118 protein-coding genes and 2 riboswitches (2 of these 120 running past the window's edge) are annotated in these 113131 nt (G+C 50.1%); of the genes, 51 read left to right on the top strand and 67 right to left on the bottom strand.

Annotation, left to right across the window (positions count from 1 at the left end):
- Positions 1-54, top strand: the 3' portion of a protein-coding gene (locus tag ACYVC2_RS26980) for an AlbA family DNA-binding domain-containing protein (protein WP_461108120.1). It extends 615 nt beyond the left edge of the window; 54 of the gene's 669 nt are visible here — the last part of the coding sequence; its start codon lies beyond the left edge, outside the window; the stop codon is at positions 52-54.
- Between the two features lie 80 nt (positions 55-134).
- Positions 135-2195, top strand: coding sequence for an OPT family oligopeptide transporter (locus ACYVC2_RS26975; protein ID WP_461107803.1), 2061 nt, complete (start codon positions 135-137; stop codon positions 2193-2195).
- Positions 2196-2263: 68 nt separating this feature from the next.
- On the opposite strand, the gene ACYVC2_RS26970 is transcribed toward ACYVC2_RS26975, so the two are convergent.
- From ACYVC2_RS26970 to ACYVC2_RS26940, 7 genes are all read right to left on the bottom strand, one after another.
- Positions 2264-3391, bottom strand: a complete 1128-nt coding sequence (locus ACYVC2_RS26970) for a DmpA family aminopeptidase (protein WP_461108118.1) — start codon at positions 3389-3391, stop codon at positions 2264-2266.
- A gap of 72 nt (positions 3392-3463) precedes the next feature.
- On the bottom strand, positions 3464-3928 hold the full coding sequence (locus ACYVC2_RS26965) for a hypothetical protein (protein ID WP_461107801.1): 465 nt from the start codon (positions 3926-3928) through the stop codon (positions 3464-3466).
- A 4-nt stretch (positions 3929-3932) separates the two neighbouring features.
- Positions 3933-4235 (bottom strand): DUF6510 family protein, encoded by a 303-nt coding sequence (locus ACYVC2_RS26960; RefSeq protein ID WP_461107799.1) that lies wholly within the window; start codon positions 4233-4235, stop codon positions 3933-3935.
- Between the two features lie 15 nt (positions 4236-4250).
- The gene (locus tag ACYVC2_RS26955) at positions 4251-4991 is read right to left on the bottom strand and encodes a ferredoxin reductase (RefSeq protein ID WP_461107797.1); all 741 of its coding nucleotides are present in this window, start codon (positions 4989-4991) and stop codon (positions 4251-4253) included.
- An 8-nt stretch (positions 4992-4999) separates the two neighbouring features.
- Positions 5000-5611, bottom strand: coding sequence for a sulfite oxidase-like oxidoreductase (locus tag ACYVC2_RS26950; protein WP_461107795.1), 612 nt, complete (start codon positions 5609-5611; stop codon positions 5000-5002).
- Positions 5612-5731: 120 nt separating this feature from the next.
- Positions 5732-6025, bottom strand: coding sequence for a chaperone modulator CbpM (locus ACYVC2_RS26945; protein ID WP_461107793.1), 294 nt, complete (start codon positions 6023-6025; stop codon positions 5732-5734).
- 12 nt (positions 6026-6037) lie between these two features.
- On the bottom strand, positions 6038-6940 hold the full coding sequence (locus tag ACYVC2_RS26940; protein WP_461107791.1) for a DnaJ C-terminal domain-containing protein: 903 nt from the start codon (positions 6938-6940) through the stop codon (positions 6038-6040).
- A gap of 168 nt (positions 6941-7108) precedes the next feature.
- Here ACYVC2_RS26940 and ACYVC2_RS26935 point away from each other — a divergent pair, with 168 nt between their 5' ends.
- A complete protein-coding gene (locus ACYVC2_RS26935) occupies positions 7109-7612 on the top strand; it encodes a DUF6265 family protein (protein WP_461107789.1) in 504 nt (167 codons plus the stop codon).
- A 12-nt stretch (positions 7613-7624) separates the two neighbouring features.
- On the opposite strand, the gene ACYVC2_RS26930 is transcribed toward ACYVC2_RS26935, so the two are convergent.
- From ACYVC2_RS26930 to ACYVC2_RS26920, 3 genes are all read right to left on the bottom strand, one after another.
- Entirely contained in the window at positions 7625-8272 is a 648-nt protein-coding gene (locus ACYVC2_RS26930; protein ID WP_461107787.1) for a hypothetical protein, read from the bottom strand.
- A 165-nt stretch (positions 8273-8437) separates the two neighbouring features.
- Complete coding sequence (locus ACYVC2_RS26925; protein WP_461107785.1) at positions 8438-9034, bottom strand: 3-keto-disaccharide hydrolase; 597 nt, start codon at positions 9032-9034, stop codon at positions 8438-8440.
- Between the two features lie 46 nt (positions 9035-9080).
- Positions 9081-10202 (bottom strand): lactonase family protein, encoded by a 1122-nt coding sequence (locus ACYVC2_RS26920; RefSeq protein WP_461107783.1) that lies wholly within the window; start codon positions 10200-10202, stop codon positions 9081-9083.
- Between the two features lie 256 nt (positions 10203-10458).
- Here ACYVC2_RS26920 and ACYVC2_RS26915 point away from each other — a divergent pair, with 256 nt between their 5' ends.
- Positions 10459-11343, top strand: a complete 885-nt coding sequence (locus tag ACYVC2_RS26915; RefSeq protein ID WP_461107781.1) for an OmpA/MotB family protein — start codon at positions 10459-10461, stop codon at positions 11341-11343.
- A 143-nt stretch (positions 11344-11486) separates the two neighbouring features.
- Here ACYVC2_RS26915 and ACYVC2_RS26910 read toward each other — a convergent pair whose 3' ends face one another.
- The 5 genes from ACYVC2_RS26910 to ACYVC2_RS26890 all read right to left on the bottom strand — a co-directional run bounded on the left by ACYVC2_RS26910 (position 11487) and on the right by ACYVC2_RS26890 (position 17658).
- Positions 11487-11921 (bottom strand): nucleoside deaminase, encoded by a 435-nt coding sequence (locus tag ACYVC2_RS26910; protein ID WP_461107779.1) that lies wholly within the window; start codon positions 11919-11921, stop codon positions 11487-11489.
- A gap of 11 nt (positions 11922-11932) precedes the next feature.
- Positions 11933-12613: an NUDIX hydrolase gene (locus ACYVC2_RS26905; RefSeq protein ID WP_461107777.1), complete on the bottom strand. Its 681-nt coding sequence runs from the start codon at positions 12611-12613 to the stop codon at positions 11933-11935.
- Positions 12614-12680: 67 nt separating this feature from the next.
- Positions 12681-14888 carry a S9 family peptidase gene (locus ACYVC2_RS26900; RefSeq protein ID WP_461107775.1) on the bottom strand — a complete coding sequence of 736 codons (2208 nt, stop codon included), beginning with the start codon at positions 14886-14888 and terminating at the stop codon, positions 12681-12683.
- 6 nt (positions 14889-14894) lie between these two features.
- Positions 14895-15416, bottom strand: a complete 522-nt coding sequence (locus tag ACYVC2_RS26895) for a DinB family protein (RefSeq protein ID WP_461107773.1) — start codon at positions 15414-15416, stop codon at positions 14895-14897.
- Between the two features lie 121 nt (positions 15417-15537).
- Positions 15538-17658 carry a S46 family peptidase gene (locus ACYVC2_RS26890; RefSeq protein WP_461107771.1) on the bottom strand — a complete coding sequence of 707 codons (2121 nt, stop codon included), beginning with the start codon at positions 17656-17658 and terminating at the stop codon, positions 15538-15540.
- A gap of 169 nt (positions 17659-17827) precedes the next feature.
- Here ACYVC2_RS26890 and ACYVC2_RS26885 point away from each other — a divergent pair, with 169 nt between their 5' ends.
- Positions 17828-18010 carry a hypothetical protein gene (locus ACYVC2_RS26885; protein ID WP_461107769.1) on the top strand — a complete coding sequence of 61 codons (183 nt, stop codon included), beginning with the start codon at positions 17828-17830 and terminating at the stop codon, positions 18008-18010.
- Between the two features lie 147 nt (positions 18011-18157).
- The gene (locus ACYVC2_RS26880; RefSeq protein WP_461107767.1) at positions 18158-18994 is read left to right on the top strand and encodes a hypothetical protein; all 837 of its coding nucleotides are present in this window, start codon (positions 18158-18160) and stop codon (positions 18992-18994) included.
- A 67-nt stretch (positions 18995-19061) separates the two neighbouring features.
- On the opposite strand, the gene ACYVC2_RS26875 is transcribed toward ACYVC2_RS26880, so the two are convergent.
- Positions 19062-20399 carry an NAD(P)/FAD-dependent oxidoreductase gene (locus tag ACYVC2_RS26875; protein ID WP_461107765.1) on the bottom strand — a complete coding sequence of 446 codons (1338 nt, stop codon included), beginning with the start codon at positions 20397-20399 and terminating at the stop codon, positions 19062-19064.
- 216 nt (positions 20400-20615) lie between these two features.
- Between ACYVC2_RS26875 and ACYVC2_RS26870 the strand changes: the two genes are divergently transcribed.
- The gene (locus tag ACYVC2_RS26870) at positions 20616-23030 is read left to right on the top strand and encodes a TonB-dependent receptor (protein ID WP_461107763.1); all 2415 of its coding nucleotides are present in this window, start codon (positions 20616-20618) and stop codon (positions 23028-23030) included.
- A gap of 29 nt (positions 23031-23059) precedes the next feature.
- Positions 23060-23962, top strand: coding sequence for a DUF4249 domain-containing protein (locus tag ACYVC2_RS26865; RefSeq protein WP_461107761.1), 903 nt, complete (start codon positions 23060-23062; stop codon positions 23960-23962).
- A gap of 144 nt (positions 23963-24106) precedes the next feature.
- Here the strand turns inward: ACYVC2_RS26865 and ACYVC2_RS26860 are convergent, their stop codons facing one another.
- From ACYVC2_RS26860 to ACYVC2_RS26850, 3 genes are all read right to left on the bottom strand, one after another.
- Positions 24107-25096: a glycosyltransferase family protein gene (locus ACYVC2_RS26860; protein ID WP_461107759.1), complete on the bottom strand. Its 990-nt coding sequence runs from the start codon at positions 25094-25096 to the stop codon at positions 24107-24109.
- A gap of 38 nt (positions 25097-25134) precedes the next feature.
- The gene (locus tag ACYVC2_RS26855) at positions 25135-26232 is read right to left on the bottom strand and encodes an NAD-dependent epimerase/dehydratase family protein (RefSeq protein ID WP_461107757.1); all 1098 of its coding nucleotides are present in this window, start codon (positions 26230-26232) and stop codon (positions 25135-25137) included.
- Positions 26233-26509: 277 nt separating this feature from the next.
- Complete coding sequence (locus ACYVC2_RS26850; protein WP_461107755.1) at positions 26510-27613, bottom strand: chorismate mutase; 1104 nt, start codon at positions 27611-27613, stop codon at positions 26510-26512.
- A gap of 276 nt (positions 27614-27889) precedes the next feature.
- On the opposite strand from ACYVC2_RS26850, the gene ACYVC2_RS26845 reads away from it, so the two are divergent.
- The 11 genes from ACYVC2_RS26845 to ACYVC2_RS26795 all read left to right on the top strand — a co-directional run bounded on the left by ACYVC2_RS26845 (position 27890) and on the right by ACYVC2_RS26795 (position 38492).
- Complete coding sequence (locus ACYVC2_RS26845) at positions 27890-29110, top strand: proline dehydrogenase family protein (RefSeq protein ID WP_461108116.1); 1221 nt, start codon at positions 27890-27892, stop codon at positions 29108-29110.
- A 106-nt stretch (positions 29111-29216) separates the two neighbouring features.
- Positions 29217-30005, top strand: a complete 789-nt coding sequence (locus ACYVC2_RS26840; RefSeq protein WP_461107753.1) for a lipoprotein signal peptidase — start codon at positions 29217-29219, stop codon at positions 30003-30005.
- Positions 30006-30222: 217 nt separating this feature from the next.
- A complete protein-coding gene (locus tag ACYVC2_RS26835; protein ID WP_461107751.1) occupies positions 30223-30927 on the top strand; it encodes a hypothetical protein in 705 nt (234 codons plus the stop codon).
- Between the two features lie 60 nt (positions 30928-30987).
- On the top strand, positions 30988-31959 hold the full coding sequence (locus ACYVC2_RS26830) for a polyprenyl synthetase family protein (protein WP_461107749.1): 972 nt from the start codon (positions 30988-30990) through the stop codon (positions 31957-31959).
- Positions 31960-32078: 119 nt separating this feature from the next.
- Complete coding sequence (locus ACYVC2_RS26825) at positions 32079-32702, top strand: rhomboid family intramembrane serine protease (protein ID WP_461107747.1); 624 nt, start codon at positions 32079-32081, stop codon at positions 32700-32702.
- A gap of 28 nt (positions 32703-32730) precedes the next feature.
- On the top strand, positions 32731-33627 hold the full coding sequence (locus tag ACYVC2_RS26820; RefSeq protein WP_461107745.1) for a LytR/AlgR family response regulator transcription factor: 897 nt from the start codon (positions 32731-32733) through the stop codon (positions 33625-33627).
- A 135-nt stretch (positions 33628-33762) separates the two neighbouring features.
- The gene (locus ACYVC2_RS26815; RefSeq protein ID WP_461107743.1) at positions 33763-34467 is read left to right on the top strand and encodes a DUF2306 domain-containing protein; all 705 of its coding nucleotides are present in this window, start codon (positions 33763-33765) and stop codon (positions 34465-34467) included.
- A gap of 78 nt (positions 34468-34545) precedes the next feature.
- Positions 34546-34762: riboswitch (cobalamin riboswitch) on the top strand.
- A 160-nt stretch (positions 34763-34922) separates the two neighbouring features.
- On the top strand, positions 34923-37244 hold the full coding sequence (metE, locus tag ACYVC2_RS26810) for a 5-methyltetrahydropteroyltriglutamate--homocysteine S-methyltransferase (protein WP_461107741.1): 2322 nt from the start codon (positions 34923-34925) through the stop codon (positions 37242-37244).
- Between the two features lie 72 nt (positions 37245-37316).
- A complete protein-coding gene (locus ACYVC2_RS26805; RefSeq protein ID WP_461107739.1) occupies positions 37317-37832 on the top strand; it encodes a PAS domain-containing protein in 516 nt (171 codons plus the stop codon).
- The gene (locus ACYVC2_RS26800; RefSeq protein ID WP_461107737.1) at positions 37829-38074 is read left to right on the top strand and encodes a cysteine-rich CWC family protein; all 246 of its coding nucleotides are present in this window, start codon (positions 37829-37831) and stop codon (positions 38072-38074) included. The genes ACYVC2_RS26805 and ACYVC2_RS26800 overlap by 4 nt, the downstream gene beginning before the upstream one ends.
- A 7-nt stretch (positions 38075-38081) precedes the next feature.
- The gene (locus tag ACYVC2_RS26795) at positions 38082-38492 is read left to right on the top strand and encodes an acyl-CoA thioesterase (protein WP_461107735.1); all 411 of its coding nucleotides are present in this window, start codon (positions 38082-38084) and stop codon (positions 38490-38492) included.
- A gap of 12 nt (positions 38493-38504) precedes the next feature.
- Here the strand turns inward: ACYVC2_RS26795 and ACYVC2_RS26790 are convergent, their stop codons facing one another.
- Together ACYVC2_RS26790 and prfB are read right to left on the bottom strand one after the other, a co-directional pair.
- On the bottom strand, positions 38505-39233 hold the full coding sequence (locus ACYVC2_RS26790; protein ID WP_461107733.1) for an SGNH/GDSL hydrolase family protein: 729 nt from the start codon (positions 39231-39233) through the stop codon (positions 38505-38507).
- Between the two features lie 120 nt (positions 39234-39353).
- Positions 39354-40431 (bottom strand): peptide chain release factor 2 gene (gene prfB / locus ACYVC2_RS26785; RefSeq protein ID WP_461107731.1). Its coding sequence is split into 2 segments (ribosomal slippage): positions 39354-40370 and positions 40372-40431, totalling 1077 coding nucleotides; the frame shifts between segments, so codons are not numbered across the junction.
- Positions 40432-40658: 227 nt separating this feature from the next.
- On the opposite strand from prfB, the gene lpdA reads away from it, so the two are divergent.
- Positions 40659-42059: a dihydrolipoyl dehydrogenase gene (gene lpdA, locus ACYVC2_RS26780; protein ID WP_461107729.1), complete on the top strand. Its 1401-nt coding sequence runs from the start codon at positions 40659-40661 to the stop codon at positions 42057-42059.
- 79 nt (positions 42060-42138) lie between these two features.
- Here the strand turns inward: lpdA and ACYVC2_RS26775 are convergent, their stop codons facing one another.
- Entirely contained in the window at positions 42139-42879 is a 741-nt protein-coding gene (locus ACYVC2_RS26775; RefSeq protein ID WP_461107727.1) for a glycosyltransferase family 2 protein, read from the bottom strand.
- A 144-nt stretch (positions 42880-43023) separates the two neighbouring features.
- On the opposite strand from ACYVC2_RS26775, the gene ACYVC2_RS26770 reads away from it, so the two are divergent.
- The 3 genes from ACYVC2_RS26770 (at position 43024) to ACYVC2_RS26760 (ending at position 49664) form a co-directional block, all read left to right on the top strand.
- Positions 43024-44082 carry a TerC/Alx family metal homeostasis membrane protein gene (locus ACYVC2_RS26770; RefSeq protein ID WP_461107725.1) on the top strand — a complete coding sequence of 353 codons (1059 nt, stop codon included), beginning with the start codon at positions 43024-43026 and terminating at the stop codon, positions 44080-44082.
- A 211-nt stretch (positions 44083-44293) separates the two neighbouring features.
- Entirely contained in the window at positions 44294-45541 is a 1248-nt protein-coding gene (locus tag ACYVC2_RS26765; protein WP_461107723.1) for a PepSY-associated TM helix domain-containing protein, read from the top strand.
- A gap of 112 nt (positions 45542-45653) precedes the next feature.
- Positions 45654-49664 (top strand): AAA domain-containing protein, encoded by a 4011-nt coding sequence (locus tag ACYVC2_RS26760; RefSeq protein ID WP_461107721.1) that lies wholly within the window; start codon positions 45654-45656, stop codon positions 49662-49664.
- Between the two features lie 36 nt (positions 49665-49700).
- On the opposite strand, the gene carA is transcribed toward ACYVC2_RS26760, so the two are convergent.
- The 30 genes from carA to rplC all read right to left on the bottom strand — a co-directional run bounded on the left by carA (position 49701) and on the right by rplC (position 66709).
- Positions 49701-50804 carry a glutamine-hydrolyzing carbamoyl-phosphate synthase small subunit gene (carA, locus tag ACYVC2_RS26755; protein WP_461107719.1) on the bottom strand — a complete coding sequence of 368 codons (1104 nt, stop codon included), beginning with the start codon at positions 50802-50804 and terminating at the stop codon, positions 49701-49703.
- Positions 50805-50886: 82 nt separating this feature from the next.
- A complete protein-coding gene (rplQ, locus tag ACYVC2_RS26750; protein WP_461107717.1) occupies positions 50887-51684 on the bottom strand; it encodes a 50S ribosomal protein L17 in 798 nt (265 codons plus the stop codon).
- 82 nt (positions 51685-51766) lie between these two features.
- A complete protein-coding gene (locus ACYVC2_RS26745; protein ID WP_461107715.1) occupies positions 51767-52756 on the bottom strand; it encodes a DNA-directed RNA polymerase subunit alpha in 990 nt (329 codons plus the stop codon).
- A gap of 184 nt (positions 52757-52940) precedes the next feature.
- The gene (gene rpsD, locus ACYVC2_RS26740) at positions 52941-53546 is read right to left on the bottom strand and encodes a 30S ribosomal protein S4 (protein WP_461107713.1); all 606 of its coding nucleotides are present in this window, start codon (positions 53544-53546) and stop codon (positions 52941-52943) included.
- A gap of 78 nt (positions 53547-53624) precedes the next feature.
- Positions 53625-54020, bottom strand: coding sequence for a 30S ribosomal protein S11 (gene rpsK, locus ACYVC2_RS26735; protein WP_111350591.1), 396 nt, complete (start codon positions 54018-54020; stop codon positions 53625-53627).
- A 99-nt stretch (positions 54021-54119) separates the two neighbouring features.
- Positions 54120-54497 carry a 30S ribosomal protein S13 gene (gene rpsM / locus ACYVC2_RS26730; RefSeq protein ID WP_020603978.1) on the bottom strand — a complete coding sequence of 126 codons (378 nt, stop codon included), beginning with the start codon at positions 54495-54497 and terminating at the stop codon, positions 54120-54122.
- A 2-nt stretch (positions 54498-54499) separates the two neighbouring features.
- On the bottom strand, positions 54500-54616 hold the full coding sequence (gene ykgO / locus ACYVC2_RS26725) for a type B 50S ribosomal protein L36 (RefSeq protein ID WP_009284800.1): 117 nt from the start codon (positions 54614-54616) through the stop codon (positions 54500-54502).
- Between the two features lie 92 nt (positions 54617-54708).
- Positions 54709-54927: a translation initiation factor IF-1 gene (gene infA / locus ACYVC2_RS26720; protein ID WP_009284801.1), complete on the bottom strand. Its 219-nt coding sequence runs from the start codon at positions 54925-54927 to the stop codon at positions 54709-54711.
- A gap of 7 nt (positions 54928-54934) precedes the next feature.
- Entirely contained in the window at positions 54935-55747 is an 813-nt protein-coding gene (map, locus tag ACYVC2_RS26715; protein ID WP_461107711.1) for a type I methionyl aminopeptidase, read from the bottom strand.
- Between the two features lie 32 nt (positions 55748-55779).
- Positions 55780-57099: a preprotein translocase subunit SecY gene (secY, locus tag ACYVC2_RS26710; protein WP_461107709.1), complete on the bottom strand. Its 1320-nt coding sequence runs from the start codon at positions 57097-57099 to the stop codon at positions 55780-55782.
- A 27-nt stretch (positions 57100-57126) separates the two neighbouring features.
- Positions 57127-57603, bottom strand: a complete 477-nt coding sequence (rplO, locus tag ACYVC2_RS26705; RefSeq protein ID WP_461107707.1) for a 50S ribosomal protein L15 — start codon at positions 57601-57603, stop codon at positions 57127-57129.
- A gap of 133 nt (positions 57604-57736) precedes the next feature.
- Positions 57737-57916, bottom strand: coding sequence for a 50S ribosomal protein L30 (gene rpmD, locus ACYVC2_RS26700; protein WP_046577840.1), 180 nt, complete (start codon positions 57914-57916; stop codon positions 57737-57739).
- Between the two features lie 18 nt (positions 57917-57934).
- On the bottom strand, positions 57935-58453 hold the full coding sequence (gene rpsE / locus ACYVC2_RS26695) for a 30S ribosomal protein S5 (protein ID WP_461107705.1): 519 nt from the start codon (positions 58451-58453) through the stop codon (positions 57935-57937).
- Positions 58454-58456: 3 nt separating this feature from the next.
- Complete coding sequence (gene rplR, locus ACYVC2_RS26690) at positions 58457-58810, bottom strand: 50S ribosomal protein L18 (RefSeq protein WP_461107703.1); 354 nt, start codon at positions 58808-58810, stop codon at positions 58457-58459.
- A gap of 103 nt (positions 58811-58913) precedes the next feature.
- A complete protein-coding gene (gene rplF, locus ACYVC2_RS26685) occupies positions 58914-59471 on the bottom strand; it encodes a 50S ribosomal protein L6 (protein ID WP_461107701.1) in 558 nt (185 codons plus the stop codon).
- Between the two features lie 13 nt (positions 59472-59484).
- Positions 59485-59883, bottom strand: coding sequence for a 30S ribosomal protein S8 (rpsH, locus tag ACYVC2_RS26680; protein ID WP_461107699.1), 399 nt, complete (start codon positions 59881-59883; stop codon positions 59485-59487).
- A gap of 90 nt (positions 59884-59973) precedes the next feature.
- A complete protein-coding gene (rpsN, locus tag ACYVC2_RS26675) occupies positions 59974-60243 on the bottom strand; it encodes a 30S ribosomal protein S14 (protein WP_020600943.1) in 270 nt (89 codons plus the stop codon).
- A 23-nt stretch (positions 60244-60266) separates the two neighbouring features.
- The gene (rplE, locus tag ACYVC2_RS26670; protein ID WP_461107697.1) at positions 60267-60821 is read right to left on the bottom strand and encodes a 50S ribosomal protein L5; all 555 of its coding nucleotides are present in this window, start codon (positions 60819-60821) and stop codon (positions 60267-60269) included.
- A 20-nt stretch (positions 60822-60841) separates the two neighbouring features.
- Complete coding sequence (gene rplX / locus ACYVC2_RS26665) at positions 60842-61204, bottom strand: 50S ribosomal protein L24 (RefSeq protein WP_461107695.1); 363 nt, start codon at positions 61202-61204, stop codon at positions 60842-60844.
- Between the two features lie 3 nt (positions 61205-61207).
- The gene (rplN, locus tag ACYVC2_RS26660; protein ID WP_018618706.1) at positions 61208-61576 is read right to left on the bottom strand and encodes a 50S ribosomal protein L14; all 369 of its coding nucleotides are present in this window, start codon (positions 61574-61576) and stop codon (positions 61208-61210) included.
- A 3-nt stretch (positions 61577-61579) separates the two neighbouring features.
- Complete coding sequence (rpsQ, locus tag ACYVC2_RS26655; protein WP_461107693.1) at positions 61580-61945, bottom strand: 30S ribosomal protein S17; 366 nt, start codon at positions 61943-61945, stop codon at positions 61580-61582.
- Between the two features lie 9 nt (positions 61946-61954).
- Positions 61955-62146: a 50S ribosomal protein L29 gene (gene rpmC / locus ACYVC2_RS26650; protein WP_461107691.1), complete on the bottom strand. Its 192-nt coding sequence runs from the start codon at positions 62144-62146 to the stop codon at positions 61955-61957.
- Between the two features lie 21 nt (positions 62147-62167).
- Entirely contained in the window at positions 62168-62599 is a 432-nt protein-coding gene (rplP, locus tag ACYVC2_RS26645) for a 50S ribosomal protein L16 (protein WP_461107689.1), read from the bottom strand.
- 84 nt (positions 62600-62683) lie between these two features.
- Positions 62684-63544, bottom strand: coding sequence for a 30S ribosomal protein S3 (gene rpsC, locus ACYVC2_RS26640; protein WP_461107687.1), 861 nt, complete (start codon positions 63542-63544; stop codon positions 62684-62686).
- A 7-nt stretch (positions 63545-63551) separates the two neighbouring features.
- A complete protein-coding gene (rplV, locus tag ACYVC2_RS26635; protein WP_461107685.1) occupies positions 63552-63944 on the bottom strand; it encodes a 50S ribosomal protein L22 in 393 nt (130 codons plus the stop codon).
- Positions 63945-64022: 78 nt separating this feature from the next.
- Positions 64023-64301, bottom strand: a complete 279-nt coding sequence (rpsS, locus tag ACYVC2_RS26630; RefSeq protein WP_018618700.1) for a 30S ribosomal protein S19 — start codon at positions 64299-64301, stop codon at positions 64023-64025.
- 9 nt (positions 64302-64310) lie between these two features.
- Positions 64311-65135 carry a 50S ribosomal protein L2 gene (rplB, locus tag ACYVC2_RS26625; protein WP_461107683.1) on the bottom strand — a complete coding sequence of 275 codons (825 nt, stop codon included), beginning with the start codon at positions 65133-65135 and terminating at the stop codon, positions 64311-64313.
- Positions 65136-65165: 30 nt separating this feature from the next.
- Entirely contained in the window at positions 65166-65453 is a 288-nt protein-coding gene (gene rplW / locus ACYVC2_RS26620; protein ID WP_461107681.1) for a 50S ribosomal protein L23, read from the bottom strand.
- Positions 65454-65455: 2 nt separating this feature from the next.
- The gene (gene rplD, locus ACYVC2_RS26615; RefSeq protein WP_461107679.1) at positions 65456-66085 is read right to left on the bottom strand and encodes a 50S ribosomal protein L4; all 630 of its coding nucleotides are present in this window, start codon (positions 66083-66085) and stop codon (positions 65456-65458) included.
- A 3-nt stretch (positions 66086-66088) separates the two neighbouring features.
- Positions 66089-66709 (bottom strand): 50S ribosomal protein L3, encoded by a 621-nt coding sequence (gene rplC / locus ACYVC2_RS26610; protein WP_461107677.1) that lies wholly within the window; start codon positions 66707-66709, stop codon positions 66089-66091.
- 498 nt (positions 66710-67207) lie between these two features.
- Between rplC and ACYVC2_RS26605 the strand changes: the two genes are divergently transcribed.
- Positions 67208-68152: a sugar phosphate isomerase/epimerase family protein gene (locus ACYVC2_RS26605; protein ID WP_461107675.1), complete on the top strand. Its 945-nt coding sequence runs from the start codon at positions 67208-67210 to the stop codon at positions 68150-68152.
- Here ACYVC2_RS26605 and ACYVC2_RS26600 read toward each other — a convergent pair.
- Entirely contained in the window at positions 68149-68919 is a 771-nt protein-coding gene (locus ACYVC2_RS26600) for an SDR family oxidoreductase (RefSeq protein WP_461107673.1), read from the bottom strand. The genes ACYVC2_RS26605 and ACYVC2_RS26600 overlap by 4 nt on opposite strands.
- Before the next feature lie 118 nt (positions 68920-69037).
- Positions 69038-69317: riboswitch (cobalamin riboswitch) on the top strand.
- Between the two features lie 78 nt (positions 69318-69395).
- On the opposite strand from ACYVC2_RS26600, the gene ACYVC2_RS26595 reads away from it, so the two are divergent.
- The 5 genes from ACYVC2_RS26595 (at position 69396) to ACYVC2_RS26575 (ending at position 75792) form a co-directional block, all read left to right on the top strand.
- Positions 69396-71357, top strand: coding sequence for a TonB-dependent receptor plug domain-containing protein (locus ACYVC2_RS26595; RefSeq protein ID WP_461107671.1), 1962 nt, complete (start codon positions 69396-69398; stop codon positions 71355-71357).
- The gene (locus tag ACYVC2_RS26590; protein ID WP_461107669.1) at positions 71354-72448 is read left to right on the top strand and encodes a DUF5074 domain-containing protein; all 1095 of its coding nucleotides are present in this window, start codon (positions 71354-71356) and stop codon (positions 72446-72448) included. The genes ACYVC2_RS26595 and ACYVC2_RS26590 overlap by 4 nt, the downstream gene beginning before the upstream one ends.
- Positions 72445-73176, top strand: coding sequence for a Dph6-related ATP pyrophosphatase (locus ACYVC2_RS26585; protein ID WP_461107667.1), 732 nt, complete (start codon positions 72445-72447; stop codon positions 73174-73176). Before ACYVC2_RS26590 ends, ACYVC2_RS26585 begins: the two co-directional genes overlap by 4 nt.
- A 284-nt stretch (positions 73177-73460) precedes the next feature.
- Positions 73461-73991 carry a gluconate 2-dehydrogenase subunit 3 family protein gene (locus ACYVC2_RS26580; protein WP_461107665.1) on the top strand — a complete coding sequence of 177 codons (531 nt, stop codon included), beginning with the start codon at positions 73461-73463 and terminating at the stop codon, positions 73989-73991.
- Positions 73992-74079: 88 nt separating this feature from the next.
- Positions 74080-75792 (top strand): GMC oxidoreductase, encoded by a 1713-nt coding sequence (locus ACYVC2_RS26575; protein WP_461107663.1) that lies wholly within the window; start codon positions 74080-74082, stop codon positions 75790-75792.
- A 67-nt stretch (positions 75793-75859) separates the two neighbouring features.
- Here ACYVC2_RS26575 and ACYVC2_RS26570 read toward each other — a convergent pair whose 3' ends face one another.
- The gene (locus ACYVC2_RS26570) at positions 75860-76096 is read right to left on the bottom strand and encodes a GlsB/YeaQ/YmgE family stress response membrane protein (RefSeq protein WP_461107661.1); all 237 of its coding nucleotides are present in this window, start codon (positions 76094-76096) and stop codon (positions 75860-75862) included.
- Positions 76097-76296: 200 nt separating this feature from the next.
- On the opposite strand from ACYVC2_RS26570, the gene ACYVC2_RS26565 reads away from it, so the two are divergent.
- Both ACYVC2_RS26565 and ACYVC2_RS26560 read left to right on the top strand, forming a co-directional pair.
- The gene (locus tag ACYVC2_RS26565; RefSeq protein ID WP_461107659.1) at positions 76297-79410 is read left to right on the top strand and encodes a PVC-type heme-binding CxxCH protein; all 3114 of its coding nucleotides are present in this window, start codon (positions 76297-76299) and stop codon (positions 79408-79410) included.
- Positions 79411-79532: 122 nt separating this feature from the next.
- A complete protein-coding gene (locus ACYVC2_RS26560) occupies positions 79533-80468 on the top strand; it encodes a hydroxypyruvate isomerase family protein (protein WP_461107657.1) in 936 nt (311 codons plus the stop codon).
- Positions 80469-80588: 120 nt separating this feature from the next.
- Here ACYVC2_RS26560 and ACYVC2_RS26555 read toward each other — a convergent pair whose 3' ends face one another.
- The 3 genes from ACYVC2_RS26555 to pnuC all read right to left on the bottom strand — a co-directional run bounded on the left by ACYVC2_RS26555 (position 80589) and on the right by pnuC (position 82694).
- Complete coding sequence (locus ACYVC2_RS26555; RefSeq protein WP_461107655.1) at positions 80589-80897, bottom strand: isoamylase early set domain-containing protein; 309 nt, start codon at positions 80895-80897, stop codon at positions 80589-80591.
- Between the two features lie 160 nt (positions 80898-81057).
- A complete protein-coding gene (locus ACYVC2_RS26550) occupies positions 81058-82029 on the bottom strand; it encodes a pantoate--beta-alanine ligase (protein WP_461107653.1) in 972 nt (323 codons plus the stop codon).
- Positions 82026-82694 (bottom strand): nicotinamide riboside transporter PnuC, encoded by a 669-nt coding sequence (gene pnuC, locus ACYVC2_RS26545; protein WP_461107651.1) that lies wholly within the window; start codon positions 82692-82694, stop codon positions 82026-82028. Before pnuC ends, ACYVC2_RS26550 begins: the two co-directional genes overlap by 4 nt.
- An 80-nt stretch (positions 82695-82774) precedes the next feature.
- Between pnuC and ACYVC2_RS26540 the strand changes: the two genes are divergently transcribed.
- The 5 genes from ACYVC2_RS26540 to ACYVC2_RS26520 all read left to right on the top strand — a co-directional run bounded on the left by ACYVC2_RS26540 (position 82775) and on the right by ACYVC2_RS26520 (position 87621).
- The gene (locus ACYVC2_RS26540) at positions 82775-83968 is read left to right on the top strand and encodes a Gfo/Idh/MocA family protein (RefSeq protein WP_461107649.1); all 1194 of its coding nucleotides are present in this window, start codon (positions 82775-82777) and stop codon (positions 83966-83968) included.
- Positions 83969-84076: 108 nt separating this feature from the next.
- On the top strand, positions 84077-84859 hold the full coding sequence (locus ACYVC2_RS26535) for an SDR family NAD(P)-dependent oxidoreductase (RefSeq protein ID WP_461107647.1): 783 nt from the start codon (positions 84077-84079) through the stop codon (positions 84857-84859).
- Between the two features lie 60 nt (positions 84860-84919).
- Positions 84920-85429 carry a GNAT family N-acetyltransferase gene (locus ACYVC2_RS26530; protein ID WP_461107645.1) on the top strand — a complete coding sequence of 170 codons (510 nt, stop codon included), beginning with the start codon at positions 84920-84922 and terminating at the stop codon, positions 85427-85429.
- A gap of 181 nt (positions 85430-85610) precedes the next feature.
- The gene (locus ACYVC2_RS26525; RefSeq protein WP_461107643.1) at positions 85611-86573 is read left to right on the top strand and encodes a phytanoyl-CoA dioxygenase family protein; all 963 of its coding nucleotides are present in this window, start codon (positions 85611-85613) and stop codon (positions 86571-86573) included.
- Between the two features lie 19 nt (positions 86574-86592).
- Positions 86593-87621 carry a methionine synthase gene (locus ACYVC2_RS26520; protein ID WP_461107641.1) on the top strand — a complete coding sequence of 343 codons (1029 nt, stop codon included), beginning with the start codon at positions 86593-86595 and terminating at the stop codon, positions 87619-87621.
- A 36-nt stretch (positions 87622-87657) separates the two neighbouring features.
- Here ACYVC2_RS26520 and ACYVC2_RS26515 read toward each other — a convergent pair whose 3' ends face one another.
- The gene (locus tag ACYVC2_RS26515) at positions 87658-88215 is read right to left on the bottom strand and encodes an acyl-CoA thioesterase (protein WP_461107639.1); all 558 of its coding nucleotides are present in this window, start codon (positions 88213-88215) and stop codon (positions 87658-87660) included.
- Between the two features lie 153 nt (positions 88216-88368).
- Entirely contained in the window at positions 88369-88695 is a 327-nt protein-coding gene (locus tag ACYVC2_RS26510; RefSeq protein ID WP_461107637.1) for a HesB/IscA family protein, read from the bottom strand.
- A gap of 129 nt (positions 88696-88824) precedes the next feature.
- Between ACYVC2_RS26510 and mce the strand changes: the two genes are divergently transcribed.
- Genes mce through ACYVC2_RS26490 form a run of 4 tightly spaced genes read left to right on the top strand, consistent with a single transcriptional unit; the run spans position 88825 to position 92674 of the window.
- Positions 88825-89232 carry a methylmalonyl-CoA epimerase gene (mce, locus tag ACYVC2_RS26505; protein WP_461107635.1) on the top strand — a complete coding sequence of 136 codons (408 nt, stop codon included), beginning with the start codon at positions 88825-88827 and terminating at the stop codon, positions 89230-89232.
- A 6-nt stretch (positions 89233-89238) separates the two neighbouring features.
- Positions 89239-90891, top strand: a complete 1653-nt coding sequence (locus ACYVC2_RS26500) for a M1 family metallopeptidase (RefSeq protein ID WP_461107633.1) — start codon at positions 89239-89241, stop codon at positions 90889-90891.
- Between the two features lie 50 nt (positions 90892-90941).
- A complete protein-coding gene (locus ACYVC2_RS26495; RefSeq protein WP_461107631.1) occupies positions 90942-92057 on the top strand; it encodes an AAA family ATPase in 1116 nt (371 codons plus the stop codon).
- Positions 92054-92674 (top strand): hypothetical protein, encoded by a 621-nt coding sequence (locus ACYVC2_RS26490; protein ID WP_461107629.1) that lies wholly within the window; start codon positions 92054-92056, stop codon positions 92672-92674. The genes ACYVC2_RS26495 and ACYVC2_RS26490 overlap by 4 nt, the downstream gene beginning before the upstream one ends.
- Positions 92675-92722: 48 nt before the next feature.
- Here ACYVC2_RS26490 and ACYVC2_RS26485 read toward each other — a convergent pair whose 3' ends face one another.
- Positions 92723-93130: a hypothetical protein gene (locus ACYVC2_RS26485; protein ID WP_461107627.1), complete on the bottom strand. Its 408-nt coding sequence runs from the start codon at positions 93128-93130 to the stop codon at positions 92723-92725.
- Between the two features lie 209 nt (positions 93131-93339).
- On the opposite strand from ACYVC2_RS26485, the gene ACYVC2_RS26480 reads away from it, so the two are divergent.
- Both ACYVC2_RS26480 and ACYVC2_RS26475 read left to right on the top strand, forming a co-directional pair.
- Positions 93340-94716: a cystathionine beta-synthase gene (locus ACYVC2_RS26480; RefSeq protein WP_461107625.1), complete on the top strand. Its 1377-nt coding sequence runs from the start codon at positions 93340-93342 to the stop codon at positions 94714-94716.
- 115 nt (positions 94717-94831) lie between these two features.
- A complete protein-coding gene (locus ACYVC2_RS26475; RefSeq protein WP_461107623.1) occupies positions 94832-95437 on the top strand; it encodes a Uma2 family endonuclease in 606 nt (201 codons plus the stop codon).
- A 15-nt stretch (positions 95438-95452) separates the two neighbouring features.
- On the opposite strand, the gene rsgA is transcribed toward ACYVC2_RS26475, so the two are convergent.
- Together rsgA and ACYVC2_RS26465 are read right to left on the bottom strand one after the other, a co-directional pair.
- Positions 95453-96379: a ribosome small subunit-dependent GTPase A gene (rsgA, locus tag ACYVC2_RS26470; protein WP_461107621.1), complete on the bottom strand. Its 927-nt coding sequence runs from the start codon at positions 96377-96379 to the stop codon at positions 95453-95455.
- Positions 96380-96419: 40 nt separating this feature from the next.
- A complete protein-coding gene (locus ACYVC2_RS26465) occupies positions 96420-97673 on the bottom strand; it encodes a 3-deoxy-D-manno-octulosonic acid transferase (RefSeq protein WP_461107619.1) in 1254 nt (417 codons plus the stop codon).
- 295 nt (positions 97674-97968) lie between these two features.
- On the opposite strand from ACYVC2_RS26465, the gene ytxJ reads away from it, so the two are divergent.
- Complete coding sequence (ytxJ, locus tag ACYVC2_RS26460; RefSeq protein WP_461107617.1) at positions 97969-98298, top strand: bacillithiol system redox-active protein YtxJ; 330 nt, start codon at positions 97969-97971, stop codon at positions 98296-98298.
- Between the two features lie 76 nt (positions 98299-98374).
- Here the strand turns inward: ytxJ and folB are convergent, their stop codons facing one another.
- The 3 genes from folB to ACYVC2_RS26445 all read right to left on the bottom strand — a co-directional run bounded on the left by folB (position 98375) and on the right by ACYVC2_RS26445 (position 100736).
- Positions 98375-98725 carry a dihydroneopterin aldolase gene (folB, locus tag ACYVC2_RS26455; protein WP_461107615.1) on the bottom strand — a complete coding sequence of 117 codons (351 nt, stop codon included), beginning with the start codon at positions 98723-98725 and terminating at the stop codon, positions 98375-98377.
- 68 nt (positions 98726-98793) lie between these two features.
- Positions 98794-99717: a DivIVA domain-containing protein gene (locus tag ACYVC2_RS26450; RefSeq protein ID WP_461107612.1), complete on the bottom strand. Its 924-nt coding sequence runs from the start codon at positions 99715-99717 to the stop codon at positions 98794-98796.
- 119 nt (positions 99718-99836) lie between these two features.
- On the bottom strand, positions 99837-100736 hold the full coding sequence (locus ACYVC2_RS26445; protein WP_461107610.1) for a WD40 repeat domain-containing protein: 900 nt from the start codon (positions 100734-100736) through the stop codon (positions 99837-99839).
- 77 nt (positions 100737-100813) lie between these two features.
- Between ACYVC2_RS26445 and ACYVC2_RS26440 the strand changes: the two genes are divergently transcribed.
- Positions 100814-101440 (top strand): 4'-phosphopantetheinyl transferase family protein, encoded by a 627-nt coding sequence (locus ACYVC2_RS26440; protein WP_461107608.1) that lies wholly within the window; start codon positions 100814-100816, stop codon positions 101438-101440.
- Between the two features lie 80 nt (positions 101441-101520).
- Here ACYVC2_RS26440 and ACYVC2_RS26435 read toward each other — a convergent pair whose 3' ends face one another.
- Positions 101521-102396, bottom strand: coding sequence for a transglutaminase-like domain-containing protein (locus ACYVC2_RS26435; protein WP_461107606.1), 876 nt, complete (start codon positions 102394-102396; stop codon positions 101521-101523).
- A gap of 131 nt (positions 102397-102527) precedes the next feature.
- On the opposite strand from ACYVC2_RS26435, the gene galE reads away from it, so the two are divergent.
- The 3 genes from galE to rfbA all read left to right on the top strand — a co-directional run bounded on the left by galE (position 102528) and on the right by rfbA (position 105612).
- On the top strand, positions 102528-103568 hold the full coding sequence (galE, locus tag ACYVC2_RS26430; protein WP_461107604.1) for a UDP-glucose 4-epimerase GalE: 1041 nt from the start codon (positions 102528-102530) through the stop codon (positions 103566-103568).
- Positions 103569-103610: 42 nt separating this feature from the next.
- Positions 103611-104672 carry a dTDP-glucose 4,6-dehydratase gene (gene rfbB, locus ACYVC2_RS26425; protein WP_461107602.1) on the top strand — a complete coding sequence of 354 codons (1062 nt, stop codon included), beginning with the start codon at positions 103611-103613 and terminating at the stop codon, positions 104670-104672.
- A 79-nt stretch (positions 104673-104751) separates the two neighbouring features.
- A complete protein-coding gene (gene rfbA, locus ACYVC2_RS26420; RefSeq protein WP_461107600.1) occupies positions 104752-105612 on the top strand; it encodes a glucose-1-phosphate thymidylyltransferase RfbA in 861 nt (286 codons plus the stop codon).
- Between the two features lie 142 nt (positions 105613-105754).
- Here rfbA and ACYVC2_RS26415 read toward each other — a convergent pair whose 3' ends face one another.
- The gene (locus tag ACYVC2_RS26415) at positions 105755-107788 is read right to left on the bottom strand and encodes a beta-L-arabinofuranosidase domain-containing protein (RefSeq protein ID WP_461107598.1); all 2034 of its coding nucleotides are present in this window, start codon (positions 107786-107788) and stop codon (positions 105755-105757) included.
- Between the two features lie 281 nt (positions 107789-108069).
- Here ACYVC2_RS26415 and ACYVC2_RS26410 point away from each other — a divergent pair, with 281 nt between their 5' ends.
- The 4 genes from ACYVC2_RS26410 to ACYVC2_RS26395 all read left to right on the top strand — a co-directional run.
- Positions 108070-110712, top strand: coding sequence for a DUF5686 and carboxypeptidase-like regulatory domain-containing protein (locus tag ACYVC2_RS26410; protein ID WP_461107596.1), 2643 nt, complete (start codon positions 108070-108072; stop codon positions 110710-110712).
- A 389-nt stretch (positions 110713-111101) separates the two neighbouring features.
- Positions 111102-111518, top strand: coding sequence for a hypothetical protein (locus ACYVC2_RS26405; RefSeq protein ID WP_461107594.1), 417 nt, complete (start codon positions 111102-111104; stop codon positions 111516-111518).
- Between the two features lie 12 nt (positions 111519-111530).
- Positions 111531-112211 (top strand): hypothetical protein, encoded by a 681-nt coding sequence (locus tag ACYVC2_RS26400; RefSeq protein ID WP_461107592.1) that lies wholly within the window; start codon positions 111531-111533, stop codon positions 112209-112211.
- 157 nt (positions 112212-112368) lie between these two features.
- Positions 112369-113131, top strand: the 5' portion of a protein-coding gene (locus ACYVC2_RS26395) for a sensor histidine kinase (protein ID WP_461107590.1). 50 nt of this gene lie beyond the right edge of the window; the window shows 763 of its 813 coding nt (coding positions 1-763); its start codon is at positions 112369-112371; the stop codon falls past the right edge of the window.

Below are 113131 nucleotides of genomic sequence, written 5' to 3'. Positions count from 1 at the left end.
GAAATTCATCCCAGCGATGTGGTAGACCGCTATACAACGCGGGCCGTACAGTAAAATCGAGTCCAATTTTCCGTATCGATCGGGAATGTCTTACTTTGTCATGCTTATAAAGCCGCATGATAACCCTTAAGACTATGGCCCAGCCCATACCAACGCACCAACCGTTTGTTCCCGCCACCGAATCACCCGCCGAGTTTACTCTGAAAGCCGTTATTACGGGAGCGGTTTTTGGCGTTCTGTTTGGAGCGGCTACGGTTTACTTATCCTTGAAGGCTGGCCTCTCGGTGTCGGCTTCCATTCCCATAGCGGTGCTGGCTATTTCACTCGGACGGAAGTTTCTCAACACGACCATTCTTGAAAATAATATTATTCAGACGACCGGTTCGGCAGGAGAGAGCATTGCGTCGGGGGTGGTGTTTACCATGCCAGGATTTTTGTTTCTGACGAACGGAAGCGGAGCCGATTTTTTTAATTACTGGACCATTCTAACCCTCGCTATCCTGGGTGGTCTGATCGGCACCCTGATGATGATTCCGCTACGCCGATCGCTGATCGTGCAGGAGCATGGTACATTGCCTTATCCTGAAGGTACGGCCTGTGCATCGGTGCTGATAGCCGGGGAGAAAGGTGGAGATTTTGCAAAAACCGCTTACCAGGGCCTGGGTGTTGCCTTGCTGTATGCCTTTCTGCAGAAAGTGCTGCACGTTATTGCAGAAGCTCCCGTCTGGGCGACCAAACAAACCAATCGTTATTTTCCGTCGGCCCAAGTAGCCGGAGAGATTACGCCGGAATACCTGGGCGTAGGCTACATCATCGGGTTTCGGATTTCGGCTGTTTTGGTCGGTGGCGGCATTCTGGCCTGGCTGGGGTTCATTCCGCTGCTGGCGTCGGTGGTGCCGGGAGATACCATTGCACTACAGCTTCAAAAACTTGGGTATCTGACTAATCTGCAAACCGCCGGTGGGCCGGGCGGCTGGAATCCTGCTACACATACGTTCGCCGACACTGCTGCGGCTGTTTATCGGGCCTATATCCGACAGATCGGAGCGGGGGCCGTTACGGCTGGTGGCTTTATGACGCTCATTAAGACGATTCCGACCATTGTCTCATCGTTTAAACAAAGCTTCAGTAAGTCGTCGATCGGTGCTATGGAGCAGGAAGAGCAACTGAGCGAAAGCAGTCTCACCGCCCGCACAGAACAGGACCTGAGCGTGCGGATCGTTGTAATTGGCAGCATTGCCCTGACTGCCCTGATGGTGATCCTCCCGCAAATTCCCGGCGATTCCATCCTGACCAAGCTGCTGATTGCCATTCTGGTGATTGTTTTTGGGTTCTTCTTCGTAACCGTTGCCAGCCGGATTGTGGGATTGATCGGCTCCAGCTCGTCGCCCGTTTCGGGTATGACCATTGCGACGATCATGGGAACGGCGCTGGTATTTATTGGCTTTGGTCTGACCGGAAAAATGTACGAACCGGCCGTTCTGGTCGTGGGAAGCATGATTTGCGTAGCCGCAGCTAACGCCGGTGGTACTTCGCAGGATTTGAAGACAGGCTATCTGGTTGGGGCTACTCCTAAATATCAGCAGATGGCACTGTTCATTGGCGTCATTGTGTCGTCGCTGGTTGTGGGGGCTACGGTAAAAATTCTCGATACACCCACGCCCGATCTGCTGGCGCAGGGCATTACCCACGCCATCGGTTCCGACAAGTTTCCGGCTCCACAGGGAACGCTGATGGCTACGCTTATCAAAGGATTGCTGTCTTTCAACCTCGACTGGCAGTTCGTACTTGTCGGCGCGTTTACGGCTTTTGTGTTCGAGTTGTGCGGTGTCAGCGCGCTGGCTTTTGCCGTTGGTTTATACCTGCCTCTGTCGACTACACTACCAATTTTCACGGGGGGGCTGGTTAAATCGATTGTTGATTGGAATGCGAAGCGGAAGGGTATCGTTGAAGAAGATGCCGATCTGGGTAAAGGCAATCTGTTCGCTACTGGCCTGGTGGCAGGCGGAGCCTTAGCGGGTGTCGCCGTAGCGTTGTTATCGGTAAATGAGTCGGTTTATAATGCCCTGGCGTCAATGACCCTGGAGCCAGCCCTGGCCAGCGGTTTAGGTGAAGAAGGGTATATGCTGCTGGGCGCGTTAGCGTTCGCCGGACTAGCCGGGATTCTATGGCGCGTAGCGGAAAGCAGACGATAAAAAGTTTTTTGACAGGATTGCCATGATTTTAGCGGAGAGTAAATCCTGGCAATCCTGTCAAAAAACTTTTACCGAAGCAGTCCGGCTTTTTTCAACAAGTCCACAACCTTTTCTACAGGCAACTGATCTACTTTATGGCCCTGATCGCCCGTCAGGGTTTGAGCAGCAAAGAGGGAATTAATAATCGCTTCTTCGGTTGCTTCGATGGCCGCCATAAAAAGGGGCGACATATTGTCGTTGCGTAAAACCTTAACCTCATCGAACAAGCTGGTCGTCTCGTGCGGAATCCGGTACGCCGTCGATACCGCAATTACGTAGTCGCCACTGCCGTTGGAGGCAATACCTCCTGTACGGGCCAGCCCCATAAAGGCTCGTTTCGCCAGCCGTCTGAGGTTACGGGCGTCTAAGGGGGCATCGGTCAGTACCACCATCATGCACGATCCGTCGAGTTTTTCTTTGAACTCATAGCGCCCCAAAGCAACACCAACTGGTACGCCTGCAACCTGCAGCGATCCGCCAAAATTTGTCTGAACCAACACCCCGACCGTATAGCCACCCAGCGAGACCGGTAGTTTTCGGGACGAGGTGCCGATGCCGCCTTTAAATCCGAAGCAAACAGTTCCTGTACCAGCACCAACATTGCCTTCTTCAACGGCACCGGTTTTTGCTTGGCGTATGGCGTCGAGTACGTGTTGCTTCGTTACGTGTCGTCCGCGGATGTCGTTCAGAAACCCATCGTTGGTTTCACCCACAACCGCATTGACAGAGCGAACGGTTTCGTTGCCGGGCTGAACCAGGGTATAGTCGATCAGGGCATCGGCCGCCGTGGGAACGCTTAACGTATTCGTCAGAACGATGGGCGTTTCGATCGTACCCAGTTCTTCTACCTGGCTATAGCCAGCTAGTTTGCCAAAACCATTGCCGATGTAAATAGCGGCCGGACTTTTCTGCTGAAACAGATTTCCGTTATGCTGCAGAATAGCCGTCACGCCCGTACGGACGTTCTCGCCCTGTCTAAGTGTTGTCTGCCCGACACGCACGCCCGGTACATCGGTGATGGCATTGAGCGGTCCGGTGGGCACAACCCCAAAGCGAATCCCATATTCGCGGGGGCGTTTGAGCGTTTGCGCCATGGCTAAGCCACTGAAAAGAGTAATAAGTGATAAAAAGCAGAACGTGCGGCAGGGAGATGGCATTGGCATGGATTACGAATGTTAATTCGCCGTTCAAGTAACCACAAAGCGGATTTCAATCCGCGATACCTTAGATCATAAACAATCCGTCTTCATCAAAACATACTCGTATCCCTGCCCGGGATTCTTCAGAATCCATTTTCCTCCTTTTTCGACGCGCTCGCCTTCGCGCCAGGTGACGGAATCGCCTTTTAGGGTCAAAGCCACCGCATAGGATTGCGTTACGCCCTCGCCGGAGCGCTGCCAGTCGGCAATGATCTGGTTATTTTTAAGCGTTCCCTGAATGGCTCCCTGCGCCCGGTCTTTTTCAAAAGGCAACACGTTCAACTGGCCAGTCACTACCGAATCACGGATAATCAGTTGCAGCGTAGTGGAATCACGCCCGACCACCTGTCGGAAACACAGTGTATCGGGTCGGACCACGTTCAACGCTGAGGATACCGCAACTGAATCGGTGGTGACCGATGAGTCGGTTTGGGTTTTCTTCCGACCACAACTGGACAGAAACAACAGGAAAACAATCGGTACGATAAGGCGCATGCACTTACTGATTAACGTAAATCTCTGTATTTTGCAAACCCGCTACGTTGCCTTCTACCAGAATACTGACCGACTTAGGCCTTTTAACGATCTGAACGATAAGCCCTTCGCAGGATGGGCAACGCAACACAATACCCGGTCCACGAACGTAGGCCACCAGGTTGGCGAAAAGGCCCTCTTTATGACAATGGCTACAGGTAGTCTGGAGGATCGTCGCATCGAAATCCAGCCACATCCGTAAATCTCCCGCTATGGCATTGCCATCTAACCGCAGAGCCTCATTGATCGTGTCGGTTTCTGTAAGCATGGAATACATCTTTTCTTATGAACCGGTCGGACCAAAGCGTTCGGTCCGGACGAGGTCTGTTGGCAAGCCTAAATCGACGAGCGTATTCGCAGCCTGTTCGACCAGCAGGGTAGGCCCGCAGATAAAACAACTCGGCTGGCTGTGGAAGCGATCCAGTACATCGGTAAGCATGTCACGATCGATTCGGCGTTGATAGCCCGACCAGCCTGAAGGCGTCTGCCGGGTGTAGGTGACAATGAGCGTAAACTCCGAATCCTGACTGGTTAAGCGCATCAACTCCTGCTGATAAATGGTTTCTTCGGGCGTACGAACGCTGAAGAGTAGCACCGTCTGATTTTTGGCACCAGTCCGGGCCCGGTGGCGAAGCATGGCCATCAGCGGTACAACGCCCGAACCACCTGCAATCAGCAGAAGCGGAGTATTCGCCATCGTGTCTTTCCAGACAAAATAACCGCCAATCGGTCCGCGTATTTCGAGTGGATCGCCCACCGAAACACCGTCGTGCAGGTAAGACGATACCTCGCCATCGTCAATCAACTCGATCGTCAAGTCGATTTCGCCGATCTGCTCCGGTGGGGAAGCAATCGAGTAACTCCGTTCGGCCTGGTAGCCATCCTCCGCTGTTAACCGAAGGTCATAATGCTGGCCTGCCAGATGCGGAATCCACTGCGGAAGCTGTAAGGTAAATGTTTTAACCCGGGGTGTTTCCTGCTTAATAGCCTTTACCTGAGCAAACTGCCACCCAAATTTTTCCATGCCGTTAGTCAGTCGTCTGTGCGGTAACGTTGTTCTTTCCAGGGATCGCCATACATGCTGTAGCCACCGCGTTCCCAGAAACCTGGTTTATCAGACTCCATAAACCGCAGCCCTTTAATCCATTTGGCGCTTTTCCAGAAATACAGATGCGGAACAACCAGACGAGCCGGTCCGCCATGTTCGGGTGCCAGCGGTTTTCCGTCGAAGTTGATGCCAATAAAGGCTTTTCCGTTTCGCAGGTCATCCAGGGGGATATTAGTGGTATAGTCGCCGTAGGAATAAGCCATAACGTAGCGGGCTTCTGTGGGTAGTGTAACGTATTCGAGCAATGTATCGATGCTGACGCCGGTCCAGTGCGTATCCAGCCTCGACCACTTCGTTACACAGTGAATGTCGTTGGTAAACGATTGCTGCGGTAAAGCGTTCAGTTGTTCCCAAGTCCACTGCATGGGCGTTTCCACCAGACCTTCCAGCGAAAAAGTCCAGGTTTGCAGAGGAATACGCGGTGTCGGACCCGCCGTCAGCACCGGAAAGTCGTGCGTTTCGTACTGACCGGGTGGAATCCGGTCGCTGGCAGACGACTCGCGTTTTCGTCCGAACCCTTTGTTGAAGAAAGCCATAATTGATCCGGTTATAAGGTGGAATTACCGGCTACCATCTAATCTGATCCTGAACAGACTAAGGCTGTAGCCGGTACCAATATAGCCAAAAAGGGTTTTCTGTCAATAAAGGGCAGAAAATCAGGGCTCGTAGAAAATCAGTCGGTTACGCAACTGGGTAACTTGCTGCTGCAGGTGTTCTACCCGGTCGAGCAGATCGCTGACGACATCCAGGTCGTCGGGATGAATAGCCAGGTCCTGATGCAGCCGGACGAATTTTTCCAGCCGCCCTAACTGCTCCGGATGAACGTAGATCGTGTGTTCCACCGTCGTTGTTTCAATTAGCCCGTTGTCAGCCAGTGATTCGACGAAAGTGATTTCGATATGATGATGGACGCAGAATTCGCGGACGGATATCAGATGAGTCGTTTGCATGCGTTCAAAAGGTTAAAGGGCGGCTAGTTGACGGAATAGCTCTTTTTGCTGATCGGTCAGGTTAGTGGGCAGTTTCACCTGCCAGGTAATGTACAGATCACCGAACGCGCCTTCCTGCTTATAAATGGGAAAGCCTTTGCCTTTCAGCCGGACTTTTGTGCCGCTCTGGGTTTCGGGCTTCACGGTCAGTTTTACTTTCCCATCCATCGTTTCAACGACGCGCTCTCCTCCCAGCATAGCCGTATATAAATCAATTTCTTCATCGACGTACAGGTCGTTGCCTTTGCGTTTGTAACGGCTGTCGTCGGTAATGACAAACGTAATGTACAGATCGCCGTTCGGGCCGCCATTCACTCCCGGCGATCCATACCCAGCCAGCTTTATTTTCTGACCGTTTTCGATTCCGGCGGGCACGGTGATACGGATATTCTTGCCATCCACGGTCATCGTCTGCTTGTGCGTCGTGTACGCATCGTGCAGGTTGAGATGGAGCTCGGCCTGGTAATCCTGGCCACGGAACTGAGCCTGACGCCCCCCACGCGTACTCGCTTCCTGCCCAAACAGCGACGAGAAGAAATCCGAAAAATCGGCTCCTCCAAAACCGCCGGAGAAATCATAGTCACCGGCAGTACTCTGGCTATATTGCTGGCGTGACTGCTGCTGTTGCCGCGCTTGTTCGAATTGGTCAGCGTGTTGCCAGTCTTTCCCGTACTGATCGTATTTCTTGCGCTTCTCCGGATCACTCAGCACTTCGTTGGCTTCGTTGATCTGCTGAAATTTCTTGTTGGCCTCCGCATCGTTCGGATTCAGGTCCGGGTGATGCTTACGGGCCAGCTTACGATATGCTTTCTTGATATCGTCGTCTGAAGCCGTTTTTGGAACGCCCAGAACGCTGTAATAATCAATAAAATCCATAGTTGGTGGGGAAATGTTAAGTACTAATCAGGTATATAAACACAGCAGAAATGAAGAAGGTTGTGAAAATATAGAGTCCTAAAAACTTACTTTGTTAACAAAGTAGATGGTAGTAAATATTCCGTGTTTGTCCCTTACTTATCAAATCATAAGTTAACTCAAACATTCATGAACATTATACGCTCTACCAGTCTTCTTTTCTGCTGTTTCTGCTTAACCTTTATTACTTACGCTCAAACGGCTGCTCAGAAAGGGTCTTTATCCGATGTCGCTTTTATGGAAGGGCACTGGCTCGGAACCTTCAACGGTGGCCCGATCGAAGCGGCCTGGATACCACCAGCCGGTGATAACCTGACTGGGTTTATGCGGATGATGAAGGACAACAAAGTAACGATGTATGAGATGCTGATCTTCGAACAGACCGAGCAGGGGCCGATCGTGTTGGTCAAGCATTTCAAACCTGGTCTGGTGGGGCAGGAAGAGAAAGATAAATCCGATCGCTACCGGTTTATCGAATCGGGCAAGAACCGCGCCTTATTCGAGAAAGAAGATGGGTCGATCCGCATCATTTACGAAAAACGGTCGGCTGATCAACTCGCCATTCAGCGGGGGCAGCAAAAAGATGGTAAATGGAATTTCAGCGATCTATTCGTTTTCAATCGTGTAAAGTAGGCTCTAAGGGTTTCAATGCCGTTCGAACGAGTAAGTCTTTCCAGGTTCCAGTAGCGGGTGCGGCCCATTGAGGTCGCTGCCAGAAATGGTATAGGCTACGTTCTCGAAAAATACTTCCGAAATCCAGGGTTCGAACCGGAATGCGAAGTAGTTATGCGCTTTGTTTGGAATATCGAAAACCGAATACCGGTCGGGACACAACCGAAACAGTACGGATATCGCATCGATGGGTTGTTTGGCAAAATACGCTTCTCCCTTTTCATTGGTGGTTTGCCGGCTGACATCAGGACCATTTTTTACGGCACATTCGACATAACGTAGTAGTTGAACGTTCGGATCGACGATACGAATGGTGAGCTTATTGCCGGGAACGGTGCGGCTGGTAACCAGCGCAAAATCTTTTGGCGGGCGTGGGCGGCTGTTCAACACAAGCTGATCGCCCTGTAGCGTCCAGGTCCCGCTTCCGGCTCGGTCGAGCGCACCGTAGGCAAAGAAAAATTCGAATGTGGAGTCGGCATTTAGCTTGATTCCCGAACCTACTTCGCGAACTCCGCGCAGGTAGTACTCGCCAGTCAGCGGTGCTGGCATTGATTGAGCTATGGATTGAGTCATGAGGAAGCTGGTTGCCAGCGCAGGGGCCAGCTGTTGATAGAAGAACATACGTGTTTTTCTGTCAAACTACCGCTTCTCAAAACGCATCTGCCATAGGTAGTTGGTATCTGGAGCCGGGGAGCGAATAAGTGGTCGGAACGGAGGTACGGATAACAACCGTCAATTGAAAAGAAAATCCCCGAACTGGCTGGTCCGGGGATTTTCTTTTTGCGCTTAGAGTGGTTTGAGTTCCAGATTTTTCCAGCGGACCCGGATGCCACCACCGTCGTGAATCTGCAGGGCGATAGAGCCATCGGCTGCGCCGATTTTTGCGTCGTGCATGTCGACCATTTCTTTGCCATTGAGCCAGGTCTGCACATGGTCTCCTTCTACCCGAATCCGCATTTTGTTCCACTGCTCGGGTTTCAGAATGGTTTCTTTTTCGTCAGGAATCTGAACCAGCCAGCCGCGGCCATACGATTCGTATACACCGCCCGTGTCGTGGTTGGGGGGCGCTACCTCGACCTGCCAGCCACTCACTTTCGTGCCTTCGATGGTCGAGCGGAAAAACACACCGCTGTTTCCGTTGGCTTCCTGCTTGAATTCGAGCGTCAGATCGAAATTCTTGTAAAACTTATCGGTGGCCAGATAGCCGTAGCCTTTGTCGGGGCCGCTTTCGCAGACTAGTTCGCCGTTGTCGACAAACCATTTTTCGGTGCCGTAAATTTTCCAGCCAGCCAGATCTTTTCCGTTGAAAAGTTTGAGTGTTTTGGTCGGAGCCGTAAACGCGAGTACACTGAGGAGCAGGCTAAAGGCAATGCAGTATTTCATTCAGAGACGTTAGTTATGAGGTTGCTACTTGAATTGAATCAGAACGCTATCGGTTAGCCATAAGTACGCAAACCGCAGCAGGCACCGGCACCGACTGACCGGTGTAGGTCAGTTTTCCGGTTTTCTGATTGCGCTTAAAGATCGTGATATTATCCGAATCCTGATGAGCTACGAAGATAAAATCACCTTTCGGGTCGATCAGGAAATTCCGTGGCGTCTTTCCTTCCGTCGGCTGATCACCAACTTTAGTCAGCTTTCCGTCGTTGCCGATCGAAAAAATAGCCAGGGTGTTTGCGCCCCGGTTCGACTGATACAGGAATTTTCCCGCCGGATCGATGTGAATATCGGCGCTGGTATTCTGGCCCGTAAACCCGTCCGGCAACGTTTTGACATTGTCTTCAAGTAGTGTCAGCGCCCCGGTTTGCGCATTGCGGGAGAATACCGCTACCGTAGAGGTCAGCTCTTCCACCAAGTACGCGTATTTGCCGTTAGGGTGGAACGTAAAATGGCGCGGCCCAGACCCCGGCTTTACACTGGCGTAAGGAGTTGATGCTGGTTTCACCTGACTGGCTTTCACATCGATGTCGTAGATATTCAGCTTGTCGATACCCAGATCGGCCACGTACAGGAAGCGGTTGTCGGGGGCGAGCGTTGCCGAGTGTACATGCGCTTTTTCCTGCCGCTTTTCATTGGGACCGGTGCCGTTGTCCTGAACGCTGTCGGAGGCCGCGCTTAGTTTGCCATCGGTACCTATTGGAAAAACGGCCAGACTGCCCCCGCCGTAATTAGAGACGAAGGCTGTTTTTCCGGTTTTGTCTACACTGACGTGGCACGGACCCGCTCCCAGAGTAGACTGACTGTTCAGAAACTGGAGTTTTCCGGTGGCTTTATCAATGGCATACGCGCTGGCTCCCCCTAATTTATCCGGCCCTTCGTTGACCGCATAGAGGTAGTTTCCAGAAGGATGAATGGCCAGAAACGAAGGGTTCTTCCCATTCGACGCGGTCTGGATCGGCTGCATCGTTCCGGCCTTCCGGTCAAACTCAAATACGTAGATGCCTTCGCTGCCCCGAACCGAGTATGTACCCACGTACATAATTTCTTTGGCCGACTGTGCCTGAGCGGTCATGCTGATGCCAAGTAGAATACTTAAAAAGCGTTTTTTCATAATATGAATAACAGGTCGGTTCAAGAAGTACATTATCAGAATAAACTACCGGAATTTTAGGCTTTAGCAGCCGGGGAAAGGACCTTTTAAAAAATTTTAGCAAAGCGGTAGGGAAATAATCCGATAAGAATTGTTTTACATAGATAGCATTTTTTTAATGGTTGAGTGGAATCACTTATTTTTGCAAAACGATTTGCTTGATCACCCTGCTTATATCGTTGAACCTAACTTTCTGTCGTCCAATTCTATTTCTTCTATGAAACGCGTTTTAATTGTTTTTTCGGCTGTAGTGATGCTGGCTTCCTGTAACAGTAAGAAGCGACTGGCTGAAATCAAATCCTTGCAAGAGGCTCGTGATAAAGCGGTTGCTTCCTTAAATGACTGTGACCAACGTACGGCTGATCTTCGGAATCAGTTGTCGGCTAAAGACACCGACCTGCAAGGTAAAGACAAGCAGGTGGGTGATCTACAGGCTCAGATTGACTACCTCAAGAAGACCAATACCAACCTTCTCGACCGGATGTCGGATCTGTCAATTGTGAGTAAGTCGGGTGCGGAGAGCATCAAAAAATCGCTCGAAACCCTGAACGAGCAAACGAAGTACACCAACAACCTGAACGCTTCGATTCAGCGGAAAGATTCGCTGAACCTGGCTCTGGTGATGAGTCTGAAACGTTCGCTGGACGACGTCAACGACCAGGATGTGCAGGTTGAAGTGAAAAAAGGGGTTGTGTACGTCTCGCTTTCGGACAAACTTCTGTTCAAGTCGGGTAGCTACGAGGTTCTGCCCAAAGCCGAAACGGTGTTAGGCAAAGTCGCCAAGGTCGTCAACGACCACAAAGACCTGGATATTCTGGTAGAAGGTCACACGGATGCTGTCCCCATTGCAACAGCATCGATCAAAGACAACTGGGATTTGAGCGCCCTGCGCGCTACGTCGGTTGTTCGGACGCTGCAAGCTAAGTTTGGGGTTGCTCCTGAGCGTCTGACGGCTGGTGGACGGTCGGAGTTCTCGCCAAAAGATGACAACACGACGGCGGCTGGTCGTCAGCAAAACCGCCGGACGGAAATCATCATTACGCCGAAACTGGATCAGTTCTTCAATCTGTTGTCGAGCGGCCAGGCTGGCGGTAGCAAATAAAGATCGGTAGGTATCTGCCGATGCACTTACAATATGTAAAAAGCCTTCGTCTGCCGGCAGACGAAGGCTTTTTGCTTTTCGGTATCGCGAGTTTTAACCCGCTTTGTTGAAAGCATGTGGGTTAAAACCCGCGATACCCAAACTTACAGTTCGCCAATATCCTCGTTCCAGAGCGTCGGTTTTTCGGCAATAAACTGGTTCATCATCTCAATGCATTCGGGTAGATCGAGGTTAATGACTTCAACGCCGTGCTGTTCCATAAATTCGCGGGCGCCGGCAAAGGTCCGTGATTCGCCCACAATTACCTTCGGTATTTTAAACTGCACGATGGTGCCGGCACACATGTAGCACGGCATCAGGGTCGAGTAGATCACCGTGTTTTTAAACGAGCCTACCCGACCGGCGTTGTTCAGACAATCCATCTCGCCGTGCAGGATTGGGTTGTTTTCCTGCACACGTTTGTTGTGCCCCGACGCTACCAGTTCGCCATTTTTGATAAGCGCTGATCCGATCGGAATGCCGCCTTCGCTTAGGCTTTTGCGTGCCTGACGAATGGCCTCCTGCATGAATTCATCCATAACGGTTTAGTTTACAGTAATTTCATAGTTTCGTAATCGTCAACATGCTTGAGGTACAGGAAGTTAAGCAGTAGGCCGTTTACGTTGGTTATAAGTTTTTGAGACTCCGGAATGGTCGCCACTATGCTCGTAATGCGTTCGTGTTCAGCTTCGCTACCCATATTTTTGAGGTGAAAGGTCATGATCTCATCGCGGGACATTTCTTTTTCTATGTAGAAAAAATGCATACCCTCGTCGCTGGTTCCCGTGCTTGGGTACCACGCATGCGGATTCAGGCGGGTAAGCTCGCTGGCGGTTACGGTCAGGCCGATTTCCTCGCCGATTTCGCGGGCCGCTACGTCATCGGGTGCATCGCTGGCGTCGACCATACCCGCTGGATGTTCATACGTTTGCGAGCCGTCGGCAATGCGTCGCTGCTTTACCAGTACCACAAATTTTTCTTTCGTTTCTTTATCGATCAGACAAACCAGCATCGATGCCGCATGCCCTTTCAGGAATAAAGCTGGCGGAATTTTGTCGCCTTCGGGCGTGTCGGCATCAACTTCCAGCATCGCAAACAATACCTCGCCGTTATTCCGATAGCGAATATAGAAGTCTTTAATGTCATTGATCTTCATGCCATTGGCTTCCATCTGGTTCTTCCAGAACTGGAATTTATGGGCATCCTGAAGTGCTTCTTTTTTTGTACTCATATAGAGGTAAGGCGGGTAGTAACCCACCATTTGTTAATGATAGTCAAAAACACGGGTTGCCCCCGCCTTATTTCAGCGCCGACTTTTGCGCTTCGCTTCCCACGTAGCGTTCAAAAAATTCGTAAATCCGCAACAGCCGATCGATGCGTTGCCGAACATTTCCCGAACGGCTCAATTCGTGCGTGGCACCCGGCATGCGTACATACTCAACCGGTCGACCCAGGATTTTCAGGCTTTTATACAGCATTTCGCTTTGAATAGGACCAGTACGCAGGTCATTTTCGCCGTGCTTGATGAGCAGGGGCGTTTTGATATTCTGGACGAAGGTATAGGGCGAGTTGGCATCGAGCACCTTTGCATCGGCCGACCACGGATAGTCGAAATAGTTGGGAACGAGCCGCCAGGCGTTTCCTTCGCCCAGAAACGTAGTGAGGTCATAAACGCCCCGCTGCGCAAAAGCCGCTTTAAACCGGTTGTCGTGCCCTACGATCCAGGCGGTTAGGTAGCCCGCGTACGAGCCGCCCGTAATTACCTGCCGGCTCGTGTCGACCCAGGCTTCTTTAGCCGCGTCGCTCTCGGCCGCCAGCACATCTTCGGTAGGGCCCGTACCCCAGTCTTTAATGTTGGCTCGCTGAAAGTTGATACCGTAACCACCCGATCCGCGCGGATTGGCGTAAACAATCCCGTAGCCCTGCGCACACATGTACTGGAACTCATGCCACATAGAAACCTCGCCCGGTCCCCACATCGCCGTAGGACCGCCGTGCATATTCAGCAGGAGCGGATACTTGGTATTGGCACTGAAAAACGAGGGCTTCATAATCCAGTAATCGACGGTTTGCCCGAGTGAATTTTTGTAGGTCCGCTTTTCGGGAAAGCTGAGCTGTCGTTGCGCTACCCAGTCGTTGTGATTACTCAGTTTGGTCTGGGTTTTGGCTGTTGCATCGGTCAGGTACAGCTCCGAGGGGTTCGCTACTTCGGTCTTGGCCACTACAACCTGGTTACCCACGACATCAAAGCTGGTCATGCCGCTCGTAAAGTCGGTCAGTTGCGTAACCTGCCGTGTGGCTGGGTCGAGCCGGTAGAGAGGTACCCCACCGTTGGAAGAGGCCGTAAAATAAACGACATAGCTCGTGGCTGCTTTTTTTCCTTTCGCTTGGGCTGCTGTTTCCGTCCAGGTCAGGTTCGTAGCGGCCCGATCGAAGGTAACAAGCTGCGGATTCGACGCTGTTGTACCGTTGAGCGTAGCCAGGCCAATCTGTACGGCATTGACGCCGGTTGAGGGGGTTACGGCAAAAGCCAGTTGCCGACCATCCGGCGATACTTCCGGCGCGCCATAACTCTTACCTGGTTCGGCTAAAACCGTGGTGCGCGTTCTCGAACCGTTGGCTGGAATGAACACGATCGCATTGTCCTGTTCACGGTCTGGGTGTTTCAGCGAGTCGCGGTCCGTAACGGCGAACAAGCCCTGGCCGCTGGGGAGCCAGTTAGCCGCCTGAAACGATGTAAAGCCCCCGGTCAGGGGTTTAGCCGTTGCGCCTTCCTGCACGTCGATGATATACAGGTGGGTAAAACCAATTTCCGGCTCGGTGGTGGCTTCGCCCTGAAAGTTCAGCCGGTTAAAGACTTTGGCTTTTTTATCTTCGACGTCCTTATTCAGATAGGCCCGTATTTCCGCCAGCGAACCGTCTGGATTGGGCTTAATCTTTTTGTCCGTTATTAAAAAATCATTGGTAGCAAACCCCGGTTTTTCCAGCGACCAGGCTGGCGTTTTTTTGCCGGGGTTCAGGACGCTGTCTTTGAGCATTTCGCCCATCGTAACACCAACCGCAAAGGCGATCCGCTTGCCATCCGGCGACCACTTCGGGCTCGACGCCGAATACGAACCGATGGTAAGCTGCCAGGCTTCCCCCCCGTCCAGCGGCATAATAAACACCTGCGATTTACCTTTTACCGTTCGCACGAACGCAATCCGCTTGCCGTCGGGCGACCAGACAGGCTGCCGTGCCGATTCCGCTCCGTGCGTCAGCGCACGCGAATCGCCTGCTTTTAAGTTGGTCAGGTAGATGTGCGATTTGTACTCGTATTCTTCTTTCTGCTCGGGATTGGGCTCGATGGTGGTCAGCGTGTAAACAGCGCGCTGGCCATCGGGAGCAAGTTCGATACCGCCCACTTGTTTAATGCGGGTCAGGTCTGTAACGGTGACTTTTGACTTTGTTTGGGCACAGACGACCTGCGCCGTAATGGCGATGAAGAGGAACGTTTGTTTCAGCATAGTTTATTAGGAAAGTAACGGCAGGTAGCGTTCGCGGATAATATTGGCGTGATGCGTAGCATGACCCACCAAAACAAAGCCTAAAGCTAGTACAGAAATCGTCTGATTGAAAGCAATGCCACTACGCAGTAACATGGTCTCATCGAAGCTTTTGTACAAAGCGATGCTCGACTGCCGGACGGCGGCATATTCGTCGTACAAATCAGGAATGGTACGCTGAATGGCATTCGTATTTCGTCCGAATAACTCTTCGTCGTAGCCGGGCAGGGGCGTCTGGTCAGTACGGGCGAAGCGCATGGCCCGGTACGACATAATCCGCTCGTTGTCAATAACGTGTTGTAGGATATCTTTTACCGTCCATTTATCGGGCGCGTAGCGAAGATCACCGAGCGCTTCGAGCGATTGGGCCGGAATCAGGTTCTCGAACGAAGCGCCCTGGGTAAGCGCATCGAGAATAAGCGTGTTGTCGGCCAGATTGATGTACCGGTCGAAAAACTGCGGCATTACGGGTATTTCAGATTTTGTCATAGTCAGGTTGGAAGTCAATACATGACGAAAATACTGAAATGATTAGTAAACACAGAGTCACGGAGAGCACAGAGTAAAAATTATAATCTCTGTGCTCTCCGTGACTCTGTGTTTACTCTCTTTATTTCTTCACCGGAGCGCCTGTCAGCTCGGTGATGAGCCGGTCGGCTTTGAAGATGTAGCGCATGGCCGCAATGATGCCTCCGGTATGTACCGATATGGTTCGGTTGGCGTCGGGAACGAAGATGAATTCGCCCGGTAAACTTTCCATATTTCCGTCGAAAGCCAGGCCAACGGCTTCCCGGTTTTTGTTGATCATCGGGCTCCCCGAATTCCCGCCGATAATATCATTGGTAGAAATAAAGCACAAGGGTTGCTTCAGCAATTCAAGGGGTGGAGTTTTCCACCGTGCGGGTAAATTCCAGGGCGCTTTGTCGGCGAACGAATAGTTTCGGTCATACAGCCCGGCAAACGTGGTCAGAATGGGGGCTTTTGTTCCATTGTAATCGTATGATTTCACTACACCATCGTTGATGCGAAGCGAGAACGTCGCATCGGGCGGAACAGCCGTACCGTATACGTCATAAAGCATCCGACCTAACTGGCCCCGTAATATTTCCTGCCGTTCAACGAGCTGGCGGGCCTGGCGAGCGGCTGCTACGTAACGCGGAAAACCAATGCGTGCCAGTGCCAGCAAAGGGTCGTTCGACGCGGCAGCGGCATTCGGCCGGGTTTTCAGTTCGCTCACAAAAGCTGGGTCGGTCAGCTTTGTATTTCTGATTAGGTAAGCAGCGGCTTCTTTCGGGGTTCTCGTGACGCCATCGGTGCCAGTCAGCGCTGCTTTTACGTAGGGATCGCTGGCCCCCAGGTTGGCCTGCACCAGGCTGAGGTGAGCGGCCAGATAAGCCTCTTCCAGCGGCATACTTTTTATAGATGGGGTTACCAGCATAGAGCGTGCCTGCTCGGCTTCCCGGGGCCGCGTGGCCAACAACTCGCTGAACTGCGTAGCTATGTTGGCGAACATCAACAGCTCGCCTGTTGTCCGTTCTCCAGGGGCCAGGTAATTGGCATCTTTGAATAGGCTGCGTAACTGAGCTGTATTAGCCGCAATGTCATCCCAGGTTTTTAGTTGATCGGCGGGAAGATTTTTGGCTTTGGCGGCAGCTCTAAACTGATTCTCGAAAACGGCTTTCCGGGCCAGCAGACTGGCATCGCGTAGGCCGGCCAACTGTCCTCCGTAGGCTTTCAGGCTGTTATCGTAGCTGAAGATTTCGTTCAGAATACTATCGCTTTTGGCCGTCTGGTTATACGTTCGCAGAATTTCAGACCAGTTTTCTAAAAGTTGAACAGTAGCTGGAACCTGTAAATCACGGTCCAGTTCGAGTTCGGCAACGGTTTTAAGCCGCTCGGTATGCCCGGGATTACCGATCACGAAAATCGGTTCGCCCTCGCGGACGCCGTTCGGATTGAATTTAAAGAAGTGGGTCGTTTGTAAGGGCTTGCCCTGATCGTAAACTCGGAAAAACGAGCAATCGAGCGCGTAACGCGGATACGTGAAATTGTCGTAATCGCCCCCGTAAAAACCAAGCTGCAATTCGGGCATAAATACCAGCCGGACGTCAGTATAGCGTTTGAAGCCATACAGCGCATAACGCCCACCATTGTAAAAGGTAATGGTTTGCAGCTCCATCCCTTTCCAGTCTGCCTTTTGGGTGTACTCTTGCTTGATAGCCGAGAAAACCTGTTCGCGCGCCTGAAGTTGGGCTTCGGCGGTCTGTGCTGCCGTTGTACCGCCCATGGCATCCTGCACTCGTTTGGTAATATCCTCAATCCTTACCAGTTGATCGACGAACAAACCATCCACTTTACGCTCTTCGGCTAATGTTTTGGCATAAAACCCAGTAGCATTGAGGTCTTCGCCTTTGCGAGTAACGCCCGTTCCCGACTCTCGGGCGCAGTGGTGGTTGGTCATAACCAGCCCATTGGCAGATACAAATGAAGCCGAGCAGTAGTCGGCAAAGCGCAGCGCGGCCAGCCGGGCTTCGTCGAACCATTTATCATCAGCCGTGAAGTTGTAGGTTTTCTGAAAATAAGCTTTCGGTGGATTGTCGAAGGTCCACATCTTGCCCAAGTCGAGCGGGCCACCTTTTGTTGTATCGGAGAGGGGTTGGGCGGAAGCCAGGCCCGCCAGCAGCAGGAAAGCGCTCCCCATTAGAGCAGCGCGATAAGACAGACAACGCATTACGGTAGTCAGAAAAAGAGTGATATCTGGATAGAACCTGAATTTAGTCTAAACGTTTAGGCCGTTTAAGGTAGCGGTTAAGTTTAACTGAAGCTTAATCCGTACTCATTAATCGATGCCGGGTACGGGTTATCTAACTCATGAATTACAAAAAAAGAGTACAATCGCCATGAAAACTTCAAAATTGATCGGATTTCTGACAGCTCTGATGCTTTTGGTATCGGTAAGCAGCTGCACCACGTATTATACGAACAGACGGCCCGCTTACGGTCGGCATTACGGCTACCGGCGGCCTGTACCGCCACCACCGGCTCCTCGTCCTTATGGGGGCTACGGTCGGCATGGCTGGTAAGAAAATACAAATAAGTGACTGATTTCCGGATGTATGCGCCCCAGGAAGGCGCATACATCCGGAAATTTTTTTGCGAGGGAACTCAAACAAATGATAAAGGATTTATTGATCATTTGTTTCTGTAGACCACCGTCACTTACAACTTGTATGAATCGTAAATCTTTACTGGCAGCCGTATGGCTCTGTGGCTGCTGTCAACTTAGTCTGGCGCAGCAGTCCATCCCCGAAAAAACGCTCAAATTGGGAAAAATGCACGGTAGTTTTTACCTCACCTGGGGCTATAACCGGGATTGGTACACGCCCAGCACCATCCGCTTCCGAAACACAACGACTGACAATTATGACTTTACGTTTATCAAAGCGAAAGCCCACGACCGGCCCGATATGGATAATTTTTATAAGCTGAATAGCCTGACGATTCCCCAATACGATCTGAGCCTGGGCTATTTTTTCAATAACAAACAGGATCTGGGCGTCGAGGTAAGCTGGAACCACCTGAAGTATGTTGTTACCGATAATCAGGTCATTCACGTACAGGGGCAGATTCGGGAGCGACAGATTGATAAAGACACCCTGGTGACACCGGATTTCGTTCATTTGCAGCACACAAACGGCAACAATTACCTCATGCTCAATCTGGTGAAGCGCCAAAAGCTCTGGCAGTCTCGAAATTTCCGGTTGAGTGCTATTGGCAAAGTCGGCGGTGGACCGCTTATTTCATATACCATCTCGACCGTACTGGGCAATAACGATGACGGCTATTTTCACTATCACGGTATTGTTGCCGGGCTTAGCACCGGGCTCAAACTCGATATAGTTGAGTACTTCTTTCTGCAAACGGAGCTACAGGGGGCCTGGGTCGATTACACAAATACCCGGCTGGGTGCTGATCATCAGGGGCTATCGACCCAGCACTTTTATTCGCTGCAATACATATATGCTTTCGGCTTCAACTATCCGATCGGTAAGCGGAAGCCACGCTAAAATCGGCTTAATATATAGTGGCCGGGCTGGTGGACTAAAGCTGGTCCGCCAGTCCGGCCACTATACATTAAGCTTCATTTTGTGAAAGAATCTGCTGCCCTATTTTGTCGTCTTTTCGGACGAAAGGGCGAATAATGATGCGTGTACCGCGTTGGTAGGTAAATAACCGGTAAATCCAGTTGCTGAAAACAATCAGCTTATTACGAAACCCGACCAGGTACCAGATGTGCACGAACAGCCAGGCCATCCAGGCAATAAACCCGCCCAGATGAATTTTACCCGGCAGGTCTGCTACCGCCCGGCTCCGACCGACAATTGCCAGGGAACCTTTATCGAAGTACTCGAAGGGTGTAGTTGGCTCATTTCTAAGAATGTGGCGCAGGTTTTTGGCCAAATGGTTCCCTTGCTGAATGGCTGGTTGGGCAACCCCCGGATGGCCTCTCGGGTAATCGTCCAATTTCATAAAGGCAATATCGCCGATAGCAAATACGTCGGTTAGTCCCTTGACCCGGTTGATAGGATCGACCAGAACCCGTCCTTTCTCGATCGATTCGGCCGGGATCCCATCGACCAGTGCACCCGTTACACCTGCCCCCCAAACCAGCGTTTGAGTTTTGATTTGCTCACCTCCTTTGAAGGTTACGGTTTCGCCGTCGTATGATTCAACCAGGGTGTTCAGTTTAATGATCACGCCTAGGTCTTCTAGGTAGCGCTGCGCTTTCTGCCCCGCTTCATCCGACATAGGCGGTAGAACTTTGCCCAAGCCTTCGACGACGTAAATGTTCATCTGGCTAAAATCCAGCCCTGGATAGTCGCTGGGCAGTACGTGTTTGCGCATTTCGGCCAGCGAACCGGCCATTTCTACGCCCGTTGGTCCGGCACCTGCAATCACAAAATTCAACAAACTCTGTCGTTCGGCGGGGTCGGTCGTAAGGCTGGCCTGTTCGAAGCATTGCAAAAACTGGCTCCGGACGTTAAGCGCTTCAGGAATGGTTTTGAGCGGAAACGAATATTTCTGGATTTGCTCATTGCCGAAAAAGTTAGACTTCGAACCCGTGGCAATTACCAGGTAATCATAGTGAAGATCGCCAATCAGGGTCGTTACCGTTTTTGTAACAGTGTCGATTTTGTTGATACGAACCATCCGGTAATGGAAATCTGTGAAGCCGTCGAACATTTTTCGGAAAGGCTCGGCAATTGCATCCGGCTCCAGACCGGCGGTAGCCACCTGATAAAGCAGCGGCCAGAATCCGTTGTAGTTTTGTTTATCGAAAAGCACAACCTGCACGTCGGTATCGCGCAGACTTTTGGCTAAATTCATACCACCGAACCCACCGCCGATGATGACAACGCGGGGTTTGCGGGTATCGGGTATATTCAGGGAAAGTTTATCGAATTGAAGCATAATCAGTCGGGCGCTGGCAACGCAGGTTGTTGTTGTTTTAGTACCTTATTCCCAGACGTTTTGTTTTATATACAGAACAAAAAATAGCATAGGCAGGTGCTTCAATTTGTTGAGTGTATACGAATTCGCCGGCAGAAAAGGTTAATAAGTTAATGGGCCTTGGCCGCCGTTATCCGGGGCGGTAAAATCGTCTTATTCATCTCCTTTTTTCATGGTATGCGTATAGGTTTATTAAACCTGTTGGTACTGGTTTTTTGTCATGGTCTTTGGGCTCAGAATCCTTCCAGTCGGTTCACCGTTAGCGGCTATGTTCGGGAGACGGGCAGCCGGGAAACGCTGATCGGCGTGAATGTTTATGTTCCCGGTACGACGACCGGTACGACCACAAATACCTATGGATTTTATTCAATAACCCTGCCCGCGCAGGACAGCCTGAAATTGGCCTATTCGTTCGTTGGCTACGAAACGGTTGAACGCAGCCTGTCTCTGCGCAGCAACCAGACGCAGAACATAGTGCTTACACCGGGTCGGGCGCTGGCCGAGGTCGAGGTAAAAGCGGAGGTTGCGGGTGAAAAAGTGAGCGAAAGCGCCCAGATGAGTGCTATTGAGGTGCCCGTTGCTCAGATCAAGAAAATACCGGCTTTTCTGGGAGAGAAAGACGTACTGAAAGTGCTGCAGCTCATGCCCGGCGTTCAGAAAGGATCCGAAGGGCAAACCGGAATTTACGTTCGGGGGGGCGGACCCGACCAGAACCTGATCATTCTGGACGATGCCGTTGTGTACAACGCCAACCACCTTTTTGGTTTCTTCTCGGTCTTTAACGGTGATGCTATCAAGAGCGTCGAATTAATAAAAGGTGGATTTCCGGCCCGGTATGGAGGTCGACTTTCATCGGTGATCGATCTGAACATGAAAGACGGTAACCGCGAAAAGCTGCATGGCGAAGGCGGTATTGGCCTGATTGCCTCCCGGCTGATGCTCGAGGGGCCATTGACAAAAAATAAGAAGGGATCGTTTCTGGTGTCGGGCCGACGGACATATCTGGATATTGTGGCCGCTCCGATCATTAACGCCCAGACGCAGGGGCAGACGCAGGCCGGTTATTATTTCTACGATCTGAACGCCAAAGCCAACTACGATTTCAGCCCAAAAGATAAGCTTTACCTAAGCGGCTACTTTGGAAGGGATAAGTTTTACGCACACGACAACACAGAAAACACCGACGTTGGTCTTAACTGGGGAAATGCAACCGGCACCCTGCGCTGGAATCACTTGTTCAACCAAAAGCTTTTTGCTAACCTCTCCCTTATTTTCAGCGATTACAAGTTTCAGATTTCATCGACTGAACGTGGTATTAACGACAGCCAAACCTACTCCCTACGGTATAACTCGGGCATTCGGGACATGGCGCTCAAGTACGACGTCGATTACTACCCTACGCCCCAGCATTCGGTACGAATGGGCCTGCAAAGCACGTATCACCAGTTTACACCCAGCGCCGTGGTGTTGCAAAATGCAGATATCAATCAGTCCATCAATAACATCAGCACGATTGAGGTCGTGGAGTCCGGCGTATATGCGGAAGATACCTGGCGGCCCAGTAATCGCTGGCGCGTCAACGGTGGGCTGCGGCTGAGCTACTTTCAGGGGAAAGACATCGGTTATATTAGACCAGAACCCAGGTTATCGGCCGCTTTCACGCTCAAACCTGATCTGTCGATAAAGGCTTCGTACGCCCTCATGAACCAATATGTGCACCTGCTGTCGAACACGGGTATTGGCTTACCAACAGATCTGTGGGTGCCGACAACCGACCGGGTGAAACCGCAACAGTCGCAGCAGGTGGCTGTGGGCATCGCCAAAGATTTTACAAGCGGGAGTTCGTTCGTAAAAGGGCTAACCCTGACCGTGGAAGGCTATTACAAAGCCATGAACAACATCATCAATTATAAGGAAGGGGCCAGTTTCCTGCTCATCAACGACCCAACCCAGGCTAACAGTGTTCGTTGGGAAGATAACGTAACGGCCGGGCGGGGTTGGTCGTACGGGGCCGAGTTTCTGTTGCAGAAAAAAGTCGGCCGCTTTTCGGGCTGGGCAGGCTACACGCTTTCCTGGACCCAATGGCAGTTTGCCGAGCTGAATGGAGGCCAACCGTTTTACCCGCGTTATGACCGTCGGCACGACATCTCACTGGTAGGAATTTATGAACTAAACAAGCGCATCACTCTGTCGGCCACCTGGGTGTATGGCACCGGCAATGCCTTGACAGTACCCGTAGGCCGATATGATACCTACCGGCCTGGCAACACACTCGTTTATGGAGGCACACCGGGTATCGTGCAGAATTTTTTTCAGAACGTTCGTACGGTGGATGATTACGGAACCCAGAAGAACAGCTTCCGGGCCGAAGCCTATCATCGGTTCGATCTGGGTATTCAGTTTCACAAGCAAAAGAAACACCATGAACGAACCTGGGAAATTAGCTTTTACAACCTGTACAACCGGCGTAATCCGTTTTTTTACCGGCTCGAATCCGTCTCGGCGACACGGACAGTACCGGCTCACACGGCGCTGGTGCGCTATTCCGTTTTTCCTATCGTACCGGCTATCAGCTATAATTTTAAATTCTGATGCGTTCAGCCCCATCAATTTATTCGCTTATGCGTACGCTGCTAACCTGCCTGCCCGGGTTGGTTATGCTGTACGGATGCACCAGCCTGCGGAATGAGGTCGACCCAAGCCTGTTGGGCGTAGAGCCGCCTAAATTAGTTGTCAGTGGGTTTCTATCCCCGCAGGATACGATTCTGGCCATCAAGGTAACTCGTTCCAATACGGTTGTAGGAGACAGCATTAGTCTCTTGCAGACAGGCAATGAGGTGACGGATGCCGTAGTGACGCTGGCTGAAGGGAATAAATCGGTTCGTCTGCTCTACAATAATGTTGCTGCGGGCGATACCGTGAAAAGCCGACCGTATTACAGTATCAATGCGAAAGTGTTGCCGATTCTGGCTGGGCACACGTATATGCTCACGGTGGTTGCCGCTCACGGCGAACGCGCGACCAGCCGTTGTACCATACCCGCACCTGTTTCGCCAACGACTATAAAGCTCGACTCGCTCAATAGGCGCTACTACGTTCGGGCGTACTGGCAAGACCCTGCCGGACAAACCAACTATTACCAGGTTATGGGTATTTTTCGGTTTATCTCCAGCAGTTGTAAGGTGTGCAATAACGAAACATACAACACGCTTTCCTTCGATGATGATAACCGGGGGTTGTTTTCAGATGCGGGTGTCGATGGCACAACGATAGTTTCCGGACGGGCCTATCTGACCAGCAGCGCCGTCACTAATTTTTATGGACAATACAAAGCAGCGAGTGTGACGGCCGATCTAATGAGCGTCGATCAGGCGTATTACCAGTTTCAGGAGGCTGTTATTCGGCAACGACGGTCGCGAAACAATCCGTTTGCCGAACCCGTCCTGATTCCGAGTAATATTGACGGAGGACTGGGCTGTTTTGCCGGCTATAACAATTTGACCCTGACGCTGAGGCTAAAATAGTGTTAATATATACTTATAAATAATTCAAAATACAGTTATTGAATTAACATGCTTACTGTGAGAAGTTGTTACCTCTACGAGAAAAGAGACTTATATTTGATAAGTTATTCGTAAAAGTAACTACTGGCAAAATAGCCAAACTTATTAATCGAAGAACTCTGTAACCCAGTTTTTTATATAATATTTCTCGAAATTATACTCTTTAACTAAAAGGCTTTTTGGGGAACTCTTAATACGTTGACCAATTATATTTATTTCAGAATCATCCAATAAATCACTCACTACAATAATATTCTCTTCATCGTAAAAATCAGCCTCTTTAATATAGTTATTCGTAGTGATTAATGTAGCACCTGCTGCTAATACTTCAAAAGTGCGCATTGTCAACCCACTCTGTCTAAATCGTTGTATATCGAGAACACTTCTTGATTCAGAAAAAATTTTAGCTACTTGCTGCTTAGTTAGTTTGTTGAAATTGACGTCTTTTAAAGTTATATCTCTAAATTCATTACTTGTGATTTTTTGGAAATAGAAATACCACTTAGCAGGTAAATAATAAAATACGTAAGCTTTATCAAAAGATAGGAAAAAGCGCTGCATCAAACTGAATCTATTAGAATGCAATGTGCCTACGAATGATATATCATATAATTTTCGCGTATATTCCTTATTGACAAACTCTTTAGTGTAAAATAAATGTTTTTGTTTAAAAAATGGATACGTTTTTACATCCTCGAAATCAAAGCTATAACATCTATCAAAATACTTTAGGATAGATAATGAGTTTGCGCTATTATTTTTAACAGAATCAAAAGTATAATAAATCAGTTGATCTTCAATGATAAATTTTTTTATTTTTTTTATAAAGCTTTCAGGGATAGTTTCACCTTTTATTAATAGAAAATAGTTGTACTTGTTTTGAGATATTTTTCTATAAATGTCTTGATAATATTTTAGAGTATGAAAATATAAAAGTTTTTCATTTACTCTGAAGATAGCTTTTAGAAGTGAATTGTTAGAACTTCTTTCATCAAAAAAGTCAACATTATACCCGTTTTCTATTAGAGCATTTTTAATAGAAATCTCATATCCAAAAAAAGCTGGGCTGATAAATAGAATATTTTTTTTTAACATTGGCTAACAAAGACATTGTAAGAAAACTCTTACAAATTTTATGTGAGGATTTTAGGAATAGAAGTTTGATTATTCGCCCAATCTACTAATTTTTTAAGACCTTCCTTGAAATCATTTTTTGGCTCAAATCCTAGTACTCTTTTTATTTTCGTAAGATCAGCAAAATTATGCCGTATGTCACCTATTCGATATTCTCCAGAAATTTTAACAGGTACTCTCTTCTGATAATGAGTAAATAATTCTTCAACGACAGTATTAATATCTATAGCTATACCCGTCCCTACATTAAATATTTCGTTATTGGCCTCTTCTTTTTCAATGCCTAATATTGTGGCATCTACTACATCGTCAATATAGACAAAATCCCGTGACTCTTTTCCATCTTCAAAAATATTGATCACTTTGTCATTTTTTATTAATGAAGAGAATATAGACAAGATCCCTGTGTATGGATTAGACAACGACTGACCGCAGCCATATACATTTTGATAACGGAAGGCAACAGCTGCAATTCCAATGCATGGGCAAACAGTCATGATTAACTGTTCTTGAAGCTGTTTAGTGATGCCATAGACAGATACAGGATGAACTTTCGATTCTTCGTCAGTTGCCATAGGCTTTAGAGTATCAGTAACATCTTTATATGTTACATTAAAATTGCCTTGGCGCATTGAGGCTTCATGTCGATGTTTAGGATAAACAATACCTAATTCATCGGAAAAGTATTTGCCTTCTCCATAAACTGCTCTTGATGAGGCAATTATGAGTTTTTTTACTGTATGCTTTCTATTAGTTAGAATATCTAGTAAAAGAGCTGTACCACCTATATTTACTAGTGTATACTGTTCAATTTTATGCATAGATTGGTCAGTACCTGTTTCAGCAGCAAAATTGATTACAACATCTTGATCAATCAATGCCTTCTCTAGATCGCTTCTAGAGTTGATAGTACCATGGATAAAATGAGCTTTACCTTTAATAAAAGAATAAGAGAAACTTGTATGTTCAGGGGTCAAGCCATGGACTTGTTGTGATAAGTTATCTAAAATAGTTACAACATATCCCTTCTCTAGAAGCCTTACTGTTAAGTTTGAGCCAATAAATCCTGCACCACCTATAATCAGTATTTTATTCATTTGTGAACTTAGCCTCAATGTTTAGCTTATAAAGCACAAAGTGTAGTCAGGCACAATTTATATGAGTTATACTTTGTGAATTATAAAGGCAATATAAAAATATGAACATTTTTAATTTTTTAATATAAAAAAATTTATGCTAAATCTAATGAATATAATATCTTATATAGATAAATTAATTAATTAAATCAATTATGGATGATACATACTTTTATAAAGTATAGCTTTTTTACTTCTACCTCCTCTCGGCCGAGAAGAGGTAGAAGTAAAAAATAACCTAGACGCTTTGGGGAGCACTATTGATAATTTCCGTCTGCTTCCGGATCGACTCCATGTGGATGATCTTGTAGATCTCTTCCACCAGCTCAGGATACAGCCCTAGTTTCTGGCCCAAATCAGTCCGGGTTTTTAAAATCTCCTTCCAGCGCTCGGGTTGAAACAAGGTTACGTTGTTGTCGCGCTTGTACTCGGCTAGTCGCTCTACCAGTGCCATACGGGCTGCCAGCATCTCAACAATCTGCCGGTCGACATTGTCGATGCTGCGACGGGATTGCTCCATAAAGCTCTGGAATTCCAGATTCTGGGATTCGACCTGACGAATCTGCAGATGATCGAGCATTTCGCCGAAGGCCGCGGGCGTCAGCTGTTGGGCTGCATCGCTCCAGGCTTTGTCTGGGTCGATGTGCGATTCAACGATGAGGCCGTCGTAGTTGAGGTCCATCGCCATTTGTGCCAGTTCATTCAAATAGGCCCGCTTGCCGGCCATATGGCTGGGGTCGCCAATGATCGGTAGTTGTGGGAAAATAGATTTGAGTTCGATGGCCATCTGCCACATCGGCACGTTTCGGTACTTGCTGGCTTCACCCGTAGCAAAACCGCGATGGATAGCTCCCAGTTTCTTGATACCGGCCCCCGCAATGCGCTCGAAAGCACCGACCCAGAGGGCCAGATCCGGGTTGACCGGATTTTTGATCAATACGGGAACATCAACACCCCGCAGTGCGTCGGCAATTTCCTGTACGTTAAATGGATTGACAGTCGTACGGGCACCAATCCACAGAATATCGACGCCGTATTTCAGGGCCAGCTCGATATGTTCGGGGGTAGCGACTTCGACCGCAAATGGCAAACCGGTTTCGGCCTTCGCGCGCTGAATCCAGGGGAGGGCCGCTTCGCCCATGCCTTCAAAGCTCCCCGGACGAGTGCGGGGTTTCCAGACACCCGCGCGGATAACATGCACGGCACCCAGCTCGCTAAGCTGGCGGGCGGTTTCGACTAACTGATCTTCGGTTTCGGCACTGCACGGACCAGCAATGATCAGGGGTTTGCCGTTGGTTTCAATCCACGATCCCAGCGGCTCTACGGCTAATTCTACTTTCATACTAAGCAGGTAATCTACGAGTAATACCTATTACTCTATGGGGAACTTTCAATCTATTTTTGTGGTATATTTGCATAAGGAACCAGCTGTATCTCAAGCTGGTTCCTTAATTTGTCTTTAAGCGTTTTTAGTTTGTTCAAACAAGTCGCGCCGGGACTTTAACCGATTGATCGAAATTTCGTTATATATTTCGGTCGTGTTAACCGACACGCACTGTTAGCTATGCATATAGCACCGCCCAAACGGAGCACTATTATGTCGAACCGAAGTAATCTAATGCCGGAGGCTGTCCAGGGGATTACAGAAGTAAATCCGAACACAGCACATCCTGTTTCTTTTGAAGACACTTCGATTGCTTTCTCTTCCCAGTCAGATTTCAAACTCAGGAAAACGTACTGGTTATTTTCGTTGATGAATCACGGATGGCTGGTAAATTTAGGGACTTTTTTTATAAAGATTGCCCTACGCCTTCATCTTCCCATCAAATTCCTCATCAAGAATACCATTTTCGAACAATTTTGCGGGGGAGAGAGCATACGAGACTGTGAACCAACTATTCAGCATCTGCACGATGCGCACGTTGGTACGATCCTCGACTATTCGGTCGAGGGGGAAGCTACTGAGAAATGTTTCGATGAAACGACGCTCGAAATTTTACGCACGATCGAACGAGCCAGCGAATCCGCCGATATTCCTTTTTCCGTCTTTAAAGTGACTGGGATTGCCTCGACCGATCTGCTGGAAGCCGTTCAGATTGGCGATTCGCTCAATAAAAGCCAGAAAGCCGAGTTCGACCGGGTCATGAGCCGGGTCGACGGCATATGCCGTCGAGCCTACGAGCGTAACGTACGTGTTTTCATCGATGCCGAAGAAAGCTGGATTCAGGACACGATTGATACGCTGGCGTACGAAATGATGAACCGCTATAACCACGAGCGGCCCGTCGTTTATAACACGTATCAGATGTATCGCTGGGAAAGCCTGGCTCACCTGCACCGCGATGCGGCTGAAGCCCACGCCAAAGGGTATTATCTGGGCGTAAAGCTGGTTCGGGGGGCTTATCTCGAAAAAGAGCGTTTACGATCGCACGAAGAGGAATACCAGGACCCGATTCAGGCTACGAAAGTAGATACGGACCGGGACTTCAATGCGGCCATCGATTTTTGTCTGGAAAACCGGGATATCATTTCGGTTTGTCTGGGTACTCACAACGAAGAAAGCTGTCAGCATTGCATCGACCGGATGCAGGAGCTGGGAATACCACCCGGCGATTCGCACATTTACTTCGCCCAACTGCTGGGCATGAGCGACAATATTTCGTATAACCTGGCTAACGCGGGCTATAATGTAGCGAAGTACGTACCGTATGGGCCTGTCGACGCGGTCATGCCGTATTTGTTCCGTCGCGCCGATGAGAACAAATCCATTGCCGGTCAGAGCAGCCGGGAGTTTACGTTGGTGAGTGATGAGTTGAAGCGCCGGAAAGGTTGCCGGTAATTTACAATCAGGCCCATTCATTCCGCTGTGAGTGAATGGGCCTTTAGATTTATTGACTGGCACAGCAGACCGCCGGAGCGGAGCCATGCTGTGCCGTATTTTTATTATGATTCAGAAAAACCCGCTTAAATTTTTTCTTCTGACGCTACTTCTGATCCTACTCGATCAGGGGGTAAAGCTGGCCGTACATTACTATATGGCTCCCGGTTTTGCAGGACAGATAAAACTCGTTGGCGATTGGCTGAAATTGCACTACGTATTGAATCCCGGCATGGCATTCGGGATGCAGCTGGGGTATGAATACGGTAAACTGTTGCTGAGTGTGTTCCGGTTGTTTGCCATGGTAGGTATTGGCTACTATCTGGTTCATCTGGCGCACCGAGGGGCTCCGAACGGACTGCTCTGGGCGATGTCCATGATTTTGGCCGGAGCGGTCGGTAACGTAATCGACAGCACATTCTATGGGGTTTTTCTGAACAACGCACCCTATGGATCGCCTACCCCCTGGTTTCACGGGCAGGTGATCGACATGATTTTCGTCGATGTCTGGGAAGGATTTATTCCGGAGTGGGTTCCCGTCTGGGGAGGCCAGTATTATTCGACGCCTATTTTCAATATAGCAGACTCCTGTATCTTTATCGGAGTTTGCCTGATTCTGTTCTTTCAGCGCCGATTCTTCAGTGAGCAACATATTGAAGACGGGCTATTACCCGTCTCTGGCCCCGATGCTACCGATGCGGCCGTACTACCAGCCGCTGAATTTATGGCACAGGAACAGCCCGAAAGCGGCCAGGTACAGGATGAAACGCCGGTAAAAAACGACCCACCACAGGAAGATCCTGAGTCGGTCTTACCCGACGAGCCAAAGCATAACGACCAGCGCGTTATCGAGTAAATGGCTAAATAACTTATCGTGTCATATCGGATACCTTTCATTTGTTGACAGTAGATTACAAGCTCATAAAATGAGCTTGTAATCTACTGTCTACGTGAAGGCTATCTGTTTTTTCATACTTGTCTATCACCTGCTAGTCATAAGCTGCCTGCCGTGTTTTGCTCAGCGATCGGAGATTTGGCGGGAAAAGCCCGGAACCTGGTTGCTGAACGTCGGTATGGGGCCTACCCGCTATCTGGGCGATCTAAACGAGCGGAGTGATCTGGCCCATTTACGTCTGGGTGTAGCGTTCAATGCAGCCGCTGCATATCGGTATTCGCCCCAGCTTACACTTCGGGCCGAAGCACAGTTGTATTACCTTCGGGGAGCGCAGCAGGAAACTCATCTGGCTTATAATAATCTGTCTTTTTACAGTGTCAATCCTGATATCTGGGCGGGCATCCAATGGGATTTCTGGCGAGCCGATAATCGAAATCATGTGATTATCCCGTATCTGCTGGCCGGAGTTGGAGTAACTCACATAACTCCTAAAGCAAGGTATCAGGGCAGATCCGTTAGTCTGGCTCCCTTGCATACCGAAGGCGTCGACTATTCGCGCTTTCCATTTATTTTTCGTTATGGCCTGGGTGTGCCGGTGGCGGCCACCGAGCGGTTTAAACTGCATATGGAAGGAGTTTATACGCACGTATGGAGTGATTACCTGGATGATGTCAGCACCGTATACGCCGACCGTAGTCTGATGGATCCCTTGGCGGCTGCACTAGCCGACCGGCGTTCTGAGTTGGGGCAAACGCCTAATCCGGCTGGGGCAAAGCGCGGAAATCCAGACCGACACGATGGGTATTTTATTTTATCGGCCCGGCTTATCTTCGTTATCCTTACTCCTTCGCAGCGAAATTACCGGCGGATGTTCAGACGTTAGGCTTTTGGGGGCTTTTCGCTTACTTTTGGCCCAATAATCAGTGGAAGTCTGCCCAGTCGAATGAGCCCAGCTATTTTTATTAATGCCCTTCAAAACGAACTTCAGCATATCCAGTACGGGCAGCATCCGCTAGAGCTTTATGAGCCAATCCGATACATTATGGATGTTGGTGGTAAGCGCATGCGCCCGCTGCTGACACTGCTGGCTGCCTACCTGTTTACCGACGATTGGCAGAAAGCCGTCCGGCCTGCCCTGGCGATTGAAGTTTTTCACAACTTCACGCTCATGCACGACGATATCATGGATAAGGCCCCCCTGCGCCGGGGGAAACCAACGGTGCATGAGAAATGGAACGAAAACAGCGCCATTCTGTCGGGGGATGTGATGCTCGTAAATGCGTTTCAGTTACTACTGAATGTGGAAGCTGATAAACTCAAACCTGCTCTGGAACGCTTCAGCCGCACGGCAGCGGAGGTGTGCGAAGGCCAGCAGATGGACATGAATTTTGAAGCTCGCTGGGACGTTACCGAAGCGGAATACATTGACATGATTCGGCTGAAGACGTCCGTACTGCTGGGCTATGCGCTCGAACTCGGCGGGCTGATTGCCGGAGCCGATACGGAGACAACCCGTCAGCTTTACGAAGGTGGCATGAATATTGGCGTTGGGTTTCAATTGAAAGATGATCTGCTGGATGTATACGGCGATCCTGCCAAATTTGGGAAACAGGTTGGGGGCGATATCATGGCTAACAAAAAAACCTTTCTGCTGATCGAAGCGCTTCAACAGGCACAGGGTTCACTGAAAACTGAATTGATAGGCTGGCTAACGGAAAAAGAAGTGAACAAAGCCGAAAAAGTACGGGCCGTCACGTCTATTTACGATCGGCTGGGCATTCGCGAATTGACAGAAGCCCGCATCAATGACTATTTTGGCCGGGGGTTTGCCAACTTTGATCGCATAAAGGCCGATCCCTCCCGAAAAAATTTACTGATTCAGTTTGCCAGACAGTTAGTCGAACGGGAAAGCTGATCCCTGGATGAATAAGATAGCATGAATACTGTGTAATGGTTTAGACATTAGCTTGCCCGATATCACATGTATCATTGTATAGTATCCATCGTTCGTGATCCATCATTAACCATTTAGTTATGAATATTACCCTTATTATTATCGTTGTCACGGTGATTATCAGCCTGATGGCCTGGAATAACTATAGCCTGATGGATCGGTGGATCATGAATCCGTATCAGATTACTAATAAGGGTCAGTACTACCGACTGATTACATCTGGATTTTTGCATGCCGACTGGGGGCATCTGTTTTTCAATATGCTCAGTCTGTACTTCTTCGGTGGATTTATCGAGCAGGTATTTGCCTCGCTTTTCGGACCCAGCGGTGCTTTGTACTTTGTTGGCTTTTATCTGATCGCTATAGTTGTGTCCGACATTCCAACATTGATGCGATACCGCAACGACCGTAACTATAACTCATTGGGTGCTTCGGGGGGGGGTTCGGCCATTGTTTTTGCCGGAATTCTGTTCCAGCCGCTAAACCCCATCTACCTGTTCCTGATCCCCATTGGCGTTCCAGGATTTATATTCGGAGGATTATACCTGGCTTATTCCTACTACGAATCCCGGCGTGGGGCAGGTGCTGTCAATCACGATGCGCATTTTTATGGGGCCTTGTTTGGCGTATTGTTTATGATTGTGGTTTATCCGCCGGTGCTTTCACAATTTATTGAGCAGATCGCTGGCTGGCATCTGTTCTAGTCGATCTAACCCTGTTGCATGGCGTTGTATGTTCAGCCTATTCAACCAGCCCTATCCGGCCAGCAACGATCTGAAACGGCAACTTCGAAAAGCAGCCGTCATTGGTTTGTTCGTCGGGCTGTTTCTGTTGCTGTTTCAACCGTTTGGGATTAATCTGTGGCAGACGGACTATAAATCGCTGAAAGTGCTGGGGTTTGGTGGGGTAAGTTTTGTCGTAACGATCCTGTGCTTTATTGTCTGGCCACGTTTATTTCCCCGGCGGTTTTCAGAAGAACAGTGGACCGTAGGCCGCGAAATTATGCTCATCACAGCCAACGTTCTGCTGATCGCCATTGCCAACCGATTTTATCTGGAGAGCCTGCTGGCACCAGGGGAGGACAGTGGCTTGAGCTGGGTCGGGATGATCCTGGTTACCTTCCTGCTTGGCCTTTTCCCCGTAACCGGTTTAGTCGTGCTCAACTACATAAACCAGCTAAAAAAATACAGCCGCACAGCTGCCGATTTACCCGTTCATGCTGCCCAGCCGTCTTCGATACGCACCGAAGACGAAAAAAGCAGTCCTGCCGATCCGTTGCCTGGTTCGTCGCTGGAACTAGTGGCCGATAACGAAAAGGACAAGCTAAGCCTGCACACGAACGACTTACTTTTTATTGAATCCAGCGATAATTACAGCACGGTCGTTTATCTGAAAAACGGGCAGGCCGTTAAACCTCTCCTGCGCAGCAGCCTAAGCCGCCTGGAAAAGCAAATCGACCGGCCCCGGATCGTTCGCTGCCACCGGTCGTATATTGTCAATCTCGACCGTGTTGAGCGCGTAACCGGAAATGCGCAGGGCTACAAACTTCATTTGGCAGGCGGGCCATTTCAGATTCCTGTAGCGCGACAATACAACGAAACCCTGATTGCCGGGCTCCGGACCGTGTAATTCCTCCCACCAATCACCCCAACGGCTGGCAGGCTTTACCAAACATCCCTAAAAGCGCAGATCGACCCATTTTGCTGGCCTGAACAAGTGAGTCGCCGTAGGTTTGTCTCAACCAACGACAACCCAGAAACGCTCATGAAAACGCTTGTTCTCTCTATTCTTATTCTCCACATTGCTATGGGCACAACAGCATTGCTGGTGGGCCTGATACCTATGTTTTCCCAAAAAGGGGGAAGGCTGCATAACCGCTCAGGACTGGTATATGTATACTGCATGATTATAGTAGCGGTAACGGCGTTACTGCTCTGTCTGCTACAGCCCCTGACCATGCTGCGTTTGTTTCTGACGGGTATTGCTGTCTTTAGTTTTTACTTAAGTATGACCGGATGGCGGGCTACGAAACAAAAAACAACAGTCCCAATCCTGGCCGACCGGCTGCTGACTTATATTACCTTATTCGTCAGCGTGGGTATGGTTGGTTTTGGTATTTACCTCATGACCCAGGTTCAGAATCCGTCCTTTCCGATACTATTCAGTTTTTTTGGGGTACTAACTGCGGTTTTCGCGGGCCGCGATTACCAATCGATCGGACGTCCAACCGAAAAGATGCACTGGTTTTTTCAGCATATTACGCGTATGGGCGGCTCGTACATTGCCACCTTTACTGCGGCATTGGTAAATAACATGGGGCGGTTATTACCCGACGATGCACCCGCCTGGGCCGGTACGATCGGCTGGATTGCGCCCAGCGTCATTGGGGGTATGCTCATTGGCCGGACTGTGCGGTATTACCGACAAAAAATGAGCGCTCCTAAAGTCCTGAAACCGGTTATGAACTAACCGCGCCAACTGGGTTACCGGCAAAATACCTTGTTTTTCGTCATTGGATTCAGTTAGTTTGCAGCGACGTTCTTTGTTTTCCGTCAAACAGGCTATGGTTTTCCTGAGAGGTTCAGGAAATGAAAAAGGAATCGTGTGAAATTCACGAGCAGACGTTGCTACTGTCAGTGACCAGTTAGAAAAGGGTTTGCCCTCAATGTCCATTGTTCCACCAGCGGTTCGCCGTTGCACCGGGATGAGAAGGATGGCAGATACCGTCACAAGCCAGGAGACTTGCCTTAGCTTTATTGATTCATGCCTACACGGTACTAGGCTCCATCAGGGTTGATGCACTTCTTCTTTCTTTACTGGCCAGAAGGCAGGAATGGGTGTGTTCGTTTTTTTGGAAGCGTTAAGCGTGTGGGTGTAGGGAGTTCGGCAACGAACGCGGTACATCATTCTTAACGAATCAAAAAATGATTGCACACAACCTCGGCTATCCACGAATCGGTAGCCACCGCGAACTCAAACGAGCCTGTGAACAGTATTGGGCCGGTAAAATTTCACAGCCACAACTCCTGGAAATGGGTCGGCAGATCCGCCACGACAACTGGCTTACGCAGCAGCGGGCGGGAGTCTCGCTGATTCCCTGCAACGATTTCTCATTCTATGACCAGGTCCTGGACCTGTCGCTGACCGTCGGTGCCGTTCCCGAACGCTTCGCTGCACTAGCCGAAAAAGCGACTGAACTGGATCTTTGCTTTGCCATGGCCCGTGGCTACCAGCGAGATGACCTCGATCTAACGGCTATGGAGATGACCAAGTGGTTCGATACCAATTACCACTACATCGTTCCCGAATTCATCCAGAGTCAGTCATTCCAGCTTCGTTCCGAAAAACTGTTCGCCGAATTCGAAGAAGCGCGAACCGTTCTGGAAACGACTCCCAAACCCGTCCTGATCGGCCCCGTTAGCTATTTGCTGCTGGGCAAAGAAAAAGAAGCCAGCTTTCACCGATTGGACTTACTGGACCGCTTACTACCCATTTACGAACAACTGCTCAGCCGGTTGGCGGAGTTGGGTGCCGAATGGATTCAACTGGATGAGCCGTTCCTGGTATTGGACCTGGACGAGCAGGAGCAGACCGCTTTCAGGAGTGCTTATCAATATCTGAGGCAGCGGCTTCCGAAACTGAAGCTGATGGTCGCTTCGTATTTTGAATGCTTCGGTAATAATCTTTCTCTGGCGACGCAGTTGCCCGTCGATGCTTTGCATATCGATCTGGTTCGCTGTCCCAATCAGTTGGAGGACATCCTGTCGACTGAATTCATCAATCGCTCTACGATTCTTTCGCTGGGGGTTGTGGATGGTCGCAACATCTGGATCAATGACCTGAAGCGTTCACTGACGCTGATTCAGCGGGCTACTGATATCCTCGGTTCAGACCGGATCATGGTTGCTCCTTCCTGTTCCCTGCTGCACACCCCCTGCGATCTGGACGAAGAGAAGAATCCCGATTCACTACTGACGGAGCTGAAACCCTGGCTGGCTTTTGCCAAACAAAAATTAAGTGAGGTAACGGATCTGGTCGCTTTAGCAGATAGCCCGAAGGAACAGATACAGGACCAGCTGGTCCGAAATCAGGAGGCAATAGCAGCCCGGCGGTTATCCGAACGAATCAATAGACCAACTGTTCAGGCCCGGGCGCGGTTACTGACGGAGGCAGATGTCCAGCGGCAGAGTACGTTTGAGCAGCGTCAGCGGCTACAACATGCTCAGTTACAATTGCCCTTGTTTCCGACAACCACCATCGGGTCATTCCCGCAGACCGAAGAAATCCGTCGGAACCGGTCTCAGTTCAAAAAAGGCGAACGGACGCAGGCGGAGTACGATAGCTTCATTGCTATCGAAACGGAAAAAGCGATTCGCTGGCAGGAAGAAATTGGCCTGGACGTACTCGTACACGGCGAGTTCGAGCGAAACGATATGGTCGAATATTTTGGCGAGTTGCTCGAAGGAGTGGCTTTCAGCGAAAATGGCTGGGTGCAAAGCTACGGTTCGCGCTGTGTGAAACCGCCTATCATTTACGGCGACGTTGAACGACCAAACCCCATGACCGTACGCTGGGCGCAGTATGCTCAATCACTGACCCGTAAGCCTGTGAAGGGAATGCTCACAGGACCGGTCACGATTTTGCAGTGGTCTTTTGTGCGGGACGATCAGCCCCGCCGGGATACCTGTCTGCAAATTGCACTGGCCATCCGCGATGAGGTGATTGATCTGGAACGGGCCGGCATTCGAGTCATCCAGATCGATGAGCCAGCTATCCGCGAAGGGCTACCCCTGCGCAAAGAAGACTGGGCCGCGTATCTGGACTGGGCGGTGCGGGCGTTTCGGGTTTCGGCCGCGGCAGTTGACGATGCCACGCAGATTCATACGCATATGTGTTATGCCGAATTCAACGATATTCTGGCCGCCATTGCCCGGCTGGATGCCGATGTCATCACCATCGAAACGTCGCGGTCGCAGATGGAATTGCTGGGAGCTTTTGCCCGTTTTCAGTATCCGAACGAAATCGGCCCCGGCGTATACGATATCCATAGCCCGCGTATTCCCACTACCGGCGAAATGCTGGAATTGCTAACGAAAGCCGCAGATGTGCTGCCCGTGCGAAACCTGTGGGTAAATCCCGACTGTGGTCTGAAAACTCGTCGCTGGCCTGAAACGACCGAAGCACTCAAAAATATGGTGCAGGCGGCCCAAACGGCTCGCCTGCTTATCGGTGAACCGACGGTTTAGTAAACAGGTTATACGTCCTGTTAGTTATAATTGACAGGACGTTATAACCTGTTTGCTAAACCGTCGATGAACATGAATCCTGGTAAAGACTACGCAGCCATGGTTCGCGAGCAGAACAAGGCCGTTCGGATTTTGCCGCTTCATATGGCTTGGGAGTTTATGCCCCGTGCGATCCGCAAGACCGTCCAGTATCCGTCGGAAGCCCTGGCTGCGTTGGCTCAACAAAACCGATGGCAGTTGCCCGTGCAGGCACGTCAGTGGCTAGGCCAGCCTGACTGGGCATTAGTAGTGACCGATCCTGAACAAATTATCCAGTATGTCAACGAATCCTTTGAACGAATGACGGGCTATGCCGCCGAAGAAGCGATTGGTCGACACCCTTCGTTTTTACAAGGCGACAGCACCGACCCTTTGGCGCGGCTGCGCATACGAACGGCACTCGAAACAGAACAGTCTATTCGGGAAACAATCCATAATTACCGGAAAGACAACTCAGTTTATTCGTGCGATGTAACGATTTTTTCGGTGCATAACGATCTGCATCAACTAGTTAACTTTATTGCCTTCGAGCAGGAAACCTTCGTATGAGTTCCACATCCTGTAAACACGACCAGGTAGTTTGCCCGTGCTGCAGAACGGTCTTTGAATGCAAAGTCGGTAGTATCGACTTGTGTCAGTGTACGGCCGTTCAACTAACCGGGAGCCAACGGCAATACATCGGTGAACGTTTCAGCGGATGCCTCTGTGCAGGCTGTTTGCTGGCTCTGCAGACAGAGTATGCCATCAATTTGCCGAAGGAGCCCGTCGCTTCAGCGCCTACATGCGCATAATTATTTTATGACCAGTATTGAACAACGGATCCAGGACGCGGAGACCCGCGTCTTCAAAGCAGTTTTTCCTAGTACGACCAATCATTACGACACCCTGTTTGGAGGGACTGCTCTACAACTGATGGACGAGGTTGCTTTTATAACCGCCACCCGTTTCACGCGAAAGCGCGTCGTGACTGTTTCTTCCGACAAAATAAATTTTACCAAACCCATTCCGGCAGGTACCATCATCGAACTGATCGGGCGGGTCGCGCATATTGGCAACACTAGTCTGCAGATCACAGTCGAAATTTATGTAGAAGAAATGTACAACTTCGAACGGCACCAGGCCATACATGGATCGTTTACGTTCGTCGCCATCGACGAAGACAAAAAGCCCATTCGCATTTTAGAGACCGGCGCATCCGCCAGTGAGTAGTGACTAAACGAATTACTTTCTTAAAAGCTCTTTCACAACAGGGACCGCTTTCTGAGCCCATTGGCGCATTTGCCTGCCAGAATAGTGTAATCCGTCGGAAGCAAATTGGCTGTCATCACCAGCCGCAGACCGGGTCAGCAGCGTAATATCGACAAAAGCAATGGAGGCTTTCTGACATTCCTCTCGAGCAACGGCGTTGAAAAGATCGATCTCCTGGGCAATGATAGTGCTGTTGCGTCCAGCCGCGTAGGGCGAAGCACCCCAGTCGGGAATGGAGAGCACAAATACACGACTGGCTTTCCCGCCCGCAAAGCGCGTAGCTGTCTGTAGCAAATCTCTAAACTCGGTGCGGTATTGTTCGGGGCTTTGGCCGCGGTACTGGTTATTGACGCCAATCAGCAGCGAAACCAGACTGTACGTTTCCTGATTGCCAGTTGCCTGAATGGCCGTCTGCAACTCCGAGGTTGTCCAGCCCGTGCGGGCAATGAGGTCGGGTGCAGCCAAATCTATACCATCCCTACGGAGCAGACCAGCCAGTTGTACGCTCCAGCGGTCTGCTGCCGAAACGCTTTCGCCAATCGTGTAAGAATCACCCAGCGACAGAAAAGAATATTCGGACGCGCCGGCCTTTGGCTGAACAAGCATTTCGGGTTCGGGAATATGTTGTGTGCAGGCCAGCAGAAAAATTGCCAGCACCGCACGGGTGCCCCGCAGGATTCGAGTGATTGTATGAAGGGCCATAATGTCCTGACCAGATAGCTTTCATGCGTTACAAACGATGCGTAGCCCAAATCAGATTGTCACATCCTGGATAATCCTTGCATTTACACGAATCCTGCCTGGCTGCCCGCGTAGGCCGGATTATTCCTGCTCGAGTAGAAACGCTTTGATGAACGGATCGATATCGCCATCCAGAACGGCCTCTGTATTCGATGTCTGATGGCCGGTACGATGGTCTTTCACACGCCGGTCATCCAGCACGTACGAGCGAATCTGCGATCCCCACTCGATTTTTTGCTTACCAGCCTCTACTTCGGCGCGGGCTGCGTTTCGCTTCTGCACTTCAATTTCGTAGAGTTTCGATTTCAGCAAGCGCATCGCGACCTCTTTGTTCTGCAACTGGCTGCGCTCCTGCTGACACTCGATAATCAGACCCGAGGGCCGGTGACGAAGCCGAACGGCGGTTTCTACTTTGTTGACGTTCTGGCCACCCGCCCCGCCCGATCGGAAGGTATCCCAGTCGATGTCGGCGGGATTGACCTCGATCTGAATGGTATCGTCGACCAGCGGATAAGCAAACACCGATGCGAAAGATGTATGCCGCCGGGCGTTGGAGTCGAAAGGAGAAATCCGCACGAGTCGGTGAACTCCATTTTCGGACTTCAGAAATCCATATGCCAGTGGTCCGTCTACCTCGATGGTGGCCGATTTGATCCCCGCCGTATCGCCTTCCTGGTAGTCGACCTGTTTAAGAGCGTAGCCATGTTTCTCGGCCCAGCGCATGTACATCCGGTACAGCATGTCGGCCCAGTCCTGGCTTTCGGTACCTCCTGCACCAGCGTTTATTTCCAGAACTGCGCTAAGCTGGTCCTCTTCATTGCCAAGCATTTTTTTCAGTTCCAGATCGTCGAGCGTAGCCGTAACGTTACGGCCTTCTTCATCGACTTCTTCTTCGCTCACCTCGCCCGCTTCATAGAATTCAAACAGGGTTTCGAGGTCACCGAACTGACTGTTGAGTTTTTCGTAGCTGCTGGTCCAGCCTTTCAGGGCTCGCACCTGTTTCATAATGCCTTCGGCCCGGGCCGCATCGGTCCAGAATTCGGGCTGAAAAGTTTGCTGTTCGAGTTCAGCTAATTGTTCTTTTTTAGAGTCGTAGTCAAAGATACCCCCTTAGAGCCTCTACTCTGGCTCTCAAGTCGGTCAACTGGTCGGTTGTCATGAACTTGTCGTATTGGTTGTGTTGGAAAAGAAAGCAGGGGCCGCTTACATAACGATACCTCCCAACGGCTTTCATTGGCAAAGATAGAACAAAAGAACGTGGGGGAGAGGTTTCCGGTCCAGCCCGTTGGCAGACGAGTGACCCGGTATCAACTTTTCGGCCTACCTTTGCGTTCTCTTCGTAAGAAGGTTTCTTAATTATTCACTTTACAATCTATTCATTAACTAATGGCTTCACCGTACGATGTAATCGTTGTGGGTAGCGGGCCGGGCGGCTACGTAGCAGCTATCCGGGCGTCGCAGTTGGGTATGAAAACCGCCGTTATCGAGCGCGAGAGCCTCGGCGGCATCTGTCTGAACTGGGGCTGTATTCCCACCAAAGCCCTGCTGAAATCGGCGCAGGTTTTTGAATATATCAAGCATTCGGCCGACTATGGTATCACGGTTTCGGGCGAATCGAAGCCCGACTTCGGGGCGGTTATCAAGCGGAGCCGGGGTGTAGCCGATAGCATGAGCAAGGGCGTTCAGTTCCTAATGAAGAAAAACAAGATCGATGTTATTTTCGGGAACGGAAAGATCAAACCAGGTAAAAAAATCGATGTAACGAGCGCCGATGGGAAGGTGACGGAGTACGAAGCCAAACACATCATTATTGCCACCGGCGGACGCGCCCGTCAGTTGCCCAATGTTCCTATCGACGGATCAAAAATAATCGAATACCGCAAAGCGATGTCGCTGGAGAAACGGCCCGATTCGCTGCTGGTGATCGGTTCTGGCGCTATTGGGGTTGAGTTCGCCTACGTGTATGCCAGCATGGGTACCAAGGTTACGATTGTCGAATTCCTGCCCAACGTGGTGCCGGTTGAAGACGAGGATATCTCGAAAGAGTTGGCTAAGCAATACAAAAAATTTGGGATCGATATTTATACCAAATCGGAAGTAACGAAAGTGGACACCAGTGGTAATGGCTGCAAAGTGTTCGTGAATACGCCCGATGGGGAAAAAACGTTCGACGTCGACGTTGTCCTGTCGGCAGCGGGCGTTGTGGCTAATATCGAAAACATTGGTCTGGAAGAAGTGGGTATTGCCGTTGAGCGGGGCAAAATCGTTTCCGATGATTATTACCGCACCAATGTGGATGGTTATTACGCCATCGGCGACGTGACGAAAGGGCAGGCCCTGGCGCACGTAGCTTCGGCCGAAGCGATTATTTGTGTTGAAAAAATTGCCGGCTTACCACACGTAGAACCGCTGAACTACAACAACATTCCTGGCTGTACGTACTGCACGCCCGAGATCGCATCGGTTGGCTATACCGAAAAAGCAGCTCGCGAAGCGGGGTATGAGCTGAAAGTTGGCAAATTCCCTTTCTCGGCTTCGGGAAAAGCAAAAGCGGCCGGAACCCCGGAAGGCTTCGTAAAAGTGATTTTCGATGCTAAATACGGCGAGTTTCTGGGCGCTCACTTCATCGGAAACAACGTAACCGAAATGATTGCCGAAGTGGTAGCCGCCCGCAAGCTGGAAACGACCGGTGAGGAAATCCTGAAAGCCGTTCACCCGCACCCGACTATGTCGGAAGCCATCAAAGACGCCACCGAAGCGGCTTACGGCGAAGCGATTCATTTGTAATAAATGAATAATGGAAAATGTACAGTGAATAATACGTTCGCCAACAACCATTATTCATTGTACATTTTCCATTATTCATTTACTTCAATATCTTCCAGTGCATCAGGCCAAGCTTGGTGAACATATACAGGACTGAAGTCCGCAGAACACCAAGTCCGTAGATGGAACTGCGCCGGAAGTTGATCGAGGAGGCTTCATCGAAATACTTTGTAGGACAGGTGACTTCGCCGATTTCATAACCCTTGTAGAAAATCTGGGCGATCATTTCGTTGTCAAAAATGAAGTCGTCGGAGTTGTGCGTAAAATCCAGACTTCGTAGTACCTCGCCCGAAAACGCCCGGTAACCCGTATGGTACTCCGACAGTTTCTGATTCATCAGCAGGTTCTGAGTGAACGTCAGGAAGCGGTTGGCAATGTACTTGTACATTGGCATACCACCTTTCAGGGCACCTTTTCCCAGAATTCGGGAAGCAAACACAACCGGATACAGGCCATTGCCGATGATGGATATCATGGCGGGCAACAGCATCGGTGTGTATTGATAGTCAGGGTGGAGCATTACTACAATATCTCCGCCGAGTTCGAGGGCTTTAGCATAGCAGGTTTTCTGGTTGCCACCATAGCCTTTGTTCTTGTCGTGCCGGATGACGTGCCGGATCCCTAACTGGCGGGCTACTTCGACGGTATTATCGGGGCTGGCGTCGTCGACTAAAATGACATCGTCAACTAAATCGAACGGAATTTCGCGGTAAGTACGTTCCAGCGTCAGTGCTGCCCGGTAGGCCGGCATCACCACAATCACTTTTTTGTTGTTGAACATGGCGGCAAAATTAAGCGGTCGGTGTGACTATGCCAATAATTTTGGCAATTGCATCCATTTCCTTCGCCAGATTGGGCGTAGATTTGTTCTTTAATCCACAGCACAAATGGATTTGGGCCTTAACCGGCTGTATATTTAGCGATTATGTTTTCCAGCGAAACCTTGTTTTTTCTTGCCTTTGCCGCTTTTGTCCTCACTATTATGATTATTGATCTTGGGGTTTTCTCCAAAAAGCAAAGTCATGTAGTTCATTTTAAAGAAGCGGCCATCTGGAGTGCCATCTGGGTTGCTTTATCCGTTGCTTTCTATTTTTTCCTTCAGAATTTCGGTTATCTAGTTCACGGCATCGATTCGTTTGCCCGCCTGAAGGAAGTTCGGGACCTCTATGCCGAGCACGTCGTTTTTGTGCCGGGCAATTTTGCCGCCAGCCTGGCCCGGTTTCAGGCCAACATGTCTCTGGAATACATCACGGGCTATCTGGTCGAGTACTCGCTTTCGGCCGACAATATTTTTGTCTTTATCCTGATTTTCAATTCGTTTGGTGTTCACGAACGCTACTATAAAAAAATTCTGGTTTGGGGAATTCTGGGAGCGATTGTTCTGCGATTCATTTTTATTTTCGTCGGGTCGGCCTTAATTCAACGGTTCGAATGGATCATGTACCTGTTCGGAGCATTTCTGGTCTACACAGGTATTCAACTTTTTTTTCAGAAAGAAGAAGACGAAAAAATCGAGCCATCGAAGCACCCCGTCATTCGGTTTGCCAGCAAGTATCTGAATGTTTACCACCGCAACGTCACAGATAATTTCTTTATCCGCCGAAAAACCGATGGAAAACTGTTTGTTACTCCGCTTTTTCTGATCGTAATCGTAATTGCATTCACCGATCTGGTATTCGCTGTCGATTCGATCCCGGCTATTTTTTCGGTCACCAAAGATCCCTACATCGTTTTCTTTTCGAATGTTTTTGCCATCATGGGGCTACGTTCGATGTTCTTCTTCTTATCCAGTATCATGAGCCAGTTTCGCTTCCTGAAAGTAGGTCTGGCTGTTTTGCTGACCTTTATCGGCGCTAAGATGCTGGCTGAACACTGGCTGGCTGAGCAGGGATTCAAGCCAGTTTATTCACTTTACATCATCATCGCCATTCTGAGCATCAGTATTTTGGCTTCCTGGCTGATTCCTGAAAAAAAGGAAGAGTAGCGCGCCATATCGCACCCGGAACGACCCGAGAGCCGCCTACGAACAAGCCGCTAATGGTTTTCCCCTATCTAATAGCAGCGCCGATCAAGCAATAGCACCAATAAATTTTCGCCTGTAGGCGGCTCGCTATCAATATCTATTTACCTTTGCTTTAGAATTAGTCTAAATAGTTTCGTCGCTATCGGCTTTACTGTGCAGCTGCCAGGTCGAAATGCCGCGAAACGTCCGCCTGAACAGCAATGAATGTAAAGGCAAACAACTGACTAAACGGACAATGGGGAAAAAACTGGTTGGAAAACTTCACCTCTGGCTTGGATTAGCGTCTGGGTTGCTGGTGTTTATTGTGGCTACCACAGGTTGTATACTAGCCTTCGAGCAGGAAATCAAGACCGTTCTGCGCCCTTACCAATACACCGAGCCGGTGGCTAAAGCCAGCGTTCTGCCTCCCTCTCGCTTACAGGCAATTGCCGAAGAAGCACTCGTAGACAAACCTGCTAAAGCCGTTATTTATGGCGGGCCTGGTAAAAGTGCCATCGTATCCTTTTACGCGGTCGATCCAGATTATTACTACCAAGTCTACCTGAATCCTTACACGGGCAATATTCTGAAAATACAGGATGAAGAGACCGATTTTTTTCACTTCATTCTGCACGGCCATTATTACCTATGGCTACCAGAATCTGTTGGACAGCCCGTGGTTGCTTATGGGACGCTGGTTTTCACGATTCTATTAATTACGGGTATCGTACTGTGGTGGCCTAAAAACCTGTCTAAAGCCAATCGGGATAAAAGCTTTAAAGTAAAATGGAAAGCAAAATGGCGACGGGTTAATTATGACTTGCATAACGTACCGGGCTTTTATGCTTTATTTTTTGCCCTGATTCTTGCCTTAACCGGTATGACTTTTGGCGTTCAGTGGTTTGCCAACTCCGTCTACTGGGCAACGACAGGTGGTAAAACGGCCCCTGCTTTCTCGACCCCCTTATCGGATACGACCGTAGCCCGGCGGTTTGCATCGCCTGTCGATGTGGTCTGGCAACGGTTGGTAAAGACCATGCCCACAACGGCTGGCGTATATATCTCCACGCCCGAGAAAGCGTCAGAATCTATTTTCGCATATGTGAACTACAAACCTGGCACTTATTACAAGCTCGATTACTATTCGTTCGATCAGCAGACGCTAAAACGTATTCCGGGTGAAGGACCATACGCGGGCCCGTATGCCAAAGCGGGTTTTGGCGATAAGCTACGGCGTATGAATTACGATATTCATACCGGTGCTATTCTGAGCTTGCCGGGTAAAATTATGGCTTTCTGCGCCAGTCTTGTCTGCGCTAGTTTGCCCATTACTGGCTTTATGATCTGGTGGGGGCGACGGAAAAAGGCCAAAAAAGATAAACAGGCACTGAAGTCGGTTGGTCCGGCGAAAAAGATGTATCGCCCCGCCCGGGTCCACTGACAGAATTTACGGCCGAACCGACGTTCGGATGAACAGGATTTTTTACCTTGCTAAGCGTTACCATCCTGCTCATCTTATAAATTCTGTCAAGTAGTTGGCGGTTCAGACATCCGTGAAAATTCCTGTTCAGACGTCCATCCTCAAAACCTTTCGCCGACGCTTAACCAATCTTAGCAGCCGTAACCGCTCGTTGGTACTGACGAGTTTGCCGGCCGGCCAGTTTCTGGATTTACAGGAAACAGATTTTCTGCTCAATAAACCTTCTTTCAGTCTTCTTACCGACCTCATCAGCCGTAAACCTTCTATAACTGTCTGCGAGGTGCTGGATGCTCGACAGGAGCGCAGCAATGAAGTTAGTCGTAAAATCCGCCGAATTGATCGTACGGCTCGGTTCATCGAAGACGAGCGGGGCACGGAAGATTTATATGTAGGTTGGCCCTTTGTGAAAGGAAAGTTTCTCGACGATACGGTCGTTCATGGGCCGCTTTTGTTTTTTCCGGTAAACATTGAACAGCAGGGGAAATTCTGGAAGCTTACACGCCGGGGTGATGAACTGGCATTTCTGAACCCGACGCTGGCACTGGCTTATGGGCAGTTCAATCAGGTAAAGCTGCCCGACGACGTTGTCGAGAAAACCCTGGATGATTTCGACCGCGACCCGCTAGTGTTTCGCACACAGTTGTATGAATGGCTGAAAACCACTCCTCTCGAGATCAATTTCAACCAGGATTTGTTTGCCGATAAGCTTCAGTTTTTCAACAAACAAACTGTAAAAGATCTTACCCAGCTCGAACGAACCGGCGAACTAAAGCTATATCCGGAAGCTGTGCTCGGTATTTTTCCGCAGGCGGGTTCGTTTCTTGTTCCGGATTACGACATGCTGATTGCGGAGGGGGAAGAGAGCCGGGAAGAGGGTAATGGGTCAGAGCAGGAAGAAGAGAATAAGGAGGTAGTGCCTTTTACTAATTCCTCCCGCACCCTGCTCCCCGCGCAACCCCTGCCCGAAAAATTTATCCACACCCCACTACCCATGGATGCCTCGCAGGAAGCAGCGGTACGGGCGGTGAAAGCAGGTCAGTCGTTGGTGGTGCAGGGGCCGCCAGGTACAGGTAAATCGCAGCTCATCGCGAATTTGATGGCCGACGCGGCTGCGTCCGGGAAGCGCGTCTTGCTGGTTTGTCAGAAACGGGCGGCCCTGGACGTAGTACAGGAGCGCCTTTGTCAGGTCGGTATGGCCCCGTTTTTGGCGCTGATCCATGATTTTCAGGATGACCGACGGGCGCTCTATGTTCAGATTGCCACACAGATCAACCAGATCGAGGCATATCGTCAGCAGAATAATAGCCTGAATGCCGTGCTGCTCGAGCGCGATTTTGACGTGGAAAGCCGGCGAATAGATGAATTGATTACTGACTTGCAGGCTTTCAAAGCCGCTCTGTTCGATACGAATGAATGCGGGTTGTCTGCTAAAGAACTGTACCTAACCAGCGATTCTGATGCACCTACCATCAGTTTGGAAGATAGTTATTCACAATTTCATTTTACAGCTGTGGATAACTTTATCAGCCGATTGACAAACTACGCGGCTTATCGGCAGCGTATAGGTACGGATCATCTCTGGCAAGAGCGGGTTGATTTTACTTTCTTTACCAACGCGGATTTAAGTAGAATCGAGCAAGGCATTAGTCGTTGGTCGCAACTTCGCGATGCAGCAAATGCACAGACAACAGCCTTACTAACCGCTCCGCTTCCATTGCCGGCTCTATTGGCGTGGCTGGGGCACGACTGGGAACTAACGGCCTTACTGACGTTGCTGGAAGTTTCTGATGCGTCTGAACTCTGGGAAGTGGTTAAGATGCTCCGGACGCTTCCCGGTCATCTTGCTTTAACGGTCGATGAAGCAAAACTTGAGCAGATTGCACAAGCCTGGGATGAATCGCTGGAAACGCCTGGCCCTGAAGAATCGCTGGCGACGCCTGATCTACGAGCGTTCCGGGATTTGCTGACAGACGCCCTAAGGGCTCGGACGTCCTGGATTAGCTGGAATTGGTGGCAACTGACCAATGCCGGAAGTAAGCGTCTTCAAATCCTGGTTCGGAGTAATGGGTTGAAGATGACCTTAACCGATTTACAGACATTAGCCACAAAAATCGATAAGCGCATCCGACTGGAAGCTACCCGTTATGAAGCCAGTGCCCTGTTGGCCGGGTTGTCGCTCCCGGAGTCCGCTGCCAGCCTGCGTCTCGTTCGCCGAGCGCAGCACCTCACGGAACGAGTGAAGGGAATTATGCCGTTGCAACTGCTGCCGGAGGCAGGCTGGCAGACGCATGAGCATTTCGTAGCGGGTGTAACAACACTGCTGAATCTTGCCGCAATGGTCGGGCAGGAACAAACGGCGCAGGAGCTTAACCTGACCGCTGAGCAGATAAGGAATAGCTGGCAGGATGAGGTATTTAGTCAACAGCTTAAGCACACACTTCGGGCTGATTTTGATTTTCTAGTAGAAGCCGACCGATTGTGGGCGGGGTTTTCGGCGCCTGAGAAAGCGGTCGTTGAGCGGTTGCAATCATTCGAAACGACCCAATGGACCAGGGTTTTCCAAACAAGCCTGCGTCGAACCTGGCTGGAGCATCTTGAGGTAAAATATCCTGAATTGCGTAGTGTGTCTTCGCTTAAAATGAGTCAGTGGGAACAGAGCCTACAGACGAGCATACTGCAAAAACAGCGCCTGAGCCGCGATATTCTGCTGGTCAGGCTGCGCGGACAAACGTACCGGAACCTGACACTCAATCGCCTGAACAACGTAGTGACTTACCGCGATTTACTGCATCAGACGACCAAGAAGCGCAATGTCTGGCCGGTTCGGAAACTAATGGAATCGTTTGCGGAGGAAGTGTTCAAGTTAGTACCCTGCTGGCTCGCATCGCCCGAATCGGTTTCGGCTATGTTTCCCCTGCGCGAAGGCCTGTTCGATCTGGTCATTTTCGATGAGGCTTCCCAATGCTTTGCCGAAAATGGTATCCCAGCCATGGTTCGAGGACACCAGGTTGTTGTGACCGGCGATAATCAGCAGCTTCGTCCGAGCGATCTCTATCGAATCCGGATCGACGAAGCCGGGCAGGAAGAAACCCTACCTGCCGCCCTGGAAGTCGAGTCCCTGCTCGAACTAGCCGCTCAGCAACTGCCGCAGGTAGCCCTGACTGAACATTACCGCAGCCATTCTCTCGATCTGATCACGTTCTCTAACCAGTATTTTTACCAAAATACTTTATCCCTGCTTCCTTATTTTGAGGATGTGAATCGCCGTGAGCCAGCGATTCGTTACCTAAACGTAAAAGGGATCTGGCAGCAACATACAAACCCAATCGAAGCAGAAGCCATTCTCAAGCTCCTTGGTCAGATCATGACCGAATTACCGGGGCGCTCGGTAGGAATTGTCACCTTCAATTACCCGCAGCAGCAGCTGATTCAGGATATGCTGGAAAATAATATTTCGGACGAGCTGCCTTCGGAAGCGGGCTTGCCTGAGACATTGCAGCTATTCGTGAAGAACATTGAGAATGTACAGGGCGATGAGCGCGATGTGATCATTTTTTCGGTGGGTTATGCGCCAGACGAGCGTGGCCGAATGGCGATGCAGTTCGGGAGTTTAAACGCCCGTGGTGGCGAAAACCGGCTTAATGTAGCCGTTACGCGTGCCCGCGAGCGGGTGTACGTAGTGACTAGTCTCTGGCCCGAACAATTAAGCGTTGCCGAAACGGCCAATGAAGGCCCTCGCTTACTAAAAGCGTATCTGGGATATGCCCTGAACGTTGCTCAGGAACAATTTTGTCCTGTTCCGTCCGGCCAACAGGCCTTACCCGCCAGTTCCTTACTGAAAAATAAACTAACTCGTCAGCATCCCGACTGGAAACCTGAATTGCCATTTGCCGATCTGACGGTTAAAGCCGGGGACCAATACGAATCGCTTGTTCTGACGGACGATGATTTATACTACCAGCAAACACTGAAGCAGTCGCATGCGTATCTACCCATTGCCTTGCATCAGCGCAAATGGCCCTTCCGGCGAATCTGGAGCCGCGAGTTTTGGCGTGACAACGAATATACGGGAACGGTTCGGTAAGGAACGAAAAAGCCTGAGTTTCCCCAGGCTTTTTCGTTAGTCGTTCATCATGTTGATAAACTGATCGAATAAATAGTGCGAATCGTGCGGGCCCGGTGACGATTCCGGGTGGTATTGCACCGAAAAAGCGGGTTTGTCTTTTCGCCGTATTCCCTCAATCGTTTTGTCATTGAGGTTAACGTGCGTCAGCTCAACATTTGGGTGGTCCATCACTTCATCGGCTTTCACCGCAAAACCGTGGTTCTGCGACGTTACCTCGCAATGGCCCGTTATCAGGTTCTTAACCGGGTGATTCAGACCCCGGTGGCCATTGTGCATTTTATAAGTTGAAATACCACTGGCCAACGATAAAATCTGATGTCCTAAACAAATGCCGAAGAGCGGTTTGTCGGTTTCCAGCGCCTGTTTAACGGTTTCGACGGCATAAGGCATAGCTGCCGGATCGCCAGGTCCGTTAGCTATGAAATAACCATTGGGCTTCCAGGCCGCTAATTCCGCATGTGCAGTACGCGCCGGAAAAACTTTGCAGAATACACCCCGCTGATTGAAATTGCTCAGAATGCTCCGTTTTACCCCCAGATCGAGTACAGCTACCCGTAGCCGTGCTTCCGGATCGCCCTGTTCATAAGCGTCTTTCGTACTAACTTCCGACGAAAGTTCGAGACCTGCCATGTCGGGAACCTGATGTAACTTGGCCAGCAATGCAGCCGGATCAAGATTTTCGGATGAAATAATACAGTTCATCACACCTTTCGAGCGGATGTAACGGACCAACTGCCGGGTATCTACCCCATGAATCCCGACAATATTCGCCCGTTCAAAATAGTCCTGGAGCGAACCGTCTGCTGTATAACGCGAGTGAATATTGGAAAAAAAGTTGCAGACCATGCCGCGGATTTTTACACCATTCGACTCTTGTTCAGCATTGTTCAGCACCCCATAGTTTCCAATATGGGAGGTAGTGTTGATAATTACCTGGCCATAATAGGAAGGGTCCGTATAGATTTCCTGGTAGCCGGTCATGCCTGTGTTAAAGCAGATTTCGCCAGCGGCTGTTCCAATCTTTCCCAGGGCTAGCCCTCGGTATACTGTACCATCCTGTAAAACCAGTAATGCTTCAGGTTGCTGCGTGTGTTTCATCTATGCGTTTGTACTTAATAGACTAAAAAAAAGGGCTAACCGTTGCGGTTAACCCATTTCCATATGACGTGTTTGTCAATCACTATTCCGTTTCTTTACCACCTTTCAAACGATCCTGTAGCGCGTTCAGTTCATCCCATTTGCCATCGCGGGCCAGGGCTGCCTGTTCGTTCCAGGTAGTTGCGTCATGTACGTTGAACCGGGAACCGGCTTCGGTCAGCACTTGTTGAACCGTTTCATCCTGGGCGTCGGCTAACTGCGCAAAGGTAGTAATACCTGCGTTGTTGAGCAACTCTGCAATTTTCGGACCAATGCCTTCAATCTTGGTCAGATCGTCGTTGCTACTGGTCGTCGTTGCTTCAGCTGTAGCAGGGGCTTCTTCAGAGGCTACCGGCGCTGCTTCTACTTCTACCGCAGCGGTTTCAGCAGCTGGTGCACCCTGACGCGAACCACCGCTCCGACGGCTCCGACGGGTTTTGACCGTAGCAGTTGCCTTTTCTGTAGCCGCAGCGATCAGTAATTCATTGAAGTCAACTAACTCGATCAGGCAGGTGTCAGCGTTATCACCCAGCCGATTGCCTAGCTTGATGATCCGCGTGTACCCGCCAGGACGGCTGGCAATTTTGTCGGCTACCGTACCGAACAGCTCCTTAATCGTTTCTTTATCGTGCAGTGACTGAAACACAACACGACGATTTTGGTAGGTGTCATCTTTGGCCCGCGTCAGAATGGGCTCCACAAACTTGCGGAGTTCTTTCGCTTTCGCAACAGTCGTTTCAATGCGCTTGTGCAGGATGAGCGAGGAAGCCATATTCTGCAGCATCGCTTCGCGGTGCGAGTGCGTCCGGCTGAGGTGATTATCTTTTTTACCGTGTCTCATTGTTATCTTGGCTTAAAGCGTGGGGCCTGGAGTGTAGGGTTTACTGACCCCATGCCCCCAACCCTATGCCCAAAACGATTTCTTAATCTTCGTCTAGTCTGTACTTTGCGACGTCCATACCGAACGTCAGGTTTTTTTCCGCAACAAGTTGCTCAAGCTCCGTCAGCGACTTTTTACCAAAGTTGCGAAACTTCATCATATCCGAAATTTCTAACCGAACCAGATCGCCCAACGTCCGTACATCCGCCGACTTGAGGCAGTTATAAGCACGTACCGACAAATCGAGATCAGCCAGTGACGTTTTCAGAAGTTTCCGCATGTGCAGCACTTCTTCATCGACCACATTTTCCTCTTCTGGCTTAGCGGTTTCGAACGTCATGGTCTGATCTGAGAACAGCATGAAATGCTGAATCAGAATGTAAGCGGCACCTTTCAGCGCTTCTTCCGGATGAATCGAACCGTCGGTTTCAATGTCCAGCAGCAATCGCTCATAGTCCGTTTTCTGCTCAACCCGCGTGTTTTCTACGCTGTATTTGACGTTTTTGATCGGCGTATAAATAGCATCGATCGGAATATGACCGAAAGGCAATTCGTTAGCCCGTGGTTCGTCGGCTGGAACGTAGCCACGACCTTTTTCCACGAAAATTTCCATTTCCAGATCCCGCGTGTCGTCGATATGGCAGATTTCCAGATCAGGGTTCAACACCTCGAACGACGGCGAAAATTTGGATATATCACCAGCTTTTAGGACTGATTGTTTTTTTATGTTGACCGTAATTTTGTTGTCAACCATGTCCGAAATCTTCTTAAACCGAACCATCTTCAGGTTCAGGATAATTTCGGTCACGTCTTCAACAACGCCCTCGATCGAAGAAAACTCGTGTAAAACACCTGGAAACTTAACGCTCGTGATGGCGTAACCTTCCAGTGATGATAGTAAAATGCGACGAAGCGCATTCCCAATTGTTACACCGTATCCTTTTTCAAGGGGTTTGAATTCAAACACCCCGTGAAAGTCGTCAGCTTTCTCCACTACGACTTTGTCGGGCATTTGGAACGCTAATATTGACATACGTTTCGCATTTTACAGCAGTTCTCTGCCTTGGCGTGAAGACTGAAATTAGGTTTACGGTTTTTCAGCTTCGGTTTTCGGTACTATTTTGGACATACGACCAGCTTTCTACCGAAAACCAATCAACTGTAAACCGTCGATTATATAAATCCGGCAGAACCCATAAGGAGTTCTGCCAGGGAGCTTACTTCGAATACAATTCGACGATGGCCTGCTCGTTGAAGTTCTCCGGAATCTGGTCACGCTCAGGGTAGCTGATAAACTTACCCGTCAATTGTTGCGTGTCCCATTCAACCCAGTTATAGCGCTTCGTATTACGAGCTGACAGACTCGTGCTAACCGCTTCCAGCGATTTCGATTTCTCGCGTACACCGATCAGCTGACCAGGTTTCAGCGAATAAGAAGGAATGTTGACTACTTCACCGTCGACGATGATGTGTTTGTGAGACACCAACTGACGAGCTGCCCGGCGGGAAGAAGCGATACCCAGCCGATAAACGGTGTTGTCAAGGCGGGCTTCACACAATTTGAGTAGGTTTTCCCCCGTAATCCCTTCGCGAACCTGTGCCCGGTGGAACAGCGCGCGGAACTGACGTTCGAGAATACCGTAGGTATACTTCACTTTCTGCTTTTCCAGCAGTTGGAGCGCATATTCAGACTGTTTCCGTTTGCGGCCCCGACCGTGCATACCCGGTCCGTAATTTTTCTTTTGGAGCGCTTTGCTGGGGCCCATAATAGGCTCACCGAACTTACGCGAAATTTTGGCTTTTGGCCCTGTGTAACGTGCCATTCTTCAATGAATGAATAATTGTGAAACATTGGACAGACACAACCAAATGTCGCCTGTCCCTATTCATGTCATCCGTATTTATACGCGACGACGCTTTGGCGGCCGGCAACCATTGTGCGGCAGCGGGGTAATATCACGAATTGTCGTTACTTCGATCCCCGAGTTCTGAATGGTACGAATCGCCGACTCACGGCCTGAACCCGGACCTTTCACGAATACTTCTGCTTTCCGCATCCCCAGGTCATGGGCAACGGTGGCGCAGTTTTGAGCGGCTGTCTGAGCAGCATACGGCGTATTTTTCTTTGAGCCACGGAAGCCCATCTTACCGGCCGATGCCCAGGATATAACCTGGCCGTTCATGTTGGTGATCGAAATGATAATGTTGTTAAACGTAGCCCGGATGTGTACCTGGCCGACGGGTTCAACAACTACTACCCGCTTTTTCGCTTTGTCTTTGCGTTTTGCTTGAGCCATTTTGTTAGGTAATCGTCAATGTGCCACCGGTTTGCATTACTTGCCACATACGACGTATATGACCACAAATGCTTCGTATGACGATGAGCGACCGATTAATTATTTCGTTACTTTCTTCTTGTTTGCGACTGTCTTCCGCTTGCCTTTACGGGTACGGGAGTTGTTCTTCGTATGCTGACCACGAACGGGCAGCCCTTTCCGGTGCCGTAGCCCCCGGTAACAGCCGATATCCATCAAGCGTTTGATGCTTAACTGGACCTCTGAACGCAACTGACCTTCTACTTTGTATTCGTTCGAGATCGCGTTACGAACTGCGCTTGCTTCATCATCTGACCATTCGCTGGCTTTTTTATCAACGCTGATGCCCGCGTCGGTCAGAATTTTCTTAGCTCGGCTACGACCGATGCCATAGATGTATGTCAGCGCAATTTCGCCACGCTTCTTGTCTGGAATATCAACACCTGCAATACGTGCCATGCTTAGCCTTGTCTTTGTTTGTAACGGGGATTCTTTTTGTTGATCACGTACAGCTTCCCTTTCCGCCGGATCACGATGCAGTCTTCGCTGCGCTTTTTGATGGACGCTTTAACTTTCATCTTTGTTAGAGTTAAGAGTGAAAAGTGATACGTGAAGAGTAATTGCTGCTGATTGATCAGCCATTAGTAGCTCTACACGCTTCATTCTTCACTTACTTGTATCGGTACACAATCCTTGCCTTACTTAAGTCATAAGGCGACATTTCCAACTTTACGCGATCTCCAGGCAGAATTTTGATGTAGTTCATCCGCATTTTGCCGGAGATGTGAGCGATTACCTCGTGCTTGTTGGCCAGTTCGACCCGAAACATAGCATTCGACAATGCCTCCAAAATCACACCATCCTGTTCTATAGAATTCTGCTTTGCCATATTCGCTTTAAGCGGCCATCAGTTCCTGTGTTTCAACCATCAGGCTTGTATTCGCAGTCACTGCTTCAATGTATTCAAAGGTTGTAAGAATCTCGGGTTTACCCTTCCGAACAGCTACCGTATGTTCAAAGTGAGCCGACGGTTTGCGGTCGACTGTTCGAATTGTCCAGCCGTCGCGCTCCTGCACTACTGCCTTCTTGCCAAAATTGATCATGGGTTCTATGGCCAGGATCATACCTTCGCGCAACTTCGGCCCTTGTCCGCGTTTACCGTAATTCGGCACCTCGGGAGCCTCGTGAAGATTTTGCCCAACGCCGTGGCCCACCAATTCTCGCACGACCGAGTAACCACACTTTTCGGTGTAAGTCTGGATGGCATAACCGATGTCGCCGATCCGGTTTCCATCAATTGCTTTTTCCAGCCCAAGATACAACGACTCCTTCGTGCGCGACAACAATCGCCGGACAGCAGGATTTACGTCACCAACCGGATACGTGTAGGCACTATCGCTGTGATAACCGTTCAGCTTTACCCCACAGTCGATCGAGACAATATCTCCGTCGTGAAGTTCGTAGCGGCTTGGAAACCCATGAACCACAACATCATTGACTGATATACAGAGCGAAGCCGGAAACTTATTGTATCCTAAGAATGAAGGAACGCCACCGTTATCCCTAATAAACGTTTCCGCTACTGTGTCCAGTTCCTTCGTCGTTATGCCAGGCCGGATAAGTTTAGCAACTTCGGCGTGGGCTTTACCCAGTACCTGCGCGCTGATTTTTATCAGAGCGATTTCTTCGTCGCTCCGGTAAAAAATCATTTTATCCTTTTTATCTGAACCTGTCATCTTAATTAAGCGGCTACTGTCTCGCTGCTCGTCCGTCCTTGTACCCGGCCCGACTTCATCAGTCCTTCGTACCGGCGCATGAGCAGATAGCTTTCTACTTGTTGAAGTGTATCAAGTACCACCCCGACCATAATCAACAGCGACGTACCACCGAAGAATTGTGAAAATCCAGTGGTCATACCCAGCAGGTTAGCAATAGCCGGCAAAATGGCTACGATCCCCAGCATAATTGCCCCAGGCAGAGTAATCCGGTCAAGTACGGTACCGATGTATTCCGAAGTTTGAATACCAGGTTTTACCCCAGGAATGAATCCACCGCTCCGACGCATATCATCTGCAATCTGAGTCGGGTTGACCGAGATAGCCGTGTAAAAAAACGTAAAGATGATAATTAACAGGCCAAACAGCAGGTTGTACTGCCAGGTAGTATAGCTCTGGAAAGCGTTCTGAACGCTAGCGGCAAAATCACTCTTCTCTGCGAACAGCCCAGCTACATAAGTCGGGATGAACATCAGCGCCTGAGCAAAAATGATCGGCATTACACCGGCTGCGTTCAACTTCAGGGGCAGATACTGCCGCTGGCCACCAACAACTTTATTACCGATAACTTGTTTAGCGTATTGAATAGGAATTCGACGAACAGCCTGTGTTAGTACGACAGCACCCATAACAACGAAGTAGAGTGCTACCATTTCCAGAACGAAAATCAGTATACCGCCCGAACCACGCGACTGGAATTCTCCAATGATAGCACCTGGAAGCCGTGATACGATCCCGATCATAATGATCATGGAAATACCATTGCCGATTCCTTTGTCGGTAATCCGTTCGCCTAACCACATGCAGAAAATAGTCCCTGAGGTCAGAACGAACAGCGATGAAATCGTAAATAAGCTCCGGCTGATCAACAGGGCATCGGTAGGAATCGTCGTATTAACGTACGTAATGGCCTGAACCGCTGTTACGCCAATGGTAAGCACTCGTGTAATCTGATTCAACCGCTTACGACCCGATTCGCCTTCTTTCTGCATTTTCTGAAAGTAGGGGAGAGCCAGCGTAAGCAGCTGAATAGCGATCGATGCCGAAATATACGGCATGATACCCAGCGCGAAAATGGAAGCCTTACTAAACGCACCACCCAAAAAGGTGTCCAGCAAACCGAGCAACCCTTGTGGGTTAAGATTCAGCTTGCTAGGGTCAACGCCTGGTAGTACGATAGCCGAACCCAGACGAAAGGCTGCAATAAACAGAAGTGTGTTGAGGATTCGACCCCGCAACTCGTCAATTGCAAAAATATTCTTAAACGTGGTGATGAGTCGGTTCATAAAAGTAGATCGGCTTTACCGAACAACTTAGTTAGCTGCTTCCTCTTTTGCTTCTTTTGCTGGCACGATGGCCTTACCACCCGCCTTTTCAATAGCTTCCCGAGCACTCGTTGAGAAAGCATGAGCGTGAATTTCAACAGGGGTTGTCAATTCACCACGGCTCAGTACTTTGACAAGGTCTTTCTTGCTTACCAGACCATGCTGACGCAGAAAGTCAAAGTCAACAACCGTTACCTTTGTCTCATCGACCAGCGCCTGAATGATGTCCAGGTTGAGGGGTTTATATTCGACGCGGTTGATGTTTTTAAAGCCAAATTTAGGCACACGACGTTGCAGGGGCATCTGGCCACCTTCAAAGTGCATTTTCTGGCTGTATCCCGAGCGCGACTGCGCTCCTTTGTGACCACGCGTAGACGTTCCGCCCATGCCTGATCCTTGCCCGCGTCCGACTCGCTTGCGCTCTCTGACGGAACCTTTTGCCGGTCTAAGGTTGCTTAGATTCATTTTGGATTATTTGTTTTGTCATTAAGTGGTCATTGATTGTCAGTAAGTAGCATTCATCGTATTCAACAAATGACTACTTACTGACAATCAATGACCACTTAATGAGTGTTTTGCTAAAAGAATCGCAAAGGTACTAAATTTCTTCGACTTTTACCAGATGTTGTACCTTGTTGATTGCACCTTTCAGCGCGTCGTTATACTCTAACTCAACGCTGCGGTTGATTTTGCCCAAGCCTAACGACTTGATAGCGTTTTTTTGGGATAACGGCCGCTTGATGGTGCTGCTGACCTGCGTGATACGTACTCGTGCCATGTCTGTTGCTCCTAATGGTTAACCGTTAAATACTTTAGCCAGGCTTACTTGGCGCTGGAAAGCTACCTGATGAGGCAGACGCATTTTCAGCAGCGCATCCAGCGTAGCTTTTACTACGTTATGCGGGTTCGACGACCCTTTCGACTTCGCCAGAATGTCGTGTATGCCAGCCGATTCGAGAACGGCCCGCATAGCACCACCGGCGATTACGCCCGTACCAGGAGCCGCTGGTTTCAGCAGGACAAAGCCACCGCTGAACTTGCCTTCCATTTCGTGAGGAACCGTGCGTTTCAGAAGTGGAATCTGTACCAGATTCTTTTTCGCATCCTCTACTCCTTTGGCAATTGCATCGGTTACTTCATTGGCCTTACCCAATCCGTAACCAACGACACCATTACCATCGCCGACGACGACAATCGCCGAGAAACTGAACCGGCGACCACCTTTTACCACTTTCGCTACGCGATTGATGGCAACAACCTTTTCTTTCAGGTCGGCTTCGTTGAATTTTGTCGGTCTTGCTGAATTGATGTTCATTGCTTAGAACTTAAGGCCACCCTCGCGGGCTGCGTCGGCCAGTGCTTTTACTTTACCGTGATACAAGTAGCCATTGCGGTCGAACACAGCTGAGCTGATGTTCTGGGCAACTGCTTTTTCGGCCAATCGTTGACCTACTTTCTTTGCCGTCTCAACGGTGTTCCCTTCAACTTCACTTTGCAACTCGATCGAGGAAGCAGAGGCCAGCGTATGTCCTGCTACATCATCAATCAACTGTGCGTAAATAGCTTTGTTAGAGCGAAAAACCGACAGGCGAGGACGTTCGGCGGTACCAGATACTTTTGCCCGGATGCCAAACTTAATCCGTTGTCTTCTTTCTTGTTTAGTAGTTGCCATGTTATTTGATTCCGACCAAATAGGCGATTTAAATTATCATTGATGATCATTCCCGGCAACCCACCAGGGGCTCCTTCAGAATAATCAATGATTACCCAATGACTTATTTCTTAGACGAAGATTTACCAGCTTTCCGGCGAACTTGCTCACCAACGAAGCGAATACCTTTACCTTTGTAAGGCTCAACTTTACGCAGCGAACGAATTTTAGCAGCTACGTCTCCGAGCAACTGCTTATCTGAACCTTCGAGGTATACTTTAGGATTCTGGCCTTTTTCTGTTACAGCCGTAACTTTGATCTCTTCCGGAACAGCTACATACACATTGTGTGAATAGCCCAGTTGTAACTCCAGAACATTATTAGCAACCGATGCTTTATAACCGACTCCAATAACCTCGAGGTTCAGTTTAAAGCCTTCGCTTACGCCCGTAACCATATTGTTCACCAGTGAACGATACAGGCCGTGCAGCGCTTTATGACGCTTCTGTTCAGTAGGGCGCGATACTTGAATCTGACCATCTGCGACTGCTACCGAAATGTCCGGATCAACCGACTGGGTCAGGGTGCCTTTAGGCCCTTTCACCGTTACGACGTTCTGAGCGTCGACGGACAACGTTACGTTGCTGGGCAGGGCAATGGATTTCTTACCTATACGTGACATCGTTCAGTTCGGATTAATAGACGTAACACAGGACTTCTCCACCGACGTTCAGCGTTTTGGCTTCTTTGTCGGTCATCACGCCTTTCGAGGTCGAGATAATAGCGACACCCAGACCATTCAGGATACGGGGCAAATGATCGGCACCCCGATATTGCCGCAAGCCTGGCCGGCTGATGCGTTGCAGATCAACGATAGCGGATTGCTTCGTTGTCGGATTGTACTTCAGCGCAATTTTGATAGTGCCCTGAGCGGTGCTGTCGTCGAACTTATAGTTCTGGATGTACCCTTTTTCGTACAAAACCTTGGTAATTTCTTTTTTTATATTAGAAGCAGGGATTTCTACAATCCGGTGTTTAGCACGGATAGCGTTTCTGACTCGTGTCAGGTAATCTGCTATTGGATCTGTATTCATTCTTAGCGTTGCGTTACTTGCAAACTCCTGTTTCCAAGAAAGTTCGCAAAATTACGGAAACTGAATTACAAATAGAAATGGAGTCTGGAACTACCAGCTTGCCTTAGTTACACCTGGAATTTTACCCGCCGAGGCCATTTCACGGAATGTTACCCGCGAAATACCAAACTTGCGCATGTATCCCCGAGGACGACCCGTCAGCTTGCAGCGATTGTGCAAACGAACCGGCGACGCATTCTTGGGTAGTTTGTCCAGACCGATATAGTCACCAGCCTCTTTCAGGGCTTTCCGTTTCGCAGCATATTTGGCAACTAACGCTTCGCGTTTCCGTTCCCGTGCTTTGATTGATTCTTTTGCCATTTTCTTAGCCTTTGTGTCGGTTATTATTTACCACTTTTAGCAAACGGCATTCCCATTGCTTTCAGCAGCTCATAGCTTTCGTTATCGGTGTTGGCGGTCGTCACGAAAGTGATATCCATCCCCGAAATGCGGGCTACTTTATCGATGCTGATCTCAGGGAAGATAATCTGCTCCTGCACGCCGAACGTATAGTTACCACGACCATCGAACCCTTTATCGCTAATGCCTTTGAAGTCACGAACGCGGGGCAACGAAACCGTCGTCAGCCGATCCATGAATTCATACATTTTCTCACCACGTAGTGTTACTTTCGCACCAATGGGCATTTTCTCCCGCAGTTTGAAGTTCGATACCGCTTTCTTCGACAGAGTCGGAACGGCTTTCTGCCCCGTGATGGTCGTCAACTCTTCGACGCCTACGTCTACCAATTTCTTATCAGCGACAGCAGCTCCGATTCCTTTATTGATGACGATTTTGCTCAGACGCGGCACTTGCATAACCGACTTATACTGGAATCTGTCTTTCAACTGAGGCACGACCTCATTCAAATATTTCTCTTTCAGTCTTGGCGTTGCCATTTTCTTAGACCTTTTTCGTGTTATTGCTTCCGGTAAGAATCGGGAATGAAATTACCCGTCTTTTTCGAATACCGTTGCAGCTTGCCTTTGTCGTTCAACTTACGACCCGTACGGGTAGGTTCGCCGGTGGCCGGATCGACCAGCTTCAGATTGCTGATGTGAATCGATCCTTCCGTTTTTTCCAGGCTCCCCTGCGGGTTAGAAGCCGTTGGCTTCAGGTGTTTGGTAATCATAGCGATACCCTCGACGCGAGCGCGATCTTTTTCTACGATTACTTCTTTCACCACTCCGCGCTGACCTTTCGAGTTACCACCAATCACCAGGACCGTATCGCCCGTCTGAATGTGGAATTTATGTTTCGGTAGCGTTATTTTCTTTTCCATTACTTACAACACCTCAGGGGCTAGCGATACGATTTTCATGAATTGTTTCTCGCGCAGTTCGCGGGCAACAGGTCCGAAAATCCGGGTGCCCCGCGGCTCATCGTTATTATTGAGCAACACAGCTGCGTTGTCTTCAAAACGAATATACGAACCGTCTTTCCGGCGTACTTCTTTCTTGGTGCGAACAACTACTGCTTTCGAAACCGTCCCCTTTTTCATACTGCTGGAGGACAGGGCCTGTTTCACCGTCACGACAATCTTGTCACCGACCGATGCATACCGCTTGCCTGTACCGCCCAGAACGCGGATAACCAGTACCTCTTTGGCACCACTGTTATCGGCTACTCCTAATCTTGATTCTTGCTGTACCATGGCTTACTTCGCCTTTTCGATGATTTCGACTAACCTCCAACGCTTATTTTTGCTCAATGGGCGGGTTTCCATCACACGAACGGTGTCGCCGATTCCGCACTCATTGTTTTCATCATGCACCGTCAGTTTCTTCGTTTTAGTCTGAAACTTGTGGTAGAGCGGGTGTTTCACTTTACGGTCAATGGCAACCGTAATCGTTTTCTGCATTTTATTGCTGGTCACCCGTCCGATCCGCTCTTTACGAGCGTTACGCTCCGAAGCCGGCTTGGCAGCACTCGTTGCGGGAGCGGTTGCCGTCGGCTGTTCTGTTGCTGCTGCCGCCGGAGTAACTGTTTCCTCCTGCGGTGCTGGTGCTTGTTGCTCTTCCATCGTCGTGTCTTAGTAGGCTTGCTTAGCTGTCAGTTCGGTATTCAGGCGAGCAATCCGTTTCCGACTCTCGCGGATTCGCATGGGGTTCTCGATAGGAGAAACCGCGTGCGCAAACTTCAGTTTCAGCAGTCGATCCTGCTCCGCACCAATCTCCGTACGTAGCTGATCGGCCGACAATCCTTTTAAATCTTCTTTTTTCATCTTGTTCGTCGCTTAGGGATACTATTCCTCACCTTGCTCCTGATAATCGCGCCGAACCACAAACTTGGTTCGAACGGGCAACTTCTGAGCGGCCAGGCGCAGAGCTTCCATGCCCGTTGCCAAATCAACACCCGTTGCTTCGAACATGATCGTGCCGGGCTTGACGACGGCTACCCAGTATTCGGGAGCCCCTTTACCTTTACCCATCCGTACTTCAGCCGGTTTCTTCGTGATTGGCTTGTCGGGGAAAATGCGAATCCAGACCTGGCCTTCGCGTTTCATGGCCCGGGTTACGGAAATACGAGCGGCTTCAATCTGGCGGGCGGTGATCCGGCCGGGCTCCAGAGATTTGATACCAAACGTACCGAAGGAGATCTCATGACCGCGTGAGGCAATACCGGGAATCCTTCCTTTATGCTGCTTGCGAAATTTTGTTCTTTTTGGCTGTAACATAGCTCTAAAAGTTGGAGTCGGTAGTCGGCAGTCAATAGCTGGTAGTTACCTGGCAGCGCTTGACTGACAACTGCTGACTTGAAGTTATCGTCTTTGGCCTCCGCCCCGGTTTCCACCGCGATCGCCACCCTGGTTACCACCCCGGTTACCACCGCGGCCTCCTGCACCCCGTTCTCCGCGATCACCTCGATTGCGACCACCGCGTTCGTTACCGTCACGGTCACCACGAGGACCCCGACGGTCACCCCGGTCATTAGAGGAAGCTGAACGCTCACCCGCCTGTGCCTGGCTCATCATAGCCGCCGGCGACAAGTCGCGCTTGCCATAAACTTCGCCCTTAAAGATCCATACTTTAATACCGATCTTACCGTATACGGTCTGTGCTTCCGAGATTGCGTAATCGACATCGGCACGCAGCGTATGAAGCGGAACACGACCTTCTTTGTATTGCTCCGAACGGGCAATTTCTGCACCGCCCAAACGACCTGATACTTTTACTTTGATACCTTGCGCACCGACGCGCAGAGCCGACTGGATCGCCTGCTTCATGGCACGACGGAAGGAAATACGCGCCTGTAACTGCTGAGCGATTGCTTCGCCAACTAGTTTGGCATCGATTTCCGGACGCTTGATTTCGAAGATGTTGATCTGGACGTCTTTGCCCGTAATCTTTTTCAGTTCTTCTTTGATCTTGTCGACCTCACCACCGCCTTTACCGATAACGATGCCCGGACGTGCCGTATGAATCGTCAGGGTAACGCGTTTCAGCGTACGTTCGATTACTACCCGAGCAATGGCTCCTTTCGGAATACGGGCTGCTACGTATTTCCGGATTTTTTCGTCTTCAACGAGTTTATCCGAAAATTCTTTACCGCCGTACCAGCTCGATTCCCAGCCCCGAACAATACCAAGTCGCAGGCCAACTGGATTTATTTTCTGTCCCATTTCTTACTTATTGTTCGTTTTCAGGGGTTTCTGCTTCTGCCGAAGTCAATACCGATTGAGCTGCGCTATCGACAACAATCGTAATGTGATTCGACCGCTTCCGAATCCGGTGTCCCCGACCTTGTGGGGCAGGACGCAGACGTTTCAGCATCGGACCACCGTCCACAAAAATCGTTTTTACGTACAGATCGGCGTCTTCAATGCGCTCGTTCTCATTTTTCTGCTGCCAGTTGGCAACGGCCGACAAAAGCACTTTCTGCAATACATCGGCACCAGCCTGTGGCTGATATTTCAACAGACCCAACGCCCGGCTAACGCGCTGACCACGAATCAGGTCGGCGATTAACCGCATCTTACGGGGCGACGTGGGCACATCTCTAAGTCTTGCTACTGCTTCCATGTTTTTTATGGCTCGGGGTTTAGGGCATAGGGCGTGGGAATAAAACCCGATGCCCAACGCCCTATGCCCTATGCTAGTTTATCGTTTGCCCTTGTCTTTTTTTGCGGTGTGCCCCCGGAAATTGCGCGTCGGTGAGAACTCACCCAGCTTGTGGCCTACCATGTTTTCCGTTACATAAACCGGGATGAACTTGTTGCCGTTGTGAACAGCGAACGTATGGCCTACGAAATCCGGCGAAATCATCGAGCGACGCGACCAGGTTTTGATGACCGATTTCTTGCCCGAATCGTTTTGAGTCTGCACTTTGTTGTCCAGACGAAAATCAATATATGGGCCTTTTTTAAGTGAACGTGCCATATTTATTTGTTACTTTTTGCGTCGGCTAATAATCATATTCTCAGAAGCCTTGTTCCGGTTGCGGGTTTTCTGACCTTTCGCAAACTGGCCATTTCGTGAACGTGGGTGACCACCCGACGCCCGGCCTTCTCCACCACCCATGGGGTGATCGACAGGGTTCATAACGACCGCCCGGACACGAGGACGACGACCTAGCCAACGACTACGGCCTGCCTTGCCTACTACTACGTTCATGTGGTCGGGGTTGGACACCGAACCAACCGTTGCCATCCCCGAACTCAGAACCCGGCGGGTCTCGCCCGAAGGAAGCCGTAGAATGGCGTATTTATCTTCACGACCTACTAACTGAGCGTATGTACCAGCCGACCGGGCCATCGAACCACCTTTACCAGGCGTTAGCTCAATGTTATGAATAATGGTACCGAGTGGCATTTCCGACATGGGCAGTGCGTTGCCTACGTCGGGGGTAGAACCCGTGCCCGACTGAATCTTTTGGCCAACGGCAATGCCCTGAGGGGCAATGATGTAGCGCTTCTCCCCATCGGTATATTGCACCAGCGAGATGCGGGCCGAACGGTTTGGATCGTATTCTACAGTCAAAACTTCGGCAGTCTGGCCGACTTTATCGCGCTTGAAGTCAATAATACGGTAGTGCCGCTTATGACCTCCACCAATGTAGCGCATAGTGCGGTGCCCTTCGTTATTCCGGCCACCGGTTCTCTTAATGGGCTCCAGCAGACTTTTCTCTGGCTTGGAGGCTGTTATTTCCGCAAAGTCGGGTGCCACGCGAAAGCGGGTACTCGGCGTTATTGGTCTTAGTTTTTTAACTCCCATGACTGATTAATTGGTAGAGCAAGGCTCGGTTTACAGGTCAGCGTAGATATCAATGACTTCGCCCTCTGCAACCGTCACGATTGCTTTTTTCGTTGTGGGGGTTTTCCCCGATACCACACGTCCGTTAATGTTTTTGCTGCGTTTCTTTCCGAAAACCCGGATGGTGTTCACAGACTCTACATTGACGCCGTACATTTTCTCGATGGCTTTGCCAATCTCGAGTTTGTTGGCTTTCAGATCAACCTCAAAAGCATACTTCCCCTGCTTGTTAAGGCCCGTCATCTTTTCAGTGACGATTGGTCGTTTCAGTACGCTCATGATTATTGTTGGAACAACGTTTGAATGGTTGACAGCGCGTCTTCACTGATCAGCAGCTGGTCTGCGTTCATCAGGTCGTAGGTGTTCACCTGAGAGGCTGTCGTTACTTTCGCTTTTTGTACGTTCCGGCTCGACAGAACCACGTTTGTATTTACATCGGGCAGAATGAGCAGCGTTTTACGACCCGCCAGGTTCAGACCACTCAGGAACTGAATGTAATCTTTCGTGCGGGGAGCTTCCAGCGCGATGCTGTCAATAACTGAAATACTGTTGGCTTTCGCTTTGACGGAATAAGCCGATTGGCGGGCCAGCGCTTTTACTTTCTTGTTCAGTTTGAAGCTATAATCGCGGGGACGAGGTCCGAAAACCGTACCACCACCCACAAATACAGGCGACTTGGCACTACCTGCACGGGCACCACCTGTTCCTTTTTGCTTTTTCAGTTTGCGGGTCGAGCGCGCTACTTCAGCCCGTTCTTTCGCTTTGTGCGTTCCCTGACGCTGATTGGCCAGGTATTGTTTCACGTCGAGGTAAATCGCGTGTTGGTTCGGCTCGATTCCGAAAACCTCTTCCGGAAGGGTGACCTTTTTGCCTGTGTCTTCGCCCTTGCTGTTATATACGATTACTTCCATGGCCTACTTTTCGATAATTACGTATGAATTTTTAGCTCCGGGAACTGAACCGCTAATAACGATCAGGTTTTGCTCAGGCAGAATACGCAGAACGCGCAGGTTTTGCACCGTTACCCGGTTGCCGCCCATACGACCGGCCATACGAAGACCTTTGAACACGCGCGATGGGAACGAGCAGGCACCGATCGAACCTGGGTGACGACCCCGGTTGTGCTGACCGTGCGTTTGACCGCCTACACCACCGAATCCGTGGCGTTTCACAACGCCCTGGAAACCACGACCTTTTGCTGTGCCGACAACGTCAACGAAGTCAGCTTCTGCAAAAACATCGGCTACCGTAAGTGTTTCGCCCAGATTCAGCTCCTGCTCAAATTCTTTGAATTCGACCAGTTTGCGTTTAGGCGTGGTACCCGCTTTTTTGAAGTGGCCCAACTCCGGCTTGTTGCTGTGCTTTTCTTTCTTGTCGCCATAACCCAGCTGCACAGCTTTGTAGCCATCTTTCTCGACGCTACGAACTTGAGTTACGACACAGGGACCCGTTTCAATCACTGTACATGCCAGAGCCTGCCCGTCCGCATTGTACACGCTGGTCATCCCGATTTTTTTGCCAATTAAACCAGACATTTGTGTTTGTTTAAAGTAAGCAGGTAAAATTTAGGTACTCATTTCCCCCCTCGGACCTTCCGAATCGGGCCGCAAAAGTAGATATTTTTTCGTACGAATCCTATATCTGCTTCACAATCAGCCCCGAAAATTGACATAAAAAAAGGTCGGGCGCGTTGCACCTGACCTTTCATGGACAAACAATTCCTTTATCAAGCAAGGTTTGTTTGACCAAAAGTCAGGTGTGGTTTCCTGTTCGGACCTTCACCCTCGTATGTCATTTACTCGTATGTCGAGTTTGGGAGTGCAAAAGTAGCAAATAATTAGTAGAGATAGAAATTATTTTAAAATAAAGTTTTGAGGCTATTCGGCTGGCTGTCTACTCATTGATAGAGCCCGTATCTATGACAATGCTTAACGGCGTGATGTCGTAAGTGGCATCCGCTTTAATCAGTAGATTTCCCTTTTTTTTATCATTTACAGTAAAATCGCTACAAACGCCTGAATTCTTTCCTGTTTATGTCGCAATCTGTAACCCGCCGGCAGACGCTGGCCGCTTTAACGGCCTCTGTAGGTGCTTCGCTCTCATCAAAATCGCTGGAATCTGTATCATTGCCAGCCGCCCAGTCAGCCTTTACGCTTTGCTTGAATATGAGCACGATTCGAGGCCATAAATTGGGCTTTGTGAAAGAGCTGGAAGTGGCTTCTAAAGCTGGATTTCGATCGGTCGAGATCTGGGTTGAGACGTTGCAGACGTATTTGAAATCTGGTGCTACGGCTGCTGACGCCAGGAAAGTATTGAGCGATACTGGCATAAAAGTTGAAAACGCAATTGGATTTGCCCCCTGGATTATCGACGACGAAGCCGCTCGGGCCAAAGGGTTAGATCAGCTCAAACGCGAAATGGACATGCTGGCAGAAGTTGGCTGTAAGCGCGTAGCAACTCCACCGATCGGGGCGCAAACCCCCGGCAGTCCGAAAATCGATCTGTACAAGGCTGCTGAGCGATACCGGGCTATTCTGGAAATAGGCGATAAAACCGGGGTTGTTCCACAATTGGAACTGTGGGGCTTCTCGCCTAATCTGAGTCGATTGGGGGAGGTAATGTTCGTGGCTATTGAAAGTGGGCATCCATCAGCCAGAGTGTTGCTCGATATCTACCATCTGTATAAAGGTGGCTCAGGAAATGTGAGCATGCCGCTGGTGGGTAAACCCGCCATCGAGGTTTTTCACGTAAACGACTATACGGCTGATTTCCCACGGGAGAAAATCACCGATGCCGATCGGGTGTTTCCGGGCGACGGTGTAGCGCCCATTCGCGATACGCTTAAAATCATCAAACGCACCGATAGGCCCATCGTACTGTCGCTGGAAGTATTCAATAAATCATACTATGCCCAGGAAGCCCAGGCCGTCACCAACACGGCAATGGCCAAAATGAAAGCAATGGTCGCCGGTATTTAAAAGGCCCAGGCCATCAACCCGCCGTCTACCGAAATGGTCTGGCCGGTTACGTAGCCCGACGCAGGCATGCTCAGGAACGAAACCACCGAGGCCACTTCTTCGGGTTCGCCAATCCGGCGCATGGGCGTCCGGTTCAGAATTCCTGCCAACTTCTCCGGGTTCGTAAGCACGGGTGCCGCCAAGGGAGTCTTAATATACCAGGGAGCCACCGCATTGACCCGAATACCATCAGAGGCCCATTCGACGGCCAGGTTTCGTGTGAGCTGTAACAGAGCCGCTTTGGTCATGCCGTATAGGGAACCACTGCTGGTATGCGCTAATCCTGATACCGATGAGACGAATATAACCTTGCCGTCACCCGAGGCTTTCAGTAAAGGGTGCGCAGCCTGAGTTATTTTATAGGCCGAACGAAGGTTCGTATTGAGGATATGTTCGTATTCTACTGAACTATAGTCAGCTGTGGGTTTTCGGATATTCGTTCCGGCATTGTTCACCAGAATGTCGAGGCTCCCCCAACTTGTCTGCACAGCCTGCACAACCTGAGCGGCTGCTTCAAGCTGACTTATATCGGCCGCGATACCGTCGATTGTATGACCCTGCTGCCTGTAAGTAGCCAGATGTTCCTGCAACAGACCATTGTCCCGGGCAACAATGAAAACCGAAGCGCCAAGCGCCAGAAACTGCTGAACAATGGCTTCGCCAATGCCTTTGGTCCCCCCCGTGACCAGAGCTCGTTGACCATTCAGCGACCAGAGCGATGGATTCATAAACCTTGTTGTAATGATAATATAACCCTGCGACTGCAACCTACGTAAGAAAGATCAAACTCGTCTCTCTTCAACGGAGGAATTCCGGGCGTACGCTACTATTCCGTAAATTTTTCTACTTTTGTCCTGAGTTTTCGGTGCCAAACGTCGCTTCATGGCGGCTTTCATGGCTTAAAAGGGAAGTTGGTGTAAGACCAGCGCTGTCCCCGCAACTGTAAGTTTCATTGTAATCAATACTGTACAATGCCTGAATGATGATGGATATCCGTTATTCATTCTCCATTTTACATTATTCATTAATAAAGTCGGTTCATGCTACGTGACCACTGCGCCATACGTGCGGGAAGGTTGGAATCGATGAGACAAGCCAGGAGACCTGCCGACGACCATCCGCTGTTTGGGTGTTCGGAGGAAACGCCCCAATCGCGTGCCGTTAATACGGCCTAACGATTCGGTATCCATTTTTTACGCTGATTGTGGGAAAGCACACCTTTTACTGGTGGGTCTGGGGTTGGTTCGTCTGTCTGTCAGGGCAACGGCACTGCTTCGCGCAAATCGATTCGGTACGGTCGGGTCGACTGCCGATTGACCCCGGCGTGTCACTTTCGGCCGTGACGGTACGGGCTATTGCTCCCGAGCGATTTCTGGCCGGCCAGAAACTTCAGCGCATCGACTCGACTACGCTGCTCCAGTTCCGGTTCGGCACCCTGACCGATTTGCTGACGTTCAACACCCCCCTGGCGTTCAAAAACTACGGTCCGGGTCAACTCGCAACGGTGTCGTTTCGGGGCACCTCTGCCAATCATACGGCTGTGCTTTGGAACGGAATCAACATCAACCAGCCCAATCTTGGGCAGACCGATTTTTCGACCCTGCCCGTCGCAGGCTTCGACCGACTGGCGGTGCAATACGGATCGGGGGGGAGTGCCATTGGATCGGATGCGGTTGGAGGGAGCATTTTGCTCGGCACTTCTCCAGACTGGCAAACGAAGTTGGGCATATTGTTTGGACAGCAGCTTGCGTCGTTTCGAACTAATCAGACCCAGTTAGGAGTCCGGTATGGCGGAATGCTGGGCCAATCGTGGCAGTTCTCGGGCCGCACCTTCGGGTATCGGACCCAGTTGAATAACGATTATCCATACCGGGAGCGAAAAGGATATTTCATGGAGCCCTCTGTAACAGCACAGCGTGGGCTGATTCAGGATCTGACCTTCCGTCACAAGAACGGTCAACAATTGTCCGTAAATGCCTGGTTGACCGATAATGACCTGGTTGTTGCCCCTCAGGATTCCATTGCGCGTGAGCGTACTCGTACACAATCGGCTCGGCTGCTGGCAACCTACGAAGCCAATCGGATGACGGTTCGCCTGGGCTGGATTCGCGACCTGCTTGATTATGGCAAGGGTGATTTTACACAACCCAGCCATACCCAGACGGATCGGTTTATTGGCCGGGTCGAGCGGGAGTTTGCGCTCTGGCCAACTCAGCAGCGAATACAACTGAATCTTCGGCTGGGGGGAGAGTGGTCACACTACCGTACGCACACCGATGGCTATGGCGGAAAGTTAATTACAGAGAATCGGCAGGACCTGTACGCTTTACTGCGGCTTCAGACCTCGCGCTGGCTGGTATCGGCCAACATCCGACAGGCGTTCGTCACTCGGTTCAATCCACCGCTGACCCCGTCGCTGGGGGGCGAGTATAAACTAGTTCAGCATACCCGGCTGACGCTGACCGGTAAGGGTTCGGTTGGGTACAGCTACCGGGTTCCGACACTTAATGAGCGGTATTGGCTGGGATTGGGTAACCCCGACCAGCGTCCGGAGAGAGGACTAAACCTGGAAGCTGGTCTGGCAGGCGCTGTAACCCTCTCGCAGCAACTGAACCTTACTGCAGAAGCCACGGCTTACCATAACCGGATCGATGACTGGGCCTACTGGAACCCGGCTAAAGATTACCACGTCGAAAACCTGCAACTAGTGGTAGCTCGTGGAGGAGAGTTTACAACGACGCTTGCTTACGCCAGACAAACCTGGCGCGCGGGCCTGCGAATCGGCTATGCCCTGACGCACACTTCGCAGGAACGGGTATACGATGCCTATGCACAGGATATCGTGGGTAAGCAATTGCCGTACGTACCCATTCATACCGGTACGCTCAATGCCTATGTACAATACAAACGAACACGCCTGACGGTGCAGTCGCAGGCTACCTCGCGCCGGTACGTTACCTTCGACAACAGCCAGTTTTTTAAGGGTGTTGTAATTTCAAATGTATTGCTGGAAACGACTGCCCGACTGCTGACGGTACCCGTTCGGATTCAGGGCCAAGTGGCTAACGTCTTCGACACGTTGGTGATTAATGTGAAACAGAATGCGATGCCTGGGCGAAACTGGGCCATAAATGTGCTTATCAATTTTCCATCTAATATTCCATGAAGAATCAGTTAATCAAAGGAATTGTAGTCAGTTCGCTGGCCCTAAGCGTCTGGAACTGTAAAACCTCCGATCCTGAACCAACCCCCTACGGAGAAGGTGTCTATATTTTAAATGCAGGAAATTTTTTCGATAACAACGGGTCTATTTCTTTCCTGAACAGAAGTTCCACAACGGCTTCGACCGATATTTTTAATGCGGTAAATGCGCGCACACTGAAGGGAGGAATTCAGGATTATACCGAAATAGATGGCAAAGGAGTAATTCTGGTAGACAATAGTACAGCTGGGCAGGATAAGGTGGAGATCGTCGAGTCGGGCACTTTCAAATCACTGACTACCATTGCGGCTCCCGATGTCGAGAATCCACGCTATGTTGTCAAGGCGGGGCTCAATAAAGCATACATAAGCTGCTGGGATGCCACCGGTTCTTCTCCTTTCTACGTGAATCCAGGTTATGTTCTCGTGGTAGACCTCGCATCGAGAACGGTAAAGAAGAAAATTTCGGTTCCTAAAGGAGCCGAACGGATCATTGTCGTGGGCAATGAAGCCTTTGTGGGGAACGTAGGTGGCGAACGAACGCTGGCCGTAATCAATACCGATACGGATGAGTTGAAACAGCCCGGCCTTGACGTAGGAGTGAACCCCAATCCTATAGCTGTAGATGCAAACAGTAAGTTGTGGGCTTATGCATCGTCGACAAAAGAAATGGTCAAAATCGACCCTGCCAGTAAAGCAATCGAAACTCGTTTAGTCGTAGGAAAAGCAGATCGGTCGGCTCGTTCCATTGCCATCAGCGCTGACAAGAAGACCTTTTACTTCGTCAACACTTTTTACGATGCCAACTTTGCTGAAAAAGGTGAAACCTATCAATTCTCGATCGATGCAACCAGTATTCCAGCGACAACGCCCTTCATTGGACGCTTATTTACCGGTCTAGGGGTCGATCCACAAACTGGAATTATTTACGCCGGTGTTACGCCTTCTTACAAGCAGGCTGGGTATGTACTGCGTTATAAGCCTGGTGCTACCACCTCTACCCTGATCGACTCGGTTAAGGCTGAGATAGCCCCTTCTAGCTTTTACTTCCGATGAGTCGGGCGAAGGCCATTATGAACTGGAGCGGAGGAAAAGATTCCGCTCTTGCTTTGTACCATAGTCTTCAATCCGACCGATGGGATATCCGAAGTTTGCTGACCACCGTCAATGAGCAGTATGACCGGGTAAGCATGCACGGTGTGCGAACCGAGCTACTGGTGGCTCAGGCCGACCGGCTGGGAATTCCGCTTCAGAGGCTGAATCTGCCGGGCGACGTATCGATGGAAATTTATAATGACCGTCTGCAAAGTGCGCTTCAGGAATTCCGGGCAGCGGGTATCTCGCATTCCATCTTCGGGGATCTTTTTCTGGCCGATCTTCGACACTACCGCGAAGCGCAGCTGCAACAGGTGGGTTTAAAGGCCGACTTTCCGCTCTGGCATCGCAATACGACCGAGTTGATCCATGAATTCGTAGACCTGGGTTTTCGGGCCGTGCTGGTTTGCGTGAACGAGAAGCAATTGAGCCCGGATTTTGTCGGTCGGGAGTTGACCCTGGATTTGCTGAAGGAACTGCCCAGAACAGTCGATCCCTGTGGCGAAAATGGCGAGTACCACTCGTTTGTCTATGATGGTCCCATCTTTTCTTCACCTGTTCCTTTCGTAAAAGGCGAAGTGGTTCGCCGGATTTACACGCCCTCGGGCCAAACGGACTCTCATACGGATCAGGCCGATACACGCTGGGATACTGGCTTCTGGTACCAGGATTTACAATTACCCGTTTAAGATTAATCATTCATAATAATACGTCGGCGGAGTCGGTAAATGGGGGATACAGTCCTTCAGGCCTGGCTTCGCCGACGTATTTTTAAGTACGGCAGAATCGTATACTGAACACTATTCTACTGAATACACCAGCTAATTCCCTTAGCTAGAAGAGGAAATTTGGCAGACTTTGCCTTTTACCAACGAGAATTACATTTTTTTAATCGTGCCATAATCGATATTGCCTTTTTTAGTTTTATCTTTCTTGGCTAAAAAATTATAGTTTACCAATACCTATCTTATCTATGAAACGCAGAGAGGCCTTACAGCAGGCAGCCTTGATGATGGGAGGAATCCTGTCGGCTCCCACGCTGGCCGGTGCCATGGGGCGCATCACCAATCTGGGTCCCAGTGTAGCGGTTACTCCCGAGCAGGAAACCCTGCTGGCCGAGGTAGCTGATGTGATTATCCCAACGACCAAAACCCCCGGTGCCAAAGCGGCTGGGGTCGAAAAGTTCATCGTCCGGGTAATGCGCGATTGCTATCCAAAAGAAGAACAGGATAAGTTTTATGCCGGGCTGGCGAAGCTGGATGCCGACAGCAAAACCAAATTTGGGAAAGGATTTATGACACTGGATACCGCGCAGAAAAATGAAATGGTTAAAGAGACCATTACGGCGGATAAGCCCTTTTTCCTGCGCATGAAAGAACTTACTACCACCGGTTACTTTACCTCCGAGATTGGAGCCACCAAAGCCCTCGAATACTTACCCGTTCCGGGCCAGTTCAACGGTTGTATGCCGCTGAAACCCGGCCAGAAAGCCTGGGCGCTTTAATGTAAAATGAATAATGCACAATGAATAATTTGGATGGAACCGGGCTATTCGAGGCTTTTTCCCTTATTCATTATCCAGTCAAAAAAACATGAACCTCAATATTGACGCAATAAAAGATCAGACCTACGATGCTATCGTCATCGGGTCGGGCATTTCGGGTGGTTGGGCTTCGAAAGAGCTCACTCAGAAGGGATTACGAGTATTGATGCTCGAAAAAGGCCATCAGCTCGAACACGTTACGGGCTACGAGAATGCCATGAAAGATCCGTGGCAGCTTAAGTACAACGGCCGACTGACCGAAGCACAGAAAGCCACGCACCCCAAACTAATGCGCGACTATCCGTACAACGAAATGACCGAAACGTACTGGATGAAAGATACCGATGCGCTTTACAAGGAAGTAAAACGGTTCGACTGGTACCGGCCTAATATCGTTGGCGGTAAGTCTATCATGTGGGGACGGCAATCGTACCGATTGAGCGACATCGATTTTGAAGCGAATGCCAAAGACGGTATCGCCGTCGACTGGCCTATTCGGTATAAAGATGTTGCACCCTGGTATTCATACGTCGAAAAATTCGTCGGGATTTCGGGCGAAAAGCTGAACCTGCCGCAACTGCCGGACAGCGAGTTCCTGCCACCGATGGAGATGTATTGCGTGGAAAAAGAAGTTCGAAAACGCATCGAAAAGAATTTTCCGGGGCGAACCATGACTATCGGGCGGGTGGCGAACCTGTCGAAAGCGGGCGAGGCTCAGTTGGGCGTTGGCCGGGCTCCGTGTCAGTACCGAAACAAATGCTCGCTGGGATGCCCTTACGGGGCGTATTTCAGTACGCAGTCGTGTACGCTGCCGCCTGCCGCTAAAACCGGTCTGCTGACACTCAGACCCGATTCAGTCGTAACGGAGGTGTTGTACGATGAGAATAAAAAGCGGGCGACCGGTGTCCGGATCGTCGATGCCGTTACGCTACAAAGCAAGGAATACTACGCGCCGATTATTTTCGTATGTGGCAGCTCCCTGGGAACCACGGCTATTCTGCTGAATTCCAAGTCGAACCGTTTTCCGAACGGGCTGGGCAACGATTCTGAACAGTTGGGCCATAACCTGATGGATCACCATTTCCGCATTGGCGCGTCGGGCGACTGGGAAGGCGATCTGGATAAGTACTACATCGGTCGGCGGGCAAACGGTATCTACGTGCCGCGTTACCGCAATATTGGCAACGACAAACGTGATTACCTGCGCGGATTCGGCTACCAGGGCGGGGGCAGCCGGCAAAACTGGCAACGGAACATTGCCGAACTGAGTTTTGGGGCCGAGTATAAGGAGGAACTGACCCAGCCCGGACCGTGGACGATGGGCCTGGGCGGCTTCGGTGAGACACTGCCTTACTACGAAAACCGGATGTATCTCGACAAAAACGAGAAAGATAAGTGGGGTATGCCACTCGTGGTGTTCGATGCGGAACTGCGGGAAAACGAGAAGAAAATGCGCGTCGATATGATGAACGATGCTAAGGAAATGCTGGAGTCGGCAGGCGTCAAAAACGTGAAAGCCTATGATCGGGGTTCGTTTCTGGGCATGGCTATTCACGAAATGGGTACCGCTCGCATGGGCCGCGACCCGAAAACATCGGTCCTGAACGGAAATAATCAGGTACACGCCGTAAAGAATGTGTTCGTGACCGACGGAGCCTGTATGACGTCGGCCTCCTGCGTAAACCCATCGCTGACCTATATGGCGCTAACCGCCCGGGCGGTTAATTTCGCCGTGGCTGAATCGAAGAAGAAAAGCTTGTAAGCCTGATCTCAAAAACGCCGTGCTGATTCTCTTCTCAGCACGGCGTTTTGTGTAGAAACAAATTCGATTAAAACAGTCGTCCTAGAAATATCAGCACGATAGCGCCACCGACTGAGATTAATAGGTTCATGAGTAGCCCATCGTTTTCGGGATCGTTGCCGAGTCGCTTTGCAATGAAACCCCCGACCCACCCACCAACAATGCCTAACAATACATTCACGATGGCGGAGTGATGACTATCCATAACCCGGCTGGCGATAAAGCCGGCAATGCCGCCCAGTAAAATTGAAAACAGAAAGCCCATACTAGTGATCAAGTTTAGGGTGTAGCCGATATGGCGATGTAATGCTACATAAAAAGATGGAAAATTAGTGTTGTTTTCAAGGGTAATTGCCCGTGAAAATTGTAACAGAAATGGGTATAAACAGACTATATACTCATTTTAGCTATTGAGTAAATATTCCTGCTTTCAAAAGTCGTCTCTTCCTATATATACATGAAGCCATGAAATCATCCATAGTTGCTAAGCGCTCCCTGTTTTCCCGGCGAACTATCGCTGTTTCTGCGTCAGCATTGATTGTGGCAGGATCTTTTATCGGCGCTTATCAGAATCGCAACCTCAACGCAGCCTCGGAACGCTACCTGTCGGGATTATTCGCTCAATTAAGCGACGATGATAAACATGATCCGAAATACGCCGTCGGAAGTCTGAACATAGCGCCTGGCCTCGAAGCCACGCTCTTTGCGTCGGAACCGATGCTGACCAATCCAACCGATATCGATGTCGATGCGCGTGGGCGGGTGTGGGTCTGCGAAGCCTATAATTACCGGCCTGCCATCAATGGTAATCCGACCCGCAAGGAAGGCGACCGCATCGTCATTCTGGAAGACCAGAACAACGACGGAAAAGCCGATGTCAGTAAGGTCTTCTACCAGGGCCCCGATATCGAGTCGCCATTGGGTATCTGGGTACAGGGTAATAAGGTGATCGTGTCGGACAGCCCGAACGTGTGGGTGCTGACGGACGAAAATGGCGACGACAAAGCCGACAAAAAAGAACTGCTCTTCACGGGCATCGGTGGCGAACAGCACGACCATGGCATGCACACGTTCGTGTTCGGTCCTGATGGGAAGTGGTATTTCAACTTTGGTAACGAAGGAAAGCAACTGCTGGATAAAGACGGCAAACCGGTTATCGATATTGCAACTGGTAACCCCATCAACAAGCAGAATTTCAAACAGGGCATGGTCTTCCGCTGCGATCCCGACGGCAAGAACGTTGAGCTGTTAGGGCAAAATTTCCGCAATAACTACGAAGTCGCTGTCGACTCCTACGGCACCCTGTGGCAGTCGGACAACGACGACGACGGTAACAAGGGCGTTCGGATCAACTACGTCATGGAATATGGCAACTACGGCTATACCGACGAGATGACCGGTGCTGGCTGGCAGGCCAATCGCGATAACCTCGAACCCGAAATTCCTCGTCGGCACTGGCACCTCAACGATCCGGGCGTTGTGCCGAATCTTTTGCAAACCGGAGCGGGTTCGCCAACGGGCATCATCGTGTATGAAGGCAAGCTGCTACCCGAAGTTTTTAGAAATCAGGTGATTCACTGCGATGCCGGTCCCAATGTCGTGCGCTCGTATCCTGTGCAGAAAGAGGGAGCTGGCTATAAAGCTGAGATTGTTAACGTGCTGGAAGGTACTCGTGATCAGTGGTTTCGGCCGGCCGACATATGCGTAGCACCCGACGGCTCGCTCATCATTGCCGACTGGTACGATCCGGGCGTGGGCGGACACCAGGCGGGCGACCAGAACCGCGGGCGTGTGTACCGCGTGGCGCCCCCCAATACCCCATATGTCATGCCCAAAGTAGATGTTTCATCGACTGAAGGGGCCATCGACGCGCTGCAAAGTCCAAACATGGCCATTCGGTACGCGGCCTGGAACAAGCTGCATGACATGGGTAAGAAAGCCGAAAAGCCTCTGGCGAAACTGTACAAGAACTCAGATAATTCCCGGATGCAGGCCCGCGCGCTGTGGCTGTTGAGTAAACTCGACAACGGAGCGAAATACATCGAAACTGCGCTGAAAAGTAACAATCCCGATTTACGCATTACGGCCTTACGCGCTGCCCGCGAGTTAAAGGGCGACATCATTCCGTACGTCAAACAACTGGTCAACGATACGGATGCTCAGGTTCGTCGGGAGGCTATTATTGCCTTACGCGGAAGTAAATCTCCTGATGCACCGGGCTTGTGGGCGCAGCTGGCAAAACAATACGATGGCAAAGATCGGTGGTACCTCGAAGCACTGGGCATCGGTGCCGAGGGCAACTGGGACACCTATTATGTGGCCTGGGCCAAACAGCAGGACCCACTGGCCAGCCCAGCCGGCCGGGATATTGTCTGGCGCGCCCGCACGAAAGAATCCGTTCCGATGCTAGCCAAACTTGCGGGTGACCCATCGGTCGACCTGACCCAACGGTTGCGTTATTTCCGGGCGTTCGACTTTAACCCAGGGGCTACCGAAAAATCGAAGGCACTACTTGCGCTTCTACAGGCTAATAGTGGATCGACCGACGTCACAAAACTGGCGCTGCGACACCTCGACCCGGATTTTGTAAAAAATTCATCGGTAGCAGCTGCCGCTCTGAATAAACTGATGGGCGATGTATACGGAACTCCCGAGTACATCGAGCTTGTCACTCGCTACGAACCCATCTCTGAAAATGCCCATTTGAAACAACTGGCTGTACAAAAAGCTATGGATGGAATCGGGCGGGATGCCACTCGTCAGCTGCTTAAGCAAGGTGGAGGTCCTATGGTATGGGAGGTGCTCAACGGCAGCGATCCGGATGCGGCTCTGAATATGTTGGTGGCGTTACGTCGGGTGGGTAACAAAGAGTCGATCGACATTTTGAAAACCGTCGCCCTCGACGAAAAGCGATCGGCAGCCCTTCGTCGGGAAGCCACGCGCTCGTTGGGCGGTAGCATGGACGGCGCCGACGTAGTGATCGCGCTGCTACAATCCGGGGATATCAAAGGCGATTATAAAAAAGCAGCTGTGCAGGGGGTTAGCAATGACTGGCGTAAGAATATCCGGCAGCAGGCCGCTGGTTTTCTGGATGGCGGGCAAAGTGCCGAAGGGAAAAAACTGCCGAATGTAAACGAACTGCTGACCATGAAAGGTGACGCGGCTAAAGGTGTACTCGTTTTCAAAAACAACTGTGTTATCTGCCATCAGGTCAATGGGGAAGGTATGGACTTTGGGCCAAAATTATCCGAGATTGGGTCAAAGCTGCCCAAAGAAGGACAATACCTGGCCATTCTGCACCCCGACGCAGGCATTAGTTTTGGCTTCGAAGGCTGGGAAGTGAAGTTTAAAGACGGCAGCTCGATGACGGGGATTGTATCCAGCAAAACCGAAACCGACCTGCAAATGAAGTTCCCGGGCGGGGTGGTCCAGAACTACAAAATGGCCGACGTAGTGTCGATGAAACAGATTGATACGTCCATGATGCCATCGGGTTTGCAGGAAGCCATGAGTACGCAGGAATTAGTCGATTTAGTCGAATACTTAGCCAGTTTAAAAAAGAATAAAAATCAGGAGTAATTTAATGCCGCTGATTGGACATGATTAGCCCGCTATATAAACCTGGTGGTAAAATCGAAGTCGGTCAGTCCCATCACATAAACTCGGCGGAGCCGCCCGTTCGGTTCAGACCTTAACCACTTATGCAACGACGCAATTTCGTAAAATCAACAGTTGGATTGGCTGGCGCAGCCATCTCGGGCGAATCCGCAGCTACCAACTGGCATGCCCAGCCCAATGTTCTGGCTAAGAACAATTTTAAGCTCAAATACGCCCCGCATTTCGGCATGTTTGAAAACAGTGCCGGAAAAGACCTTATCGATCAGCTTAAGTTTATGGCTGATATGGGTTTTACTGCGCTGGAAGACAACGGTATGATGGGCAGAGATGCGGCTACGCAGGAGAAAATAGCCAAAGAGATGTCGCGACTGGGTATGACAATGGGCGTATTTGTTCTCGATAAAGGCGGTAACGGTCAGAATTCGCTTGCAACCGGGAAGCCCGAATACGTCGACATTTTCCTGAAAGGCTGTCAGAAAGCGGTAGAAACCGCCAAACGGGTCAATACCAAGTTTACGACCGTCGTTCCCGGTGATTTTGAACGGAATCTGCCTATCGGTATCCAGACCGGCCACGTCATCGATGCCCTGCGCCGGGGGGCCGACATATTGGCCCCTGCGGGCGTAGCGATGGTACTGGAGCCGCTCAGCGATACGCCCAACCTGTTTCTGCGAACATCCGATCAGACGTACGAAATCTGCCGGGCGGTCAATAGTCCATCGTGCAAGATTCTATTCGATATCTACCACATGCAGAAAAACGAAGGGCATATCATTCCGCACATCAACTGGTGCTGGAGCGAAATCGGGTATTTTCAGATTGGCGATAATCCAGGTCGTAAGGAGCCGACAACGGGGGAAATCAACTACAAAAACGTCTTCAAATATATCTATGACAAGCAGAAAGCTGAGAATAAAGAGTTTATTTTCGGCATGGAGCACGGCATTTCCAAACCAGGTAAAGAAGGCGAACTGGCTCTGATCAAAGCCTACCTCGAATCGGATAGCTTTGTTGCATAAGAGAGATCTGTCAGCTTTCCGACCGCTGTGTGGGGTTTAGGAAAGGTTAATATATAACAAAAGGGTAATCGGGAGGATGCATCCAACTGATTACCCTTTTTGGCTTCGTAAATGTCTTTCTTAGAGAACGACGACCGAGTTCTCTTCACCCGCTACACCGCTGGCGACGTATTTGTCGGCAGCCCAATCGTTGGTCCAGGTGGTGCCATCCAGCACATAGCGGTATTGGTATTCACTACCCACAGGCAGTTCAATGGTGGTTTTGTACGAACCATCTTTCTGCTTTTTCAACACCTGAGCAGCAGGGTCCCAGCTGTTGAATTCACCGGCCAGAGCGACCGTTTTTGCACCATTGACGGCTTCGGCCGGCAACTCAAACGTTACTTTTGCAAGAGGCTTGCTTTTGAGAAATTGTTTGGCAACTGCCATATTGGTTCATTGTTTGGTTCCTTCTGCAAAATTATAGTACAAAATAAGTAATATCATAATTATCAGTTGCTTATAGGTTACTTTTCTTGAAATATTGCAATGTTCTGTGTGTAGTATTATAGTTGCTTATATAAAAAACGTCCAATTTTACCGCTCATTTTCACAGATCACCAAGTAGTTCTTTTGCTATACATTCAACAGTTTGCAATCGTTTATTAAACGGCCCACTTACCAGTGTATAAGGCTGTTCCCGCTGGTTCAGTGCCCGTTCGAAACGAGCCAGCATCTCCAAACGTCGGTGTCCCTGATCGCGTAGATGGTCTGCCACCCAGGGCACATCGATGTCTAATAGCACATAGGCATCATATCGGATTTGTTGCTCCAGTTCATACAAAATAGGAGGTACTTCTCCCAGATAAAGTTCAGCATAGATCTGCGTCGTAATCAGGTCAGTATCGCAGAAAAGAATTCGGTTAGCCTGCTGTTCGGCTTTTCTCACCGCATCTGTTTGAGCTGTGCCAATGCGAATAAAATCGTCGGGAGTAAAATTGTTGGAATTAATGAGGGTACGGGCCATTTCGGGTACGAAGACCGTCTGAAACGCAACCGCCAACTGGCGGGCGAGTGTGCTTTTCCCGACACTTTCCGGACCGTATAAACAAAGCTTTTTTACAAAATAAGGTTGTATAATGGCCGGAATATAATCCCAGTAGCGCGCCGGTTGCTGTCGGATCAACGTAGCCGAAATGGGTATCTGCTGCCGGGGCGGATCGAAAGCCACGTGCCGCAACCCGGAATGGTGAGCCAGGGGAACAGCGTACGCTTCAGACGAAAAAAATACGGTTACCGATGGAAACCGCCTTCGGATGAAGGCTGCCCAAAGCTTCGTGGCTTCCCACAGCGGTAAGGTTGGGTCGTGAAAATCGTTGCTTTCAGCGACAACCTCAATCGTTGGATAAGTAGAGAGTAGTTCCGTTAACCAGCTAAATCGAAGCTCGGGCGCAATAACGTCTTCGGGGTTGACGGTCATGGAAACGATGAGATGGTCGCACTGCTTACGTGCAAATTCGATCAGGGCCAGATGACCCTGATGAACCGGCATAAACTTGCCGAAAACCAGTCCTGTGATCATGTCATTTGAGGTGGGTAATTTTGATACTCCCGCGTCCAGGTCCAGGCCCCCACAGCGGCCACGAAGCAGAATGCAAAATACTCGATTCCTACGAATTTCACTCCTTTTACAAAATACATGTACGTCAGAATAGCGTCTACGACGAGCCAGACGTACCAGCACTCGACCCGCTTGTCGATCATGAGAAACGTAGCGACAATACTCATGACCGTGGTAAATGAATCGAGGTAGGGAAAAGCGCTAGGCTTGCTGAACAGAACCGGAAACCATTCATGCAGATTGCTGGCAAACGTACCCAACACAAGCGTTGCGACAAGTCCCGAAACGGTCCAGATCATCAGTTGCCGCGTCGGTATTCGACTAATCCGAAGTTCCTGGTGCTGATCGGCCTCGTTTTGCTTCGGATGTGTCCAGCGCCACCATCCCTGTACGTTGGTTACGAAGAAAAAGACCTGCAGAAACATGTCTGGGTAAAGCTGGATCTGGTAAAACAAAAAGAAGAATAGCAGCACGCTGACCGCGCCAATGGGCCAGCTCCAGACATGAGCCCGTGCCGAGAGCCACACGGCCACCGCCCCGCTGGTGGCACCGAAGAATTCGAGGTAGCTCATGGGATAGTCCCACACAGTAAAGAAAATAGTCCGGATGTCAAAAAAATCGGGCATGCGCGAAGGAATCAGCGTAGATTTCTCATATTTAATGCTACGAAAGTACGGATTAACCCTTTACCCGAACCCTCTAGTCTATGCAACGTATTGCCATGCTCGGGGGCGGCTTTATTGGCCGCTTCTATGCCGATTCCATCCACGGCCAGCGCAGCCGCGACAAGGTAGTCGCTGTTTACGCCCGCCGGCAGGAAACCGCCGACAAATTCAAAGCCGATTACAGCTGTAGCTTCGCATCGACCGATATGGAAGAAGTTATTGCGCATGCGGATGTGGATATGGTTTGTATCGCTCTGCCCAATAACATACATGAAACGGCCGTCAATCTGTGTGCGAAGCATAAGAAATCCGTTGTGTGCACCAAACCGCTCGGGCGGACGGGCGAAGAGGCTCTGCGGATGATGCAGACGGTTGAGGAAGCGGGCATTTTTGCCGGTTACCTCGAAGATTTATGTTATACACCTAAATTTCTGAAAGCGCTCGATAGTGTCAAAAATGGCGCTCTGGGCCGCATTCTCTGGGCTAAATCGCGGGAGACGCACCCAGGTCCGCACTCCGACTGGTTCTGGGATAAAGAACAGGCGGGTGGCGGTTGCATGCTCGATCTGGGTTGCCACTGCGTCGAAATTGCCCGGAGTTTCATCGGTAAAGACGTCCGGCCAGTCGAGGTCATGTGCTGGGCTGCCACGCAGGTCAAGCCGATTGAAGCCGAAGACCATGCCATCGCGCTGGTGAAATACGAGAACGGGGCCATCGGCCAGTTTGAAGTAAGCTGGACGTTCCGTGGTGGGATGGACCTGCGCGATGAAGTGATGGGCACCGAGGGAACCATCTGGATTAATAACTTTTTGCGGACGGGTTTCGAGATGTTTACGACTGGCAAAGGTGCCGACTATGTAGCCGAAAAAGCTGAATCCAATACGGGCTGGCTGTTTCCCGTTGGCGACGAAGTAAATGACCTGGGGTACAATCATATGTTTACCGACATGTTCAGCGCCCGGGAGGAGAACCGGCAGCCGATCGAAACGTTCTACGATGGTTATGTCGTCAATGCCATACTCGACGCGGCTTATCGATCGGCAGAAACGAAGCAGTGGGAGAAGGTGAACCTGCCCGTCTGGCGGGGTCAGGAAGGGCTAAAACCCGAATCCACCCTGGTCGATTACGACGCTGAACATTATCTGATCAAGCAGGAAATGACTCACGATGGCCGAAATAAACTCATTCTGAAGGAAAAGGCTACCGGAAGGATTATAGAACGGGATGTGGTTTAGCATGCGAACACGCCGGAAACGGGTTATAATGCAGGTGGAAACCGGCGGTTATTAGCCAGAAATCGAGGGTTATCACCTGCATTACAATCCGTAAAATATTCAGTAGAAATGTGGTTAGAGGCTAAAAAAATTGTGATCGTTGGCGGCACAACCGGTATAGGGTTGTCGGCTGCCCTGGCATTTGTTCGCGAAGGCGCCCAGGTTGTTGTTGTCGGACGAAACTCCGAAAGCTGTACAGCTGCCGAAAATCAGTTGAACGGGAACGGGCTTGCTATGTCGGGCGATGCGTCGAATCCGCAGACGGCCAGCAAGGCCATCGCCCTTTGTCAGCAAATTTTTGGCGGATTCGATGGTCTCTACCACGTAGCAGGGGGAAGCGGCCGTCGTGCGGGCGATGGCCCACTGCACGATCTCAGCCTTGAGGGATGGAACTACACGGTAAACCTTAACTTAACCTCCCTGATGCTCTCGAATCAGGCGGCTGTCCGCGCTTTTCGGGCTCAGGAGTCAGGCGGTACGATCCTCAACATGGGCTCCGTGCTTGGTTCGCGACCGTCGCCCACTTATTTTGCTACACATGCTTATGCCGCAGTCAAATCAGCAGTAATTGGGTTTACCAAGTCGATTGCCGCTTATTACGCCAACGATAACATCCGCGTGAATGCACTGGCTCCGGCGCTGGTCGAGACACCGATGGCGCAGCGGGCCGCTCAGGACGAGACGATCATGGAGTTTACCCGAACCAAACAACCTCTCGACGGTGGCCGTATTGGGCAACCCAACGACCTAGACGGAGCCGCCGTTTATTTTATGTCCGATTATTCAGCCTTCGCCACGGGGCAGGTGCTGACCGTCGATGGCGGCTGGAGCGTCAGCGAAGGGCAAATCTGAACCGAATAACCCATCTTCGATACTGAATCGTGAATAGCCCGACCAAGCCAGTTACCTATTATGATCGAAACGGCACGTCTTACGATAATTCCGCTCACTTTAAGTCAGCTTCATCTGCACATTGCCGATAACTACCAGCTGGAAGAAACGCTGGGCTTACAGAAAGGCAATCGGGAAGTCGTTGAGCCGGTGCTGAGTATCATTACTTATTTTACCATTCCCCGTCTGCAGGATCCCGCCTACGATCCGTTGTACCACACCATGTGGTTGGCCATCGACCGGCAGAAACGACAATTCGTCGCCGAAGCCAAGTTCAAAGGCGAGCCCGACGAAACCGGCACCATTGAAATCGGATACGGTACTTACCCTCGCCTGCGCCGATTGGGCTACATGACCGAAATGGTGAGTGGTCTGGTCAACTGGGCAGGGCAGCAGCCGGAGGTTCAGCGCGTAGTGGCCGATACCGAAACCGAAAATGTAGCTTCACAGATCGTATTGGTTAAAAATGGATTTCGTCTGTTCGATCGCATCGAAAACCTCCTGTGGTGGGAGCGCCAATTCGACCGTTAACTAAAAGTAACAAACCGGTATTCTGGGAAAAATCCTGCTAAGTTATAATATATAGTATTTTTTGAATGTAACCCCCTAGCTTTCAGGCCGGTAGCTAACAGTACTCATTTGTCTTCTTATTTCGATTGTTGTTCTTTTACAGCATATATGTCGATTCCTCTTGCCACTCCTCAGAACAACTATGAAAAATGTTACGGTTGCTACCAAAATGAACCTGCCCTGGGTCGAATCTCCCTTCTTCAATGACCTGCTGCAGAAAAAAGAGCTCACGCCTGAGCAGCGCGAAATGGCTATCCACTTCAATCAGGAAGGGTTTTTGCTGTTACGCCAACAGGTTAGTCATGAGTTGATCGATCGGACGCTGGCCGAGATAAATCAGCAATATCCGGCCCGCGTGGGTGAAGAGCCCAGTCGCCATCAGGATCTTTGGAAAAAATACCCAACCGTTCGCCAAATCGCCAGTTTACCCCAGATTTTCGATGTACTCCGGATGTTGTATGACCGCGAACCTATACCGTTCCAGACGCTCAATTTCAAATTTGGTACGCAGCAACGCGCCCATTCCGACACGATTCACTTCAGTAGCGCACCGGCTCGCTTTATGTGCGGTGTCTGGGTCGCTCTAGAAGCGACCGATACCAACAACGGTCCCTTATTTTATTATCCGCGTTCGCACCGACAAAAAGAATTCAATTATTTCGATATCGGACTCGAAGCAGAAGAAAATTACGCTGAGTATCCTCATTATGAGGAATTTATGGAAGAGTTCATGGAAGCCAATGGCTACCAGCGACAGGAAATTCATATGCAGAAAGGCGATGTGCTGATCTGGTCGTCTAATCTGGTGCATGGCGGCATGCCCATCAAAGGCGATAACCGTACGCGCTGGTCGCAGGTGACCCACTATTATTTTGAGGGTTGCATGTATTATTCCCCACGGTTTTCCGATATGTTTGCCAACAATCTGAACCTGCGTCATGTCGTCAACATCGCAACGGGTAAAGTTGTGCAACACAGCGAAAACGGGAAACCAATCGAAACCATTAATACGGGGAAGTTCCGGTACGCTGTCAGTCATAATTTTACCCTGCCGGTTTTGCTGAAAGGTGTGGTCAAAAAACTGATAGGAAAAAAACCGTTCTAATCCTTTAGCTTTTATACGCTTGCAACCCGTCCCCATAAAAACGACCGTTGTCGGCTCCATGCCGTTTCCGGGCTGGCTCGAATTCTCCAGTCAGCATCTGGCTCAGTTTGGCCCGGCCGATATCAATGAAATGATTGAAGATGCCGTGGTGGCATCGGTACACGACCAGGTGTCGGCAGGGCTGGACGTCATTACGGATGGCGAACAGACCCGTTTCGATTTCAATCTGTCGTTCTATGGGTATATCAAAGGCATCCAGAACAACGAAGCTGAACTCCGGCGCTTCGGTCCGCCGGCACACGACCAGCGCGGGAAACATACGATCGTTGAGCCCCTGACCGCACCTAAAGGCCTGGGTGTGGTGGAAGAATACCTGCGGCTGAAACGGCTGGCTCCCGAAGGACAAGGCTTGAAAGTATCGATTCCCGGACCGTATACGCTCAGCGGTCGGCTACTGCCAGGCGATCTGTACAAAGACCGCTGGGAGGTTACGGAAGCCTTGTTACCATTGGTTAATAAAGAAATCGAGGACTTAGTTGCTCTGGGTGTGCCTGAAATTTGCGTGGATGAACCCTCAATGTCGTGCTACGCATATCGGGAAGATACGAAGCGGTTTGTGGATATTTTCAACCGGACGGTAGCCCCCGGCGTCGGGAAAACCCGGTTGTCGATGCACCTCTGCTTTGGGAATTACAAAGGTCGTTCGGTTGGTAAAAAGACCATTGCGCCAATGCTCCCCGATTTTCTGGACATGACCGTTGATGAACTTCACACCGAAATGACCGTGCTGAACTTCGCCGAAGTAAACCTGTTGGCCCGCTTCGCCGAACGGTGCGACGTGGCCGTTGGGGTCATTGATGTGAAGAGCTATTATATCGAAACTCCCGATGATGTGGCCGAGCGCATACGGAAATGTTTGCCTTACGTTCCGGCCGAAAAACTAGCCGTAGCACCCGATTGCGGATTAAGTCAGACTGCCCGATGGGCCGCCAAGCAAAAGCTGGTGAATATGGTGGCTGGTGCCAAAATGGTCAGGGCAGAACTGTAAAGACGCGAAGGCCGGGCCACCGGTGCGGTCGCGTCTTTACAGGACGAATCCATCGGCCAACTGGCAGCGCTCTTGCTTTAGCTGATCGACATTTTCGTCCAGTAACATCCGTGTTTTTTCGGTGTGAAAATATTCCGTGAAAGAAGCCCGGAGTTCCTTGCGCTTCATCGCTTCCAGAAACCGACGTACATCGTCGGGCGTTTCCAGCAGGAGCGGAGGGACCTCCGTGGGTTTGTCAGTTTCGTCCTTGGCCACCATCGTAAAGTAGCTGGTGTTTGTATGCTTGGCCGTTCCCAGCTTCACATTCTCCGCAATTACCTTGATTCCGACAACCAGCGATGTTCTGCCCACGTAATTGACCGAAGCCATCAGCGAAACCAGTTCACCTACCTCGACAGGCTGCCGGAAATTGACGCCATCTACAGAAACCGTTACGCAATACTGTCCTGCGTGTTTAGCCGCACAGGCATACGCGACTTTGTCCATCAGCGATAACAGAATCCCGCCATGTACCCTTCCGCCAAAATTGGCGTAGGCTGGAATCATCAGTTCAGTAAGCGTCGTGCGCGAATGGCTAACGGGTTTGGCATTCATACCAGGATTGATGTGATTTTAGGGACTGACTGTGATTTGCTCTACGAAGCCTAAAGATATAAAAATAGAAAAGCCACCCTGTAATGAGTGGCTCCTAAGAAAATCAGGGAAATCGTAAAATTTACATCAATCCGGCCGGACCACCGTAGTGGTTTAAACGGCGAAGCTCTCTCCGCAACCGCAGGTACGGCTGGCGTTCGGGTTTTTAAACTGGAAGCCTTTACCGTTCAGGCCGTCCGAAAAGTCGAGTTCAGTACCAGCCAGGTACAGCAGGCTCTTACGGTCGACCAAAATTTTAATGCCTTTATCTTCAACCACATGGTCGGTGGGTTGCTGCGTGGCGTCGAATTGCAGATCGTACATCAGGCCCGAGCAACCGCCCCCCTGAACCCCTACGCGAATGGCATAGTCTGCATTTAGACCATCTTTCTGACGTAGTTCAATAATTTTATCTTTTGCAATTTCCGAAACCGTAACCATGGTGAACCAATGTATAATGAATAAGGTACAATGGAATTGGCGCTGCCGTTGTAGGTTTGTAGCACCATAGGGTTAACTTTTCCGTTTCTGGAAAAGTTTCCTGATAAGCCGTCATTATTCCTGTACTGTATGTTTACCAACGTCGAACATATCGGAATTGCCGTCCGTAACCTGACCTCCTCGAACGAGCTGTTCACTAAGCTGCTAAACGTAGCGCCGTACAAATCGGAAAGTGTTGAATCAGAGAGCGTAACGACATCGTTTTTTCGGATCAATCAGACCAAGATCGAACTACTCGAAGCAACGGCTCCGGAAAGCGCCATCGCGAAGTTTCTAGAAAAGAAAGGGGAGGGAATTCACCACCTTGCCTTTGAAGTAGACGACTTAGTGGCCGAAATGGAGCGACTAAAAGCCGAAGGGTTTACGTTGTTGCAGGAAGTACCCAAGCGCGGAGCCGATAATAAACTAGTCTGTTTCCTGAACCCGAAAAGCGCTAACGGCGTATTGATCGAACTCTGTCAGGAAATTAAGGAGTAACCCAGAATGAAATCAGTAAGAAGCAAAGTAATCAGTACCCTGTTTGTTTGCCTGGCCACGCTTGCCAGCGCTCAGATTCCCAGCAATACGGCCCGGTATACGCAACCGGGCGTCGACGTTCAGCACTACGCGTTTTCAATCACCCTCAGCGACTCAACGAATAAAATTCAGGGTGAAGCAACCATCCGCTTCACCCGAGCCGACGACCGGCAAACCGTCTGGTTCGATCTGATCGGTAGCAAAGCAGGCTCGGCACAGACTGGTATGACCGTACGGGCAGTGACCCTGCCGGATGGGAAAGCTGCTCCCTTCAGTCAGCGAAACGACCGCGTGTTCATCAACCTGCCGGCGGCTTCGAACCAGCCTACAGAAGTGACTATCCGATATGACGGTACACCCGCCAAAGGGTTGATCATCAGTCGGAATAAATTCGGTAACCGAACCTTTTTCGGAGATAACTGGCCGAATAACGCCCGAAATTACCTGCCCGTCGTCGATCATCCGTCCGACAAGGCGACCTGTTCGTTCAGTGTCAATGCGCCGGCTACATACCGTGTTATCGCCAATGGGAAATCGCTGGGCGAAAGCGCCTTACCCAACGGCCGTAAACTAACCCGCTGGCAGGAGGCCACCCCCATTCCGACGAAGGTCATGGTGATTGGCGCGGCCCGTTTTGCGGTCGAGGACGTCGGGTCGGTGAGTAGCGTTCCGGTGCAGAGCTGGCTTTATCCGGAAGACAGCCAGAAAGGATTTGTCGATTATCGACCCGCCAAAACGATCCTGCAATACTTCATCGATAAAATCGGACCGTATTCGTACGAAAAGCTGGCGAACGTGCAGTCGACGACGATTTTTGGCGGAATGGAAAACGCCAGCTGCATTTTCTACGACGAGAAAATCATTGTGGGCCGGAAAGACTCGGATGTCGAAGCGCTGCTGGCGCATGAGATTGCGCACCAGTGGTTTGGCAACTCCGCTACCGAAACCGACTGGTCGCAGCTCTGGCTGAGCGAAGGTTTCGCTACGTATTTTTCGGCGCTATACCTTGAACACGCCTATGGCCGCGATACGCTCAACGCGGTGTTGAATCAGAATAAAAACCAGATTTTTCGCTTCACGGCGCTGAAGCCGAAAGGCATCATCATCGATTCGACCACCACGAACCTGATGGATTTGCTGAACCCAAATGCGTATCAGAAAGGCGGCTGGGTGTTACACATGTTGCGTTCTGAACTCGGCGACGAGACATTCTGGAAGGGCATTCGGGCCTACTACGCGACCTACCGGAACAAAAACGCGCAGACAAGTGATTTGCAGGCGGTAATGGAAACGGTGTCGGGGAAGAAGTTAGGGTCCTTCTTCCAGCAATGGCTATACCAGCCCGGTTACCCCGACATCGTTTGGGGATCGCGTTACGATGCGGCCAAAAAGTCGCTGGTCATCGATGTTCGGCAAATTCAGAAGACAGGCGCTTATTTCACCATTCCTCTAACGTTTAGTATCCGGGGCAGTAACGGACGGGAAATCCAGCGCACCGCCCGCCTGACGATGAACGAGCCGACCCAGACGTTTACGGTTCCGCTAGCCACCAAACCCGCTTCTGTCGTTATCGACCCCGACAACACTGTCCTGATGCGCGCTACACAAATGGGAAACTAAATGTCTAACTTGCATTCGTACATCACGTTGCCATCAACTGCTCTTCACCCATGCTCAAGCGCGTTTCGATCCAGAACTTCAAGAGCCTGAAAGACGTCACGCTCGATCTGCAAAAAGTCAATCTGCTCATTGGCCCGAACAACTCCGGTAAGACGAATTTTTTGAAGGCGCTGGAGGATTTCTCAATTAGTGGTTTGACATCTCAAAATGTTGAGGAACTTAAAGCAGTCAGCTTTAAACATCAAGAAGTCAATATAAACTATTCGTTTGATTTCCTACCTGACCCTAATGAATATATGTCTAAGAAATATCCTGTTAGTAATAATAAAATATACCATTACAGTCAAAATTATGAGATTAAAACTATTGATGATTACAACATAGTAGAGACAGTTAAGAATGACTGGTTTGTCAATGGTGATGGTTCTAAAGCTAATATAGAAATTTTGGGTGGCCACAGAAGGGAATTTTTTGATTTTAAGCAAACGAAAGTTTTTCGACCAGACCCATCAAAATTAATTCAGAAAGTAAAGTTTTCTGCGGATCAGGTCGGTCTTCTCGCGGATTGCTCAAATCTTATTTCATTTTATTTTTATATAGATTCTAACTTTAAGAGAAACTCAAAAAAAATTCAAGACGATTTACATAAGTGTATTCCTGAAATAGCATATTTCACTGTACCACCAGTGAAATATGGTAGCGAAAGTATGCTTGGTCTACGTTTTTTCGATAAAGAAGATAACGGCTATTGGGCAGACGAAGTATCAGAAGGAGTGCTTTTTTTTCTTGCTATCCTTTGTATCATTAATCAACCAAACCCACCGAAACTTTTGCTACTTGAAGAGCCAGAAAGAGGTATTCATCCGCGCCGAATTCGGGAAGTGATGGATTTTATTTTTCGATTGGCCGACGAGAAGGACGTTCAGGTTATTCTCACGAGTCACAACGAACATGTATTGGATGATTTTGCTACACGTCCAGGGTCGGTGTTTGTTTTTGATAAGGATGAGGAAGGGGCTACATATGTGCGAAATCTTCAAAAAGATATTATTGAACCAACAAACCAGCGGAACCGGGAATTAGGGCTGGATGAAATTGATTTAACGACGAACCTAAGTGAAAACTGGCTTTATGGACTATTAGGAGGGGTGCCGACAATTCCATGAAGAAGCCCAAATTAACTTATACACTGGTTAGTGAAGGATTTGCTGAATACCAGTTCATTCCCGCTTACTTAAATTGGATTGTAGCCAAATATCCTCAAATTCATCAGGTTGTCAGGACTAATATTCAGATTGCTATCACAAAGAATCCGAGTGCTTCAAAAGTACTTCAGGAAGCGGCAACATTATGCGCTCGGTCATTTGCGGATGATAAAAACTCTTGTGATCTTTTTATTGCTGGAATTGATTTAGACGAACCGGACTTTACCGATGATTTAGAGCGACATAGCAAACGGCTTCGTGAGCTAAAAGAGAAAATGGGTAAAGTACATAAAGCTTACGAGGAGAAAATTATTTTGTACGTTCCAATTCAGGCTATTGACTGCTGGATTTGTTATATTCAGCATAATTCGACTGCAAACAGTCTGGAATCAATTGGTAAAGATGAAATTAAAAAGAAGGTTTATGGAGAGAAGAGTCCAGACAGGCAACGAATAGAAAAGACTGTCCGTGAGGCAGCAGTCAAAGCTGATTTTATGAAACTCGTCAGGCAATCCCGCAGCTTCGCTCATTTTCATAATCAACTAATCACCTTTCTCGACGAGTACAGTAATCAATAAAACAGCCACACTCTCGCGACCGTGGCTGTTTTATTGATTACTGTTCAATTATTGCAGCGTAATCTGGCGGGATGATACCTTGGCGGGCTGAGTCGACAGGGTAACCGGATAAACGGCTACATCATTGCCCGAGGCTAGCTCGACGCTGTAGTTGCCATCGATCAGTTCAGACAGGTCGAACTGAAACCGGAAATCACCTTGTTTTTTGTTGATTAACTGCTTTGCCAGCACTTTACCATCTGAGCCTTTCAGCGAAACAATCATGGTCTGACCCGGTGTCCGTTCGACGTACACGTTCAGTTTAGACGGAAGTGCTGAGGGGAAAACAGCGGCTTTATACGAATCGGTCGTAACCGTCGGATTAGCGGCTGTTGGGGTTGTTGTGGCGGCTGTAGAGGCAAAAGTAGCCGTGCTCAGAAGCAGGGCAGCGATGAAAGATTGAGCAAATGTTTTCATGAGTTGTTCGTATTTGTGTTGTGAATGATTAAAGAATGGCTCAAAGGTATTGCCCTTTCCATCACTCGTAAATCGAAGATGGTATGAAGGCACTGAAACGAGCGCTGAACGGTTGGAAACCGGTGATAAACCGTTTAAACGAACTGCCCGCTTCCGGCGTTTATCTTAAGAAACCACAGCATAATTCGCCTGATTGGGCTGCCACTGACATGAACTACTATCATTCTATCATCGATACCATTGGCAATACGCCCCTGGTCAAGCTCAATAAAGTCACGAAAGGCATTCGGGGAACGGTGCTGGCGAAGATTGAATATTTCAATCCGGGCAACTCGGTGAAAGACCGCATTGCCATACGCATGATCGAAGATGCTGAAGCGCGGGGTGTGTTGAAACCCGGTGGCACGATCATCGAAGGTACCAGCGGTAACACGGGCATGGGGCTGGCCCTGGCGGCTATTGGAAAAGGCTACAAGTGCATTTTCACGATGGCCGATAAGCAGTCGAAGGAGAAAATCGATATTCTGCGGGCAGTAGGCGCCGAGGTCGTCGTTTGTCCGACCAACGTAACGCCTGATGATCCGCGCTCGTACTACTCGATAGCCAAAAAACTCAATCGTGATATTCCCAACTCGTTTTACCCGAATCAATACGACAACCTGGCCAATACGGCAGCCCACTATGAAACGACCGGTCCGGAAATCTGGCGGGATACAGACGGTAAAATCACGCATTTTGCGGCTGGCGTCGGTACAGGAGGGACCATCTGCGGGACGTCGAAGTTCCTGAAAGAACAGAACCCCGCTGTGGTTTCTGTTGGACTGGATACGTACGGGTCGGTTTTCAAGAAATACAAAGAAACGGGGCAGTTCGACGAGCGCGAAATCTATCCGTATCTAACCGAGGGTATTGGCGAAGATATTCTGCCGCAGAACGTAGATTTCAGCGTTATCGATCATTTTATCAAGGTGACCGACAAAGACGCTGCCATCATGACCCGGCGGCTGGCGCGGGAAGAAGGTCTGTTTGTGGGCTGGTCGTGCGGTACCGCCGTGCATGGGGCACTCGAATGGGCTAAAGATCACCTCACCGACGACGATGTTCTGGTGATTCTACTGCCTGACCACGGCACACGCTACCTCGCTAAAATTTACAACGATACCTGGATGAAAGACCACGGTTTTCTGGAAGATCGTGCGTTCAAAACCGCTCGTGATATCATTCATCACAAAAACGGCCAGTCACAACTAACCACCATTGGAGCGGGCGTGTCGGTGAGCCAGGCCATTCAGGTATTGAACCGATACGGAATTTCGCAGATACCGGTTACCGACGAAGCAGGTAACATTGTCGGTAGCCTGACGGATTCGACCATCCTGAACCGCCTGATCGAAGATCCAAGGGTGAAAGATAACCCTGTCAGCGACGTCATGGACAAGCCGTTTAAATTCGTGGGTCTGGATAACACCGTCGATGCTTTATCATCTCTGATCGACCGTGACAACAAAGCTCTGCTAGTGCGCGATGAACGGGAGCAGGTGCACATCATTACGCAGGCGGATTTGCTGGCTGCTATGACGAACTGACGTTTGGCGTGAGCGGTGGCAGGGTTTGTTGAACGCCAACATCAATTGCGGCACCGCTCACGCCAAACGTCATAATTACCTGAAAATTTGTAGTATTGTAGTAAATCGCAAGGCTATGGCAACAGAAGCAGTAACCCCTGAGCTAGAAGTACCACAGCAAATACCTTCCTATCTGATTTATGAAACGCTCAACGGCCGCCCGCTTTATCGCAAGGGCTATAAGGAAGTATTGGCTAACCGAAAGACACCGGGCGAAATTATGGGCTGTAGTGACCTCCAGGCAATTATCGTATCTGCTCTACACTTATATCTTGGTAACCATGTAAACCGTAAAGCCTACTGGGTCGTTACCAACGAACCCGGATTGCATATTCAGTTAGGCGATAACCTGTCGAACGATATTGCGATCTATGCGAAAGAGAAAGTAACCGTTAAAGGAAAGTTTTTTGACGTAGCTCCCAGAGTCGTGGTCGAAGTCGATATCAAAGTCGATCTCGAAGCCTTTCCGGCTATGGAGCAGGATTACATCTACGAAAAGACGCAGGCAATGCTCGACTTTGGAACGGAGCGGGTCATCTGGATTACGACTAAATCCCGGAAAATATTCGTTGCTACGCGAGACGAGAACTGGCTTACACTCAACTGGAACGCTACGGTCCCCGTTCTCGATGCCGTAACGCTGAACGTAGCGGATATTCTCACCGAAGAAGGCGTTTTGTAGGAAATCTGCACATAATTATCGCCGGTTGTCTTCGCCTTCCATCATGCTCAGATAGCTCATGTAGCGGCTTTCGGCAATGGCACCTTCGGCGACGGCTTCTTTGATGGCACAACCCGGCTCGTTAAGATGCAGACAGTTATGGAACCGGCACTGGTTCAGCCGATCGCGCATTTCGGGGAAATAGTGGCTGATTTCTTCTTTCTCCGTGTCGATTAGGCCAAGTTCTTTGATGCCTGGGGTATCGATGATGTAGGTGCTGGGCGCCAGCTCAAACATTTCGGCGAAGGTTGTGGTATGTACGCCCTTGTTGGCAAACGTCGACACTTCGTTCGTGCGTAAGTTCAGATCAGGCGCAATCGCATTGACCAGCGACGATTTCCCTACGCCCGAATGACCCGACAGAAGGGTAATCTTATGATCGAGTAACTGCCGAAACGCATCCACGCCTTCGCCCTCCGTGGCCGACGTCGACAGGCAATGGTAGCCAATCCGTTCGTACATATCCATAATTTCCTGCTGGTAGGCCAACCCCTCGTCGTTCAGAATATCCGTTTTATTGAACACGATGGTCGTTGGAATCCGAAACGATTCGGCCGAAACCAGAAAACGGTCGATAAACCCCAGTGATGTGCGCGGTAGGGTAAGTGTGGCCAGCAGAACCGCCTGATCGAGATTGGCCGCCAGGATGTGCCCGTGCGCGGTTTTATGCACCGACTGCCGGATGATGTAATTTTCGCGGGGGGCAATGTAGGTAATAATCGCTGTATTTTGGGATTCGTCCTCTACGTCGAATGTAACCCGATCCCCTACCGCAATAGGGTTCGTAACTTTAAGCCCCTTTATTTTAAATTTCCCTTTCAGCCGCCCCTGAAAAACATGTCCGTCCTCGTTGCGAACGTCGTACCAGGAGCCTGTGGATCGTATGACTAAACCGTTTTGCAATGTCTAAACCGTGAAAGTGTAAAAGAGTCGGTGAATGAGCTCACTTTTCAATTATTCGTTCGCTCAAAAGCTGATCAACAACCTGCATAACCTGTGTCGTTGCACCAATGTTCCGTAGAACGTAAGCCCGGCTGATATGAGCCGCTTCTGAGGCATTTTCGTATTGTCTCCCAAAGACCGTTGCCAGTTCAATGGTGTCGCTGACCGCAAAAGCACCTCTTTCGTGGATTAAATCAACGGCTTCCTGAAATTTTGCGTATTCGGGCCCAAAAAATAGGGGCATACCGAAAGTAGCCGCTTCGAGAATATTGTGCAATCCCTGCTTAAACGCACCGCCGATGTAAGCGAATTCGCCGTACTGATAGAGCGACGAAAGCATACCTACGTTGTCGATGAACAGCACCGCTGCCTGACGAACATCCGTTTCACTGGTTTGTGAAAATCGTACCGACGGTTTGCTCAACTGGCTTTGCCAGCGCTCAATCTCACCCTCGTGAATTTCATGGGGTGCAATGATAACGTTTAAGGGCTGGCTGAAAGAATTCAGAAACGGAACCAGTACGGCCATATCCTCTGGCCAGGCGCTTCCTACCACCAGCAGGGGCTGGTCGTTTTTAAAAGCGGCCGCCAGTGGTATGGCTTTTTTCGCAGCTGCTACCTTGGCAACCCGGTCAAAACGAGTGTCGCCGGCACGGGTAACCTTGGTTATGCCAATAGTTTTCAGCAAATCGACGGATTCCTGATTCTGGACCAGGATGTGGTCGAAATAATGGAGCATTCGCCGGTAAAAACCACCATATGGCTTGAAGAAAAGCTGATCGGGCCGGAAAATAGCGGAAAATGAAAGAACAGGTACATTAACCGCTTTCAACTCTCGGAGGTAGTTATACCAGAATTCATACTTGATAAAAAATGCAATGTGGGGCTTTACAAGAGTAACGAACCGGTGGGCATTATCGGGCGTATCGACTGGAAGATAAACAATGTAATCGGCTCCATCGTAGTTTTTGCGCACCTCATAGCCCGATGGCGAAAAGAACGTCAACAAAATCTTATAGGCTGGGTATTGCTTCCGAAACGCTTCGATGACGGGCCGGCCCTGTTCAAATTCGCCCAGGGAAGCCGCGTGAAACCAGGCAATCATAGCGGTATTGCCCGCTAGTTTGGCGGCCAGCGCTGCAGCCCAGTCCCGACGACCGTCAACCCACAGACGAGCTTTTGGATGAAACGGTGCTACCAACCGCATCAGGGTCTGGAACGTCAGAATACCTGTATTATAGAGTCCGGAAAACAAGCGTATGTAAAATTGATGAGATAGACAAAGCTACGAACTCACTATGAAATCATTCATTTCGGCACTGATCATGCGGGGCGTTCTAAGTTTGGCGCAATAAACGGCCTGGTTACGAGACAGAAGCTTACTCTATTGAAGCTAAATCAGCAAGTGAAAAAATGCCCGCTGGCGTCGCCTGGCCACCTCCCCGAAACATTTCCCTGAAAATGGCTGAAAAGTTAGGGTACGTTCCAGAAAGTAAGAACTTTTCAAATTCCTAAATGTGTTTTCGCTCAACAGAACCTATGTTGCAACAATGAACTGGAATAAGTTAACGAGTGATGCTCAACTGGATAGCATAAAAGAAGAATCCGTAAAGCAACCCGTGCTGATTTTTAAACACAGTACAAGTTGTTCCATCAGCGCAATGGCCCTCAGCCGTATGGAACGTAACTGGAACGATCAGCTTGGGGTGAAGCCCTATTATCTCGACTTATTAGCTAACCGGTCTATTTCGAATAAGATTGAAAACGTTTTTGGCGTTGAGCACGAATCCCCGCAGGTGCTGCTCATCCGCAATGGCGAATGCATTTACGATGCCTCGCATATGTCGATCTCGTTTGCCGGATTGCAACAGGCCGTTTAAGGGAAGGGGTATGGGGTAAGGGCGTAGGGACACTACAGAAATCGCCCGATGCCCTTACTCCATACCCTCTCCTCCATTATTCTTTCAGCGTAATCTTGGCGCGATGACAAACACCGCCGATGGGCGGGTTGAATTTCGATACGCTGACTTCAACGGATTGTAATTCAGGGTACTGTGCTCGAATGTCCTGAATGATCTGATGCCCAATGTGCTCGAGTAACCGGGCCGATCGCTGCATTACGTTGGCCGTGATCCGGTACAAATCCTCATAATTTACCGTTGCACTCAGCCGGTCGCGCCGGGCTGCTTCCGAAAAATCGGCCGTGACAATGATGTCGACGGAATATTTATTGCCGATTTTTTGCTCCTCGTCGTAAAAACCGTGATAAGAGAAAAATTCGAGTCCTTCTAGTGCAATTGTTCCCATGTGTAGCGCGGGCGGAAACCCGCATTCGTTTACTGAGGCAGCGGTTTTATGCCGTGCTACTCCAGCACTTAAATCTGATCAAAAAACGAGCCGCCTTTTTTAGGTTCCGAATCCTGCTGTACGTCGACTGGCTGAGCTACCGGTTCAGCCGTATCGACCTCTGCCAGCACTGGTTTCGAACCTTTGAGCTCTTCTGTGGTCTCCGAGTTATTGGTAATGTCTGGTTCCTGAACGGCCTCCGGTTGAGTCGACTGGCGAACGGCGTCGTTGAGCTTGGCGACCACCGCTTCGTCGATTGGAATAGCTTCGGGAATGGCGGGTTCGCGTTGGGTAAGCGGAGGCAGATCAGTAATGGGGGGCGGGGTCGATTCAGAGGCTTTTACTGGCTCAGGCTGCTTTTGGGCATCGGCCTGTTTTAGCTCATCTTTAATCTGGCTAGCCGTTTCATCGATTTTTCCCTTCAGGTTTTGCTTGGTGAATTTTTTCTCGAAGCGCTCCACGCTGTCGACGGCGTTACCGGCCAGGGTGCGGATCTGCACCGCCAGATTTTCTTTATAGTTTTCCAGCGCTTTAAAGTCATGTTCCAACGATTTTAGGTCGTTCAGGATATTGTCTTTTAAGTAGCGTGACTGATTTTCAGCGTCCTGTACCATCAATGCCGAGCGCTTGCGGGCGTCGGCCAGTAAATCGTCTGCTTTCTGTTTGGCTTCACTGATGTATTTTTCGCCGGCTTTATTGGCCTGCTCCGTTATTTGCGTACTGGTATCTTCGGCTGTTTTCAGCGTCCGAAACAGGGTCATTTCTACTTCTTTCAGCTTACCCAACTCTTTTTCGGCCAGTTCAAGCTGCATTTTCAACATTTTATAATCGCTGGTGACCCGTTCCCATTCTTCGGATACCAGCGCCAGGAAAGCGTCTACTTCTTCTGTTTTATAACCGCGCAATCCCTTTTCAAATGAGTGTTGCCGGATATCATTAGGCGTAAATTTCATCGGTGCGCTAAGGTTTTTGGTTGTTACTTACTAACAGATAGAGGTGAAATAACGCTCATAATACGGATTTTACAAAAAATAGCCGGAAAATTAGAAGATTCCTAGGAGACGGTCGTTTTTCAACTCAACTGCCAAACCGAAATAGTACGGTCGTCACTGGCCGAAAGCAACTCCCGGTTGTAGTCTGTCCAGAGTAGTTTATTAACCGACGTGCCGTGGCCAGCATGACGCGCCCGGTCGACGACTTTTAATAACCGATACGTATCGGCATCCCAGATCTTAATCGATTTATCCATACTGGCGGTGGCCAACAGACTCCCGTCCGGGCTGTAGGTCAGATGGTTGATGGCGAATAAATGCGCTACGATGTCGGTCTGAAGGCTATATTCTTTTTCGGCGTCCCAGACTTTCAGGTGTGCATCGCGTCCGGCGGTCAGCAGGTATCGGAAGTCTGGCGAATAGGCCAGGGTAAAAACCGAATTGGTATGCGCCGGAATCATCCGCTTCAGATCGTAGGTGATCAGATCGAAAATCCGAACCGAATTATCGCTGTAACCTACGGCGACTTCCCGCTCGATGGGATTGATAGCAAGACATCGGGCCGCCTGGCCGGAAGCTTTAAGGTACTTTTTAACAGCCAGTTGTTCGGCATCGAGCACCACCACAACGCCATCGGATAAAGCAACAAAGGCGTCGTTTTTGTAAAAGTTAATGGCGAAAATAGCCGCTGAAGTTAGCTTCAGCGAACGAGCTTCCTGCTTCTGATCCGTGTCGATCAGGTGAAGTCCTTCGTAATTCTGACCGACCCAGAGCAGTTTACTGGTCGGATGTAGCGCTATGGCATAAACCGAAGCCGATACTTTGGCAATCAGGGTTCCCCGGTCGGGCCGATCGAGTTGCCAGCGGACAACCAGTCCGTCGGCGCCTGACGAAAAAAACTGATTCGTTTCCAGGCCCCCTTCCAGGCTATAAACGCAATCGCGGTGACCACCGAACGTATCGATTTTTTCTACATGCATGACCGATAAACAAACAAGTTGACCCGCAAAGGTCGGTAAACCTTTCTTTTTCCCGAACGACTTCCGACTTTTGATTCGTGAGGGTTCAGATAGACATAAACAGCGATTGCATAGCCACGCTCCAGAGCATTACGGAAGATGAACCGACTCTACAGCTGGCGTTGCAGCTGACGACGCCCGAGGAGGAGGAACTGGCCAGCATCAGCCACCCGGCGCAACGCATCGAATGGATGGCCTGCCGGATAGCTATCCGGCAATTGGTTGAAGCCCAGGGCGTCGTGTACAACGGGCTTCAGAAAGACGAATTCGGAAAGCCTTATTTAATCGGATTGCCGTGGCACATGTCTTTATCGCATACCACCGGCTGGGCGGCTGTTGCCCTGCATCGCCAACGGCCCATTGGTATCGATATCGAACCGATTCGGGAACAATTTAAACGGGTGGTACCCAGGGTTTTGTCGGAAAGTGAAGTTGCACACGCCGGTGGCGACCCGAATCGGCTGGCGGTTTACTGGTGTGCCAAAGAAGCACTCTACAAACTGTACGGCAAACGTCAGCTTACTTTTCGGGAGCACCTGCATGTCGACCCGTTTGCCGATCATGATGAACACCTGGTCGGTCATGTGCGCCTACCCGATCACGAATCGCAGCTCACCATTCGTTGTTTTCGGACAGGACCGGGTCTGCTGGCTGTAGCGTACTAAAGCGACTAACCAGTAGCTGGTAGTCAGTAGCTAGTCATTTCTCAGAACTTTTAACTGGCTATCAGTTACTGGTTACTCGTTTACCGCTGTGTATAGTCCGAGAGGGGAAGCCCATCGCCGTCGTCCCGGACAGCGTTTAGGATTCGCTCTACTTCCTGAACCCGCGCCGTGTCGCCGTTTTTTTCGAAAGCCAGCGTCAGGTTACGCAGCACGCGCCGGACAATGTCGGCGTTGGTGCAGGGCTGATAAAAGGTATCCAACCGCTTGATATTCAACTGATCGATGTATTGATCGATGTCTTTAGTCGTGAAGATCAGCCCGCGGTTGAAGACGTTGATGTAAAACTGAACGCCACTGCTGTTTTTATACGTAAGCACAAATAAGTTGGGCAGATTCACTCCGTAGACCGGCAGGTTCAGCCGTTTGGCGATGAGCATATACAGCACACAAAGCGTAATTGGATTGCCCCGGCGCGACTCCAGTACCTGATTGATCATCGAGTTGGCGGGCGAGTGAAAATGCTTGGTATTCGGCGCAAATTTCAGCTTCGAAAAAAAGGCGCTGTTCATGGCCTTGATCTGCTCGTCGGGGTGCATATCGGGCTTAAAATCGACCCAGACATCGTAAAACAATTGCTCGACGTCCTGCTTTAATTTATTCAGCGACAGGTCGGGATACTGATACGTGGCCACGATCCAGAGTCCTTCCAGCAAGTCCATCGCCCCACCGTTTTTCCAGTCGCGCATCCGATCCAGTACGGATTCGTATTGCAGATCGTGAATAATTTCTTCGATTCGTTTTTGTAGTTCGGGATTGAAGCTGCCTTCCCACTCGGCCTCCAAGAAGGGAATCATTGGTCCTCCGATCTGCCGAATTTGCTGTTCGACATGCTCGACTACTTCCCGGTCCTCATCATCTAAAAGCGAGATCAGCGCTTTCAATTCATTGTCGTTCATGCGTTACTAAAGCTAAGTCGTGGTACCCCAGAATAAATACTGTTTTCGGAAACCTCCTGAATATACTACTTTTGTCTGGTTTTACGAGTTACAGAGACAAAGTAGCAACAAAAATTTTATAAAAAAATAGTTTGATTCCTACAGGCACTTCTCCCAAAATTCTGGTTACGGGTGGCGCTGGCTTTATTGGCTCGCACACAGTCGTTTCGCTGTTCAACGCAGGTTTCGAACCCGTCATCGTCGATGATTTTTCCAACTCCGAGCGCTCGGTGCTCAGCGGGTTGCAGACCATTCTAGGGCATGACGTCCGTTGCTACATCATCGACTGCAACGACCCCGCCGAGATGGAGCGCGTTTTTCAGCGGGAATCGCCCGCCGGCGTGATTCATTTTGCGGCTTACAAATCCGTTGGCGAATCGGTCGCTCAGCCGATGAAATACTACCGCAATAACCTCGACTCGCTGATGTTGCTGCTGGAACTGATGTCGGCCCATCAGGTGCCGCATCTGGTCTTTTCGTCGTCTTGCACGGTATACGGCCAACCCGAACACCTGCCCGTAACTGAAGAAACGCCCCGTCTTCCGGCTCAGTCTCCCTACGGCAATACCAAAGCCATTGGGGAGGATATCATTCGCGATGCCGTTCGGGCCAAAACACCGGTCAAAGCGTTGGCACTGCGGTATTTTAACCCCATTGGTGCGCATCCGTCGGCACAGATCGGCGAACTGCCGCTGGGCGTTCCGGCGAATCTGGTTCCGTTCATTACGCAAACGGCCGCCGGCATTCGCTCCAGCCTGACCGTCTATGGAGATGATTACAATACACCCGACGGAACCTGTATTCGGGATTATATCGACGTCATGGATCTGGCCGATGCCCACGTGCAGGCGCTTCGGAAACTCATCGAGGAGGATATGCCGTATTCCTACGATGTGATCAACATTGGTACGGGCCGGGGCGAAACGGTGCTGAACGTGATCAAAACTTTTGAAGAAGCCACCGGCGTGAAGGTAAATTACAGCATTGGTCCGCGCCGTCCCGGCGACGTCGAGCAGGTTTACGCCGACGTTACGAAGGCTAATACCGTGTTGGGCTGGCAGGCAAAGCGTTCGCTGGCCGAATCGCTGCGCGATGCCTGGCAGTGGCAGCAACGGTTAGGCATAAAAAAATGATACTGTTTCCCACCGGAAATCTGAATTACGAATCGTTAAACCATGAAAAAAATACTGATTACCGGCGGAGCCGGATTCATCGGGTCGCACGTTGTACGGTTATTCGTCACAAAGTACCCTGAGTACCAGATTTATAACCTCGATGCACTGACCTATGCCGGTAATCTGGCAAACCTGTCCGACATCGAGAACGCACCGAATTATACCTTCGTGAAAGGGGATATTACGGATGCGAAATTTCTGGAGGACATGTTCGCTGAACTGACCTTCGATGGGGTTATTCACCTGGCGGCCGAGTCGCACGTCGATCGCTCGATCACCGATCCGATGTCGTTTGTGATGACCAATGTCGTCGGAACAGTGAACCTGCTCAATGCGGCAAAAAACAGCTGGGCCAGCAACGGTGGCTTCGACGGAAAACGATTCTACCACGTGTCGACCGACGAGGTATACGGATCGTTGCACAATCCGGACGAGTTCTTCACCGAAGAAACCTCCTACGATCCGCAATCGCCTTATTCGGCTTCCAAAGCGGCTTCCGACCACTTCGTACGCGCCTATGGCAATACGTACAAACTCCCGGTCGTGTTGTCGAACTGTTCGAATAACTACGGGCCGAATCATTTTCCGGAGAAACTGATTCCGCTGATGATCCATAACATCCAGACCAACAAGCCATTGCCGGTTTACGGAAAAGGTGAGAACGTGCGCGACTGGCTGTTCGTGGTCGATCATGCCCGGGCTATCGACGCCGTTTTTCATACCGGGAAACTGGGCGAAACCTACAACATCGGTGGATTCAACGAGTGGAAAAACATCGATCTGGTAAATCTGCTCTGCTCGATCATGGACCGCAAGCTGGGTCGTCCCGAAGGCACTTCGGCTCAACTCATCACCTACGTTACCGACCGGGCCGGTCACGATTTGCGCTACGCTATCGACGCTAACAAGATCATGAACGAACTGGGCTGGCAACCGTCACTTCAGTTTGAAGAAGGTCTCGAAAAAACCGTCGACTGGTTTCTGGCCAATCAGGCTTGGCTCGACAACGTAACGTCGGGAGCCTATCAGAGTTATTATCAGGGAATGTACGCAAATCGATAGTGGCATAGGGCATAAGGGGAAGGGCATGGGGTAGTCTCCCCGCGCCCCGCGCCCCGTGCCCTCCGCCCCACACTACACTATGAAAGGAATTATTCTGGCCGGAGGATCCGGCACCCGACTTCATCCGCTTACGCTGGCTGTTTCGAAACAACTCATGCCGGTTTACGATAAGCCCATGATTTATTACCCGCTGTCGATTTTGATGCTGGCGGGCATTCGCGAAATTCTGATTATTTCGACCCCCCACGATCTGCCTCATTTTGAGAAACTGCTGGGCGATGGCGAACGAATCGGTTGTCAGTTCAGCTATGCGGTTCAGCCCAGCCCCGATGGACTGGCGCAGGCGTTTATTATCGGCGAAGAATTTATCGGCGATGAGAAAGTCGCGCTGGTACTGGGCGATAACATCTTCTACGGCTCGGGCTTATCGAAGCTGCTTCAGGCCAACAACGACCCGGATGGGGGCGTTGTTTACGCCTACCAGGTGCATGATCCGGAACGCTACGGTGTCGTTGAGTTCGATGAGCAGTTCAACGTACTCTCGATCGAAGAAAAGCCCGAAAAACCTAAGTCCAATTATGCGGTGCCTGGGCTGTACTTCTATGACAACGACGTCGTCGAGATTGCGAAGAACATCAAACCGTCACCGCGGGGTGAGCTGGAGATTACGGACATAAACCGGGTTTATCTGGAACGAGGCAAGCTGAAAGTTGGCGTACTGGACCGCGGAACCGCCTGGCTCGACACGGGTACGTTTGAGTCGCTTATTCAGGCGGGCCAGTTCGTTCATGTCATTGAGGAGCGGCAGGGACTGAAAATCGGCTGTATCGAGGAGATTGCTTACCGCATGAAGTTTATCGATGCCGACCAACTGGCTACCATTGCCAAACCATTGGTCAAGAGTGGCTATGGCGCTTATCTGCTGAATATTCTCAAGTAAGCCGATTAGCTCCATTGTAAAGTTTACGAAAAACGCCGGTCCTAGCAGTCCGGCGTTTTTCGTGGGTATTGATCCGTACGTTTTCTTTTTGAGCCGAGCTATAAAAGCCATACGGTTCCTTCGAAAGAAGCAATCCGCTCGGTCAATCTCGTTTCCGGAGCAGCGGAAACTGCGAAATGCGCAGGGTCGTGCAACCGTAAGGGACCAGGACAATTTCTTCCTCGTCTTTGTCAGAAACCATGCCGTAGGTAATGCTGTACGGAATTGGTCCTGTCATCTCGTTATACAGTTGCCAGGAGGGAATCCGCCGGGCTTTTAGCCGGATTTCGGAAGGGGCATTGTCCAGATTCCAGGGATACCTGGCCAGCTCATCTTTCTGCCGAACCGTCGCTGCCTGCTCCAGCCGGTTACTGACCGATTCGAGCAGGCCGTAGTTCCAGGGCGTTGTGGGCCGCACTTCGAAATATTGATCGCCATACTCTACAGGGTCTTTATCGTTCTTTACGCTTTTCCAGTCTTCCCCCATTTTGAGCGCGTAGGTGAGCGGGCCACGTTCGACAGACACCGAGTTTTCGTACCACTGATTTCTAAAAACATGCATCGGTAGCCGCAACTCAACGACATCACCCGATTTCCAGCTTCGGGTTATCGGTATGATCTGGTTTCCTGCCGATTCTTTCCAGACCTGACCGTTGATCAGAATGCTGGCTTTCGTACACCAGGCTGGAATCCGCACATGGAACGGGAATGCGACGGGTTTGCCGGTCGTCAGCGTAAACCGGATGCTTTCGCCGAAAGGGTAGGTCGTTTCTTCTTTGATGGTCACTTCGGCGCCGTTGGCTACGTAGGCTTTCACTTCGCTGGGCGAGTAAACGAGCGCAGCCAGACCCTTGTCGGCGGTAGCGTACCAGAGATTCTGGGTAAACTTGGGCCAGCCCTGGTGCATATTGGACGTACAGCAGGGGTAGCCCGTCAGCAAACCGTAACACAGGTCGGTACCGCCATGATTGACGTCGAAGTTGCGGATATGCCGTGTGAGCATCACCTGATTGGCCTGCTGAAAATACTGCCGCCCCATATAATTGTCACTGGCCTGCGTAGGGAGCGCATTGAACGCGATTTTCTCCAGTTGATCGGCGTAGGCCACATCGCCGGTGATACCCAGTATGCTTTCCAGACTGAACATCATCTCGACCGCGCTGCACAACTCCGAACCCTGCGTTGGGTTGTTGCCGTGTAGGGCCTCGTCGCCACCGTAGAGGCCATGCGCCATGCCATTGTACTGGCGGATGTCGGCAAAGCCCTTTTTCACCGCGTCAACGTATTTTCGGTCGGTATGCTGCTGGTAATAAATGAGCGGTTCTTTGATGCCCTGTGCCAGATTGACACAATGGATACTCCCGGGTTTGGCCAGGAAATTCGTGTGCAGAAACCCGTCGGTATAATCGAAGGTTTGCTTGTGAATAAGGTCAGCCAGTTGCAGCAGAAACGCATCGCCCGTCTGGTTATAAAGCCAGTAGACCACCATTAAGTTATCGCCCGCCCGGTAGCGCGCCCAGAACGTCCAGTGATCGAGCGGATGCTTCGGCAACTCCTGCAGTTGATACCTGAAATAATTGGTCATCAACTTAATGACACGCTGATCCTGAGTGGCTGAATAATACTGCCTCAAAATCTTGAGCATCACCATCTTAGGCCACCAATCCTGACAGTTGTCGCGCTGGACCCCCGGCTCCGACGGGTAATCTTTCAGTGGTCCGAAATAGCCGTTGGGTTGTTGACTGTTGATCGCCCATTCGACCCAAGGCTTGGTTTTGGCGATCAGGTCTTTGTCATCCAGCAGATAAGCGAGGGGCAGCAGCCCATCGACCCAGTAAGGGCCCCGTTCCCATTGGTCGCCGTCGCCACCAAGCCAGCCGTTTCGGTTGCCCATCACGAGCGGATAGAGCTCGTCCAGTTGCCCCGTAGCTCCGTCTTTTTGCCGCACGAGCATTTCTTTCAGCCATCCCTGCGCTTTTATCGCACCCAGTGGTAGTTCGATGTAAGGGTTGGGCCGTAGTGGATGCCGGTTGTTTGTATAACCGGCAAATGGGGTGACTTTTTTCGTCGTTGCCGATTGAGCATTGGCGTAAAGAGTCATGCCGACGAAAAGAAGGCCGAAAAGAGGAATACGCATGAGCAAAAGCAGGGTTAGGTTAGGTGCTTGCTAGTAAGCGGTAAGCACTGTTAGCAAAAGTAGGACCTTAACCACAAAGGATGCATCGCTTTATTGAGCAGAGCCCGGTATTAATTCTGGGTATAGATGGGTTTTCTTATGAGCGTACAGTAACGGGTTTAATCTGTACTGCAATTCAGTAGCCTATTCGAACCATTAAGGAGCAACTATTCACACTTCAGGAACAAACCGCTTCCCGACCTGACCTGGTTATCAGAATTTTGTTCTGCAAACAACACGCGATGAACAAACAACTACCACTCGACAGCCTGGCCCGGAAGCGACGATTTTTAACGAACGGATTTTTTCGTGTAGGGGGAAACGTCGGATCAGTGGTCATCGCTGCGCATAAAGACAGCAACCCCATGAAAGTCCGCATACTATCCATCCTGTTACTCATAGCCTCCTGGTTTGGCGGAGCGTCTGGCTTCGGGCAGGTACCCGCCAAACCGATGCTTATTTCCGGTAAAATTACCGACCTAAGTTCGGGGCAAAGCGTTCCGTTTGCGTCAGTCGCCGTAAAGGGGAAAGCCACAGGAGCGCAGGCTGATGTCGATGGGCACTATGAACTCCGCCTAAACCAACCCGCTGATTCGTTACTGGTTTCGGCCTTGGGTTACCAGACCGTAGCGGTAGCTATTAGAGCCGCTACGGTCGACATTGCACTGTCACCCGCTGCGTCTATGCTCAACGAAGTCATTGTACATGCAGGTGAAAATCCGGCTTTTCGGATTCTGCGGGAAATACATACTCACCGCAAACAGAATGATTTCCGGCAGTTGAGTGGGTATGAATATGATGCTTACAGCCAACTGGCAATCAGTATCAATCAAATATCGGATCGTTTTCGGCAGCGCAAACCCATAAAGGTCATCCTGCAGGCGCTGGAGCAGAAGCAGGGCAAAGCCGCTTCAGAGCTGCCTGTCTTTGTGTCAGAAACGGTTTCCCGCATATACGGACGCCGTAATCCGCAGCACACGAAAGAACATATCCTGAAAACAAACATCAGCAGCGTTGGAATTACCGACGATAGTTTTGTTGCGATGTTTACGGGCGCAGGTTTTAACACGCTTAATTTTTATCAGAATCAGATCGCCCTGTTTAAAAAAGAGTTTATTTCACCGCTGGCTGAAGGTGGGCGACTGGCGTACACGTATTTTCTGGCCGACACCATACCGATTGGCCAACACACGTGCTACGCCATTGATTTCGATCCTAAGAACGAACGGGACCTGGTGTTCCGCGGCCGAATGTGGATCGATGCCGAAAGCTACGCGCTGGTCCGTATCGAAGCGCATGTGGGGGCCGCTGCTAATATCAACTTCATCAATGGCATCGACATCGATCAGACATACGAACTGGTAAGCGATTCGGGAAGTGCCTGGCTACCTGAGTCTACGCACCTGATAATTGGGGTTGGCGAGGTCGTCAAAAATACGTTCGGTGCCTCGGTCGATTATTTCTCGTCAGTCCATCAGCCGCTGGTCGGTCATCCTAAGTCCGTCGACTTTTTTAACGTAGACATTGAGCTGGCCGACGATCGGGCTGAATCCTCGGCTGAGTTCTGGCAACGTCAGCGCCAGCAGGCCCTGGAAGCCCGGCCTTATGATCAGACGCGGGCATTACTCGATACGGTGCGAAGCCTGCCGGTGGTAAAAACGTACACAAAAATTGCTCAATTTGTGCTCAATGGGGGCTATTTGCCGATTATGAAGGGGCTCGAGGCCGGACCGGTTTTCTCGATGTGGGCTTATAACCCGATCGAAGGGCATCGGTTCCGGATGGGGTTGCAAACCAACAATGCCTTTAGCCGCACCTGGCAGCTTTCGGCTTACGGTGCTTACGGAACCCGCGACCGCGTCTGGAAAACAGGCTGGGAGGTCAATTTTATACCTACCCGCCGGCCTCTGACGCTGATTTCCCTGCGGCACACTTACGACCTGGAGCAGTTGGGCTACCGCATGGAAGATCTGGCCGACAACTCGTTTTTCCGGGCAACCAGCCGCTTCGGCCGCTATCCGCGGGCTTTTTATCAACGTGAAACGGCCCTAAGCGCTCAGCGTGATTTAGGAACCAACTTCACCCAGACAATCGGTGTTCGGTCGCGGGGTATGGATCCGCTGTTTCCGCTCGCTATCAACCAGAATGACGAACAGGCTAACCCAACGGCCATCAGTACGGAGTTGCGTAGTGTGGAGTACTTCATGGAAACTCGGTACGCACCAGGTCGTGTACCCACCCGTCGGATTACGGGCCGGCGCATCCGGCGTCGCCCCAGCGAAACGGCTCCGATCGTGACATTACGCTACACGTACGGGTCGGCTTCCTTTGAGGGGCGTACGTTCAGAAGCTATCATAAGTGGCAACTCCAGTGGGATCAAACCCTGCGCTGGGGCTTGTTGGGTCGTACGCAGTACTCCTTCAGGGCAGGCTATATTCCGTCAGCTCTACCGTATCCATTACTTCAGGTACACTTAGGAAATCAGACCCCGTTCTACAATCGGAATGCCTTTAACTTAATGAACTACGCGGAGTTTGTGAGCGACCGCTACGTATCGGTGGGAATAGAGCACAAATTTGAGGGGCTGTTCACGAACCGGCTACCGTTGATCCGGCGCTGGGGCTGGCGTACGTTCGTAACGGGTAACGTGCTATGGGGGCATCTGAGCCGCGACAACCGGAATCTCATTGCTACTCATGACCCGACTGGAAAGCCACTGCCACCTGTTCATTCGCTGCAGGAAACGCCTTATGTGGAAGTAGGCTACGGCTTTGAGAACATGCTGAAAGCCGTACGCATCGAAGCCATGCACCGGCTGACCTATCGACAAAGCCCGAATGTAACGCCGTTTGCGGTCAAAGCGTCTTTCCAGTTTGGTTTATAGCTTTTGAGTAGAAAACTAAAATAGCTGACATTCATGGAATGTCAGCTATTGTATAACCTAACCTATGAGCAGATGAGAAAAATCGGTTCAGATTAACCCAGCCCGTTACCCGGCAAAGGTAACAGGTCTAAAAAAGTCTTTTCAGCGCAAAAACCCCGCTTTTACGCTGTACTGGAGAAACAGGCGAAAATCCGCACTTTACTACGTATTTATACGCATTAGTAAATAAACAATACGGTATAAGTGTTTAATAAACAGTAAGTTGACTTTTAACCATACGTTGGCTCCTGTATGGAGACGAAACATAAGTGTCGTAGGTTCGGACCGCTTTCCGGTTCTATCCATTCCAGCACAAACCGACAGTACATATATTTTTAACCCTTTAGAATATGAATGCTTTCACCAAAGATGCAGGCCGTGTGCTTGACCCCCAGGAAACCGAAGCGATGACCGGTGCATACCGTGATCGTAAAGTAAAGGTTGGTTTAAAAAAAGATGAGTACGTTCGCTCCGAGTTTTTTGGTATCGAACAGGTAATGAATCTGTTAAGTCAGGAAGGTTGCGTTGGGCTGCGGGTTCACCAAGCTAAGCGCTGGGAAGATGCCGCCGGAAATCCGACGGATTCGGGTAATGGCCAGCTCAAACCACGTGTACTGCTGACAGGGGTAGATGCCAGAGGGAAGGACATGCCGATTCAGGGTTATCAGGCTGGAATAAAAGATATGCCCGCCGGGGGAGGTGGTTTTAGAGCGTTGGGAGATGGCTTGCCTTGCCCCCAGCACTGTGAAGGCACAGACACTAAATAATCCGCTAATACTATGCTTGAAAGGCTACTATCATTGTGTGAGAAATACCCCTTAGATTTCATTACGCACTTGAGTAGTAGCCTGCCTATTTTTTTAGGTTTGCTTCGCTATAAATATCTTTCGAATGCCTTAAAATTAGTTATTGTATTTTTCCTGTTTTACTTTCTGAAAGAAACGTACGCTACCTGGCTGGCCGTTTTGAAAGAAAATAACTATTACCTTCAAAATATTGAAACGATGGTAGAAACGTTGATTCTGCTAGCCATCGGTTTCGCCTGTTTCGACGCGCCCAGCTGGCGACGGTTTGCCGTTGTTCTGGCAATTATCTGCGTGAGTGTAAGCCTCTATACTTATAAAAGTGACGCTATATCTTCCGGTAGCCTATCTTCCTTCAGGCTGTTCGCTATTTTTTTCTGCTTATCTTATTTTAATAAAATTCTAACCGATGTTAAAGTAAAAAATATATTACTTCATCCTCTATTCTGGTTCGTCACAGGTTTGTTTATTTATACTACCGGAACTTTTTTTATTGTGCTTTTTAGCGAATACTGGTATAAGGATATAAATAAAGTTCCGGCTGAAATATTCGACAGATACTGGAATGGAGGACTGGTATTACTTATAATTTTTTCCTGCCTGTCGGCATTGGGTTTCTGGACCAGTAAATACGATCAGGAAAATTTATTGTATTGATTCCAACTCAGTTAATCGGGTCGCTTTTTCAGCGTATGATGTAACATGTGGCTCTTTCTTTTTATTGCCATTCGCTCAATAGTAACATGCGTGCGTTGACATTCAAACCGCAATTAATCAATTTTACCCGATTCACGTAGTATTGCCAACAAGTCAGATGTCGATCGATTCCGGTTTTGTTATTGCCGTGGGTACGGCTGTGTTGCTGATGATGGCGGTGTTCATCATCATCTTCGTGGCCTATTACCAGCAGAAGCAGGCAAAGCAGCAACTGGCGCTCAAAGAGTTACAGGCGCAACACCGGCGCGAACTGATGGCCGCTACCTTTCGGGGGCAGGAAGAAGAACGCAAACGGCTGGCCGAAGATATGCACGACGGCATCGGCACGATGCTTTCGATTACTAAAATGAGCCTCAATCAGCTGGAACAGAAGCTAGGGGGCGAAGTTCAGGTTGGGTTCGAGTTTCAGAAAACCCGCTCCATGATCGACGAAACGATGACCAATGTCCGGCGTATCAGCCGAAATCTGGTGCCCACCACTCTCGAGCGCTTTGGCCTGCTGGCTGCCCTCGAAGAGCTGATCGACCGCGCCAACGACGGCGAACTGGATGTTCAACTGAATTACCCCGAAACAGCGGTTCAGTTTCCTCCTGCATTAGAGTTGATGTTTTACCGAATTACGCAGGAACTGGTCAACAATGCGATTCGGCATGCCCGTGCTCAACACATCATGGTTCAACTGGTGTGTTTCGACAACGAAGTACGACTGTCTGTAATCGATGATGGAGTTGGGTTCGATTTCGACGCGCTTATGGAGAATCGGCAGGGTGGTTTAGGGCTTCGAACCATCGAAAGCCGGTTAAGTGTGGTGAACGGCCATGTAACCTTCGATGTAGCGCCCGGTCGTGGTTCGCAGATTC

The organism is Spirosoma koreense (genome assembly GCF_054777875.1).
The sequence above is the reverse complement of the archived record's forward strand: the minus strand, read 5'-3'. Positions and strand labels throughout refer to the sequence as shown.

Coding starts and splice junctions, on each gene's coding strand:
- ACYVC2_RS26975 (WP_461107803.1), top strand. CDS start 135: ATGGCCCAGCCCATACCAACGCACCAACCGTTTGTTCCCGCCACCGAA.
- ACYVC2_RS26970 (WP_461108118.1), bottom strand. CDS start 3,391: ATGCCATCTCCCTGCCGCACGTTCTGCTTTTTATCACTTATTACTCTT.
- ACYVC2_RS26965 (WP_461107801.1), bottom strand. CDS start 3,928: ATGCGCCTTATCGTACCGATTGTTTTCCTGTTGTTTCTGTCCAGTTGT.
- ACYVC2_RS26960 (WP_461107799.1), bottom strand. CDS start 4,235: ATGCTTACAGAAACCGACACGATCAATGAGGCTCTGCGGTTAGATGGC.
- ACYVC2_RS26955 (WP_461107797.1), bottom strand. CDS start 4,991: ATGGAAAAATTTGGGTGGCAGTTTGCTCAGGTAAAGGCTATTAAGCAG.
- ACYVC2_RS26950 (WP_461107795.1), bottom strand. CDS start 5,611: ATGGCTTTCTTCAACAAAGGGTTCGGACGAAAACGCGAGTCGTCTGCC.
- ACYVC2_RS26945 (WP_461107793.1), bottom strand. CDS start 6,025: ATGCAAACGACTCATCTGATATCCGTCCGCGAATTCTGCGTCCATCAT.
- ACYVC2_RS26940 (WP_461107791.1), bottom strand. CDS start 6,940: ATGGATTTTATTGATTATTACAGCGTTCTGGGCGTTCCAAAAACGGCT.
- ACYVC2_RS26935 (WP_461107789.1), top strand. CDS start 7,109: ATGAACATTATACGCTCTACCAGTCTTCTTTTCTGCTGTTTCTGCTTA.
- ACYVC2_RS26930 (WP_461107787.1), bottom strand. CDS start 8,272: ATGTTCTTCTATCAACAGCTGGCCCCTGCGCTGGCAACCAGCTTCCTC.
- ACYVC2_RS26925 (WP_461107785.1), bottom strand. CDS start 9,034: ATGAAATACTGCATTGCCTTTAGCCTGCTCCTCAGTGTACTCGCGTTT.
- ACYVC2_RS26920 (WP_461107783.1), bottom strand. CDS start 10,202: ATGAAAAAACGCTTTTTAAGTATTCTACTTGGCATCAGCATGACCGCT.
- ACYVC2_RS26915 (WP_461107781.1), top strand. CDS start 10,459: ATGAAACGCGTTTTAATTGTTTTTTCGGCTGTAGTGATGCTGGCTTCC.
- ACYVC2_RS26910 (WP_461107779.1), bottom strand. CDS start 11,921: ATGGATGAATTCATGCAGGAGGCCATTCGTCAGGCACGCAAAAGCCTA.
- ACYVC2_RS26905 (WP_461107777.1), bottom strand. CDS start 12,613: ATGAGTACAAAAAAAGAAGCACTTCAGGATGCCCATAAATTCCAGTTC.
- ACYVC2_RS26900 (WP_461107775.1), bottom strand. CDS start 14,888: ATGCTGAAACAAACGTTCCTCTTCATCGCCATTACGGCGCAGGTCGTC.
- ACYVC2_RS26895 (WP_461107773.1), bottom strand. CDS start 15,416: ATGACAAAATCTGAAATACCCGTAATGCCGCAGTTTTTCGACCGGTAC.
- ACYVC2_RS26890 (WP_461107771.1), bottom strand. CDS start 17,658: ATGCGTTGTCTGTCTTATCGCGCTGCTCTAATGGGGAGCGCTTTCCTG.
- ACYVC2_RS26885 (WP_461107769.1), top strand. CDS start 17,828: ATGAAAACTTCAAAATTGATCGGATTTCTGACAGCTCTGATGCTTTTG.
- ACYVC2_RS26880 (WP_461107767.1), top strand. CDS start 18,158: ATGAATCGTAAATCTTTACTGGCAGCCGTATGGCTCTGTGGCTGCTGT.
- ACYVC2_RS26875 (WP_461107765.1), bottom strand. CDS start 20,399: ATGCTTCAATTCGATAAACTTTCCCTGAATATACCCGATACCCGCAAA.
- ACYVC2_RS26870 (WP_461107763.1), top strand. CDS start 20,616: ATGCGTATAGGTTTATTAAACCTGTTGGTACTGGTTTTTTGTCATGGT.
- ACYVC2_RS26865 (WP_461107761.1), top strand. CDS start 23,060: ATGCGTACGCTGCTAACCTGCCTGCCCGGGTTGGTTATGCTGTACGGA.
- ACYVC2_RS26860 (WP_461107759.1), bottom strand. CDS start 25,096: ATGTTAAAAAAAAATATTCTATTTATCAGCCCAGCTTTTTTTGGATAT.
- ACYVC2_RS26855 (WP_461107757.1), bottom strand. CDS start 26,232: ATGAATAAAATACTGATTATAGGTGGTGCAGGATTTATTGGCTCAAAC.
- ACYVC2_RS26850 (WP_461107755.1), bottom strand. CDS start 27,613: ATGAAAGTAGAATTAGCCGTAGAGCCGCTGGGATCGTGGATTGAAACC.
- ACYVC2_RS26845 (WP_461108116.1), top strand. CDS start 27,890: ATGCCGGAGGCTGTCCAGGGGATTACAGAAGTAAATCCGAACACAGCA.
- ACYVC2_RS26840 (WP_461107753.1), top strand. CDS start 29,217: ATGATTCAGAAAAACCCGCTTAAATTTTTTCTTCTGACGCTACTTCTG.
- ACYVC2_RS26835 (WP_461107751.1), top strand. CDS start 30,223: ATGGGGCCTACCCGCTATCTGGGCGATCTAAACGAGCGGAGTGATCTG.
- ACYVC2_RS26830 (WP_461107749.1), top strand. CDS start 30,988: ATGAGCCCAGCTATTTTTATTAATGCCCTTCAAAACGAACTTCAGCAT.
- ACYVC2_RS26825 (WP_461107747.1), top strand. CDS start 32,079: ATGAATATTACCCTTATTATTATCGTTGTCACGGTGATTATCAGCCTG.
- ACYVC2_RS26820 (WP_461107745.1), top strand. CDS start 32,731: ATGTTCAGCCTATTCAACCAGCCCTATCCGGCCAGCAACGATCTGAAA.
- ACYVC2_RS26815 (WP_461107743.1), top strand. CDS start 33,763: ATGAAAACGCTTGTTCTCTCTATTCTTATTCTCCACATTGCTATGGGC.
- metE (WP_461107741.1), top strand. CDS start 34,923: ATGATTGCACACAACCTCGGCTATCCACGAATCGGTAGCCACCGCGAA.
- ACYVC2_RS26805 (WP_461107739.1), top strand. CDS start 37,317: ATGAATCCTGGTAAAGACTACGCAGCCATGGTTCGCGAGCAGAACAAG.
- ACYVC2_RS26800 (WP_461107737.1), top strand. CDS start 37,829: ATGAGTTCCACATCCTGTAAACACGACCAGGTAGTTTGCCCGTGCTGC.
- ACYVC2_RS26795 (WP_461107735.1), top strand. CDS start 38,082: ATGACCAGTATTGAACAACGGATCCAGGACGCGGAGACCCGCGTCTTC.
- ACYVC2_RS26790 (WP_461107733.1), bottom strand. CDS start 39,233: ATGGCCCTTCATACAATCACTCGAATCCTGCGGGGCACCCGTGCGGTG.
- lpdA (WP_461107729.1), top strand. CDS start 40,659: ATGGCTTCACCGTACGATGTAATCGTTGTGGGTAGCGGGCCGGGCGGC.
- ACYVC2_RS26775 (WP_461107727.1), bottom strand. CDS start 42,879: ATGTTCAACAACAAAAAAGTGATTGTGGTGATGCCGGCCTACCGGGCA.
- ACYVC2_RS26770 (WP_461107725.1), top strand. CDS start 43,024: ATGTTTTCCAGCGAAACCTTGTTTTTTCTTGCCTTTGCCGCTTTTGTC.
- ACYVC2_RS26765 (WP_461107723.1), top strand. CDS start 44,294: ATGCCGCGAAACGTCCGCCTGAACAGCAATGAATGTAAAGGCAAACAA.
- carA (WP_461107719.1), bottom strand. CDS start 50,804: ATGAAACACACGCAGCAACCTGAAGCATTACTGGTTTTACAGGATGGT.
- rplQ (WP_461107717.1), bottom strand. CDS start 51,684: ATGAGACACGGTAAAAAAGATAATCACCTCAGCCGGACGCACTCGCAC.
- ACYVC2_RS26745 (WP_461107715.1), bottom strand. CDS start 52,756: ATGTCAATATTAGCGTTCCAAATGCCCGACAAAGTCGTAGTGGAGAAA.
- rpsD (WP_461107713.1), bottom strand. CDS start 53,546: ATGGCACGTTACACAGGGCCAAAAGCCAAAATTTCGCGTAAGTTCGGT.
- rpsK (WP_111350591.1), bottom strand. CDS start 54,020: ATGGCTCAAGCAAAACGCAAAGACAAAGCGAAAAAGCGGGTAGTAGTT.
- rpsM (WP_020603978.1), bottom strand. CDS start 54,497: ATGGCACGTATTGCAGGTGTTGATATTCCAGACAAGAAGCGTGGCGAA.
- ykgO (WP_009284800.1), bottom strand. CDS start 54,616: ATGAAAGTTAAAGCGTCCATCAAAAAGCGCAGCGAAGACTGCATCGTG.
- infA (WP_009284801.1), bottom strand. CDS start 54,927: ATGGCAAAGCAGAATTCTATAGAACAGGATGGTGTGATTTTGGAGGCA.
- map (WP_461107711.1), bottom strand. CDS start 55,747: ATGATTTTTTACCGGAGCGACGAAGAAATCGCTCTGATAAAAATCAGC.
- secY (WP_461107709.1), bottom strand. CDS start 57,099: ATGAACCGACTCATCACCACGTTTAAGAATATTTTTGCAATTGACGAG.
- rplO (WP_461107707.1), bottom strand. CDS start 57,603: ATGAATCTAAGCAACCTTAGACCGGCAAAAGGTTCCGTCAGAGAGCGC.
- rpmD (WP_046577840.1), bottom strand. CDS start 57,916: ATGGCACGAGTACGTATCACGCAGGTCAGCAGCACCATCAAGCGGCCG.
- rpsE (WP_461107705.1), bottom strand. CDS start 58,453: ATGAACATCAATTCAGCAAGACCGACAAAATTCAACGAAGCCGACCTG.
- rplR (WP_461107703.1), bottom strand. CDS start 58,810: ATGGCAACTACTAAACAAGAAAGAAGACAACGGATTAAGTTTGGCATC.
- rplF (WP_461107701.1), bottom strand. CDS start 59,471: ATGTCACGTATAGGTAAGAAATCCATTGCCCTGCCCAGCAACGTAACG.
- rpsH (WP_461107699.1), bottom strand. CDS start 59,883: ATGAATACAGATCCAATAGCAGATTACCTGACACGAGTCAGAAACGCT.
- rpsN (WP_020600943.1), bottom strand. CDS start 60,243: ATGGCAAAAGAATCAATCAAAGCACGGGAACGGAAACGCGAAGCGTTA.
- rplE (WP_461107697.1), bottom strand. CDS start 60,821: ATGGCAACGCCAAGACTGAAAGAGAAATATTTGAATGAGGTCGTGCCT.
- rplX (WP_461107695.1), bottom strand. CDS start 61,204: ATGGAAAAGAAAATAACGCTACCGAAACATAAATTCCACATTCAGACG.
- rplN (WP_018618706.1), bottom strand. CDS start 61,576: ATGGTACAGCAAGAATCAAGATTAGGAGTAGCCGATAACAGTGGTGCC.
- rpsQ (WP_461107693.1), bottom strand. CDS start 61,945: ATGGAAGAGCAACAAGCACCAGCACCGCAGGAGGAAACAGTTACTCCG.
- rpmC (WP_461107691.1), bottom strand. CDS start 62,146: ATGAAAAAAGAAGATTTAAAAGGATTGTCGGCCGATCAGCTACGTACG.
- rplP (WP_461107689.1), bottom strand. CDS start 62,599: ATGTTACAGCCAAAAAGAACAAAATTTCGCAAGCAGCATAAAGGAAGG.
- rpsC (WP_461107687.1), bottom strand. CDS start 63,544: ATGGGACAGAAAATAAATCCAGTTGGCCTGCGACTTGGTATTGTTCGG.
- rplV (WP_461107685.1), bottom strand. CDS start 63,944: ATGGAAGCAGTAGCAAGACTTAGAGATGTGCCCACGTCGCCCCGTAAG.
- rpsS (WP_018618700.1), bottom strand. CDS start 64,301: ATGGCACGTTCACTTAAAAAAGGCCCATATATTGATTTTCGTCTGGAC.
- rplB (WP_461107683.1), bottom strand. CDS start 65,135: ATGGGAGTTAAAAAACTAAGACCAATAACGCCGAGTACCCGCTTTCGC.
- rplW (WP_461107681.1), bottom strand. CDS start 65,453: ATGAGCGTACTGAAACGACCAATCGTCACTGAAAAGATGACGGGCCTT.
- rplD (WP_461107679.1), bottom strand. CDS start 66,085: ATGGAAGTAATCGTATATAACAGCAAGGGCGAAGACACAGGCAAAAAG.
- rplC (WP_461107677.1), bottom strand. CDS start 66,709: ATGTCTGGTTTAATTGGCAAAAAAATCGGGATGACCAGCGTGTACAAT.
- ACYVC2_RS26605 (WP_461107675.1), top strand. CDS start 67,208: ATGTCGCAATCTGTAACCCGCCGGCAGACGCTGGCCGCTTTAACGGCC.
- ACYVC2_RS26600 (WP_461107673.1), bottom strand. CDS start 68,919: ATGAATCCATCGCTCTGGTCGCTGAATGGTCAACGAGCTCTGGTCACG.
- ACYVC2_RS26590 (WP_461107669.1), top strand. CDS start 71,354: ATGAAGAATCAGTTAATCAAAGGAATTGTAGTCAGTTCGCTGGCCCTA.
- ACYVC2_RS26585 (WP_461107667.1), top strand. CDS start 72,445: ATGAGTCGGGCGAAGGCCATTATGAACTGGAGCGGAGGAAAAGATTCC.
- ACYVC2_RS26580 (WP_461107665.1), top strand. CDS start 73,461: ATGAAACGCAGAGAGGCCTTACAGCAGGCAGCCTTGATGATGGGAGGA.
- ACYVC2_RS26575 (WP_461107663.1), top strand. CDS start 74,080: ATGAACCTCAATATTGACGCAATAAAAGATCAGACCTACGATGCTATC.
- ACYVC2_RS26570 (WP_461107661.1), bottom strand. CDS start 76,096: ATGGGCTTTCTGTTTTCAATTTTACTGGGCGGCATTGCCGGCTTTATC.
- ACYVC2_RS26565 (WP_461107659.1), top strand. CDS start 76,297: ATGAAATCATCCATAGTTGCTAAGCGCTCCCTGTTTTCCCGGCGAACT.
- ACYVC2_RS26560 (WP_461107657.1), top strand. CDS start 79,533: ATGCAACGACGCAATTTCGTAAAATCAACAGTTGGATTGGCTGGCGCA.
- ACYVC2_RS26555 (WP_461107655.1), bottom strand. CDS start 80,897: ATGGCAGTTGCCAAACAATTTCTCAAAAGCAAGCCTCTTGCAAAAGTA.
- ACYVC2_RS26550 (WP_461107653.1), bottom strand. CDS start 82,029: ATGATCACAGGACTGGTTTTCGGCAAGTTTATGCCGGTTCATCAGGGT.
- pnuC (WP_461107651.1), bottom strand. CDS start 82,694: ATGCCCGATTTTTTTGACATCCGGACTATTTTCTTTACTGTGTGGGAC.
- ACYVC2_RS26540 (WP_461107649.1), top strand. CDS start 82,775: ATGCAACGTATTGCCATGCTCGGGGGCGGCTTTATTGGCCGCTTCTAT.
- ACYVC2_RS26535 (WP_461107647.1), top strand. CDS start 84,077: ATGTGGTTAGAGGCTAAAAAAATTGTGATCGTTGGCGGCACAACCGGT.
- ACYVC2_RS26530 (WP_461107645.1), top strand. CDS start 84,920: ATGATCGAAACGGCACGTCTTACGATAATTCCGCTCACTTTAAGTCAG.
- ACYVC2_RS26525 (WP_461107643.1), top strand. CDS start 85,611: ATGAAAAATGTTACGGTTGCTACCAAAATGAACCTGCCCTGGGTCGAA.
- ACYVC2_RS26515 (WP_461107639.1), bottom strand. CDS start 88,215: ATGAATGCCAAACCCGTTAGCCATTCGCGCACGACGCTTACTGAACTG.
- ACYVC2_RS26510 (WP_461107637.1), bottom strand. CDS start 88,695: ATGGTTACGGTTTCGGAAATTGCAAAAGATAAAATTATTGAACTACGT.
- mce (WP_461107635.1), top strand. CDS start 88,825: ATGTTTACCAACGTCGAACATATCGGAATTGCCGTCCGTAACCTGACC.
- ACYVC2_RS26500 (WP_461107633.1), top strand. CDS start 89,239: ATGAAATCAGTAAGAAGCAAAGTAATCAGTACCCTGTTTGTTTGCCTG.
- ACYVC2_RS26495 (WP_461107631.1), top strand. CDS start 90,942: ATGCTCAAGCGCGTTTCGATCCAGAACTTCAAGAGCCTGAAAGACGTC.
- ACYVC2_RS26490 (WP_461107629.1), top strand. CDS start 92,054: ATGAAGAAGCCCAAATTAACTTATACACTGGTTAGTGAAGGATTTGCT.
- ACYVC2_RS26485 (WP_461107627.1), bottom strand. CDS start 93,130: ATGAAAACATTTGCTCAATCTTTCATCGCTGCCCTGCTTCTGAGCACG.
- ACYVC2_RS26480 (WP_461107625.1), top strand. CDS start 93,340: ATGAACTACTATCATTCTATCATCGATACCATTGGCAATACGCCCCTG.
- ACYVC2_RS26475 (WP_461107623.1), top strand. CDS start 94,832: ATGGCAACAGAAGCAGTAACCCCTGAGCTAGAAGTACCACAGCAAATA.
- ytxJ (WP_461107617.1), top strand. CDS start 97,969: ATGAACTGGAATAAGTTAACGAGTGATGCTCAACTGGATAGCATAAAA.
- folB (WP_461107615.1), bottom strand. CDS start 98,725: ATGGGAACAATTGCACTAGAAGGACTCGAATTTTTCTCTTATCACGGT.
- ACYVC2_RS26450 (WP_461107612.1), bottom strand. CDS start 99,717: ATGAAATTTACGCCTAATGATATCCGGCAACACTCATTTGAAAAGGGA.
- ACYVC2_RS26445 (WP_461107610.1), bottom strand. CDS start 100,736: ATGCATGTAGAAAAAATCGATACGTTCGGTGGTCACCGCGATTGCGTT.
- ACYVC2_RS26435 (WP_461107606.1), bottom strand. CDS start 102,396: ATGAACGACAATGAATTGAAAGCGCTGATCTCGCTTTTAGATGATGAG.
- rfbB (WP_461107602.1), top strand. CDS start 103,611: ATGAAAAAAATACTGATTACCGGCGGAGCCGGATTCATCGGGTCGCAC.
- rfbA (WP_461107600.1), top strand. CDS start 104,752: ATGAAAGGAATTATTCTGGCCGGAGGATCCGGCACCCGACTTCATCCG.
- ACYVC2_RS26415 (WP_461107598.1), bottom strand. CDS start 107,788: ATGCGTATTCCTCTTTTCGGCCTTCTTTTCGTCGGCATGACTCTTTAC.
- ACYVC2_RS26410 (WP_461107596.1), top strand. CDS start 108,070: ATGAACAAACAACTACCACTCGACAGCCTGGCCCGGAAGCGACGATTT.
- ACYVC2_RS26405 (WP_461107594.1), top strand. CDS start 111,102: ATGAATGCTTTCACCAAAGATGCAGGCCGTGTGCTTGACCCCCAGGAA.
- ACYVC2_RS26400 (WP_461107592.1), top strand. CDS start 111,531: ATGCTTGAAAGGCTACTATCATTGTGTGAGAAATACCCCTTAGATTTC.